The sequence below is a fragment of the Streptomyces monomycini genome (genome assembly GCF_022271435.1).
GTDB classification, from domain to species: Bacteria; Actinomycetota; Actinomycetes; order Streptomycetales; family Streptomycetaceae; genus Streptomyces; species Streptomyces monomycini.
The window spans coordinates 1-86,308 of record NZ_JAFIQY010000038.1; the positions used below are offsets into that span (position 1 = coordinate 1).

Below are 86,308 nucleotides of genomic sequence, written 5' to 3' on the forward strand. Positions count from 1 at the left end.
CGGCCACCGGGGCGCGGCGGGCGCGGGCGGCGGGGCGGGCGCGGCCGACGGTGTGCGCGGACGGCGTGTCGGCCGTGTGGCGGCGCGGGGCGGGCACGGGCCCACGGGACCGACGGCGTGTCGACGCGGACCGGGCCGGACCGCCTGACGGCGTGTCGGACACGGAACGACGCGCCTGACGGCGTGTCGGACGTGCCCGGCGCGCTCGTGGGCGCGGACGGTGGCCGTGCGGCGCCCGCCGCGCCCCCTCGGCCGCTTCCGCGGCTACTTCTTCGGCGCCGCCGACCCGCCGCCCTCGGTCGCCTTCTGGTTCTGGCAGCCGGGCTGCCCCGCCATCGCCTTCTTGACGTCGCCGGACTCCAGCTTGCTGAACGCCTGCTCGCTCTTCTTGTTGAGCTTGTTGATGCCGTCGGACAGCGACCGCAGACCGTCCGCGAACTTGCCCTTGTCCCCGGTGTCCAGGCCGTCGACCTGCTTCTTGAGGTCGGCGTAGCCCTTGGAGAGGTCGTTGAGCTCCTTGACCGCGTTCTTCTGGGACTCCTCGCCGCCCTCGGCGGGCGGCGCGCCGGCCTGGTCGAGCGACTTCGCCAGCGACGCGTAGGCGTCGGAGATCTGCTGGAACGCCTTGGAGTCGGCCTCCTGGACCTTCTTGGAGTCGGTGCCGCCGCTGTCGGCCGTCTGCATGGACGTGTTGGCGTCCTGGATCTTCTTGAACTGGGCCTGGGCGGGGTCGCAGAACTTCTTGGCCCAGGCGTCGAGCTTATTGTCACCGTCGTCGCTGCAGCCGGTCAGCGCGAGCATCAGTGCCGCGCCGCCGGACAGCGCGGCCACAAGCTTCTTCTTCACCGGATCGGTCCCTTCCATGGCTCTCGGCCCCGGAACATACACGTCCGAAGGCCCCCGGCCATGAGCCGGTCGGTCCGTGCGCCCCTCATTGCAGCCATTTGCACCAAGCCCTGTGACGCGGCCGGGCGCACAGCAGCGCGGGCGGAGGGCGTGCTCAAAGCACGCCCTCCGCCCGCCCGTTGAGCGGCGCGAACGCCCCGCCCGCTAGGAGACCACCGCCGGGTCGGCGGTCTGCGCCACCTTCCCCGAGTTGTTGTCTTCGTCACCCACCGCGATGCCGCGGCGCTTGGAGACGTACACCGCGACGACGATGACGGCGATGGCCACACCGGAGGCCACGATCCGTACGCCGATGCTCTTGTCCGCGCCGTAGCTGAACTTCACGACGGCCGGTGCGATCAGCAGCGCGACCAGGTTCATGACCTTCAGCAGCGGGTTGATCGCGGGACCCGCGGTGTCCTTGAACGGGTCGCCGACCGTGTCGCCGATGACGGTCGCGGCGTGCGCCTCGCTGCCCTTGCCGCCGTGGTGGCCGTCCTCGACCAGCTTCTTCGCGTTGTCCCAGGCGCCGCCCGAGTTGGCGAGGAAGACCGCCATCAGGGTGCCGGTACCGATGGCGCCCGCGAGGAACGAGCCGAGCGCGCCGACGCCGAGCGAGAAGCCGACGGCGATCGGGGTGAGCACCGCCAGCAGGCCGGGCGTGGCCAGCTCGCGCAGCGCGTCCTTGGTGCAGATGTCCACGACACGCCCGTACTCGGGCTGCTCGGTGTAGTCCATGATCCCGGGCTTCTCGCGGAACTGCCGCCGCACCTCGAAGACGACCGAGCCGGCCGACCGGGACACCGCGTTGATCGCCAGCCCCGAGAAGAGGAAGACGACGGAGGCGCCCAGCACCAGGCCGACCAGGTTGTTCGGCTGCGAGATGTCCAGGCTCAGGCCCATGCCCCGGGCGGCGTCGCCGACATCCCGTACGGCGGTGGCGATCGCGTCGCGGTACGAGCCGAACAGCGCGGCCGCGGCCAGTACGGCCGTGGCGATGGCGATGCCCTTGGTGATGGCCTTGGTGGTGTTGCCGACGGCGTCCAGGTCGGTGAGGACCTGCGCGCCGTCGCCGGTGACGTCACCGGACATCTCGGCGATGCCCTGGGCGTTGTCGGAGACCGGGCCGAAGGTGTCCATCGCGACGATGACGCCGACGGTGGTCAGCAGGCCGGTGCCGGCCAGCGCCACCGCGAACAGCGCCAGCATGATGGACGTGCCGCCCAGCAGGAACGCGCCGTACACGGACAGGCCGATCAGCACCGCGGAGTAGACCGCGGACTCCAGGCCGATGGAGATCCCGGAGAGCACCACCGTCGCCGGGCCGGTCAGGGAGGTCTTGCCGATGTCCCGTACAGGCCGCCGGCTGGTCTCCGTGAAGTAGCCGGTGAGCTGCTGGATGAGCGCGGCCAGCACGATGCCGATGGCGACCGCCACCAGCGCCAGCATCCGCGGATCGCCGCCGCGGGCCAGGATCGCGGGGTCCGTGACGCCGGACAGGTCGGCGTAGGAGGACGGCAGGTACGTGTAGACCGCGACCGCCACCAGGACCAGCGAGATGGCCGCGGAGATGAAGAAGCCGCGGTTGATGGCGGTCATGCCGCTGCGGTCGGAGCGCCGGGGCGCCACGACGAAGATGCCGATCATGGCCGTGAGCACGCCGATGGCCGGGACCAGCAGCGGGAAGGCCAGGCCCGAGTCGCCGAAGGCGGCCATGCCCAGGATGAGGGCGGCGACCAGCGTCACGGCGTACGACTCGAAGAGGTCGGCGGCCATGCCCGCGCAGTCGCCGACGTTGTCGCCCACGTTGTCCGCGATGGTCGCGGCGTTGCGCGGGTCGTCCTCGGGGATGCCCTGCTCGACCTTGCCGACGAGGTCGGCGCCGACGTCCGCGGCCTTGGTGAAGATGCCGCCGCCGACCCGCATGAACATCGCGATCAGCGCGGCGCCGAGGCCGAAGCCCTCCAGGACCTTGGGGGCGTCGACCGCGTAGACGAGCACCACGCAGGACGCGCCGAGCAGGCCGAGCCCCACGGTGAACATGCCGACGACGCCACCCGTACGGAAAGCGATCTTCATGGCCTTGTGCGAGACGGCGGTGAGATCCTTTTTCGCCTCGCCCTCGCCCGGCGTGGCTTCCCGTGCGGCGGCCGCGACGCGCACATTGCTGCGCACCGCCAGCCACATCCCGATATAGCCGGTGGCGGCCGAGAAACCGGCGCCGATCAAGAAGAAGACGCTGCGCCCGGCGCGCTGCGTCCAGTTGTCCGCGGGAAGCAGCATGAGCAGGAAGAACACCACCACGGCGAATACGCCCAGGGTGCGCAACTGCCGGGCGAGATAGGCATTCGCGCCTTCCTGCACGGCGGCGGCGATCTTCTTCATGCTGTCGGTTCCCTCACCGGCGGCGAGCACTTGCCGCACCAGCACCGCCGCGACGGCCAGTGCCGCGAGCGCCACGACGGCGATCACCAGCACCATGCCGCGGTTGCCCGACGTCAGCGATGGCTCGGCCAGGTAAGAGGGATGTTCCAGCAACTGAGGGGTGTAAGGCCCCGCCATTCGTCCTCCTTGACGTTTGGCACATGGGCGCGCGGAAGCACGCTCAGGCGTCCTGAGCAAAGTTGTGGACGGATTGTAGGTAGCGGCACCAGATCAAAACAGGGCGCCTCAAAGGGAATTCGCCGGTCGCGGCCGAGATCGTTCGAAGAACGGACGGAGACCGGACAGAGATCAGGCGAAGAAGCGGCGAAGATCGAAAATAGCGGAGCCGTGGCCGCGTCATCACAATTCGCCTGGACGAATGAATGTGAATAATTCGCTGACAACTGAATGATGATCTCAGAGTCCTACCTAACGCCGCTGCTCACGGCGCCGGGAACGAGCGCCTCGCGGCCCGGCCGGACCGCCGCCGGGGTGGCGGGCTCCGGGCGGTCCGGAGCTCCGCCCGGGGACTCGCAGGGAGGCGCCGGTACGCCCGGCCGCCCTGCGGGGCGCTGGTGGCACCGCGGAGGGGCCGGGCGGCGGTACCGGGGCGGTGAGTGCCGGGCGGCGTCGGCGGCCCGTACCGCCACGGAAGTACGCACTCCGGTAGGGGCCACGCGGCCCTGGTACGGCGGCGGACCGTACGCCCGGTACGGCCGGGTGGGGAGGCGGAGGAGCCGGGCGCACGGGGCCGGTGGGTACGGGGAGCCGGCTGGGCACGAGCGTGCGGATGTGGCCTGAAGAGGAGGGTGAGGGGGACCGGCCCCCGAGTGGCCGGATGGTGGGCCCCGGCCGCGGCGCGCCGCGCGCCACACACCGCGCGGACGCAGCCTCATTCGGCCGCACGAAAGAGTCGGGGCGCGTACGGCCGAATGGGGCGTGCGGGAGTGAAAGAGGGCGCATGGGGGCGCGGGACAGGTTTCCTGCGGTGCGGGTGGGGTCGCCGAGCCTGCGAGGCGTGAGCCCGCGATTCGTCGCAGCGGCCCGCCAGTCCGCCGCAGCAGCCCGCAGGCGCTACGGCGAGGGTTACCGTGCCACGTGGGCAGCCGTACGGCGGGAGAACGCCGACCCGACGGCAGAGCCAGCCCTTACGGCAGGCCGGCCGCTATGGCGGACCAGCCCTACGGCAGCACCGGCGCCGGAGTCGTCGGCCAGCTCATGCGGATGATGCCGCCGGTCTCGCCGGAGGTCACCTCGACGTCGTCGACCAGCCCGCTGATGACCGCGAGCCCCATCTCGTCGTCGCTCTCGGCCGCGTCGCCGTTGTCCGAGACGGGACCGCCGGGCAGCGGCTCCCCGTCCAGACCGCGGACGCCGGGCACCGCCCCGGCACCGGCCGGGCTCCCCGGGACCTCGTCGCCCACCTCGATGGAGAACTTCTTCTCGTCCTCGACCAGGGCGACCCGTACCGGGGCCGTGATGTTGTTGGTGCGGTGCAGCCCCACCGCACGGGTGCACGCCTCACCGACGGCGAGCCGAACCTCGTCCAGCACGGCCTCGTCCACCCCGGCCCGCCGCGCCACGGCAGCCGCGACCAGTCGCGCGGTACGGACGTGCTCGGGAAGGGCGCTGAAGCGGAGTTCGACGGTGGCCATGCCATCCCCCTCGGTATGCGGGCGTGCAACGCAGGGGGCCGGACCGCCAAGCCCGGTTCCCCCCACTGCTTCCAACCCCCGCGCCGCGGCGCGGGGACCGGCGAGCCGTCAGTCGGTCGCTGCGACGGCTTCGTCGACCGAGGTGTGAATCGGGAACACCTTGGTCAGTCCGGTGATACGGAAGATCTTCAAAATGCGCTCCTGGTTGCAGACCAGGCGCAGCGAGCCCTCGTGGGCACGCACCCGCTTGAGCCCGCCGACCAGCACGCCGAGCCCCGTGGAGTCCAGGAAGTCGACACGCTCCATGTCCACCACGAGGTGGTAGCTTCCGTCGTTCACGAGCTCGACCAGCTGCTCCCGCAGCTTGGGCGCGGTGTATACATCAATCTCGCCACCGACCTCGACGACCGTACGGTCGCCAACGGTCCGGGTCGACAGGGACAGGTCCACGGATCCTCCAGCACCTTGCTATCGAGCGGTCGCCCCCCATGGATCGGCAGCCGCGATGGCATTCAATCACTTACCAGCAGGCGTGCACGACGCCTTGTGCGCATTGTCCGTCACACCGGTGACACACTCGATGCCGATGGCCTCCAATCAGCTGCCCCCGGACGGGGGCACCAGCCCCTCCCCGCGCACGGTCCTGGACCGTCTCACCCAGGGGGCGTCCCGCGCTACGCGCATCACTCATACGGAGCACTTGCCCCCGCGCATCGGCAGCCATGCGGAATGGCCCGCACGGATCCGTCCGGAGGTGGTGGAAGCCGCCCGAGCCGCCGGGATCGCCCGGCCGTGGACCCATCAGGCCCGTACCGCCGAGCACGCCCTGCGGGGCGAATCGGTGGTCATCGCCACCGGTACGGCGTCCGGTAAGTCGCTCGCCTACCTGGTCCCGGTGCTGTCCGGGCTCCTGGACGGTTCCGAGGCCCCCAACGGGCGCGGCGCCACGGCGCTGTACCTCGCGCCCACCAAGGCGCTCGCCGCCGATCAGCGGCGCGCCGTCGGCGAACTCGCCGCGCCGCTCGGTACCGCGGTGCGGCCGGCCGTGTACGACGGCGACACGCCGGTCGAGGAACGCGAATGGGTGCGCCAGTACGGCAACTACGTCCTGACCAACCCCGACATGCTCCACCTGGGCATCCTCCCGGCCCACCCCCGCTGGTCCTCCTTCCTGCGCGCCCTGCGCTATGTCGTCATCGACGAGTGCCACAGCTACCGCGGCGTCTTCGGCTCCCACGTGGCCCAGGTCATACGCCGCCTCCGGCGTGTCTGCGCCCGGTACGGCTCCGAACCGGTCTTCCTGCTGGCCTCGGCCACCGCCGCCGAACCGGCCCGGTCAGCCGAGCGGCTGACGGGTCTTCCTGTGGCCGAAGTCACGGAGGACACCTCGCCGCGCGGCGAGGTGGTCTTCGCGCTGTGGGAGCCGCCACTGACGGAGCTGCACGGCGAGCAGGGCGCCCCCGTACGCCGTACCGCCACCGCCGAGACCGCCGACCTGCTGACCGACCTCGCCCTCCAGGACGTCCGTACCGTGGCCTTCGTACGGTCGCGGCGCGGCGCCGAGCTGATCGCCCTCATCGCACAGGAGCGGCTGGGGACGGTCGCGCGGGCCCTGGCCCAGCGGGTGGCCGCGTACCGGGGCGGCTATCTGCCCGAGGAGCGCCGGGCGCTGGAACGCGCCCTGCACACCGGCGACCTGCTCGGTCTGGCCGCCACCACGGCCCTGGAGCTGGGCGTGGACGTCTCCGGGCTGGACGCCGTACTGATCGCCGGCTACCCGGGCACCCGCGCCTCCCTGTGGCAGCAGGCCGGTCGCGCGGGGCGTGCCGGGCAGGGCGCGCTCGCCGTCCTCGTCGCCCGCGACGACCCGCTGGACACCTACCTCGTGCACCATCCGGAAGCGCTCTTCGACCAGCCCGTCGAGTCCACCGTGCTGGACCCGGACAACCCGTACGTGCTCGCCCCGCACCTGTGTGCGGCCGCCGCGGAACTCCCGCTCACCGAGGACGATTTCCCCCTGTTCGGCCCCGCCGCCCCGGGTCTCCTCCCCTCGCTGGAGGCCCGCAAGCTGCTGCGCCGCCGCGCCAAGGCGTGGCACTGGACCCGTCGCGAACGGGCCGCCGACCTCGCCGACATCCGCGGGCAGGGCGGCTCGCCCGTACAGGTCGTGGAGGCGGGCACCGGCCGGCTGCTGGGCACGGTGGACGCCGCCGCCGCGCACACCACCGTCCACGACGGCGCCGTCCACCTCCACCAGGGCCGTACCTACCTGGTCGAGCACCTGGACCTGGAGGACGACGTCGCCCTCGTCCAGGAGGCGAACCCGCCGTATTCGACGACCGCGCGCGACACCACCGCCATCGCCGTCCTGGAGACCGAGACGGAGGTCCCGTGGGGCGACGCGCGCCTGTGCTTCGGCTCGGTGGAGGTCACCAACCAGGTCGTCTCCTACCTGCGCCGCCGGCTGATCACGGGCGAGGTGCTGGGCGAGACGAAACTGGACCTGCCGCCCCGAACGCTGCGGACCCGGGCCGTGTGGTGGACCGTCACCGAGGACCAGCTCGACGCGGCCCGCGTCAATCCCGAGCAGCTCGGCGGCGCCCTGCACGCCGCCGAGCACGCCTCGATCGGCCTGCTGCCGCTGTTCGCCACCTGTGACCGCTGGGACATCGGCGGCGTGTCCCTCCCGCTGCACCCCGACACCCTCCTTCCCACCGTCTTCGTCTACGACGGCCACCCGGGCGGCGCGGGCTTCGCCGAACGCGCCTTCCACACCGCCCCGGAGTGGCTGGCGGCCACCCGCAAGGCCATCGCGTCGTGCGAGTGCGAGGCCGGCTGCCCGTCCTGCATCCAGTCGCCCAAGTGCGGCAACGGCAACGACCCGCTCCACAAGCGAGGCTCCGTACGCCTCCTGACCGAACTCCTGAAGAACGCGCCCGAATCGGCCTCCTGAACGCCCGCGAAATCGACTGATGACCGATTTCTTCTGTGCCAAGCGCGGCCACACGCTCACCCCGGGCCTGCGCCGGCTTCCTGCCGTCCCCGACGTGTCCACGCACGACAAGGACCGCGGCAGGAAGACGGGACTCGCCGCCTCCGTCGTGCCGCAGGGCCGCTACGCGGCCGATCCCGAGCCGTGGGGCGCCCCGTTCGAGCCGCCCGGGCCCGGCGCGCACGCGTCATGGACGACCGTGCCCTGCTCATGCCGCCCGGCATGGACGGCATGGTCTCCGCCGGCCCCCGGAACTCGGTGATCGTCCACCCGGACGACACGCCCGACCTCCGCCAGACCGCCGTCCCCGCCAGCCACCACGGAGGCTGCGGCCCGTTGGGCACGAGCGGCCGCAACATGGCGTGTACGTGCGGGACACTCATCGCCACTCTCGCGGCCGACTGCGTCGGCCCGCACGAACTGCATCTCGATCCGCTGCGTGTGTACGGCTATGACTAGGTGGCCATCGGGGGGGGGTAGAGGGGGCGGAGGTCGTTGCCCGGGTCTGGCTTCCCCTCCCCCCTCCCCACCCCCACCCCACCCCGCCTCCTCCTCCGCCTACGCTTCCAACTCCACCCCCGCCTCCAACTCCGTCTCCACCTCCAACTCCGCCTCGGCCTCGGCCTCCGCCTCCGCCTCCGCCTCCGCCTCCGCTTCGACGATCATCAATGTGCCGTGGCTTCCCGCGCGGACCGCGTGGGGCGCGCCCGCCGGGACCAGGTACAGCTCCCCCGGCCCCACCGGGACGTCCGCGCCGCCCACCGACAGCTCCAGCCGCCCGTCGAGCACGAACAGCGCCTCGGCCGTCCCGTGCGCTTCCTCCTCCCCCGGCAACTCGTCCATGCGCAGCACCTTCACGCGAGCCGCGCCCACCTTCCCCAAGGCACGGGACCTCCACGCTTCCGGCAGCGCGGCCGCCGTTGCCCGTACGTCGATCGCCTTCATGGCATCCCTTCCGGCGGACCGCCCCGGTCACGCCCGAAGAGCCCGCTCGTCATCAAGATCAATGGATGATCCGGACGCTATCCGGGCCGGGGCGGCAGGTGGTCGACCGTTCGGTAAAACCTCCCGGGTCGCCACCGGCCGCTGCTGCCGGGCGCTACTGCCGTACGGGGCCGCTCCGTTCGGGTATCGGCTCGGCGGCCCGGCCCGCTGCCGCCGGCGGGCCCGCGCGGGCGCGGATGTCCGAGGCGAACGGTCCGGTACGGGCCCGGGCCGTGACGTCCGCGATGTCGCCCCGCACCGTGCAGCGCACGAGGTGAGCGTCCTGCGCGGCGGCCACCTCCCGGGCGGCTCGGCAGGCGGCCGACGCGCCCCGGAGTGCGGTGTCCGCCGCCGCCAGGGCCGACAGATCCGCTGCCGCGCCCGCACGATGACGTGTCACGACCACCTGAGCCATGGCGATCACCACCGCGAACACCGTGCACAGCGCGATCGCCGCGAACACCGCCCACACCGTGGCCGATCCCTCATCGCCCCACCGTCTCCTCCGCAAGTGCCGTCGCCTCCCCTCGGAGCGTCAGCGTCAACGGGCCGACGCCGGGCGACGCCGCCTCGACCCGTACGCGCACCTGGTCGCCTCGTCTCTCCAGCACCACCCGCGCGCCCTGCGGAGCCGCGCCGCGAGCCACCGCGCCGACGGTCGCCGCCGGTTCCGACCGGGCTGCCGCCCGGGCCCCGGCGCGGGCCGCGTCCACGCACTGGATCTGCGCGCAGGCAGCCGACAGCCCCCACAGGAGCAGCCCCGTGAACAGCACCAACGCCGGGATGACCAGGGCTGTTTCCGCCGTCACGTACCCCCGGTCACCACAAAGGCCGCAGCTGCGGTCACGGCCGTGACCGTCGTCAGACCTGGACACCGAGGGCCTTCCCGATCACCGCGCGCAGCGCCGCCTCCACCGCGCTGCCCGACAGCACCTTGTAGAGCACGGCCGCGGCCGCACACGCCGCCAGGGTCCCCAGGGCGTACTCGGCCGTGGTCATGCCCCGGTCGGCGCGGGCCCGTTCCCGTAGGGCCGCGACGCGTCGCTCCAGCCACCTTCGTACGAACATCTCGTCCCCCTTGAGGTCTGCAAATCGCTTCCGTCGTCCGTGAGCCGGTGCGGCTCGGGTCGGTCGTGCGCTGTCATGAGTTCTGGGTGAGCGTCGCGGCCAGGCCGTACAGGACCGGTACGACGCCGAGCGTCAGGAAGGCGGGCAGGAAGCAGGCCGCCAGCGGCATCGTGACCAGCACTCCGGCCCGGCGGGCCCGTTCGGCTGCCGAGCGGGACTCCTGCGCTCGCAGCTCCGCCGCGATCCGGGACACGCCCTCCACCGGCGGGACCCCTGACATGCCCGCCCGCTCCATGCACCGGGCCAGGCCCCGGGCGCCGGGGAGCGCGCCGAATCGCCGCCATGCCGTCGCGGGGTCGCTGCCGAGCCGGAGTTCCGCGGCCACGCGCCACAGTTGCTCGCCGACGGGCCCGCCGAGCGACCGCCCCACCGCCTCGGCGGACTCCCGAGGCCCGGCGCCCGCCGCCAGGCAGGCCGCGAGGAGGTCGGCGGCCGGTGCCAGCGACGCCCGCAGGCCGTCCTCGGCCGCCCGCCGTACGGCCTGGGCCCGCGTTCGGCGCCGCCACCGCCCGACTCCGTACGCCACGGCGAGTCCCAGTACGCCACCGGTCACCCCGCCGACGAGAATGGCCACGGCACCCGCGATCACAGCGGGTCCGGCCCGTTCCCGGACGGCCCCGGGCCACCGACGCCCTCGGTCGCGCCTCGGCTTCGGTACCGGGCATCGCCCTGCGCCGTTGCCGTGCCGTACGGCGTCACCCAGGACGGCCTCCACCCGTCGCCGGGCCCTCCGTATGCCGCGCGCTTCCCCGGCCGTGATCAACGCGCCGACCACGGTTGCCAGGACCAGAAAAACAATCCCCAGGGTGTGGACAACTTCTCGGGCGTCTCCTTGCGCGACATCAGCGGACATGGCCGCCTCCTTCGGCGGCCGCGATGATCCGCGCCGTCCAGGCGATGCCGCACCACTCCAGAAGGCCGCCGACCAGCAGGCACACCCATCCGGCGGGGGTGTGCAGCAACACCCGGAGCGGGTCGGCGCCGAGGGCGCTGCCCATCGCCAGCCCTCCGGCCGGAAGGAGCGCGAGCATCAGGGCGGTCGCCCGCGGGCCCGCCAACTGGGCGCGCAGGTCGTCGCGCCGGTCGCGTTCCGCCCGGAGGGCCGTAGCGATCCGTTCCAGCCCGGCGGCCGGCCCGGCCCCACCGTCGACGGCGACCTGCCAGCACGCCGCCACACCGGCCAGTCCCTCCGCGCCCGGCAGCCGCGCCGCCGCCCGGAGGGCCGCCGGTACGTCCCCGCCGAACCGGGCCGCCGCCTCGACGGCCGCGCCCGCCTCGCCGAAGCCCGCGGCACCGACCGCCGTCAGGGCCTGCCCCGGCTGCCGCCCGGCCCGCAGCTCGCCCGCCACCGCTTCGCACAGCTCGATCACCGCCGCGCCCCGGCGCTCCCGCTCCCGCGTCCGCTCGCGGGCCCGGAGCCATCGCCGCACCGGGACCGCCGCCACCACGGCGGCCAACACGGGCACCATCGAACCGGCCGTCACACCGAGGGCGACGCCGGCCGGCAGACACCACAGCTCCCGCGGGAAGCGCATGGCCCCGCCCTGGCTGCCCCCGTCGCTCCGCCGGGGACCCCGGCAGGCGTTCCGCCTTCCACCACCCAACCTGGAGGCCCGGTACGCGGCCCACGTGACCCAATGCGTCACCCGTTGCAGCATCCGGCGAGGCGTGAACTCATCCTTGTCATGGCCCAGTTCGCGGCCCCGCTCCTCCGGGCTCGCCGCCTCCCCGTCCACCAACAACAGGCGCGCCCGTCGTACGTCTCCGCTCCGCCCGCCGGACATCCAGACCGCCAGTCCCGCGCACAGCACGGCCGCACAGACCGGCACCGTCGCCATACCGACGTCACTCATCCCGCACCCCTCCCCCGTTCGCACAGTTCCGTCAACCGCGGCCATCCCGACGCCTCTTGGAAGCCGTCCGGTCTCCACACCGCCGCCGGTACGGTCACCACGAAGCCGTCCCGGTCCCGCTCCAGGACGTCCACCCTGGCGAGCCGCCGTCGGCCGTCCCGGTCCCGTACGAGATGCAGCAGCACCGACAGCGCGGCCGCCACCTGGCTGTGCAGAGCCGCCCGGTCGAGCCCGGCCGTCGAGCCGAGGGCTTCCAGGCGCGCCGGGACGTCGCCGGGGGCATTCGCGTGAACCGTGCCGCAGCCGCCCTCGTGACCGGTGTTCAGTGCCGCCAGCAGGTCCGTGACCTCGGCGCCGCGCACCTCGCCGACCACCAGCCGGTCCGGCCGCATCCGCAGCGCCTGCCGCACCAGGTCCCGCAGGGTGACCCGGCCGACGCCTTCCTGGTTCGCGGGCCGGGTCTCCAGCCGTACGACGTGGGGGTGGTCCGGTCTCAGTTCCGCGGAGTCCTCGGCCAGTACGAGGCGTTCGGCCGGGCCGGCCAGGCCCAGCAACGAGCTGAGCAAAGTGGTCTTCCCGGAGCCGGTCCCACCGCTGATGAGGAAGGAGAGCCGGGCGTCCAGCACGGCCCGCAGCAGGCGGTCGCCGTCCGGTGGCACCGTGCCCGCCGCGACCAGTTCCGCGAGGGTGAAGGCGCGGGGGCGCAGGACGCGCAGTGACAGGCAGGTGCCCGCGACCGCCACCGGAGGCAGTACGGCGTGCAGGCGGGTGCCGTCGGGCAGCCGGGCGTCCACCCAGGGGTGGGCGTCGTCCAGCCGCCGTCCGGCCACCGAGGCCAGCCGCTGGGCGAGGCGGCGCACCGCGGCCTCGTCGGCGAAGCGCACCGAGGTGCGCTCCAGACCGCCGCCGCGGTCCACCCACACCTCGTCCGGCGCGCTGACCAGGACGTCGGTCACCTCCGGTGCGGCGACGAGCGGTTCGAGGGGGCCGGTGCCGACCAGCTCCGACCGCAGCGCCGAGACGACGCCCAGCACCTCCGCGTCGCCGAGCAGGCGGCCCTCGGCGCGCAGCGCCAGCGCGACCCGCGCGGGCGTCGGCTCGGCACCCGCCTGGGCCAGCCGTCCGCGCACCGCCTCCAGCAGCCCGGCACCGATGCCCGTACGGACTCCGGCAGAAGCCTCGATGCCAGGCTGCCCATCGGACGCCCGCAGCCCGAACGCCTGCGGCCCGGTCCCCCGTAGCCCGGACGACTGCGATCCGGACGACTGCGCCCCGGCCACCTGCGGCTCTTCCCCCTGGGGGATCTCAACCCTCACTCGAACCACCCCTTCCGCCCTCACCAGACCGCACACGCCGCCCACCGGCCTCAGGCCCGCCGCCCCTCGACCCCGCAGCCCCCGGTCCCGCGCCACCCGACCCCGCGTCCTCCGCCCCCACGCTCCCCGGCAACACCCGCCCCCAGAACGCCGTGCCAAAGTGCCGCAGCGGTCCGCGGGCGTTTGCTCCGGGCGGCGCGCCCCGGGCCAGTTCCCCCGGAAGGCCGGTCTCCCAGCCCAGCTCTCCGGCCAGGGGAAGTCCGAGCAGCCGGGCGGCCTCCTCGGGCGCCAGCTCCGCGGCGCGGCCGGTGTCCGGGCCTGGGCCGGCGCGCGTGACCACCCGCACGTCCGGCAGGACCGTACGGACCAGGGCCGCCACGCGCCGGGCCGCCGCCAGGGCCCGAAGCCCGGTGGGGACGACCAGCAGGCCGACGTCGACCTGGGCGAGCGCTTCCACGGCCGCTTCGTCCAGCCGGCGCGGCAGGTCCACCACCACGGCGCCGCCCCGCCGGCGGGCCGCCGCCATGACCGCGCGCATCGCCTGCGGCGGGATCGCCACCGTGTCGCCGCGGTCCCAGCTCAGCACCCGTAAGGAGTGCAGCCTCGGCAGCGCTTCCTCCAGGGCGCCGCCGCCCACCCGTCCGCGCGACTCGGCGAAGGCGGGCCAGCGCAGCCCTTCTTCCTTTTCGCCGCCCAGCAGCACATCGAGTCCGCCGCCCAGCGGGTCCGCGTCGACCAGGACGGTCCGGCGGCCCGCGCGGGCCGCTGCCAGGGCCAGGGCGCAGGCGAGGGTGCTCGCGCCGGCGCCGCCGCTGCCGCCGATCACCCCGACCGTCACGGCCGCCGGCCCGACGCCCTCCACCGCGTCGGCGACCCGGTCCACGAGCCAGCTCTCGCCACCAGGGAGCACCAGCACCCGTTCGGCCCCGAGGGCGACGGCCAGCCGCCACAGCTGCCGGTCGTCCGCGCCCCGGGCGACGAGCACCACCCCGTCCCGGCGGCCCGCCCCGCACAGCCGGGGCGCGCAGTCGGCGCCGACGATCACCAGGGGCGCCGAGGCCCAGCCCGGGCTCCGGCCGCGGGCGACGCCATGGGCCACTTCCGGTGTCGCGCCGGCTGCCGCGCAGAGTCTCAGGACGTCGTCGAGAAGTTCCTCGTCCTCGGTGACGACCAGCGGTCCGCCGCGCCCTTCGGCGGGCCCGGGCGGTTGATCGGGAGTCATACGTCCGGCCACGTTCCGTTCCCCTATCGCTACACAACTCACACATCCGCGAACTCGCGGAGTTTTCATCGTGCGGCGATCCGGAAAATCCCGTGGATCTTGGTCCAAAACTGTGGACAACTCAATGGCTGTGAATATCCCAGTCACCTATACCGGCGACCTTGAAGGCTCCCTTAGAGCAGCGTCACGACTACTCAGAGTGGCGGAGGGTGGGCAGCGGCGGGCCCGGGGCCGAGCGGTGAAGAGGAAGCGGCCGATCCGCCTCGGACGGGCAAAAACGCGTCCGGACATGCGACGACCCCCGCCGGGGGGGAGAGCGGGGGTCGTCCCCACGGCCGACTCGGGGGGGGAGGAGTCGGACCGGGTTAGCACGGTCGCGAACGATCCGTGACTTCCATGGTGTACCCGAGAGCCTTCTCAGGCAAACCCACGCGCCACACCTTACGCCGAATGGTGGGCGCCTATGCTCGCCCCGTGGAAAACCACTCCGTGCCTCACTCGACACCCCGCACAGCCGCGTTCTTCGACCTGGACAAGACAGTCATTGCTAAGTCGAGCACGCTGACCTTCAGCAAGTCGTTCTACCAAGGCGGCCTGATCAATCGCCGGGCCGTACTGCGTACCGCCTACGCCCAGTTCGTCTTCCTCGCGGGCGGCGCCGACCACGACCAGATGGAGCGGATGCGCGCCTACCTGTCGGCTCTCTGCCGGGGCTGGGACGTGGCCCAGGTCCGGGAGATCATCGCGGAGACCCTCCACGAACTGATCGACCCGCTCATCTACGACGAGGCCGCCTCGCTCATCGAGGAGCACCACACCGCGGGCCGCGACGTCGTGATCGTCTCCACCTCGGGCGCCGAGGTGGTCGAGCCCATCGGCAAGCTGCTCGGCGCCGACCGCGTGGTGGCCACCCGGATGGTCGTCGGCGCGGACGGCCGCTTCACGGGCGAGGTGGAGTACTACGCCTACGGCCCGACCAAGGCGCAGGCGGTCCGGGACCTCGCCGCGTCCGAGGGCTACGACCTGGCGCGCTGCTACGCGTACAGCGATTCGGCGACCGACGTGCCGATGCTGGAGGCGGTCGGCCATCCGTACGCCGTCAATCCGGACCGCGCGCTGCGCCGCGAGGCCGCGAGCCGGGGCTGGCCGGTCCTGTCGTTCACCCGGCCGGTCCAGCTGAAGCAGCGGCTGCCCTCCCTGGGAATGCCGTCGCGTCCGGTGCTCGCCACGGTGGCCGCCGTGGGCGCGGCCGCCGCGACCGCGGGCCTCGTCTGGTACGCGAGCCGGCGGCGCCCGGTTTTTGCCCGTATCACCCGAGTTTGAAGGGAAAAGTAAAGAACTGTGGCGAGGGGTTCCGCTTCCCCCGCGGCAGGAGTACAAAGGACGTAACGGCCCGCGAGACCGAGGACATCCGAGAGGAAGACCTTCTACGCAGCAAGGCCCCACGGACCGAAGCACGGAAACCGGGCACCCACGCGACGCCGACCCGTCGATTACGGGCCAGCCGTACCAGGTGACGGACCAAGTCTCCGACCTGATCGGCAACATCCGGAGCGCGCTTGGTAACCCGGTGGACGTGCCAGCGGCGGTACCGGAACGACTGGGTACCGCCGCAACCCTTTGCCCGGGCCGCGACGGCCTCCCCGGCGGCCCGTCACGCCGCCGCCCCGACCCCGGTCACGCAGGAATCACGCCGCCCCGCGCTGCATCGCCTCGCACACCGCCGTGCTCTCCCGCGCCCCCAGCTCCACCGCCCGGCCGCAGTGCGCGATCCACGCCGCCACGCCCTCCGGGGTGCCGGACGCATAGCCTTCCAGCGCCGCCACGTAGGCGGCCCGGTCCTGTTCCGCGTGACCGACCTCCGCCGGGCAGACCGACTTCGGGTCCAGCCCGCTGCCGACCAGCACAATGCGCTCGGCGGCCCGGGCGACCAGCCCGTTGTACGAGCCGAAGGGCCGCAGCGCCAGCAGTTCGCCGTGCACCACGGCCGCCACCACCAGGGCCGGCGCCTCGCTGCCCGCCAGCAGCAGCCGCGCCAACCCGTCCAGGCGCCCGGCGACCTCGTCGGCGTCCGGCAGCGCCAGTTCCACCAGCGGCTCGTCGACCGGCTCACCCGCCAGCCGGGGCCGCCCCACCGCGTCCTGGTCGGCGTCGCCGCTCGCCGCCACCAGGTGCAGCCGCGCCAGCACCCGCAGGGGCGACTGCCGCCACACGCTGAGCAGTTGCCTGGCCTCGGCGGTGAGCCGCAGTGCCGCGCCGACCGTCCGCGGTTCCCCCTCGACACCGAAGTCGGAACGCCGCCGCACCTCCTCCAGCGCCCAGTCGGCCCCGGCCAGCGCGGCGGAGGCCCGCGCTCCGCGCAGCGCCGCCTCGGAGGTGATCTCGTTGCTGCGCCGCCGCATGATCCGGTGCCCGTAGACCCGGTCCACGCTCGTGCGCACGGAGTCCACGGAGTCGGTGACCCCCGGGAGCGAGGCCAGGGTCGCGAGCGGATCGGCTGTCGTACTCATGGGTACGACCCTACGCACCCCGGAAGCCGCAAGACCGAACCGCTCGAAGGAGTGGTCTTCTTCACCCGAACCTCTCACCCGGGGCAACTCGGCGCTTACGCTTCGTGACCATGAAGATCGCGTTCGTGGGCAAGGGCGGCAGTGGGAAGACCACGCTGTCCTCCCTGTTCATCCGCCACCTCGCCGCCGCCCGCGTCCCCGTGATCGCGGTGGACGCCGACATCAATCAGCATCTGGCCACCGCCCTCGGCATGGACGAGGCGGAGGCCGCCGCACTGCCGGCGCTCGGCGCCCGGCTGCCGCTGGTCAAGGACTACCTGCGCGGCACCAACCCGCGTATCGCCTCCGCCGAGACCATGATCAAGACGACGCCGCCCGGTGAGGGCTCCCGGCTGCTGCGGGTCGTCGAGGACAACCCGGTCTACGCGGCGTGCGCCCGGCCCGTCCTCCTGGAGGGCGAACCGGTGCGCCTGCTGACGACCGGTCCCTTCGCCGAGTCCGACCTGGGGGTGGCCTGCTACCACTCCAAGACCGGCGCGGTCGAACTGTGCCTGAACCACCTCGTGGACGGCCGCGAGGAGTACGTCGTCGTCGACATGACGGCCGGCTCCGACTCCTTCGCCTCCGGGATGTTCACCCGCTTCGACCTGACCTTCCTGGTCGCCGAGCCCACCCGCAAGGGCGTCGCGGTCTACCGCCAGTACAAGGACTACGCGCGCGACTACGGCGTCGCCCTCAAGGTCGTCGGCAACAAGGTCCAGGGCCCGGACGACGCCGCCTTTCTGGCCGACGAGGTGGGCGAGGACCTGCTGCTGACGGTGGGGGACTCGGCGTGGGTGCGGGCCATGGAGAAGGGCCGGCCGCGCCGCTTCGACCTGCTGGAGGCCGACCACCGGCAGGCCCTGAAGGAGCTGCACGCCGCCGCTGACGAAATGTACGAGCAGCGCGACTGGGAGCGCTACACCCGCCAGATGGTGCACTTCCACCTGAAGAACGCGGAGAGCTGGGCGAACGCGAAGACGGGCGCCGACCTGGCGGCCCAAGTCGACCCCGCCTTCGTCCTCGCCGAGTCCGCGGGGGCCCCGCAGCCCGCCTGACACCGGCCCGGAAGCGGCACGGTGCCAGGCGGCCTCGGAGCCCTTGGCCCTGCCTCCCCGCTACTCCGCGTCCCGCCGCGCCGGTTCGGCCGGGCCGGCCGAACCGGCGGGCCTGCCCGGCGCGCCGGGCTTCGCGGACGGGGACACCAGGTAGCTCCCCCACCCGCCCTTCGGCGCACCGCCCACCGGCAGCGCGCGCAGCTTCTCCAGCACCTTCGGGTCCTGCGCGTCCAGCCAGTCGGCCAGTTGCTTGAAGGTCACGCAGCGCACGCCCTGACGGGGGCAGATGTTCTTGATCGCATCCTCGACGGCGCGCATGTACGTGCCGCCGTTCCAGGACTCGAAGTGGTTGCCGACGACGAGCGGTGCCCGGTTGCCCTTCTCGGCCCGCTCGAACGCGGCGAGCAGGCCGTCCCGCATCTGCTTGCCCCAGGTGGCGTGCATCGCCGGGTCGCCCCTGGTCGTACCGGACTGGTTGGCGAGGAAGTTGTAGTCCATCGAGAGCGTCTCGAAGGCCCGGCCGGGGACGGGGATCTGCTGGAGCGGGAAGTCCCAGATGCCGTCGATCTGCTGCGGCCACAGCTGCCGGCCGCCGACGGAGCTGGAGTCGTAGCGGAAGCCCATCGCCTTGGCGGCGGGGATGAGGTTGCGCTGCCCTTCGAGGCAGGGGGCGCGGCCGCCGACGAGTTCCTTGCTGTAGTCGAACGGCAGCGGCTTCTCGGTCTTGAGTCCGGTGTGCGTCTTCCAGGACTTGACGAACGCCTCGGCCTGCCGGATCTCGCTCTGCCACTCCTCCGGCGACCAGGTGCCGACACCGCCGTTGGCGCCGCAGAAGTGGCCGTTGAAGTGCGTACCGATCTCGTTGCCGTCCATCCAGGCGCCGCGGATCTGTTCCACGGTGGCCCGGACGCCCTTGACGTCGTTGAAGCCGATGTCGGAGGCGCCGGGGGTGTGCTTGGGCGGGTGGTAGGCGTCCTTCCTGTTGCCCGGGAGCAGGTAGACACCGCTGAGGAAGTACGTCATCCGCGCGTCGTACTTCTTGCCGACCGCGCGGAAGTGCGAGAACAGCTTCTGGCTGTCCTCGCCGGCGCCGTCCCAGGAGAAGACCACGAACTGCGGCGGCCGCTCACCGGGTCTCAGACGCTCGGCCTTCGGCTGCATGGGCTGCGCCCCGGTGTACGCGGTCGAGCCGTCGCCGATGAGCTTGACCTGCTGTGCGGTGCGCTGCGGCGCGGCCTGGCCGCCCTGGGCGCCGCTCGGCCCGCCCCCGTTCCCCCCGGCACAGCCGGCGACTGCCGCCAGCGCCATCGTCGTGACCAGTCCGGCCGTGACCCTTGATGCGGCTGCCATCAGCCACCTCACTCCCTGAGCTGTGAACTGCGAAACGGAATCATCAAAAAAACTGATTAACCGTTTCTCAGCCCGCATAAGCCATGGAATGGGCCGTAAGGGACAAGCGACTCGACGCTGCATTCACTCGAAAGACGGAACGACAGGCCCGAATGCCTGAAAAGACTTCTCTGTGCCTTTACGTGTCATTACGCTTCATTTACCGATGCTTGAGAGTCACCGGGCCGTCACGAACCGTGACACCAGCCGGCCGGCTCGCGTCCCGCCGCAGTACACCGCCGCCCACGATCGCGCCCCCGCGCGACCGCGCCGCCCCGGAGGAGACGGGAATGTCGCAGCTTCAGAAGCCGCCGGGACCGCCGGAGCCGACCGGTGCACCGAGCACACGCCGTACGCGGCCCCCGCGGACCTCGCGGTCCCCCCGGCCTTCACAGGCCCCACAGGCCCCACAGCCCTCGCAGGCCCCACAGTCCCCGCCGCCCCCGCGCCCCCAGCACCCCGCCGACCGGGCCGCGTCCTGGCGCGGCGACCTGTCCGCCTCGGTCGTCGTCTTCCTGATCGCCGTACCGCTCTCGCTGGGCCTCGCCCTTGCCACCGGGGCGCCCCTCCAGGCAGGCCTGGTCGCCGCGGCCGTCGGCGGCATCGTGGCCGGGCTGCTCGGCGGCGCTCCCCTCCAGGTCAGCGGCGCGGCGACGAGCCTGCTCGTGGTCACGGCCGAACTGGTGCAGCGGTACGGCTGGCGGGCCACCTGCGCCGTCACGGCCCTCGCCGGGCTGGCTCAACTCGTACTCGGCGCCGTACGGGTGGCCCGGGGCGCGCTCGCGATCAGCCCCGCGATCGTGCACGCCATGCTCGCGGGCATCGGCGTCACCATCGCCGTCGGGCAGCTGCACGTGGTGCTCGGCGGCAGCCCCGACAGCTCGGCGGTCGACAACGTCGCGGCGCTGCCCGGCCAGTTGGCGCACCCGCACGCCCCCGCCCTGCTCGTCGGCGCCGTCACGGTCGCGGTGCTCGCCGGGTGGCAGCGGCTGCCCGGGCGGGCCGGACGGGCGCTGCGGACGGTCCCCGCCCCGCTGGCCGCCGTGGCCGCCGCCACGACCGTGAGCGCGGCCGTGCCGGTGCCGCGCGTCGCCCTGCCCGAGTGGTCGCTCCAGGCCCTGCCCGCCCTCCCGGACGGGCCGGTCCTGGGGATCGCCGCCGCCGTCCTGACCGTCACCCTCGTCGCCAGCATGGAGTCCCTGCTGTCGGCGGTAGCGGTGGACCGCCTCGCCGCCGACCGCGGCGTCCCCACGTCCGGTACGGACCTGAACCGCGAACTGACGGGCCAGGGCGTCGCCAACGTGGTGTCCGGGCTGCTGGGCGGGCTCCCGGTGGCCGGGGGCGCGATGCGCGGCTCGGCGAGCGTGCGGGCGGGCGCCGTCAGCCGGCGCGCGACCGTGCTGCACGGCGCCTGGGTCGTGCTGTGCGCCGGTCTGCTCGCCTCGGCGCTGGAGCTGATCCCGCTGGCCGCCCTCGCCGCGCTGGTGATGGTCATGGGCGTACGGATGGTGAGCTTCGCGCACATCAGACATGTGCAGCGGCACCGGGAGTTCCCGGTCTACGCGGTCACCCTGGGCGGTGTGGTGCTGTTCGGCGTCCTCCAGGGGGTGGCCCTGGGCATCGGGGTCACGGTCTTCCTGTCGCTGCGGCGGCTGACCCACACCCGGGTCACGGTCAGCGCCGAGGACGGGCGCCACCGGGTGCGCGTCAACGGGCAGTTGACCTTTCTCGCGGTACCGAGGCTGACCCGGGCGCTCGCCCAGGTGCCCGCCGGCGCGGACACCGTCGTCGAGCTGGGAGGCTCGTTCATGGACCACGCCGCGTACGAGGCCCTGCGGACCTGGTCCGGCCGGCATCGCGCGGGCGGCGGCTGGGTGACCCTGGGCGGCCGCGCCGGGGGCCCGATCGCGGAGCCCGCGAGCGCCCACCAGTGCCGCCCGTGGACCCCGTGGCGCAATCACCACTGCACCCGCCCGCCCGAGGAGGCCGCGGCCGCTCCGCGGTCCAGCGGCGATCAACTGCTCGGCGGGGTCAGCGCGTTCCAGCGCCACACGGCCCCGCTGGTCCGGGACGAGCTGGCCCGGCTGGCGCACGAAGGGCAGCGGCCCACTCAGCTCTTCCTGACGTGTGCCGACTCCCGGCTGGTCACCAGCATGATCACGTCCAGCGGTCCGGGCGACCTGTTCACCGTCCGCAATGTCGGCAATCTGATGCCGCCGCCCGGTACGGACGCCGCCTGCGACTCCGTGGGCGCGGCCATCGAGTACGCGGTCGAGGTGCTGAAGGTCGGTTCGCTGACCGTCTGCGGGCATTCGGGGTGCGGCGCGATGCAGGCGCTGCTCGGCGCGGACCACGAGCCGGGCGCGCGGACCCCGCTCGCGCGCTGGCTGCGGCACGGCCGCCCGAGCCTGGCGCGGATGCAGCGGATCGGCCGGCTGGGCCGGGGCGAAGTCGCGCTCGCCGACCGCCCGGTGGCCGACGACGTGGAACGGCTCGCGCTGGTCAACGTCGTCCAGCAGCTCGACCACCTGATGTCGTACCCGTGCGTCGCGCACCGCGTCGCCGAGGGCGTGCTCACCCTGCACGGCATGTATTTCCACCTGGCCGAGGCCCAGGCGTACGTCCTCGACCGCACGACGGGCCGGTTCCGCGCGGTACGGCCGGAGGCGGCGGTCACGCCGTAGCCGGCGGCGGTGGTCGTCCCGTCAGCCGGGAGCCTCTTCCTCACCCTCGTCAAGTCCCCGTAAACCCACCCGTAAACAGCACTTGACCTGCGCATCAATAAAGGTCTACACCAATTTTTGACGGCAACCCTTGTCAGGGCGGGTGGTGGGCTGATGAGCTAGGGCCGGGAGAGACATCGCACGCCCTGAATGGGAGATGACGTGAGCAACGAAAGCCTGGCCAACCTTCTCAAGGAGGAGCGGCGGTTCGCGCCGCCCGCCGAACTGGCCGCGAACGCCAACGTCACCGCCGAGGCGTACGAACGGGCCGCGGCGGACCGGCTGGGCTTCTGGGCCACCCAGGCCAAGCGCCTGACCTGGGCGACCGAGCCCACCGAGACCCTCGACTGGTCCAACCCCCCGTTCGCCAAGTGGTTCGCCGACGGCAAGCTCAACGTCGCGTACAACTGCGTGGACCGGCATGTCGAGAACGGCCTCGGCGACCGCGTCGCCCTCCACTTCGAGGGCGAGCCCGGCGACACCCGCTCGATCACCTACGCGCAGCTGCAGCGCGAGGTCTCCCAGGCCGCCAACGCGCTGACCGAGCTGGGTGTCACGGCCGGCGACCGGGTCGCGATCTATCTGCCGATGATCCCCGAGGCCGTCATCGCCATGCTGGCCTGCGCCCGCCTGGGCGCGCCGCACTCGGTCGTCTTCGGCGGCTTCTCCGCCGACGCGCTGGCGACCCGTATCAACGACGCCGACGCCCGCGTGGTGATCACCGCCGACGGCGGCTACCGCCGCGGCAAGCCGTCCGCCCTCAAGCCCGCCGTCGACGAGGCGCTGACCAGGCCCGGCACGGAGAACGTGCGCAGCGTGCTGGTGGTTCGCCGCACCGGCCAGCCGGACGTGGCCTGGACCGAGGGCCGCGACGTGTGGTGGCACGACATCGTCGGGCGGCAGAGCGGGACCCACACCCCGGAGGCGTTCGACGCCGAGCACCCGCTGTTCATCCTCTACACCTCCGGCACCACCGGTAAGCCCAAGGGCATCCTGCACACCACCGGCGGCTACCTCACCCAGGTGGCGTACACCCACCACGCCGTCTTCGACCTCAAGCCGGAGACCGACGTCTACTGGTGCACCGCCGACGTCGGCTGGGTGACCGGCCACTCCTACATCACCTACGGACCGCTGGCCAACGGCGCGACCGAGGTGCTCTACGAGGGCACGCCCGACTCCCCGCACCAGGGCCGCTGGTGGGAGATCGTGCAGAAGTACGGCGTCACGATCCTCTACACGGCCCCCACCGCGATCCGCGCCTGCATGAAGTGGGGCGACGACATCCCCGCGAAGTACGACCTGTCCTCGCTGCGGGTCCTCGGTTCGGTGGGCGAGCCCATCAACCCGGAGGCGTGGATGTGGTACCGCAAGCACATCGGCGCCGACCAGGCCCCCATCGTCGACACCTGGTGGCAGACGGAGACCGGCGGCATGATGCTCAGCCCGCTGCCCGGTGTCACGGAGACCAAGCCCGGTTCGGCGCAGCGCCCGCTGCCCGGCATCGCGGCCACCGTCGTGGACGACGAGGCCCGCGAGGTGCCGGACGGGGGCGGCGGCTACCTGGTGCTGACCGAGCCGTGGCCGTCCATGCTCCGGACGATCTGGGGTGACGACCAGCGTTACCTGGACACCTACTGGTCGCGGTTCGAGGGCAAGTACTTCGCCGGTGACGGCGCGAAGAAGGACGAGGACGGCGACATCTGGCTGCTCGGCCGGGTGGACGACGTGATGCTGGTGTCCGGCCACAACATCTCCACCACCGAGGTCGAGTCCGCGCTGGTCTCGCACCCGAAGGTCGCCGAGGCCGCCGTCGTCGGCGCGACCGACCCGCAGACCACCCAGTCGATCTGCGCCTTCGTCATCCTGCGCGGCACCGCGGCGGAGGACGAGGGGCTGGTGGAGGAGCTGCGGGCACACGTCGGCAAGCAGCTGGGCCCGATCGCCAAGCCCAAGCGCGTCCTGCCGGTGGCGGAGCTGCCGAAGACCCGCTCCGGCAAGATCATGCGCCGGCTGCTGCGCGATGTCGCCGAGAACCGCGACCTGGGCGACGTCTCGACGCTCACGGACTCCGGCGTGATGGACCTGATCCAGGCGAAGCTGCCCGGCGCGGCGAGCGAGGACTGACCGGGCGGCCGCACCCGGCAGCACGCGTTCGAACGCGTGTGCCGATGCGTGACCGCCACTCCGAGGGGCACCCGTCTGCAGGCCGGCCGGGTGCCTTTCGCCTGTTCCGGGCGCCCCGTACCCCTCGCCGGGCGGCCGATCGCACGATTTGCCCGTAAGGTGAAGATCGCCGGAATGTTCCCCTCGCAGCCCGGGTACAGTAGGGATCGCGTCAAGAACGCGACAAATACCAAAGGTGCGCCGGGAAGTCTGGTCGGCAACTGCAACAGCCGTATCCAGCTGCCGAAACACCGGAGGTCTTCGCGTGAGCGCGCCCCACAACCGCCGATCCATATTCCTCGGGCGGATGTCCCTGCCCGAGCGGAACTTCATCGCGGAAGCCCTGCGCGCCGAGACCGTGGGCGGCGTCCTGCTGCTCGTCGCCGCCGTCGTGGCCCTCCTCTGGGCCAACATTTTCGGAGACAGCTACGAGTCGGTACGGGGTTTCCACCTCGGCATCGGCTCCATCGGGCTGGACCTCTCCGTCCAGCACTGGGCCGCCGACGGCCTGCTCGCCGTCTTCTTCTTCGTCGCCGGTATCGAGCTCAAGCGCGAGTTGGTCGCGGGTGACCTGCGCGAACCCAAGAAGGCCGCGCTCCCGGTGGTCGCCGCGCTGTGCGGCATGGCGATGCCCGCCCTCGTCTACTTCGTGGTCAACACCGCCGGCGGCGGCTCGATGGACGGCTGGGCGGTGCCGACCGCCACCGACATCGCCTTCGCGCTGGCCGTGCTCGCCGTCATCGGCACGTCCCTGCCGTCCGCGCTGCGCGCCTTCCTGCTCACCCTCGCCGTCGTCGACGACCTCTTCGCGATCCTGATCATCGCGGTCTTCTTCACCTCGCAGCTCAACTTCCTGGCCCTCGGCTTCGCCGTCGCCGGCCTCGCCGTCTTCTATCTGCTGCTGCGCAAGGGCGTACGCGGCTGGTACATCTACGTGCCGCTCGCCCTGGTCATCTGGGGCCTGATGTACAACAGCGGCATCCACGCCACCATCGCGGGCGTCGCCATGGGCCTGATGCTGCGCTGCCACCGCCGCGACGGTGAGGAGCAGTCCCCCGGCGAGCACATCGAGCACCTGGTGCGGCCCGCCTCGGCCGGGCTCGCGGTGCCGCTCTTCGCCCTCTTCTCGGCGGGCGTGTCGATCTCCGGCAGCGCGCTGCACGACGTGTTCACCAAGCCGGAGACGCTCGGCGTCGTGCTCGGCCTGGTCGTCGGCAAGGCCCTCGGCATCTTCGGCGGCACGTGGTGCGCGGCCCGCTTCACCAAGGCGGAGCTGAACCCCGACCTGAAATGGCCGGACCTCTTCGCCGTCGCCTCGCTGGCCGGCATCGGCTTCACGGTCTCGCTGCTCATCGGCGAGCTGGCCTTCACCGACGACCCGCTGCTGACCGACGAGATCAAGGCCGCCGTGCTGACGGGCTCGCTGATCGCCGCGGTGCTGTCCGGAATCCTGCTGAAGATACGTAACGGCAAGTACAAGAAGCTGTGCGAGGACGAGGACCGCGACGAGGACCAGGACGGCGTCCCGGACGTGTACGAACAGGGCAACCCGGAGTACCACCTGCGGATGGCGAAACTCCTCGAAGCCAAGGCCGCGGAACACCGCCGCCTTGCCGAAGTGGCCTCCGGCGCGAACGCCGGGGACGATGGTCCGGCATGATCTGAGAGGCTTTGCATCCGGGAGAAGACAAGAGGGAGACGTCGATGAGCACAGCCGACGACGGCGCGGACCGCAGCCTCGGGCAGCTGGTGGCCACGGCCACCGCCGAGATGTCCGCACTGGTGCACGACGAAATCGCACTGGCCAAGGCCGAGCTGCGACAGGACGCCAAGCGGGCCGGCATCGGCAGCGCCGCGTTCCTGGTGGCCGGCGCGCTGGCGCTGTTCGCGCTGCCGGTCCTGAGCTTCGCCGCGGCGTACGGCATCCACAACCTCGGCCTCGGCCTCGCCTGGTCCTTCCTGATCGTGGGCGGCGCCTTCCTGATCGTCGCCCTGCTGCTGGTCCTGATGGCGATCAGCAAGCTCAAGAAGATCAAGAAGCCGGAGAAGACCATCAGTTCGGCCAAGGAGACGGCGGCCGTACTGGGGAACGTCAAGCCGCATCCGCGCGCGGTGCCCGAGGACCACCCGGTCCTGGAGTCTGTGACACGCTCCTCCGTATGACGGCTACCGACAGTTCCGACTCGGTCGTCCGTCCCGAGGGGCCCTGGACCCACCGGGACGTGGCGGCCAACGGTGCGCGTTTCCACATCACCGAGATGGGTGACGGCCCGCTGGTGCTGTTGCTGCACGGCTTCCCGCAGTTCTGGTGGACCTGGCGCCACCAGCTCCCGGCGCTCGCCGGAGCGGGTTTCCGTGCGGTGGCGATGGACCTGCGGGGCGTGGGCGGCAGCGACCGCACGCCCCGCGGCTACGATCCGGCCAACCTGGCCCTGGACATCACCGGGGTCGTACGGTCCCTCGGCGAGCCGGACGCCGCGATCGTCGGACACGACCTCGGCGGCTACCTGGCGTGGACCGCGGCCGTGATGCGGCCGAAGCTGGTACGGCGGCTGGCGGTGTCCTCGATGCCGCACCCGCGGCGCTGGCGCGCGGCCATGCTGGCCGACTTCAAGCAGAGCCGGCAGAGCTCCTACGTATGGAACTTCCAGCGGCCGTGGCTGCCCGAACGCAAGCTGATGGCCGACGACGCCGCCCTGGTGGGCCGCCTGATCCGGGACTGGTCCGGGCCGCGGCTGCCCGAGGACGAGGACGTCGAGGTCTACCGGCGGGCGATGAGCATCCCCTCGACGGCGCACTGCGCGATCGAGCCGTACCGCTGGATGGTCCGGTCGATGGCCCGGCCGGACGGCATCCAGTTCAACCGCCGCATGAAGTGGCCCGTACGGGTGCCGACGCTGCATCTGCACGGCTCGCTCGACCCCGTGATGCGCACCCGCAGCGCGGCCGGGTCCGGCGAGTACGTCGAGGCCCCGTACCGCTGGCGGCTCTTCGACGGGCTCGGGCACTTCCCGCACGAGGAGGACCCGGTGGCGTTCTCCACCGAGCTGATCAACTGGCTGAAGGACCCGGAGCCGGACCGGTAGGACCGGCCGCCACGGGCAGCCGGGAGCCGGTTACGGGTGCGGCGCGCGGGTCCCGTGGGGCGACACGCCGCATCGATCCGAACGCGCGTATGACGAACAGCCAATTGCCGCCCGCATAGGCCAATTGACGGGGCGCCGGGCGGTTACGGAGCCCGGGGCCCGGGCAGAGTCGTGGGTATGGGCTGGACGCACGACTACCGTGACGTGGCACGCAACCGCCGCAGCAACGCCGCTGCCGTGGGCACTCAGGAGAGGGGAACCTCGGACCTTGTGTCCGGTGAGTCCCCCGGCTTCGACCACCCGCTGGGCATTCCGCGCATCCTGCGCCGCCGGGCGCGCTGGATGACCGCGCGGCTCAAGCATCCACGGACCTGACCCCCGCCGGAGCCCCGGGCCGGGGGCGGTGTCCGCCTCCCCGCCCGGGCCGGACCGGCTCGGCGTCCCGTCACATCGCGCATCCCTGGCTGTCGACCGCCCGCTCGGCGGTACGCCCCTTGGTGATGTCCTCGCGGATCTCGTCGGCGGTCAGCGCGTAGCCGGTGTGGGCGTCGTCCAGGGACTTGGCGAACACCACTCCGTACACCTCGCCGTTCGGTGTGAGCAGCGGGCCGCCGGAGTTGCCCTGCCGGACCGTGGCGTACAGCGAGTACACGTCACGGCCGACCGTGCCGCGGTGGTAGATGTCCGGGCCGTTGGCCTGGATGCGGCTGCGGATACGGGCCGCGCGGACGTCGTAGCCGCCGTTCTCCGGGAAGCCGGCGACGATGGCGCCCTTGCCGGTGCTCGCGTCGTCCGCGGCGAAGCGCAGCGCGGGCGCGGGCAGCGACGGCACGTCGAGCACCGCGATGTCGCGCTCCCAGTCGTACAGGACGACCTTCGCGTCGTACGTACGGCCCTCGCCGCCTATCTGGACGGTCGGCTCCTTGACGCCGCCCACCACGTGCGCGTTGGTCATGACCCGGTGCGGCGCGAAGACGAAGCCGCTGCCTTCGAGGACCTTGCCGCAGCTGGGGGCCGTACCGACGACCTTGACGATGCTCCTGCGCGCCTGGGCCGCCACCGGGCTGCTGGCCAGCTTGGGGTCCGGGGCCGGCACCGCGCGGATCGGCTCGTTCGAAAACGGTGTGAAGACCTGCGGGAAGCCGTTCTGTTTGAGGACCGACTGGAAGTCCTCGAACCAGTTGTTCGCCCCTTCGGGCATCACCTGGGTGACGCCGAGCAGCACCTTGGAGCTGCGGACCTCCTTGCCGACCGTCGGTATCGAGGTCCGGGCCAGCATGGAACCGAGGAGCCAGGCGACCAGCAGCATCGCCAGGACGTTGACCAGCGCGCCACCGGTGGCGTCCAGGGCGCGCGCCGGTGACCAGGTGATGTACCTGCGGAGTTTGTTGCCCAGGTGGGTGGTGACGGCCTGCCCGATCGAGGCGCACACCACCACGACGGCCACCGCCGCGATCACCGCGAAGGTGCCCGGTGAGGCGTCGTCGGTGACCCGGTTCCAGATCACGGGCAGCACGTAGACCGCGACCAGGCCGCCCCCGAGGAAGCCGGTCACGGACAGGATGCCGACGACGAAGCCTTGGCGGTAGCCGACGACGGCGAACCACACGGCCGCGAGCAGCAACACGATGTCCAGCACGTTCACGCCCGCCACCGTCTCACGCGCGCCGGTCGAGCGGGACCTGCTTCGTACGGTCCCACGGCCGCTCCCACCCCGCGTAGTGCAGAATCCGGTCGATCACCCCGGCCGTGAAACCCCAGACCAGCGCGTCCTCGACGAGGAAGGCAGGGCCCACGTGGCCGCTGGGGTGGCGGGCCGTCACCCGGTGCGCGGGGTCCGTGAGATCCGCCACGGGAACCGTGAAGACCCGGGCGGTCTCCGCCTCGTCCACCGGCCCCACCGGGCTCGGCTCGCGCCACCAGCCCAGGACGGGCGTGACGACGAAGCCGCTCACGGGGATGTACAGCCGCGGCAGCACGCCGAAGACCTGGACACCGGACGGGTCCAGTCCGGTCTCCTCCCACGCCTCGCGCAGCGCGGCGCGCACCGGACCCTCCCCCTCCGGATCGCCGTCCTCCGGGTCGAGGGCGCCGCCGGGGAACGAGGGCTGGCCGGCGTGCGAGCGCAGGGTGCCCGCGCGCTCCATGAGCAGCAGCTCGGGGCCGCGGTCGCCGTGCCCGAAGAGGACCAGGACGGCGGACTGCCGGCCGCCGCTCTTGGGCGGCAGGAATCTGCTGAGCTGGTGGGGTTCGATCGTGGCGGCGGCACGCGAGACCGGCGCCAGCCACTCCGGCAGGCCGTCGGAGCTGACGTCCGCCCCGTACGTCCCGTACGCCGCTGTCTTCCCGTACTGCTCCCGTGCGCTCGTCATACGCGCCCCCTCAGGCCCTTGGATCGGTGGGATCGATGGTCATGCGGCCGTGGCCGGTTCTCTTGGGGGTGAGTGCGGCAGCGGCCGGTCCGGTTCCCCTTCGGGATGTGACGCTTCCGTCCCGCGCGGGGCGGCACGGACCGCACGGGCCGAGCGGGGGCCGGAAGGCCGGCGCCGGGCGCGAGGGGGCCGGGACCGGGCGCGGGCGGCGCTCAACGGCCCGCCAGCGGCGGCGCGGGCTGTCCCGGGTAGTCGGCCGGGGGCCGCAGCCGCTGGCCCGGCTGACCGCCCATCTCGTACTTGAGCAGCTTCTTCGCCTTCTCCGGGTCCAGCTCGCCCTCGCCGTACGACGGGCAGTCGTGCGCGATGGGGCAGGCGCCGCAGGCGGGCTTGCGGGAGTGGCAGACACGGCGGCCGTGGAAGACGACGCGGTGCGAGAGCATCGTCCACTCGCTCTTGGGGAAGATCTCGGCGATCTCCGCCTCGACCTTCTCCGGATCCTGCTGCTCGGTCCAGCGGAAGCGCCGGACCAGCCGGCCGAAGTGGGTGTCGACCGTGATGCCCGGCACGCCGAAGGCGTTGCCCAGCACGACGTTGGCGGTCTTGCGGCCGACGCCCGGCAGCGTCACCAGGTCCTCCAGACGGCCGGGCACCTCACCGTCGAAACGGTCCCGTAGCGCCGTCGAGAGGCCCAGCAGGGACTTCGCCTTGGCACGGAAGAAGCCGGTGGGCCGGATCAGCTCCTCCAGCCGCTCCGGGTCGGCGGCCGCCATGTCCTCCGGGGTGGGGTAGGCGGCGAACAGGGCCGGGGTGGTCTGGTTGACCCGCAGGTCGGTGGTCTGCGCGGACAGCACCGTGGCGCAGAGCAGCTCGAAGGAGTTACGGAAATCCAGCTCGGGGTGGGCGTACGGATACACCTCGGCCAGCTCGCGGTTCATCCGGCGGGCACGGCGCACCATGGCGGTGCGGGACTCGTCCTTGAAGGCGGGGGCGGGGGCGGCTTTGACGGGAGCGGCCTTGGCGGGAGCCTTGGAGGGCGCCTTCTTGGCGGCGGTCGTCTTCTTCGCGGCGGCCGTCTTGGCGGGGGCCTTCGCGGCGGCGGTCTTCTTGGCCGCGGTCTTCTCGGCCGCGGTCTTCTTCGCCGCGACGGACCTCTTCGCGGCGGTCTTCGCAGTGGTCTTCGCGGTGGTCTTCGCCGCAGTGGTCTTCTTCGCGGCAGAGGTCCCGGTTGCGGCCGTGGCGGCGGACTTCTTCCGTGTCGCCGCCTTGCGTACCTTTTCCCCGGATTTCACCGCTTTCGCGGCTTCGGCAGGCGCCTGTTCGCCCACAGCGGAATCACGGCCCGCGCTCACTCGCTCAGCCCCCTTGTCCTGTGCTCTCACCGGCGTATTGGACACTCGGCCAGACTAAGGCCACCCACTGACATCCGGTCCGATCACCAGTACCCGTGGGTCCAATCGGCCCCCTGCCGTATGGCTTGCGCCACGGGTCCGGCATCCTTGTGATTGATCGCACTGTTTTGCATTCCGGCATGATGGGGACCAAGGTCCCTTTGAGCATGTCGACAAGGAGAGATCTCGTGGACGACGTTCTGCGGCGCGCACCGCTCTTCGCGGCGCTCGACGATGAGCAGGCGGCCGAGCTGCGCGCCTCGATGGGAGAGGTCACGCTCGCCCGCGGCGACGCCCTGTTCCACGAAGGGGACCCGGGCGACCGCCTGTACGTGGTCACCGAGGGCAAGGTGAAGCTGCACCGCACCTCCCCGGACGGGCGGGAGAACATGCTCGCCGTCCTCGGCCCCGGTGAGCTGATCGGTGAGCTCTCCCTGTTCGACCCGGGCCCGCGTACCGCCACCGCCACCGCACTGACCGAGGTCAAGCTGCTGGGCCTGGGCCACGGCGACCTGCAGCCCTGGCTCAACGCCCGCCCCGAGGTCGCCACGGCGCTGCTGCGCGCCGTCGCGCGCCGCCTGCGCAAGACCAACGACCAGATGTCCGACCTGGTCTTCTCCGACGTTCCGGGCCGTGTCGCCCGGGCGCTCCTGGACCTGTCGCGCCGCTTCGGCGTGCAGTCCGAGGAGGGCATCCACGTCGTGCACGACCTCACGCAGGAGGAGCTGGCCCAGCTGGTCGGCGCCTCGCGCGAGACGGTCAACAAGGCCCTCGCGGACTTCGCGGGCCGCGGCTGGCTGCGCCTGGAGGCGCGCGCCGTGATCCTGCTGGACGTGGAGCGCCTGGCGAAGCGTTCGCGCTGACGCCCGCCGCCCTGACGGCATCGAAAAGGTCCCGCTCCCCGGGGGAGCGGGACCTTTTCGCGTGAAACCGGCCGGACAGGCCCTACGGCACCCGCGGCAGCTGCTGCGTGGCGCAGTGGATGCCGCCCCCGCCCTCGCCGACCGCGTCGATCGTGACCTGCCGGATGTCGCGGCCCGGGTGCAGGTCGCGCAGCACCCCGGCGGCCCGGTCGTCGGCCCGGCGGTCGCCGAACCGCGGCAGGACCACCACGCCGTTCGCCACGCAGTGGTTCAGGTACGAGGTGAGGAACTCCGGCCCGCGCTCCCCGATCGCGTACGGGTCGGGCTCCGCGATCTCGACGGTCTCCAGGCGCCTGCCCCGGGCGTCGCGGGCCTCCGCCAGGACACCGCGGGCCTGCTCGTACGCCTGGGTCCAGACGTCCGGGCCGTCCCCGTGCCAAGGTCGGTTCAGCAGGACGACACCGGGTGCCGCGAAGCGCGCGAGGCCGTCGATGTGACAGTCGGTGATGTCTTCGCCCCGTACGCCGTCCACCCAGATCACCCGGGAGACGCCCAGCACGCGTTTCAGCTCGCGCTCGATCTCCGCCCGTGAGCTGCCGGGGTTGCGATTGGGGTTGACCAGGGAGCTCTCGGCGGCGAGCAGCGTGCCATCGCCGTCCACCTCGAAGGAGCCGCCCTCGGCCGTGAGGGCGGCGTCGACTCGGGCGATGCCCTCGTGGCGCAGCAGGTTTTGGGCGACGAGCCCGTCGTTCGGGTGGCGCTGCTTGCCGCCCCATCCGTTGAAGTGGAAGTCGACGCCCCTACGGGCCGCGGTGCCCTCCGGGGCGTCCGGCCGGATCACGAAGACCGGCCCGGTGTCCCGTATCCACAGGTCGTCGACCGGCACCGGCACGATCTCGACCGACGTACCGCACGCCCTCCGGGCCCGTGCCTCCTCCTCCGGGCCGGCCAGCAGGGCGACCGGCTCGTACTCGGCGAGGGTGCGGGCCAGTCGCGCGATGTCGCGCTGCACGGCGGGCGCCTGGTCGCCCCAGAGGGAGTCCGAGGGCGGCCACGCGAGGTACATGCCGTCGTGCGGCTCCCCTTCGGCAGGCATGCGCATGCTCGACCACTCCTCCCGACCACTCCTCCCGTATCTGACTGAAAATTCAGTCAGGTAGGTCCCGAAGGTAGCACCGGGAGGGCCCGGCCGCGACCGGGTACCGAGTACGGTGGGCGACTGTGTCCGAGCGCCGACTGCAGATCCTGGAAGCCGCGACCCGCACCATCGCGCGGAGCGGCGTACGCGGCCTGCGGGTGGAGGAGATCGCGGCCGCGGCCGGTGTCTCCACCGGGCTGATCTACTACCACTTCGGCGGCCGGGCCGAGCTGCTCCGCCGCACCCTGGACTTCATCGGCGAACGCGCCGAACGCTGCACGGCGCCGGACCCGGAGACCGTCCGTACGGCAGGCCCGCGCGCGCAGTTGGAGGAGATGCTGCTGCGCGAGCTCCAGGACACCCCGGAGCTGGTGGAGAACAGCACCGCCTGGGGCGAGTTCCAGTCCAGCGCCGTCTTCGACGCCGGGCTGCGGGAGCAGCTGCGCGAGGCGACCCGGCAGTGGACTGACGATGTGGCCGACCTCGTACGGGAGGCACAGGCCGCCGGTACGGCCGACCGGAACGCCCCGGTGGCCGACGTCGCCGAGCGGCTGACCGCGCTCGTGGAAGGGCTCAGCACCCGCTGGCTCAGCGGCTCGGTCCCCCTGGAGCGCGCCCGCGAGCTGCTGCGTGGCGGCATCGCACGCGAACTGGGCCCGGCGGCGGACGAGGACTGAGGGCGGGCAGCGCCCTCGGGCCTATGTTCGGCCCTTGGGCCGGCCCCGGGTCCACCCCTTGGCCACCCCTGGGCCAGCCCTTGGACCGGCCCCACGATCAGCCCTCGGACCGGCCCCACGATCAGCCCTCGATCAGCCCGTGCTCCCCGAGATAGTCCAGCTGCGCCCGTACGGACAGCTCGGCCGCGGGCCACAGCATGCGGTCCACGTCCGCGTACACGCTCGCGACGACCTCCGAGGGCGTGCGGTACCCCGCCTCGACCGCCGTCTCGACCTGGGCCAGCCGGTTGGCCCGGTGTGCCAGGTAGAACTCGACCGCGCCCTGGGCATCGCTCAGTACGGGCCCGTGGCCGGGGAGGACGGTCGTGACGCCGTCGTCGACGGTCAGGGACCGCAGCCGCCGCAGCGAGTCCAGGTAGTCGCCCAGGCGGCCGTCCGGATGCGCGACGACGGTGGTCCCGCGCCCCAGGATCGTGTCGCCGGTCAGCACGGCGGCGTCGGCCGGGAGGTGGAAGGAGAGTGAGTCGGCGGTGTGCCCGGGGGTCGGTACGGCCCGCAGCTCCAGGCCGCCGGTGGTGATCACGTCCCCGGCGGCCAGCCCCTCGTCCCCCAGGCGCAGCGCCGGGTCCAGGGCCCGTACCGGGGAGCCGGTCAGCTCGGCGAAGCGCTCCGCGCCCTCGGCGTGGTCCGGGTGACCGTGCGTCAGCAGCGTCAGGGCGACCCGCTTCCCGGCCTGCTCGGCGGCTTCCACGACCGCCTTGAGGTGGGCCTCGTCCAGCGGACCCGGGTCGATGACGACCGCCACGTCGGCGTCCGGCTCGGCGACGATCCAGGTGTTGGTGCCGTCCAGGGTCATCGGGGACGGGTTCGGGGCGAGCACGCACCGGGTGCGGTCGGTGGCGGGTCCGGCGATGTCCCCTCCGCGGGGCCGGCCGGGCAGGGCGGCTGCGTACGTCATGCGGTGGACTCTCCCGTGGTGGTGGGCGGTGCGGTGGCCGGGCTCCCGGTCGCGGGCGGCGCGACCGGGGTGAGGTGCTTGGTGAACTCCTCGTGCCCCGGCCAGCTCAGGACGATCTCACCGTCCTTCAGCTCCGCCCGTGCGAGGACCGGCGTCAGGTCCCGGCCGCCGGCCGCCGCGAGGGCCTCGGCGGCCGTCCCGTACGCCGTCAGGCCGCGCAGCGTCGAGATCGTCGGCGGCATCATCAGCAGCTCGCCGCGGTCGTAGCCGGCGGCGGCCTCGGCGGGGCGGATCCACACCGTACGGTCGGCCTCCGTGGAGACGTTCCGGGTGCGCTGGCCCTCGGGCAGCGCCGCCACGAAGAACCAGGTGTCGTAGCGGCGGGGCTCGAACTCCGGGGTGATCCAGCGGGCCCACGCCCCCAGGAGGTCGCTGCGCAGGACCAGGCCGCGGCGGTCCAGGAAGTCCGCGAAGGACAGTTCGTGGGCGACCAGCGCCGCGCGATCCGCGTCCCAGTCGTCCCCGGTGGTGTCGGCGACCACGGTCCCGGCGGAGGTGCCGGCGAGCAGCACACCCGCCTCCTCGAAGGTCTCCCGGACGGCCGCGCAGACCACGGCCTGCGCCGCGGCCTCCTCGCCCGCCCCGAAGCCGAGCCGCCCGGCCCACTCGGCGAGCGGGGGCCCGGCCCAGGCCACCGGCCGCTCGTCGCGCGGGTCGACGGCCCCGCCCGGGTAGGCGTACGCGCCTCCGGCGAAGGCCATGGAGGTACGTCTGCGCAGCATGTGGACGGCGGGACCGCCCGCGCCGGTGTCCCGCAGCAGCAGAACGGTCGCGGCCCGGCGGGGCGCCGCCGGGGTCAGCTCGCCGTGCGCGAGGGCCCGGATGCGGGCCGGCCATTCCGGCGGATACCACTGGCCATTGGGGGTCGACGACATGGCCGGATGCTATGCGCTGGCGCGCGGATGTTCGAGGGGGCGCTTCTTCGGGGGCTGCGCGCGGGGGTGGGTCGTGGGGTACGGGCGCGGGGCGCCGAGCGTCGGTGCAGGGTGCCGGGTACGGGGTCGCGGGTACGGAAACGGGGCGGGTCCGGTTCCCCGGCCCCGCCCCGTCGTATCCGGTCACATCCGGTCGTACGCGGTCGCCCGACGTCAGTCCGCGACCTCGACCTGCATCTCGACCTCGACCGGCGCGTCGATCGGCAGTACGGCCACGCCGACCGCGGAACGGGCGTGCACGCCCTTGTCGCCCAGCACCTCGCCCAGCAGCTCGCTGGCGCCGTTGATGACTCCGGGCTGGCCGGTGAAGCCGGGATCCGAGGCGACGAAGCCGACGACCTTCACGACCCGCACGATCTTGTCGAGGTCGCCGATCACGGACTTCACCGCGGCCAGCGCGTTCAGCGCGCAGGTCGCGGCCAGCTCCTTGGCCTGCTCCGGGCTGACCTCGGCGCCCACCTTGCCGGTGGCCGGCAGCGCGCCGTCCACCATCGGCAGCTGGCCCGAGGTGTGGACGTACGCGCCCGAGCGCACCGCGGGCTGGTACGCCGCCAGCGGCGGCACGACCTGCGGCAGCTTCAGGCCCAGCTCGGCGAGCCTGTCCTCCACCGCGCTCATGCCTGCTTCTCCCGCTTCAGGTAGGCCACCAGCTGCTCGGGGTTGTTCGGCCCCGGCACGACCTGGACCAGCTCCCAGCCGTCCTCGCCCCAGGTGTCCAGAATCTGCTTGGTCGCGTGCACGAGCAGCGGCACGGTCACGTATTCCCACTTGGTCATGGGGCCGAGCGTAATGCCTGTACCGACGGCGCGCGGACGCGGCGGCGCCGCCCGGGCGCGCGGCCGGTCCGCGCCCCTCGCACGCCCCCGGCGCACAACCCGACGCCGGTCCCGTGCGTAGCCCGCCACCGGACTGGTTAGGCTCCTTGGCGTGAGCAGGCTCCATGTCGTCAGCGGCAAGGGCGGTACCGGCAAGACCACGGTCGCCGCTGCCCTCGCCCTCGCCCTGGCCACCGAGGGTCGCCGTACCCTCCTGGTCGAGGTCGAGGGCCGGCAGGGCATTGCCCAGGTGTTCGAGACCGAGGCGCTCCCGTACGAGGAGCGCAAGATCGCGGTGGCCCCCGGGCCCGACGGAGGAGGTGTGTACGCCCTCGCCATCGACGCCGAGCGGGCGCTCCTGGACTACCTCCAGATGTTCTACAAACTCGGCGGCGCGGGCCGCGCGCTGAAGAAACTCGGCGCGATCGACTTCGCCACGACCATCGCCCCCGGCCTGCGGGACGTCCTGCTGACCGGCAAGGCGTGCGAGGCGGTGCGCCGCAAGGACAAGCGCGGACGGTTCGTCTACGACGCCGTCGTGATGGACGCCCCGCCCACCGGCCGCATCACCCGCTTCCTGAACGTCAACGACGAGGTCGCGGGCCTGGCCAAGATAGGGCCGATCCACAACCAGGCGCAGGCCGTGATGCGGGTCCTGAAGTCGCCCGAGACGGCGGTCCATCTGGTGACCCTGCTGGAGGAGATGCCCGTCCAGGAGACCGTGGACGGCATCGCCGAGCTGCGCGCCGCCGGACTGCCCGTGGGCGGCGTCGTGATCAACATGACCCGGCCCGAGGTGCTGGACACCGGCGAGGTCGACATCGCCGCCAACGGGGCACGCAGGGGCATCGCCGAGGCGCTGGCCGAGGCGGGCCTGCGCGGCGGCCGCCGCGGCGCGGCCGGTGTGAAGTGGGCCGACGGGCTCATCGACCCCCTCCTGGAAGAGGCCCGCGAGCACGCGCAGCGCGTCGACCTGGAGCGGGCCGAGCACGCCGAGCTGGCCGGTCTCGACCTGCCGACCTACGAGTTGGAGCTGCTCCCCGAGGGAGTGGACCTCGCCGGGCTGTACCGGCTCGCGCGAGACCTGCGGAAACAGGGGCCGATATGACCGCGGACGCAAGCCTCCCGGACGACCGCGCCACGGACGACGGCACTCCGGACGCCGCCACCCCGGACGCCGCGACGACGGATGCCGGCGCTGCGGATGCCGCCGTTACGGACGTCAGCCCCCCGGGCGCCGGTGCCGCGTCGTCCCGGCACACCGCACCGTCCCCCTCCGGGCGCGGCGCGCTGCACTCCCCCGCCGCCCACCTGGAAGTCGACCCGCTGCTCGACGACCCGCGCACCCGCATCGTCGTGTGCTGCGGTTCCGGCGGCGTCGGCAAGACCACGACCGCCGCGGCCCTCGGCGTACGCGCCGCCGAGCGCGGCCGCAAGGCCGTCGTGCTGACCATCGACCCGGCCCGCCGGCTGGCGCAGTCGATGGGCATCTCGGAACTGGACAACGTGCCGCGCCGGGTCAAGGGCATCGACGAGAGCACGGGCGGCGAGCTGCACGCCATGATGCTGGACATGAAGCGCACCTTCGACGAGATCGTCGAGGCGCACGCGGACGCCGAACGGGCCCGCGCCATCCTGGACAACCCCTTCTACCAGTCCCTGTCGGCCGGTTTCGCGGGCACGCAGGAGTACATGGCCATGGAGAAGCTGGGCCAGCTGCGCTCCCGTGACGCCTGGGACCTGATCATCGTCGACACCCCGCCCAGCCGGTCCGCGCTCGACTTCCTGGACGCGCCCAAGCGGCTCGGGTCGTTCCTGGACGGCAAGTTCATCCGGGTGCTGATGGCGCCCGCGAAGGCCGGCGGGCGGGCCGGCATGAAGTTCCTCAATGTCGGTATGTCGATGATGACCGGCACCCTCAGCAAGATCATGGGCGGTCAACTGCTGCGGGACGTGCAGACGTTCGCCGCCGCGATGGACACCATGTTCGGCGGCTTCCGTACGCGCGCGGACGCGACCTACCGGCTGCTCCAGGCACCCGGCACCGCGTTCCTCGTCGTGGCGGCTCCGGAGCGGGACGCGCTGCGCGAGGCCGCGTACTTCGTCGAACGGCTGGCCGCCGAGCAGATGCCGCTGGCCGGGCTGGTCCTGAACCGGGTGCACGGCAGCGGCGCCGCCCAGCTCGGCGCGGAACGGGCGCTGGCCGCCGCCGAGGCCCTGGTGGACCGGGACCGGGCCGCCGCCGAGGAGCCGGCCGGCGACCGGTCCGAAAATCTTGGTGGCGACGGCATTGTGGATCTAGCGGGCGGGAAGGCTGATTCTCGTACCGCCGACGGCCACTCCCCCGCCGCGGCGGACCCACGGACGACGGACGACACCCCATCGGCAGCACGGCTCGCTGCCGGCCTGCTGCGGTTGCACGCCGAGCGGATGCACGTACTCGCACGCGAACGGCGAACGCGCGACCGCTTCACCGCGCTGCATCCCGAAGTCCCGGTCGCGGAGATCGCCGCGCTGCCCGGCGACGTCCACGACCTGGCGGGGCTGCGCGCGATCGGCGACCGCCTCGCCTCCCGGGAACGGACGGCCGACGACACCCGGCAGACCGAGGGCTGACCGGAGAACCGGTCCAGGAACCGGCCGGAGAACCGGTCAACGAAAGGGCCGGAGTACTGGCCTGAAAACTCATCAGATGACTGGTCAGAGGGTTGGCCAGAGGGCTGGTCGGAGAACCGATCAGTGGGCTGGCCAAGAGCCGACCGGGCAAGACCCGGCCGCAGCCCGGCCCTGCCACCGCCCTGTCACAGCCCTGATGCCGCCCTGTACGGACCCCAAGAGGCCCCGGGGAGCAGGGCCAAAGGACTTCACCCAGCAGCAGCGGAAACAGCGGACTGCACCAGACTCAGCGAACTGCACCGGTCTCAGCGGACACGACGGACTCAGCGGCGAACGCAGACAGCCCGAGCAACGATCCCAGCGTCTGTAGCGCCACCCGGTGCCGGCCGCTTGCACGCGCGCTCGCGCCTTCCCGGTACCGAGGCGCCGAGTCGTCCCGCGCCGGCGAATCCGTACGGCTACGTCCACGCGCCGGGCAAGCCCGTGCACCAGGACGACCTCCGCCGTCAGGACCGCGCACCGATCAGGACTGTGCACCGATCAGGACCACGCGCTGGTCACGACCGCACAGCGATCTCGGCCGCACCAACCACGCCCGTACAGCTGTCACGCCCGTACGCCGACCGTTCCGGCCCACGCCGAATACGCCCATGGACCAACCGGCCCACAGCAGACGGCTACCGACGTCTAGCCGACCGCGGCGTAGTCGTCGTACGTACCGTCGTAGCGGTTGCCGTACGCGTTGTCGTAGGTGTTCTCGTACGTCTCGTCGTCCTCACAGTCCACGGGCAGGATGCCGGTGCTGCGCTCGTATTCCGTACGCGCTGTCTCCAGCAACCGACGCCACGAGGTGACGGTCGGGCGGCGGCGCAGCAGCGCCCTCCGCTCGCGTTCGGTCATGCCGCCCCAGACTCCGAACTCCACGCGGTTGTCCAGGGCGTCGGCCAGGCACTCCGTCCGCACCGGGCATCCGGTGCAGACCGCCTTGGCCCGGTTCTGGGCCGCGCCCTGAACGAACAGCTCGTCCGGATCGGTGGTGCGGCAGGCTGCCTGTGTACTCCAGTCGGTTACCCAGCTCATGCTGGCGCCGTCCTCTCCCGAATCGAGGCTCCCCCACGGCGGCAAGCGGCATATTCACCGTTGCCAGTTGAGGACGTTACGGAAGGCGAGCAGGGCGCAACACCCCCTTCGGGCCCAATCTTGAATGGCCCGAACGGACTATGTGTATGCGGCAGATCACCCAACGGAGTGAGCCGGTGGCATACGCCACGTTCCCGGCAGCATGGGGCAGTTCGCCACTGCCACACCGGGTGCACGGCGACATATGCGGACGTACGGGGCGCCACGCGCACGCGGAGGCGGGGTTGACGGGCCGACGTGATCCCTCTGCGGCCGCCGGACAGGATCAGGTTAAACGAACAGATGCACCCCTGTCCGGCGTTTGAGAACGGAGCCACCTCGTGAAGTCGCACCGGCCGGTCGTCACCTGCGTCACTGCGGACACCCACCGCCTCCACCACGGCCACCGCGCCCGGCTCGGGCGCCGGGCCGTTAGGGACCCGCGTGCCCCGGCACACGGACATCCCGGTACCCGGACATCCCGGTACCCGGACGTTCCGGTAGCCGGATGTCCCGGTGCCCGGGCGTCCCGACCCAGCCCCGCTCCCTCGGGCCGCCGTACACGAGGGCTTAGGCTGCCCTCATGGGTAAGAAGCGCGACGGCGGGGGTCTGACCAAGACCCAGCAGGCCGCTAAATTCCTGGGTGTCAGCGTCCTGGCCGGAGCGGTGCTGGCGGGCCTGGCCCTCCCCGCAGCCGGCGCGCTGGGCCTCGCGGCGAAGGGATCGGTCGAAGGATTCGACGAGATCCCCGCCAATCTGAAGACTCCACCGCTGAGCCAGCGGACCACCATCCTCGACGCGGACGGCGGCGAGATCGCGAAGGTCTACTCGCGCGACCGCACCGTGGTCGACCTGAAGGACATGTCGCCGTACGTCCAGAAGGCGATCGTCGCCATCGAGGACGCGCGTTTCTACCAGCACGGCGCGATCGACCTGAAGGGCATCCTGCGCGCGGTCAACAAGAACGCGCGGTCCGGCGGCGTCTCCGAGGGCGCCTCGACGCTGACGCAGCAGTACGTGAAGAACGTCTTCATCGAGGAGGCCGGCGACGACCCCGACAAGGTCGCCCAGGCCACCCAGCAGACCATCGGCCGCAAGGTCAAGGAGCTGAAGTACGCGATCCAGGTCGAGGAGGAACTGGGCAAGCAGAAGATCCTGCAGAACTACCTGAACATCACCTTCTTCGGGCAGCAGGCGTACGGCGTCGAGGCCGCCTCCCAGCGGTATTTCAGCAAGCACGCCAAGGACCTGACCCTGGACGAGTCCGCGCTGCTGGCGGGCATCGTGCAGTCGCCGAGCCGGTACGACCCGGTGAACGACCCGAAGGAGGCGCAGCGCCGCCGTAACACCGTGCTGCAGCGGATGGCCGACACGAAGGCCGTCACGCAGGCCGAGGCCGAGGCCGCCGCCAAGAAGCCGATCAAGCTGAAGGTCAGCCGCCCCAAGAACGGCTGCATCACGGCCGGTTCGGGCGCCGGGTTCTTCTGCGACTACGTACGCGAGGTGCTGCTGAACGACCAGGCCTTCGGCAAGACCCGCAAGGAACGCAGCAAGCGCTGGAACCAGGGCGGCCTGACGATCCGTACGACGCTCGACCCGCAGACCCAGAAGTCGATCCAGTCGGCCGTCACCAGTCAGGTCTACGCCGACGACCCGGTCGCCACCGCGGCGACGATCGTCCAGCCCGGCACCGGGAAGATCCTGGGCATGGGCCAGTCACGTCCGTACGGATTCGGTCAGAATCAGACCCAGATGAATCTGTCCGTCGACCAGAAGATGGGCGGCGGCGCGGGCTACCAGCCCGGCTCGACGTTCAAGCCGGTGATCGCGGCGGCGGCCCTGGAGGCCGGCAAGGGCCCGGACCAGTCGTACTCCTCGCCGTACAAGATGCAGTACCCGAGCCCGGTCTCGACCTGCACCGGGCAGTGGACGGGCAACAACCCGGTCCAGAACGAGAACACCTCCGAGGTCGGCCCGTACAGCATGAAGGAGGCGACCGCGAAGTCGGTCAACACCTACTTCGTGCAGCTGATCAGCGACATCGGGATCTGCCCGGTGACCAAGATGGCCGACAAGATGGGCATCAAGCGCTCCAACGGCAATCCGGTGGAGCAGAGCCCCGCCATCGCGCTGGGCTCCCCCGAGGTGTCCCCGCTGACCATGGCCAACGCCTACGCGACCTTCGCCAACGAGGGCGTCCACTGCTCCCCGGTGGCCATCGAGTCGATCACCGACGCGACCGGCAAGGCGCTGACCGTACCGAAGACCAGCTGCCACCGCGCGATGTCCCAGCAGACCGCCAAGACCATCAACGCGCTGCTCAAGGGCGTCGTCGAGGACGGCACCGGCCGGCAGGCCGGCCTCCAGGGCCGGGACAGCGCGGGCAAGACCGGCACCACCGACAGCCGGTATGCGGCCTGGTTCACCGGTTACACCCCGAACATGGCCGGCGCGGTGTGGGTGGGTGACCCGGCTCACAAGCGGCGGATGTTCGACATCACCATCGGCGGCACCTTCCACGACAAGGTGTACGGCGCGGACACCCCGGGCCCGATCTGGCGCGAGGCGATGTCGGGCGCGCTGTCCGGCAAGCCCGCGCCGTCCCTGCCCACCGTCCCGCTCGGCGACTCCGACAAGAGCGACGGCAAGGGCGGCGGTGGCGGCGGCCGCCACGACCGGCCCGGCGGCGGAGGCGGCCACGGCGGGGGCCGGGGCGACGGCAAGCCGGGCGGCGGCTGGCACATTCCCGGGTTCCCGGGGCTGTTCGGGGGCTGAGGCGGGTCAGACCGCTGAGGCAGCGATCAGGAAAGACGTAAGCGCAGGACGTACGGAAGGGGCGCTCCCACCAGATGGTGGGAGCGCCCCTTCCGTACACCGGCTGGCAGGGAGCAGCGATCTCACGGCCTACACCGCCTGGACCACCCGCACCCCCGCATCGCCTCCCCGCCCCACTCCCCCGCTCCCCCGCTCCCCCCGCTTCCTCTCCTCAGCCCGCGAGCAGCTTCTTGACCACCGCGGCCACCCGGCCGCCCTCGGCCCGGCCCGCGATCTTCGGGTTCACGATCTTCATGACGGCGCCCATGGCCCGCGGCCCCTCGGCGCCGCTCCCCTTGGCCTCCGCGACGGCCTCGGCGACGATGTTCTCCAGCTCCTCGTCCGAGAGCGGCTTCGGCAGGTACTCGGCGAGCACCTCGCCCTCCGCGCGCTCCCGCTCCGCCGACTCGGCGCGGCCGCCCTTGTCGAACGCCTCGGCGGCTTCCCGGCGCTTCTTCGCCTCCCGTGCGACGATCTTCTCGACCTCGGCGTCCGACAGCTCGCGCGCCTCGGTGCCCGCGACCTCCTCCTTCTGGACGGCGGTCAGGGTGAGACGGAGGGTGGAAGAGCGCAGCTCGTCACGGGCCTTGATGGCCGTGGTGAGGTCGTCCTGCAGCTTCGACTTGAGCGTGGTCATGACGTCGAGTATGCCCGTACGCGGCGCCCCGCGCCCCACCATTACGTTCCGGTGCACGGAGGTGACGTACCGGAGAGCGGATGCCGGGTACCGGACGGCGGGCGTGAAACACCGGAGGACGGGGCAGAACCTACCGATGGGCGATTCCCCCGCTCGCTCTGCCACGATGGGAATCATGCGCGCCCGTTACGGAGTCCCCCTGTCCCTCGCCGCGGCCGGTGCCGCGGGCCTGGTCTACGCCGCCGGAATCGAAGTCCGCTCCTTCAGACTGCGCCGGGTCACCGTGCCCGTACTGCCGCCCGGGATGCGGCCGTTGCGCGTCCTCCAGGTCTCCGACATCCACATGGTCAGCGGCCAGCGCAAGAAACAGCGCTGGCTCCAGTCGCTGGCCGGACTGCGCCCCGACTTCGTCATCAACACCGGCGACAACCTCTCCGACCCCGAGGGCGTCCCGGAGGTGCTGGACGCGCTCGGCCCGCTCATGGAGTTCCCGGGCGCGTACGTCTTCGGCTCCAACGACTACTACGGTCCCAAGCCGCGCAACCCTGCCCGCTACCTGGTCGAAAAGGTTCAGAAGCGGCACGGTCTGAACGGCAACCCGCCCGTCGTCGGCGCCATCCACAATCCCTGGGAAGACCTGCGCGACGCCTTCGACACGGCCGGCTGGGTCAACCTCACCAACACCCGCGGCCGCCTGAAGCTCGACGGCCCGGCCGGCGGCTTCGAGATCGCCCTGACCGGCCTGGACGACCCGCACATCAAGCGGGACCGCTACGCCCAGGTCGCCGGCGGCCCGGAACCGGGCGCCGACCTCTCCCTGGCCGTCGTCCACGCGCCCTACCTGCGCACCCTCGACGCCTTCGCCGCCGACGGCTACCCGCTGATCCTGGCCGGCCACACCCACGGCGGCCAGCTCTGCATCCCCTTCTACGGGGCCCTGGTCACCAACTGCGACATCGACACCGAGCGGGTCAAGGGCCTGTCCACCCACACCGCGGCCGGCCACACCTCCTTCCTCCACGTCTCCGCAGGCTGCGGCACCAACCGCTACACCCCGGTCCGCTTCGCCTGCCCCCCGGAGGCGACGCTGCTGACGCTGACGGCACGGGACTAGAACGGCGGGTGGGGTCGGCCTGGCCCAGGCAAGGCCGAGGCCACGAGCCCCACCCACTCCCCTTCCTCCACCCCTCCTCCCCCGAATTCGCACACACCCTCCGCATCACCCCCCACTCCCGTCTAGCGTGGGGGGATGATCGACCCCACCAGCGCACGCGTCCCGAGCTCCCGTCCGCCGCAGGCCACCTCGCATGCCTCCACCCGGTACGCCCGGGGAGCGGCAGCCGCCTCGGCCCACACCCCGGCCTCCGCCGTCGTCCCCCCGATCCGGCGCCCGCTGGCCGCCGTGTTCCGCCTGCTGATCGCCCTGGCCGCACTGACCGGCCTCGTCCTGGACATCGCGATCACCCCGGACCTGGGCCGCCTCTTCAGCTACTTCACGGTCCAGACGAACATCGCGGTGGCCGTCTTCTTCGCCTGGTCCGCCTACCGCGCCTGGTCCGCCCGCCCCCCGATCTCCGCGCGCATCAGCGGCGGCGTCCTCCTCTTCATAGCCATCACCGGTCTCGTGTACCACTTCGTGCTCACCAACGACTCCAGCAGCTTCTCCATGACCGGCACCCCGGAACACGACACCGTCCGCACCGTCTCCACCCACCTCCTGCACACCGTCACCCCCATCGGCGCCGCCCTCGACTGGCTCCTGCTCACCGCCCCCCGCAGCTTCCGCTGGCGCTACGCCGCCCAGTGGCTGGCCTACCCCTTCCTCTACCTCCCCTTCGCCCTCGTCCGCGGCGCCCTACTCGCCCCGGGCACCGAGGGCCGCTACCCGTACCCCTTCCTCGACGTCGACCTCCACGGCTACGCGGGCATCGCCCTGAACACCCTCATCTTCGGTTCCGCCTTCTACGCCCTCGCCCTGATCCTCATCGCGATCGACCAGGTCAGGCCCCAGCCCCGGCGCCCGGAGAACCGGATTTCACCTTCGGGGATCGGTCCGCTAAAGTAGAGCTCGTTGCTTCGGGGTGTGGCGCAGCTTGGCAGCGCGCTTCGTTCGGGACGAAGAGGTCGTGGGTTCAAATCCCGCCACCCCGACTGGGAAGTAGCAGGTCAAGGGCCACCGACTCGCAAGAGTCGGTGGCCCTGACTCGTTTCCGGGGCCCCTTGGGAGAAGTCCGGGGGAAGGTCTTCGGATAGGCCTTCCTGCACTCCCCTACCGACATCCGGCCAGACGCATCTGCAGAAGCCCATCGAGCACAGCGACGGGTGATGTATGACACATCGCCAGCCGGGCATGCCGACGGGCCCGTCCACAGGCCCGTCGGCATCAGTGACACCGCTCGCCCCGCCCCGACAGCACCGGCCGGGACGCCTCAGCGCTTTCCGGCGGCCGGGGACGTCTCCTGCGCCGGAGCGTCCAGGGCCGGCTCGTTCAGGATGCGGAGCAGGGGGACCAGGGTGAGTGCGGTGAGCACGGCGGCCAGGGCGAATACCGGGCGTGGGCCGGTCAGTTCGGCGAGCCCGGCGGCCAGCGCGGCACCCAGCGGCATACCGCCCCAGCCGAGGCACCGGATGGCGCCGCTGATCCGGCCCAGCCGGTCCTGGGGGATCAGGCGTTGGCGCAGCGAGATGACCACCACGTTCCACAGTCCGCTGCCCACCCCGCCGAGGAACGTGGCGAAGGCGATCACCGCGACGTCGGCGCTCACGGCAGGGGCGCCCAGCATGACGACGCCGGCCACCACGTCCGTGACCAGGATCCAGCGGACGCCCACGGTGCGGGCGAGGCGCGGGGCCAGCGCGGCGCCGATCACGGCGCCGGCGCCCAGGGTCGTCAGCAGCAGTCCGTAGCCGACCGGGGACAGGCCGACCGGGCCCTGGACGGTGTACACGACCAGTACGGCGAGCCATGCGCTCCAGCAGCCCGCCATGACCGTGCTCATGAGCGTCAGCGTGCGCAACGGCCGGTTGCGCCAGAGGATTCTCAAGCCCGCGGTGAGCAGGTGCCGCCTGCGCCCGTCGAGCCCGTCGTCGCCGTGCTGTCCCGCGCCTTCGCCGCTTCGTACGCCGTGCTCGACCACGTCCCTGTCAGGTGGCCCGTCCTGGGCCGCCGGCCGGTACTTCCCGTGCAGCATCAGCAGGGCACAGGCCGCGACGGCATAGAGTCCGCCGGCGCCGCCGACCGCCCATGCCGGGCCGAGGGCGACCAGCAGCCCGCCCAGCGGCAGCCCCACGAACTCGTTCAGTACCGACTCCGTACCCCGGATCCAGGAGTTCGCCCACTCCAGCCGGTGGCCCGGCACCACCGAGGGGACGAGTGCGGTCGTGGCGATGTCGGCGACGGCCTCGCCGACCGCCAGACAGCATGCGACCAGGTAGAGGACGTAGAGAACGAACAGGGCGGTGGCGTCGAGCAGGAGGGCGGCCAGGAGGGCGGCCAGTGCCGCCGCGCGGAACAGGTCGAAGAAGATGATCAGGTGGCGCCGGTCCATGCTGTCGACGAGCAGACCGACCACCAGCGGAGCCACCGCCCAGGGCAGCGTGTGCGCCAGCTTCGCCCCCGCGACCAGGCCCGAGGACGCCGTCAGCTGTACGGCGAGCAACGGGATCAGGGCCAGCACCAGACCGTCGCCGAGGTTCGCCGATGCCGTCGCGGCCCACAGTCGCGCGAAGACCCGGCCGTCCCCGCGCTGGTCGGGACGGCCGGATCGGTGCTGTTCCGCCGGTGTCAGCACAGAAGGGCGAACGTGGCCCGCATGAAGGTGCCTTCACCGTGGGCGCGGACGGTGTGGGCGAATGCCGCCCGGGCGTTGGCCGGCGCCGGCACCGTGGTGGGCGAGACCATGGGGAACTTGGCCAGCAGGCCGCGTACCTGCTCGCCGACGCAGTTGATTCCCTTGTTCTTCAGGATGACGTCGCCGATCGCTGCGCCGGCGCCGTCGAGAGACTCGCCGGTCCAGGCGGAAACCGCGTACTTCTTGCCTTCCACCTGCTCGAAGAAACGGAGCTGGGCGTGGCCTTCGCTTTCGGTGAGGAGGACGAAGATGCGACGCTCGGCGAGCTCCATGTCGAGCGCGTCCACCTTGCGCAGGATGGATTCCGGATCGCCGTACAAGTCGTGGACTTCTGGAGTCCATGAGTACTGCCTGCAAGGTACCGCCAAATCTGCGGCTCCCCGCTCAGTTGATTTTCGGGGTGTGACACTCACGGAATATCCCCTTCCTCTGCTTCCGGCTGGCTGCCCAGCAGGGCAGCCGCCTTCAGATTTCCGGATCCGGCGAAAAAGCACAATTGCAGGTTTCGCATGGCAGCCATACCATCCCGGCATGCGTGACCTTCATCGTTCACGTGTACTCGTCGAGGTCGCCGAATCCGGCGCAAGAGCATAATTGCGGGTTCCGGATGGCTGCTATACCTTCCGGGCATGCGTGACCTTCATCGTCTGCGGGTGCTCGTCGAGGTGGCCGACCGGGGGTCGATGTCGGCCGCGGCCAGGGCACTGTCCTTCAGCCAGCCGGCCGTCTCACGGCAGATCGAGGCGCTGGAGCACGAGGTGGGCGCGCAACTCGTACAGCGGCTGGGCCGTGGTGTCCGGCTGACCGACGCGGGCCTGCTGCTGGCCGACCGGGCCCGCGACATCCTGTCCCAGGTCGTCACCGTCCAGCAGGAGTTGCGGGCGATGAGCGGGCTGCGTGGCGGGCGGCTGCGGGTGGGCGGCTTCGCCGGCGTCAACGCGTATCTGCTGCCGCAGTCGCTGGCCCGCTTCGCCGAACGCTATCCGCAGGTGGGGCTCTCGCTGTCCGGCTGGACCACGCGCCACCACGCCGCGGACCTGCGGTCCGGGCTGATCGACATCGCGCTGGTCACCGGCTGGGACCTCATCGGTGAAGAGGCCTGCGGGCTGGACGTCCTGCCACTGCTGGAGGACGAGTTGTACATCGCCGTCGCCCGTGACCGCCGGGCCGGCCGTGGCGGGTTCTCCAGGGGTGAGCTGCAGGACCTGGCGGCGGAATCGTGGATCGAGGGCGCCCATCCGGACTGCCTCGGGCCGCAGCCGGAATTCGAGAGTGCGCTGGGGTTCGCACCGCATATCCATTTCCAGGTCGGGGACTGGAGCACCGTCATCCGGTTGGTGGAAATATCGGCCGGTGTCACACTTGTTCCGGGATTGCTCGCGGTCCGCAGCAGTGGAAAAATCGCCCTTCACTCTCTGGCGGGAGAATTTCCGCCACGCCGTGTGTACATTGCGCTTCCGGAAGGACGGCACGCGCCCGCAGCGGAACCCATGATCGAAATTCTGCTGGAAGTGGCCCGAAAGGAGGGTGCGCTGCTCGCCGGTACGGCCATTCATTGAACGTCCGTGATCGTCCGCGAACGTTCGCGCTCCCCGATGGGCGTCGGCGATTGTCCCGGATTGTCCGGCCGGATCGATCGCACGGCCGCAGGAGTCGGAGGCGGAGCCCTACGGGGCCCGTAAGGAACATTCGCGAGGAACATCTGCAAGGAACATCCGTGAGGAACATCCGTGAGGAACATCCGCGGGGAATATCCAGGAGAGACATCCGGAAGGAATACCCGAAAGGAATATGCGGCCATGGATGCTCGGTTGCGTGCGGTGTGTGATCTGATGGTCGAGCTGGTGCGTGAACAAGCCGGCCTGCACGAATACGACGGCCACGTACAGGACCTCTCCCCGGACGGCATCCGCTCCGGACTCGCCGGGCTCGGCGGCCCCGCCCCCGGCCTCCGCGAACCGCCCTCCCCCCTCACCCCGCCCGACTCCCCCGGACCACTCGACTCTCCCGGATCGCCGGACTCTCCCGGATCGCCCGACTCCCACGACGCCGCGCACCTCCACATCTTCGAGGCGGCCCTGCGCACGGTCTACGGCGACCTGGAGATGCACCGCCGCAACCCGCTGCCCCACCTGCTCAATCTCGACGTCTGCTGTTACGACCGGGAGTACGCACCGGCTACCGACCGGGACCGTGCCAAGCGCGCCCACCTCGCCAACTGGCCCGCCGCGATCGACGCGTCCGTCCGCGCACTCGACCAGGTCGACGCCCCCACGGCCCGCGCCGTGCTCGACACGGCCGACAGCCTCGCCGCCGTCATCCCGCCCGAACTGGCCGGCACCGATGTCGCCGTACGCGCCCGCAGCGCACACGGACGGCTGATGGCCTGCCTGAAACACGCGGCCGACCACGGCGACCCGCGCTCCGCCCTCGGCGAGCGGGACCTCGCCCTGCTCATGGGCGCCCCCGAAGGGCTCGAAGTCAGCGTGTCCCGGCTGGCCGACCGGGCCGACCAGGAGGCCGAACGGCTGCGCGCACTGCTGCGCGAGGCCTGCCACCGGCTGGTTCCCGGCCGCCGCCCGCACGACCTCGTGCGCGATCTCGTACGGGAACACCCGCCGGCCGACGCCGTACTGGACCGGGCGCGAGCCGTCACCGACGAACTGATGGCCTTCACCCGCGGCCGGGCGCTCCTCCCGCACCTCGACGGTGAGGTGCTCGTCGGCCCCACACCACCGTCACGTCAGGACACCTGGGCCATGATGAGCTTCGCCGCCCCCGGGGAGCCCGACGCCCCGTCCTGGTACCACATCACCTTGCCGGGGCCCGGCTGGAAGGACGAGGACGCCGCCGAGTGGCTGACCGTCTTCAGCCCGGCCATGCTTCCCGCCGTCACGGCACACGAGGTGGTGCCCGGGCACTTCGCGCACGCCCGATGCCTGCGCAGGGCCGGCAGTCCTGTCCGGCGGATCCTGCAGTCCCTCACCTTCATGGAGGGCTGGGCCCACTACGGGGAAGAGCTGATGGTGGAGGAGGGTTTCCGGGCGGCCGACCCCCGCTTCACCATCGGCGTCTGCATGGAAGCACTGATCAGGGTGACCCGGCTCGCCTGCGCGATCGGTGTACACACCGGAGCCATGGACGTACCGGAGGCCGCCCGGCGCTTCGAGGCGGACACCTACCTGTCGGGCCGGGCCGCCCGCGCGGAGGCCGAGCGGGCCACCTTCGACCCCACCTACGGCCGCTACACCTGGGGCAAGCTGGCCCTGCGCGACCTGCGGGACGAAGCCCGGCGACGCTGGGGCGACGCCTACTCTCCCTTGCGCTTCCACAGCGCTGTCCTCGCCCTGGGCTCCCCACCGCTGGGCCTGCTGCCGACTGCCCTCGCAGAGGGCCTGCCGGCACGCCCCACCCGCCTGCCTGGATGATTCAGCCGATCCGCCACAGCACGGGCGCCGATCGTTTCCGTACCGGTGACCGGCTCAACCGCCCCTACGCGTACTCACTTCGCACGCCGAGCCGGCAGCGCCCCCAGCTCCGTCCGTCGATGCAGCACAGCCCGCCCGGCCCGCGCCGTGGTCAGCAGCCCCGCCCCACGCAAGGCGGCGGTATGGGCGGAGGCGGTGACGTTGCTGAGCCCCAGGCGGCGGGCCAGGACTGTGGTGCTGTGGGGTTCGGCCAGGAGCCCGGCGCAGGAGGCCCCAGGCATCGCTGTCGACGCGGTGCAGGTCGCGGAGCCGTGCGGGCGGCGGGGTGTCGCTTCCCTCGTGCATCTGTCGTAGCTCGGAGCGGACCAGGTGCTCTGGGGTGGCTCGTACGGAGGGGCTGGGGCATGCGCTGGATCCGCGGCGGTTGGGTGTGTACGGGCACTCGGCGGGCGGCACCGCGGCTGCCCAGGCCCAGTATGCGGATTCCCGTGTCGGCGCCGCGGCTGACTGGGAGGGCTTCCTCGACCAGGCGCCGGACGTCTCCGGACGCCCCGGGGAATTGCTTCCGGTGGCCCGGGAGGGCGTGGACCGGCCGCTGCTCCTGGTGGGGACGGGCGGTTTCGCCGGACGGACGGAGATGGAACGTTCCTGGGCGGCTGTGGTCGCCCACCCGGGAGGGCATACGCGCCGGGACCGGCTCGATGGCTCGGCCCACCGGGCCTTCACGGACCATGCGTTCATCGCGCCGCGGTTGCAGGCGGCGGGGCTGATGACGGCCGAAGGCCGGGCCAGGCTGGTGGGTGTGGCCGATCCGGCGTGGTCGGTGCCTGCCGTGCGCGGCCAGGTGCGGAGGTTCTTCGCGCGCCACTTGCCGGAGCACTGACTGACATGCGTAAGTACGTCAGAGGTGCGTGGCACACGGCCCCGAGGGGCGGGGCCGTGTGCCACGGGACGCTATGGTCGGAACGCAGGTCAGTGCGACGAGGGGGGCGGCCGCCGATGATGCCGGACGAGGCGGTGATCGGTTGTGCCGGAGAGCTGGTTCTCGGGACCCGTGGGGCCGCCGGGCCCGGTGAGGTCCTGGTGCGGGTCAGGGGCGGGACGGAGACGTTTCTCGCCTGGTCCGACGATCCCCTGCCGCGCGGGACGTCCGTGCTCGTGATCGCGTCCCGGGGCGGCCGCCAGGTCGACGTGATCAGCTGGGCCGATCCATTGGACGCGTCGGCCGGTGACGCCGGCGACGCCGGTTGAGGAGACGACGAGAGATGTTCGGTTACCGCGTGCCCGCCCCCGACGAGGCGATGCTGATCTCGGGTGGCAGGCGTGGCCTCGGGGGTGCGCCGTTCCGCGTGGTGACCGGCCACGGCAAGTTCGTGCTGCCCGTCTTCCGCAAGACCCGCTTCCTGACCCTGGCCATGTGCGAGTCGGAGGTCGTCGAGACCTGCGTGACCCGGCAGGGCATCGCGCTGACGGTGCGGGCCGTGATCGCCTTCAAGGTCGGCAACGACACCGAGAGCATCGTCAACGCGGGCCAGCGTTTCCTCTCCGACCAGGACCAGATGTCGGTGCTGACCGGCCGGATCTTCGCCGGTCACCTGCGGTCCATCATCGGTTCGATGACGGTCGAGGAGATCGTCACCGAGCGGCAGAAGCTGGCCACCGAGGTGCTGGACACCTCGAAGTCGGAGATGGCGAAGATCGGGCTGCACGTGGACTCGTTGCAGATCCAGTCGATCGACGACGGCGACACCGGCTACATCGACGCCATGTCCGCCCCGCACAAGGCGGCGATCCAGCGGCAGGCGCAGATCGCACAGGCGCAGGCGACGCAGGCCGCCGCGGAGGCGGAGCAGGAGGCGGCGCGCAAGCAGGCGGAGTACGCGCGGCAGACCGCCGTCGTCCAGGCCGAGTACTCCGCCGAGGTGGACCGTGCGCAGGCCCAGGCCGCGCAGGCCGGTCCGCTGGCCGAGGCCCATGCGCAGCAGGAGGTACTGGACGCGCAGACCGAACTGGCGGAGCGGGCCGCCCAGCTGCGCCAGCAGCAGCTGGTGGCCGAGGTCGTCAAGCCCGCCGAGGCGGACGCCGAGCGCATCCGGGTACTCGCCCTGGCCGAGGCCGAGCGCATGAAGATCCAGGCGGAGGCTGCCGCGTCGTACGACCGGGTCGCGCTGGACCGGATGCTGATCGACCAGCTCCCGCAGATCGTCAAGGAGGCCGCCGGCGGCCTCTCCGGCGCGAACGTCAATGTGCTCAACGGTGCTGACGGGCTCGGCGAGATCGCGGCCGGGCTGGTCGGCCAGGGACTGACGATCCTGGATTCCGTACGGCGCAACCTGGGCGCGCCGGAGGAGAGCACGGCTGACGGGCGGGTGCCGGAGCAGGGTGGCGGACGGGTGGAGATCGAATAGGCGAGGCCCGGGGGCGGCACTACCGGGGGACCGCACGGGGGGGGCAGCGGCCGCGGGCGGTGCGGTACGGGGGCAACGGTGGCGGACGTAGTGCGGGGGGGGCAGTGGCCGCGGTCCGTACGGGCCTCAGTGGCGGCGGGTCGCCTGGGCACGGGTGCCGGCGATGGCCAGGGAGGCGGCGGAGATGCCGATGGCGGTCATGGTCGCGGTGACGGCGCTCTGCCGGGTCAGGCTGTCCGCCGTCAGCAGGACGGTGGTCGCGATCACCGAGGCGACGATGTTGCCGGGTAAAAGGTAGAGCAGAAAGGTGAGTTGGGCGCGGGCCGGGTTGCTGGGCGGCGTGGAATCCGGGGCGTGGGCTCCCGTACCGCCTTGTCGCAGGGTGGACCAGCGCTGTGACTCCTCGTGCTGTTCACGGGACCGCTGGAGGCGGGACACGACCAGCAGGGCCGCGGCCGTGAGCAGTCCGGCGGCCGTGACGGCGCCGAGCGCGGCCCACGGGGCCGGGGTCAGCAGGAGGACGGCGACCAGGGCGGGCGTGCACCAGAAGGTGACGCAGGACGCGGCGGCGATGCGGTGCGAGTACGGCCGGTCGGCGCCCGCGCGCAGGGCCGCGGCCGCGGGGAGGTACCAGACGCAGCCGGCGGCGAAGAGCGCGGTGGCGCCGAGGGCGAGGGTGGCGTGGGACATGGTGGGTTCCTCCCTCGGGGAGGGGCGGGTGGGGGTCGTGGGTGAGGGTTGTGGGTGAGGGTGGGTGAGGGGCGGGGTGAGCGGATGCCGGCAGCCGGCGTCTCGGGGCGAGGCATGGCCAGGCCCCGGCGGGCGGGCCCACGGCTGAGGAAGCGTCGGCGGGCTTCCGCAGCCGTGGGCCGGGGACGTCAGGTGCGGGACGATTCCAGAGCGACGATCTCCGGGTGGTGCAGATCGAAGGCCGGGGATTCGCTGCGGATGCGCGGCAGCGAGGTGAAGTTGTGGCGGGGCGGCGGGCAGGAGGTGGCCCATTCCAGGGAGCGGCTGTAGCCCCAGGGGTCGTCGACGGTGACTTTCTTTCCGTACTTGGCGGTCTTCCAGACGTTGTAGAAGAAGGGCAGGAAGGACAGGCCGAGCAGGAAGGAGCCGATGGTGGAGAGGGTGTTGAGGGTGGTGAAACCGTCGGCCGCGAGATAGTCCGCGTACCGCCTGGGCATTCCTGCCGCGCCGAGCCAGTGCTGGACGAGGAAGGTGAGGTTGAAGCCGACGGTGAGGGTCCAGAAGGTGATTTTTCCGAGCCGTTCGTCGAGCATCTTGCCGGTGAACTTGGGCCACCAGAAGTGGAATCCGGCGAACATCGCGTACACGACCGTACCGAAGAGCGTGTAGTGGAAGTGCGCGACGACGAAGTAGGTGTCCGAGACGTGGAAGTCCATGGGCGGCGAGGCCAGGATGACGCCGGTCAGGCCGCCGAAGACGAAGGTGACGAGGAAGCCGGTGGCCCAGAGCATCGGCGCTTCGAAGGACAGTGAGCCCTTCCACATGGTGCCGATCCAGTTGAAGAACTTCACTCCGGTCGGCACGGCGATCAGGAAGGTCATGAAGGCGAAGAACGGTAGGAGTACGCCGCCGGTGACGTACATGTGGTGGGCCCATACGGTGATGGACAGGCCCGCGATGGAGATCGTGGCGGCGATCAGGCCGATGTAACCGAACATCGGCTTCCGGGAGAAGACCGGGATGACCTCGGAGATGATGCCGAAGAACGGCAGCGCGAGGACATAGACCTCGGGGTGGCCGAAGAACCAGAACAGGTGCTGCCACAGCAGCGCGCCGCCGTTGGCCGCGTCGAAGATGTGCGAACCGAATTTTCGGTCCATTTCGAGGGCGAACAGCGCGGCGGCCAGTACCGGGAAGACCATCAGGATCAGCAGCGCGGTCAGCAGTACGTTCCACGTGAAGATCGGCATCCGGAACATCGTCATGCCGGGGGCGCGCATACAGATGATGGTGGTGATGAAGTTGACCGCGCCCAGGATGGACCCGAACCCGGAGAACGCCACGCCCATGATCCACATGTCGGCGCCCACACCGGGCGAGTGCACCGCGTCCGAGAGCGGCGCGTACGCGAACCAGCCGAAGTCCGCGGCGCCCTGCGGGGTCAGGAAGCCGGCCGCCGCGATCAGCGAACCGAACAGGAAGAACCAGTAGGCGAGCATGTTCAGTCGCGGGAAGGCGACGTCGGGCGCGCCGATCTGGAGCGGCATCAGCCAGTTCGCGAAGCCGGTGAACAGCGGCATCGCGAACAGCAGCAGCATCACCGAGCCGTGCATCGTGAACGCCTGGTTGAACTGCTCGTTCGACATGATCTGGGTGCCCGGGCGGGCGAGTTCGGCCCGCATCAGGAGGGCCATCAGGCCGCCCACCAGGAAGAACACGAAGGCGGTGACGAGGTAGAGCGTCCCGATCTTCTTGTGGTCGGTGGTGGTCAGCCACTCCACCGGGATGCGGCGGCGCACGGGGCGGGGGCCGAGTGCGACGCGTGGTGGGCCGGAAGCCGCGGACGCCGGGTCGTCCCGGTGGGTGTCCGGCCCGGTGGCGGGCCCCGCCGGAGCGCCAGGGGGTGCCTGCGCTCCGGGGTCTGACTGCGTACGCGTATCCGATCCGTCCACCGGGCTGTGTCCTTCACCTCTGGCGCACCGCTGGCGCCTGACTCCGACTCTGGCCGGGAAGAGCCTCAGCACGGGGGAGAGACCGGCTCTTCCCGGCCCCATCAGGGTCCGTCGCGGCGCATCCGCCGCCATAGGGCCGGGCGGGCCGGGACGGCTGCCGAGGGTCCCTCACCTGAGCGGCCGTCAGGCCCGGTCGAGGGGGCGGCGGATCCGGGCGGGGGTCGGCGGGTCCGGGCGGGGGACAGCGGGCCCGGCGAGGGTCAGCGGGCCCGGGCGACGGCGGGGCCAGGTGACGACGGTTCCGGGGGACTACGAGCCCGGGGGACTACGGGCCCGGATGACGACGGGTTCAGGTGACGACGCCGGAAGACGCCCCCTACCACCCCCCGCGCTGCTCCCCCTGCCGCTCCTGCTGCCCCCGTATCCGCCCGGCGATCACCGCGGCCTGCACCCGCCGCCCCACCCCCAGCTTGGACAGAATCGTGGAGATGCGGTTCTTCACCGTCTTCTCCGCGAGGAACAGCTGGTCCGCGATCTCCCGGTTGGTCAGGCCCTCGCCGATCAGTTCCAGGATCTCGCGCTCACGGGGTGCGAGCCGGTCCAGTTCGGACTGCGGGGACGTCTCGGCCTGCTGCGGCGCGCGCAGCCGCGCCATGACGCGGGAGGCGGTGCGCGGGTCCAGCATCGATTTGCCGGCCGCCACCGTCCGTACGGCGTTCACCAGGTCGGACCCGTTGATCTGTTTGAGGACGTACCCGGCCGCGCCCGCCATGATGGCGTCGAAGAGGGCCTCGTCGTCGTCGAAGGACGTCAGCATCAGGCACGCCAGGTCCGGCATACGGGCGCGCAGTTCGCGGCACACCTCGATGCCCTCGTGGTCGCCGCCCGACGGCTCGCCCCGCTCGCCCAGCCGTACGTCGAGCACGGCCACCTGCGGGCGCACGGCGGGCACCCGGGCCAGCGCCTCGGGACCGCTGGACGCCTCCCCCACGACCTCGATGCCGTCCTCCGCGTCGAGGAGGTCGCGGACGCCCCGGCGGACCACCTCGTGGTCGTCCAGGATGAAGACGCGCAGGGGCGGGGTGCCCGGCGCGGCGGGGCCGATGGGTCCGGTGGTTCCGGTGCGTCCGGTAGGGCCGGTGGGTCCGGTGTGCTGGTTCATGCGGCTCTCGATCTGTCGGCCGGGCGTGCGGGGTACCGGTCCATGGTGCGGCGGGGCGGCGGTCCGGCGGGGCGGGCCGATCGGCGGCCGCCCGGACCGGTGGCCCGCCGCCGCCGTAACACCCGTTCCGTACGCGCGCGTCGGGAGCGGCTGCCAGCGGTAGCCGGGGGAGGTGCTCCGCCCGCGCGCAAAGGGGTGCGAGGGCATCACACACCCGTGCACCAGCACGCGGCGAGGGCCGAAAGTCCCGCGGGAATAGGGCCGTTCGGGCACCTTTGCCTGGTGCCATACTGACGCGCCCCATCCCCTTCAGGAGGTCCGCTCATGCCACGCCTCGCGTCGTACGCCCTCGCGCCGTACGCCCTCACGGTCAGAGCGCTCCGAGCCGTTCCGGCCCTCCCGGTCTCCCCCCTCGCACCACCCTGCCCGGTCGCCGCGGCCGCCCCGGTCGCCGTGTCCGGCCCGGTCTCCGTGTCCGACCCGGCCCGTACGTCCCCGCGGGCCGCCATCGCCGCCGTCACCGCTGTCGCCGTCACCGCTGTCGCCGTCACCGCCTCGAACCAGGTCGTACGGCCATGAGTACGGTCAACGACGATTACCACGCCCTGCTCGCCCGGCACGAGGCCATGCGGCTGCGCCGCCGTATCCTTTCGCCGCGTCCGGAGCGCGAGGACGCGGCCCAGGAGCGCCCGACGTACGGCGGCCAGCCGGCCGGCCCGAACGGCCCGTCCGGCAGCCCCCGCGCGCTCGGCCGGCCCGCGATCCACTCCGGGAACGTCTCCGGGGCCGCCGGACGTTACCCCTCCGACGCGTACGCCGATGCCTGCGCCGACTCCTACGACGGCGCCGCCGACCAGCGGGTGATCACCGAGTACCTGGAACTGGTGACGCCCTTCGGCGAGCTGATCACCCACCTCTACGAAGCGATGTTCCGGCGGTGGCCCTACCTGCGGTCGCTGTTCCCGGAGTCGATGGAGTTCCAGCGCGCCCATCTGGCGCGCGCGTTCTGGTACCTGATCGAGAATCTGCACCGGCCCGACGACATCGCGGAGGTCTTCGGCCGGCTCGGCCGCGACCACCGCAAACTCGGGGTGCGTCCGGTGCACTTCGAGGCGTTCGAGGCGGCGCTGTGCGAGGCGCTGCGCCGTACGGCGGGCCCGCGCTGGGCCGAGGCGGTGGAGCAGGCGTGGGTGCGGATGCTGCGGTTCGCCGTCGCCGCCATGGTCAGCGGCGCCGAGGCCGCGCTCGCCGAACCGCCGTACTGGCAGGCCACGGTGACCGCGCACGAGCGGCGCCGTCCGGACCTCGCCGTCCTGCGGGTGCGGCCGCACGAGCCGTACCCGTACCGGGCCGGGCAGTTCGCGGCGCTGGAGTCGCCGCGGCTGCCGCAGGCGTGGCGGCAGTACTCGATCGCCTGCGCGCCCCGGTCCGACGCCGAGCTGGAGTTCCACGTACGGCAGACCTGCACGGGCGGTGTGAGCGAGGCGCTGGTGGCGCGGACCCAGGTCGGTGACACGCTGCGGGTCGGCCCGCCGCGCGGGTCGATGACGCTGGACGACGAGCTGGCGAGCGACCTGGTCCTGGTCGCGGCGGACACCGGCTGGGCGCCCGTGAAGGCGCTCCTGGAGGAGCTGTCCGCGCGCCGCGGCCACCGCAGCGTACGGCTGTTCCTCGGGGCGCACAGCTTCGCCGACCTGTACGACGCGGGAGCCCCCTCGGAGCTGGAGCGGGGACGGCCCTGGCTGCGGGTGACGCCCGTCATCGGGCGGCGGCCGGAGACCGGCGGCGCCTTCGGCCCGGACGGGTACGGCTACGACGCGCTGGCCGAGACGGTGGCCGACGCGGTGACGCGGCACGGCGACTGGTCGGGGCATCTCGCGTACGTCAGCGGGCCGGCCGCGGTGGTCGACACGACCGTGGCCCGGCTGACCGCCGCCGGGGTGCCGCCGCAGCACATCCGCCACGACCCGCTCTCCGACATCCTGCGCCCGTCGTCCCGCCCCGAGGAGGCCGCCGGCGATCCGGCGCCGGGCGGGCCCGCCGTGGTGTCCCGGTCCCGGGGCGCCGCGGCCGGCCGGCGGGCGCCCGCGAGCACCACGTTCGAAGGAGCCGACTCATGAGCGTGCCGACGACCGTGTCCGCCGTACGACCCGCCGGTCCCCCCGGACAGGAAAGCACGGCAGGACCGGCGGCCCGGCCGGGGCAGGCCGCCACGTCCGGGCGGCCCGACGCGGCCGGCCCGGCACTCGCGCGGCACATCGTCGTCATCGGCGGCGGCATCGCCGGGCTCGCCGCCGCCCACCGGCTGACCGGCGCGGGCCTGCGGGTGACGCTGCTGGAGTCCACCGGCCGGATCGGCGGCAAGCTGCGCTCGGGCGAGCTCGCCGGAACGCCGGTCGACCTGGGTGCCGAGGCCCTGCGGGTGCCCCGGCCGGAAGCGGTCGACCTGGCGCGGGCGGTCGGCCTCGGCGACCGGCTGCGCGTCCCGGCCGCGACGGACGCCGCGCTGTGGACGCGGGGCGCGCTGCGGCCGATCCCCAGCTGCCGCGGGCGGGACGTCCTGGGCAGGGCCCGTACCGTCGACACGTACGAGGTGTCCTTGCGGGCCGCCGTACCGCAGCTCTTCGAGGCGGCGCGGCACGACGGCGCGTTGCTCACCGGCGTACGGGCGGTACGCCGGCGGACGGCCGAGCAGCAGCGGCGCCTCGCCGAGGAGCGGCAGACGGCCGAGCGGCGGCGGATCGCGGAGGAACGGCGGATCGCCGAGCAGCGACGCCTCGCCGACCGGCCGGGAACCGCCGGACAGCCGGGCCTTCCGGGCCGGCCGCGCTCCGGGCCGCTCATTCCCCGGCCCCGTCCCGGGTTCATCCGGCCGGGGACGGGACCGGGGGCGGGTACGGGTACGGGTACAGGACCGGAGGCGGGCACGGGCGCGGGCTGCACCGGGCCCGCGTCCCCGGACGGCCTCGCCGGAGAACTCGGCACCGGCTTCTCCAGTACCCCTGGGACCGGCCTCCCCGGCGGATCCGCGGCCGGCCTCCCCGGCGAGCCCGGAGGAGGCTTCCCCGGCGAGCCCCGGGGCGCCCACACCATCCCGGACCTCTCCCGCGGCGGCCCCGACTACCTCGGGCTGGACGGGGGCGCGGGCACTCTGGCGAGCGCCGTGGCCGATGCCGTACGCGCTGCCGGCGGCGAGATCCTGCGCAACACCCCGGCCCTGGCGCTGACCCGTGGCCCGTACGGCTGGGAGGTACGCACCGCCGCCCGCACCCTGCTGTGCGACGGCCTGGTCCTCGCCACTCCGGCCTGGACGGCGGCCACCCTGCTCGCCGCCGAGGCACCGCTCGCGGCGGCCGAGCTGTCCGAGGTCGCCTACGCGTCGATGGCCCTGGTCACGATGGCGTTCCGGCGCTCGCACCTGGAGGGGCTGACGGCGTTCGACGGCCGGTGCGGCTTCCTCGTGCCGCCGGGCGACGGGCACACCATCAAGGCGTCCACGTTCCTGACCCGTAAGTGGGACTGGCTGTCGGAGCGGGCCAAGGACCTGTTCCTGCTGCGGACGTCCATCGGCCGGTACGGCCAGGAGGAGATCCTCTACCTGGACGACGCCGACCTGGTGAGCGCCGCGCTGCGCGACCTGGGTGAGGCCACCGGCCTGACCGCGCGCCCGGTGGCGACCGACGTGACCCGGTGGATCGGCGGGCTGCCGCACTACGCGGTCGGGCATCCCGCGCGCGTGACCCGCGTACGCAACGGGCTGTCCGCGCTGCCGGGGCTGCGGCTGTGCGGCGCGGCGTACGACGGCGTGGGCGTCGCCGACTGCGTGGCGAGCGGGCAGCGCGCGGCCGACGAGATCATCGCGGCGGAGGCGGCCTGACGGCCCGGGGGTGCCTGGGGCGCGTACGCGCACACTGAGGCGCGTGGGTACGCGCCCCCGGCGCCCGCATTACGGAACACGCTCGCGTACGGCCGGGGCGCGCCGCGAGCCGACGCCCCTGCCGCCCCAAACGCACCGCCTGATACGCCGTCACGAAGCTGCACCCCGTGCCAAGATGAACGCATGGGGTCGCCACGACGCGCCCCTGGTGTGCCGGGAAGTCTGGTCGGCGGTCGGTTCGACGTGCGACGGGGCCGGGTGCCCGGGGCAGGTGGCCATGGCAGGCATCGATGAGACGCTGCGGGACCTGGTGGGGCTGGAAGGCGTCCTCGGTGCCTCGATCGTCGACTACTTCAGCCGCCTGACGCTCGGCGCGGTCGGCGACCCGGCCGGGCCCGACCTCGAAGCGGCGGCCCGCGGCGACACCGACGTGGTGCGCGCCAAACTCTCCACCCTGGAGCTGATCGGCTACCGCCCCGAACGCATCGAGGACATCGTCGTCACCCTCGACGACGCGTTCCATCTCATCCGCCCCCTCACGCGGCGCGCTTGCCAGGGCATCTTCGTCTACCTCGTGCTGGACCGGGCCAGCGGCGATCTGGAGGCCGCGCGGGAGAGCCTGCGCAAGGCCGGGGCGGAGCTGGACGTCTGAGCGCCTGTGTCACCCGTGTCACCTGCGTCACCCGACGTGCTGCCGGAACGGTCCGCCGGGCGCGTTGTGCCGCCGGGAGGCGACGGACGGGGAAGAGTGGGTACGCGCAGGCGCACGCCCCGGGCCTGCCGCGGCGGCCGACAGGAGGAGGCGGACGATGCACGTGGGACTGCTGCGCACGGTGGGTGCCACGACGACGGTGTACGGCCTGGCGGTCACCGCCTGGCCCGGCCTGCTGGCCAAGCCCTCCGGCCTCGCGGAAGCGGACGGCCGGACGGCCCCCGCCACCCGTACCTCCTTGCGCCCCCTGGCCTGGCGCGACGCGGCCTGCGGCCTGGCACTGGTTCTGGCACCGGCGGGCCCGGCCCTGCGCGCCGCCGCCTGCCTGCGGATCGCGGCGGACTTCGGCGATGCGGCGCTGCTCGGCGTGACCCTGCCTGGACGGGCCCGGCGGCGGGCCGCGGTGGCCGTCTCCCTGGGGTGGGGGGCGCTGTCGGTCGCAGGGGTGCTGTGGCCGGCGTCCGGCCGGTGTGACCAGCGCGCGCGGGCGTAACCCGTACGCGCCCTCCCCCTCTCCCCGGCTCCATCGCCTCCTCTCCCTCTCCCCCTGGCTCCTCCGTCACCCCTCCCCCACAACGCCCGGAGCGACCCGCATGAGTGCTGCCTCGATCGCCCTGTTCACCTCCGATCTGCGGGTCCACGACCATCCCGTCCTGCACGCCGCGACGAAGGGCACGGGCAGTGTCGTACCGCTGTTCGTCCTTGATGACGGCGTACGGGCCGTGGGCTTCGACGTGCCCAACCGGCGCGCCTTCCTGGCCGATTGCCTGGCGGACCTGGACGAGGCACTGCGCGCCCGCGGGGGCCGGCTCGTCGTCCGTACGGGAGACGTGGTCGAGGAGACCGCGCGGGCCGCTGCCGAAGCGGACGCGCGCGACGTGCATGTGGCGGGCGGCGTCAGCGGATACGCGCACCGCCGGGAGGAGCGGCTGCGGCGCACCCTGGAGGCCGACGGGCGGCGGCTGCACGTGCACGACGCGGTGGTCACCGCCCTCGCGCCGGGCGAGGTCACCCCGGCCGGCAAGGACCATTTCGCGGTCTTCACGCCGTACTTCCGGCGCTGGCAGGCCGAACGCCACCGTGACGTGCTGCGGGCGCCCCGGCGGGTGCGGGTGCCCGAGGCGGTCGGCTCCGGGCCCGTACCGCGGCGGCGTGACGTGTCCGGGGTGTCCCCCGGGCTGGCGGCGGGCGGCGAAGTGGAGGGCCGCCGCCGGGCGACGGCCTGGATGGGCAGTCCGCTGCGTCGCTACGCACAGGGGCAGGACGACCTTGCCGGGGACGCGACGTCCCGCCTCTCCCCGCATCTGCACTTCGGCACGCTGTCCGCCGTCGAACTGGTCCAGCGCGCCCGTAAGGCGGGCGGGGACGGGGACGGCGCCGAGGCGTTCGTACGGCAGCTGGCCTGGCGGGACTTCCACCACCAGGTCCTCGCGGCCCGCCCGGCCGCCGCGCACGCCGACTACCGGGCGCGGCACGACCGCTGGCGCCGCGACGAGCAGGAGGCCGAGGCGTGGCGCACCGGCCGCACCGGCTATCCGATCGTGGACGCGGCGATGCGGCAGCTCGCCCACGAGGGGTGGATGCACAACCGGGCGCGGCTGCTGACGGCCAGTTTCCTGACCAAGACGCTGTATCTGGACTGGCGGCTGGGCGCGGCCCACTTCCTGTCGCTGCTGGTCGACGGTGACCTGGCCAACAATCAGCTGAACTGGCAGTGGGCGGCGGGCACCGGCACCGACACCCGCCCCAACCGCGTCCTGAACCCCCTGGCGCAGGCGAAGCGCTTCGACGCGGACGGCGCGTACGTACGGCGCTGGGTGCCGGAACTGGCCGACGTACCGGGGCTGGAGAAGGGCGCCGTCCACCGGCCGTGGAAGCTGAGGCCCGCCGCGGCGCGGGCGGCGCTGGACTATCCGGAACCGGTGATCGACCTGGCGGACGGCCTGGCACGGTTCAAGCAGGCCCGCGGGCTGGACTGAGGCGTGGCCTGACCTGTGGCCCGGCGATGCCCGGCCGATGGTTCGCCGGTGATCCGCCGATGTCGCTCATGGCCGGGTATGACGGGCGGTTCCGGTCAATCGGACGGGCCGTGTTCTCGGGCGCCGTTCCCGTGGCTAGCCTGTGCGCCGACCTGCTCCACTCGTACGCACGAAGGAGAGCGATCATGGTCGACATCCCCACCACACCCGGTATGGCCTGGGACGAGGCCGCGTCCCTGCACGGGCAGATCGTCGGCAACCCCTCCGTGGCCCCGAACGCCGACGGCCGGCTCCAGGTGTTCGCCCGCGGGAAGAACGAGCAGGCACTGTGGACCATCTGGCAGAAGCGCGACGGCGGCTGGAGCGACTGGGAGAACCTGGGCGGTTCGCTGGGCAGTGAACCCAACGCCATCCGTAGTCTGGACGGCCGCATCTCGGTCTTCTACAAGGGCTCGGACGGGCACCTGCACCACGTACGGCAGGGCGCGATCAACGTCGGCTTCAGCCCCGACGACATCATCGTGCGCAACATCGGCGGCGACCCGGTCCCGGCCGTCAACGCCGACGGGCGTCTCGACGTCTTCTTCCGCGGCACGGACACCCAGCTGTGGCACGTGTACCAGCAGAACGTCGACTACGAGAACTGGGTGGCGCCGTCCAGCCTGGCCGGCGGCGTGCAGGGCAACCCGGCGGTGGCGCGGGCCGGTGACGGCAAGCTGGAGGTCTTCCACCACAGCACCAACGGCAACCTCTACGACAACCAGCAGAAGGTCCCCGACTCCAGCGACTCCTGGAGCGGCCACTTCGAGCTCGTACGCAACATCGGCGGCGGCGTCGAGGCCGGGCTCGACTCGGACCAGCGCATCCAGGTGTTCTTCCGCGGCACGGACACCCAGCTGTGGCACATCCAGCAGAAGGCCGGGTACGACTCCTGGTCCTCCGCCTCCAGCCTGGGGGGCGGCGTCCAGGGCACGCCGGCGCTGGCGCGCGCGGCCGACGGGCGGCTGGTGGTCTTCCACCACAGCACCAACGGCCACATGTACGCGGCCGAGGAATCGAAGATCAACGGTGTGGACTGGAGCGGCCACTTCGAGCTGGTACGCAACGTCGGCGGCGACCCGGTGGTCGGCACCAACCGGGACGGCCGCCTGGAGCTGTTCTTCCGCGGCACCGACGAGGCGCTGTGGCACCGGCCGCAGAAGTTCGTGTGAGTCCGCGTTCGTGCGAGTCCGTTCGTGCGAGTCCTTTCGTGCGGGCCTCGCGTTCGCGTGAGCCTCGCGTCCGTATGAGCCCCGTGTTCGTCTGAGCCTTACGGGCGCGTGGCCTTGAGCGAGTACATGAGCGGCACGCGGGGGCGGTCGGCAGGCAGCCGGAAGTAGCCGTCGTCCCCGCGTCGCAGCGAGCCGAAGCGCTGGAACATCGTCATGTCGTGCTCGTGCAGGAACTCCAGGCGCAGGCCGGCCGCGGCCAGCGCCGAGACGACGTCGCCGAGGGTGTGCTGCCACTCGACGCGGCGGTTGTGGACCGTGGGGGCCGCGAAGTCCGTGTACGTCCCCGGGCTCTCGTCCACCCAGGCGTCACGGCTGAAGTAGTCGTGCGCGACGCGTGCGGCGCTCTCGTCGTCGAGGGCGTCGGTGAGCGGGTGGAACTCCGCGAGGTACAGGAAGCCGCCGGGGGCGACGAGGGAAGCGGCCGTCTCGGCCCAGCGGCGGATGTCCGGCAGCCAGCACAGCGCCCCGAGGCCGGTGTAGACGATGTCGTACGCCGCCGGGGCCCCGGTGGCGGCGACGGCCTCGGCCGCGTCGTACACGTCGGCGGCGAGGAAGGTGGCACGGTCGGGGCCGATGCCGACCTCGGCGGCCAGCTCGCGGGCGGCCTCGATCGCGGGCTCGGAGAAGTCCAGGCCGACGACGTGGGCGGCGCCGCGGTGGGCCCAGGACAGGGTGTCCTGGCCGATGTGGCACTGGAGGTGCAGCAGCGTCGTGCCGGTGACGTCGCCGACCTCCGCCGCCTCGAAGTCACGGATGACGTCCCGGTCCCGGCGGAATCCGTCCTGGTCGTAGTAGTCGCTCGCGAGGTGGATGGGGACCCGCTCGTCCCACATGGCACGGTTGGCCGCACGCCAGTCCTCGGGTCCCGTGTGTGTCTGCATCCGGCGAAGTTATCCACAGGCTGGGGGCCGTGTCAGCGGAATTTTTCCGGGCCTGCGCAGAATGGGGCCATGACTGACGAGACCACCAACGCCAACACCGAAGCTTCCGGGGCGGGCGCCCCGGGGGCGGCCGGTTCCCCCGCGACCGCGCCGGACTGGGAGAAGCGCTTCCGGGCGCCGCGGGTCGGCCTGCCCGAGTGGGCCGAGGACGCCCCGGACCGCTCGCTGTTCGTCTCCAACGCCACCGGCACCTTCGAGCTGTACGCCTGGGACCGGGCGAGCGGCGAGCAGCGGCAGGCCACCGACCGGCCGAACGGCACGACGGACGGCACGCTGACGCCCGACGGCGAGTGGATCTGGTGGTTCTCGGACACCGACGGGGACGAGTTCGGCATCTGGAAGCGGCAGCCGTTCGGCGGCGGCGCGGACGAGCCGGCCGCGCCCGGCCTGGAGCCCTCGTACCCGGCGGGCCTGGCGCTCGGCCGGGACGGCACGGCGGTGATCGGCCGCTCCACGGACGAGGACGGCACCACCCTGCACGTCGTACGGCCCGGGCAGCCGCCCGTGGAGATCTACCGGCACCGCGAGTCGGCGGGCGTGGGCGCCCTGTCGCACGACGGTTCGCTGATCGCCGTCGAGCACACCGAGCACGGTGACGCGATGCACTCCGCGATCCGGGTGGTGCGGCCGGACGGCTCGACCGTCGCCGAACTGGACGACACCAAGGGCGGCACCGAGGAACTGGGCCTGGCGGTGATGGGCTTCGCGCCGGTGGACGGCGACTCCCGGCTGCTCGTCGGGCACCAGCGGCGCGGCCGCTGGGAGCCGATGATCTGGGACCCGCTGTCGGGCGAGGAGAGCGCCCTGGACATCGACCTGCCGGGCGACGTGGCCGCCGACTGGTACCCGGACGGCGCGGCCCTGCTGGTGGAGCACGAGTTCCGGGCCCGCGCCGAGCTGTGGCGTTACGAGCCGCTGACCCGGCAGCTGACCCGCGTCGAGACGCCCGCCGGGACGGTCGCCGGGGCGACGGCGCGGCCGGACGGCTCGGTGGAGTACCTGTGGTCGTCGGCCGCGCAGCCGCCGGAGGTGCGCTCGACGAGCGGGCGGGTCGTCCTCGACCCGCCCGGGGCGAAGGCGCCGGGCTCGGTGCCGGTGACCGACGCGTGGGTGGAGGGCCCGGGCGGCACGGTCCACGCGCTGGTGCAGCAGCCGGCCGGCGATGGCCCGTTCCCGACGGTCTTCGAGATCCACGGCGGCCCGACGTGGCACGACAGCGATGCTTTCGCGTCCGCGCCCGCGGCGTGGGTGGACCACGGCTTCGCCGTGGTGCGGGTGAACTACCGCGGCTCGACGGGTTACGGCCGGGAGTGGACGGACGCCCTCAAGCACCGCGTCGGGCTGATCGAGCTGGAGGACATCGCGGCGGTACGGGAGTGGGCCGTCTCCTCCGGGCTGGCCGACCCGGAGCGGCTGGTGCTGTCCGGCGGCTCGTGGGGCGGCTATCTGACGCTGCTCGGGCTGGGCACCCAGCCCGAGGCGTGGGCGCTGGGCCTGGCGGCGGTCCCGGTGGCGGACTACGTCACGGCGTACCACGACGAGATGGAGGCCCTGAAGGCGATGGACCGCACACTACTGGGCGGCACGCCGGAGGAGGTGCCGGAGCGCTTCGAGGCGTCGTCGCCGCTGACGTACGTGGACGCGGTGCGCGCACCGGTCTACATCTCCGCCGGGGTCAACGACCCGCGCTGCCCCATCCGCCAGGTGGAGAACTACGTCGACCGCCTGAAGGACCGCGGCCACCCGCACGAGGTGTACCGCTACGACGCCGGCCACGGCTCGCTGGTCGTCGAGGAGCGCATCAAGCAGGTCCGGCTGGAGCTGGACTTCACGCGTCGGTACCTGGGGATGGGGGCGGAGAGCCGCGGCAGCGGCAGCGGCAGCGGTGAACTGAAGCAGTAGGTGCCGAGGGGCGGGGTGGGGGCGGGCGGGGCGGGGGGGAAGCCACCAGAGCGACACGTGGGCCCGCCCCGGCCCCCGAGCCCCCGGGGCTCCCAGCCCCCTCCACCCCGCCCCGCGCCCCCATCGCCCCGCCCGTCTCCCCACCGCCCGCCCCGTGTCCCCCGTCACTCTCCCCGTCCGGGACAATGGAGGTTCGTATGCGGAACGGAGCGGGGGCGCACTCCCGCTCGTCTTGTGGCAGGAGATCACTCGCGGTGTCCCAGAAGCATGAAGCCCCCTCGGCCGGCGGCGACCGTCTCGACCTCCAGGCCGACTGCGGCAGCTGCTTCGGCCTGTGCTGCGTCGCACTGCCCTTCGCCGCCTCCGCCGACTTCGCGGTCGACAAACCCGCCGGCAAGCCGTGCACGAACCTCCAGGCGGACTTCAGCTGCGGCATCCACGCCCGCCTCCGCGACAAGGGCTTCTCCGGCTGTACGGTCTTCGACTGCTTCGGCGCGGGCCAGAAGGTCTCCCAGGTGACCTTCGGCGGTACGGACTGGCGCGGCGCGCCGGGCACCGCGCGGCAGATGTTCGACGTGTTCCCCGTCATGCGCCAGCTCCACGAACTGCTCTGGTACCTGACCGAGGCGCTGGAACTGCCGGCCGCCCGCCCCGTCCACAAGGACCTCCGCCGCGCTCTGCGGGAGACCGACCGGCTCACCCGCGGCAGCGCCGACGCGCTCGCGGAGGTGGACGTCGCGGCCGTACGGCAGGACGTCAACGCCCTGCTGCTGCGCACGAGCGAACTGGTGCGGGCCACCGTTCCCGGCCGTAAGAAGAACCACCGGGGAGCCGACCTGATCGGCGCCCGCCTCAGGGGAGCCGACCTGCGGGGCGCGAACCTGCGCGGTGCCTACCTCATCGCCGCCGACCTTCAGGGCGCCGATCTGCGGACCGCCGACCTGATCGGCGTGGACTTCCGTGACGCGAACCTGAGCGGCGCCGACCTGACCGGCAGCATCTTCCTCACTCAGGCCCAGCTCAACGCGGCCAAGGGCGACGCGTCGACCAAGCTGCCCGAGGCGCTCAGCCGCCCGGCGCACTGGAAGTAGGTTCGCCGCCCCCTCAGGCCGTGCCCCTCAGGCCGTGCCCCTCAGGGCCGCGCTTCTCAGGGCCGCGGTGCGGAAGGCGCGTCGGTCGCGGCGTTCGCATCCTTCGGACCGTCCGCGGCGTTCCCGTCATCCACGGCGTCGGCGTCCTGCCCGGAGGCCCCGGCCGCCGCTCCCTCCTCCGCCGGGACCAGCCCCAGCGCCACGTCCCTGGCCGCCTCCGCCTCCCGGCGGAAGAGCCGGAACCACATGAAGATCACGAATCCGGCGAACACGAACCATTCCCCGGTGTATCCCAGGTTCTGGAACGCCTTCAGGTCCAGCCCGCTGCCCTCCGCCGCCGTGGGCGGCACGGCGACCAGCGGCGCGTCGGCCTCGGTCACGGTGATCCAGGCGTCGTAGACGTCGTACGGGACGATGTTGACCAGCGACGCCGCGCTGATCATGCCGAGCTGCCCGGCCGGCAGCCCGCCGCCCGCGTGCACCCCGTCGGTGCCCTGGTTCTCCGACGCCTGAAGGGCCCCGGTGACCGTCACCGCGCCGCTCGGCGGGGCGGGCACCTTCGCCCTGGCCTCGGGCGCGTTCGCGTCGCCGGGCAGCCAGCCCCGTACGACCGGGAGTGCCTTGCCGCCGTCCGTACGCAGCAGCGTCAGTACGTAGAAGCCGGTCCGCTCGTCGAGACGGCGGTTCGGGACGAGCAGCTGGTGTCCGGTGTCGTAGCGGCCGGTGGCGGTGGCCTGCCGGCCCGAGGTGACCTTGTCCACCGGCAGCAGCTCGTCCAGCGGGCGGGCGGCCGCGGTCTTCGCCTCGGCGGACCGGTCCTCCTGCTGGTGGTGCGTGTCGACGCGGTCCTCGAAGCGGCTCAGCTGCCAGCTGCCCATGAAGATGCAGAAAGGAATCGCCAGTACGGCGAAGACGTTGATTCCCCACCACCGCGGGGTCAGCAGGAACCGGTACACAAGGCCAACGGTACGGGGAGCGCCGCCCGGACCGGACGGCGGGGCCGTCTCCACGCCGCCCCGTATGGCCCGGTTAAGGGCCCGAGCCCGGACCTGGGCTTTCGCCCGGACCGGCGGGGCCGGGGGCCGTTACCGCGCCGGCAGGGGCTCGGTGCGGTAGACCGTCCCGGCGCAGGCGTCCGGGAGCTTGGCGTCCGCCGCGGCCGGCTCCCCGGCCTCCGGCGTGTGGTTGAGCACGATGCCGCCCGGCGGGTTGGAGCCGCCGCCCGGGGTGCCCTCGTTGCCGCCGGCCTGGTTGCTGCCGGTGGTGCTCCCGCCGCCCTCGCCGGACGCCGACGAGGAGGAGTCCGGCGACTTCTCACCGGGTGCCTTGGACGGTACCGGGGTCGGCGACGGGGGCGGCGCGGCGCAGCCGGTCGTGCCGCCGCCCTCGGCCGGGACCCACGCGAACTTGACCTCGTACGCCTCACCCGGCTTGAGCACCAGCTGGTCCGGGGTGGTGATCGGGTCGGGCAGGGCGGGCGCCGCGTCGCCCGCCGTGTGGTCGACGACGCTGACGCGCGAGGTGTCCGTACCGCCCTGCGGGAGCACACCGATCTCGCCGCCGCCCTCGACCGAGCACGCGGCGTCGGAGGTGTTCACCACCCGGAACGAGCCGTAGACGCGGCCGCTCGCGTCGGCGGGGCCGACCGAGCTGACACCGTTGCCGAGCTGCGCGCGCGAACAGGCGGGCGAGGTGACGCCCATCGTCCCGGACGGGTACGGCGTACCGGTGCCGGCGCTGGGCTGCTTGTCCGCCGAGTCCGGGCTCTTGCCCGGTCCGGCGGACTTGCCGGGGTCGGTCTTCTTCCCGCCGTGCCCGGCCGGCGGCTTGCCGCTGTGCTCGGTGCCCTCGCCGTGCGTGCCTTCGGTGCTGCCCGGGGTGCGCTGCGTACTGGCGGCGTTGGCGGGGCGGTCCTCGGGACCGTCGGCGAAGTCGGCGACGTGCACCATCGCGGGGATGGACGTGCCGCCGAGCAGGATGGCCGCGGCGGCGCCGACCACGGCGTGGCGGCGGCGCCGGCGCCGGGCCGGGACCGCGCGGCGCAGCTGTTCGAGCGAGTCGGGGGCGGGCTCCAGGTCGCCGACGGCGGAGTGCAGCAGCCGCCGCAGCTCGTCCTCGCCGACGCCGCGGCCGGTGTCCTGGTCGCTGTCCTGGCTGGTGCCGTGGCCGGTGTCCTGGCTGGTGCCGTGGCCGGTGCCCTGGCCGCGCTGTCCGGTCTCCTGGCGTTCCTGCGGCTCGTCCTTCGGGTCCGGCACGTCCTTCGGAGCCTGCGGGGTCTGTGCATCCTGCGAGGCCGGTGTGGCCTGCGGGGACTGTGCGTCGTGCTGGTCCTGCGCGTCCTGCTGGTGCTGCGGGTGCCCCTGGTTACGGGAGTTCCGCGGGCCTTGCCTGTCCTGCGGGTCGTACGGGCCGAACTGCTTGCCACTCATGCGGGAGCCTCCATGGCGACGCGCAGCGCCGCGATACCCCGTGAGCCGTACGCCTTCACCGAACCGAGCGATATCCCCAACGTCTCGGCGACCTGGGCCTCGGTCATGTCCGCGAAGTACCGCAGGACCAGGACCTCGCGCTGGCGGCGCTGCAACCCCCGCATCGCCTTGATCAATTGGTCGCGCTCCAGGAGGTCGTACGCGCCTTCCTCGGCGCTCGCCATGTCGGGCATCGGCTTGGAGAGCAGCTTCAGCCCGAGGATGCGGCGGCGCAGCGCCGAACGGGAGAGATTGACGACTGTCTGGCGCAGATAGGCGAGGGTCTTCTCGGGATCGCGCACCCGGCCCCGGGCGGAGTGCACCCGGATGAAGGCTTCCTGGACGACGTCCTCGCACGAGGCGGTGTCGTCCAGCAGCAGCGCGGCCAGGCCCAGCAGTGATCGGTAGTGCGCGCGGTAGGTCTCGGTGAGATGGTCGACAGTCGTGCCCGCAGCCATCGCGTCGTCAGTGTCCCCACGCTGAGGGGAGATCTGGGCGGGCTGCGCGGCGGGCCACGGGGCGATCACCGGCATACCCCCGGGCATGCGGGGCCGCAACGGCCGCACTGCTGTGCCGCCGGAGCCCCCTGGGGCGATCGCGATGCCGAATACCTCTGCCACGCCTGTTGGACACGTTTCCCCCCATCAGGGTTGTACGCGCACGACACCGTCTTTGACGGCGGGTCAAATGCCCTCATGCGTACCAGCTCTTCCCCAATACCCCATTTGTCCCACGGGTCCATGGACACCCTTGAGGGGCGGCCACAAAGACGCTCCCCGCCCAACTACCGGTTGCAGTAAGGGGGGAGCGAATAGTCGAACACGGCGTCGGGCCAGTTCAAGTGGTTTGGACCAACGAGTCGCTCACAGGACCTTCACACAACTCTCAAGGTATCTCCTGAGCGGATCAGTGACAGCACCAATCGAGTCAGTAGCTCTCCAAAAAGGTGCTCCTCGGCCACGGTCGACGCTTCCCGGCCACCGAGCGTCGCACACCGGTCCCGGACGCCGTGCGCCGGGTCCGGACGCCACGCGCCGGGTCCGCAGGCCGGTCCCGTACCTTCGCGCCCCGCGCTCCGCGCCCCGCGCTCCGTACCCCGCCCTCCGGCCCTACGCCGTCATCTCCGCCGCGACCACCTCGGCGATCTGCGCGGTGTTCAGCGCCGCGCCCTTGCGCAGGTTGTCCCCGCACACGAAGAGCTCCAGCGCCCGGGGGTCGTCCAGTGACCGCCGTACCCGCCCGACCCAGGTCGGGTCGGTGCCGACCACGTCGGCGGGCGTGGGGAACTCGCCGGCCTCCGGGTCGTCGCAGACCACCACGCCCGGCGCGGACGCCAGGATCTCGTGCGCCCCGGCGACCGTGACCTCGTTCTCGAAGCGCGCGTGCACGGTCAGCGAGTGCGTGGTGATCACCGGGACCCGTACGCAGGTCGCGGCGACCCGCAGGCCGGGCAGCCCGAGGATCTTCCGCGACTCGTCACGGATCTTGAGCTCCTCCGAGGACCAGCCGTCCTCCCGCGGCGACCCGGCCCACGGCACGACGTTCAGCGCGACCGGCGCCGGGAACGGGCCGAGCGTGTCGCCCATGGCCCGCCGTACGTCGCCGGGCGTGGTGCCCAGGTCCGTACCGGAGACGGCGGCGAGCTGGGAGCGGAGCGTGGCGACGCCGTCCTCGCCCGCGCCGGAGACGGCCTGGTACGAGGAGACGATCAGCTCGCTCAGCCCGTACTCGGCGTGCAGGGCGCCCAGCGCGACGATCATCGACAGGGTGGTGCAGTTCGGGTTGGCGACGATGCCGCGCGGGCGCACCCGCGCCGCGTGCGCGTTGACCTCGGGGACCACCAGCGGCACTTCCGGGTCCATCCGGAACGCCGCGGAGTTGTCCACGACCACCGCGCCCTTGGCGGCGGCGATCGGCGCCCACTGCGCGGCGACCTCGTCCGGTACGTCGAACATCGCGACGTCGATGCCGTCGAAGACTTCCTCGCTCAGCGCGAGGACCTCGACCTGCTCACCCCGTACGGTCAGCTTGCGGCCGGCCGAACGGTGAGGGTCCCCCCTGCCCGGACGCAGCTGAGAGCTCGGGGGAGAGGCGACGAGACGGATCTCGCCCCAGATGTCGGCCCGCTCGGAGAGGATGCCGAGCAGCACCGAGCCGACCGCGCCGGTGGCGCCGACGACCGCCAGATGCGGCTTACGGGCCGCGCGGTCAACCGCGCGGCCCGTAGCCGTACCCGGGAAGGGTGTGGTCATCGACCGGTGCCGCCGTAGACGACGGCCTCGTCGCTCTCACTGTCGAGGCCGAAGGCGCTGTGCACGGCCTGCACGGCCTCCTTGACGTCGTCCGCACGGGTGACGACCGAGATACGGATCTCGGAGGTCGAGATCAGCTCGATGTTCACGCCCGCGTTGGACAGCGCCTCGAAGAAGGTCGCGGTCACGCCGGGGTTGGTCTTCATCCCCGCGCCGACCAGCGAGATCTTGGCGATCTGGTCGTCGTAGCGCAGCGAGTCGAAGCCGACCGACGCCTTGGTCCGCTCCAGCGCCGTGACGGCCTTGCGGCCCTCGTCCTTCGGCAGCGTGAAGGAGATGTCGGTCAGACCCGTCGAGGCGGCCGACACATTCTGCACGACCATGTCGATGTTGACCTCGGAGTCCGCGATGGCCCGGAAGATCGTCGCGGCCTCGCCCGGCTTGTCCGGGACGCCGACGACCGTGACCTTCGCCTCGGAGGTGTCGTGCGCGACGCCCGAGATGATCGCCTGCTCCATGGGCTGGTCCCCTTGCGGTTCGTTGCTGACCCAGGTGCCGCGCAGTCCGGAGAAGGACGAGCGGACGTGGATCGGGATGTTGTAACGGCGGGCGTACTCGACGCAGCGGTGCAGCAGCACCTTGGAACCGGAGCTGGCCAGCTCCAGCATGTCCTCGAACGAGATCCAGTCGATCTTCCGGGCCTTCTTCACGACCCGGGGGTCGGCGGTGAAGACGCCGTCCACATCGGTGTAGATCTCGCAGACGTCCGCGTCCAGCGCCGCGGCCAGCGCGACGGCGGTGGTGTCCGAGCCGCCCCGCCCCAGCGTGGTGATGTCCTTCTTGTCCTGGGACACACCCTGGAAGCCGGCGACGATGGCGATGTTGCCCTCGTCCACGGACGTCTTGATGCGGCCCGGCGTGACATCGATGATCCGTGCCTTGTTGTGCACGGAGTCGGTGATGACACCGGCCTGGCTCCCGGTGAAGGACTGCGCCTCGTGACCGAGGTTTTTGATCGCCATCGCCAGCAAGGCCATGGAGATCCGCTCTCCGGCGGTCAGCAGCATGTCGAACTCGCGCCCCGACGGGATCGGGGACACTTCCTGCGCGAGATCGATCAGCTCGTCCGTCGTGTCGCCCATCGCGGAGACCACCACAACCACCTGGTTGCCGTTCTTCTTGGCCTCGACGATTCGCTTGGCGACGCGCTTGATGCCCTCGGCATCCGCAACGGATGAGCCGCCGTACTTCTGCACGACAAGGCCCACGTGCGCTCCTCGCAACTGTCTCTTCGGGAGTTTCCTCCCGGACCCCCGGAAAAGGGGGTACTGCGGTCGGCTCAGTCTAACGAGCAGGCGGAATCCGCCTCGCCAATACCACATGGTGAGACACAGCGCTCACGTCACGAACGTCCGTGGACCGGCGTGGGCGCGCCGTTGCGCCCGCTCGGCCAGCACATGCCCGCTTCTCACAAGGGCACACGGAAAGGTAACCCAGGTCACACCAAAGGCCCGGGTCCGTACCGCGTACCGGCAGCCCTGGTACGCGTACCCGTCCGACGCGTACCCGTCCGACGGCCCGGTTCACATCCGGACGGGCGGACGGCCCCGACCCGCCCTCACACCCCGCGCAGCCCCAGCGGCCCGGCGATCTCCGCCGCCATGACCTTGCCGGCCTCCTCGGCGAGCCGCTCCTCGTCGCCGTCCGCCGCGTCGCTGTCCGTGTCCAGGCCGTCCAGCTCGTCCAGCGGCTGGTCCAGCCGTACGTGGGCGACCAGCGACTGCAACGCGCGGAGCGCCGCGCTCGCCGTCGGCCCCCAGTTCGACAGGTACGAGAACTGCCACCACCACAGCGCTTCGCTGACCCGGCCCGCCCGGTAGTGCGCCAGGCCGTGCCGCAGATCCGTGATGAGGTCCGCGAGGTCGTCGGAGATCCGGCAGGCGACGGGCGCGCTGCGCGGTACGTACGGGTCGAAGACCTCGGAGTACACGTCCACCGGGTCCAGCAGCCGCGCGAACCGCTCCCGCAGCTCGTCGACGTCCGGTTCCGGGCCCACGTCGGGCTCGTACCGCTCGTCCGGCACGATGTCCTCGTGCGCCCCCAGACGGCCGCCGGTCAGCAGCAGCTGGGAGACCTCCAGCAGCAGGAACGGCACGGCGCTGTCCGGCTCGTCGCCCTTGGCCACCTCGGTGACCGCGACGATGAAGCTCTCGATCGAGTCGGAGATCTGTACGGCGAAATCGTCCGGATTCCGCGTGGCGTCGTGCAGCGTGGCGTCAGACATCGAGAAGTCTCCTCCCTTCGAAGGCCCGCCCGAGCGTGACCTCGTCGGCATACTCCAGATCGCCCCCGACGGGCAGTCCGCTGGCCAGCCGCGTCACCCGCAGGCCCATCGGCTTGACCATGCGCGCGAGGTACGTGGCCGTGGCCTCGCCCTCCAGGTTCGGGTCGGTGGCCAGGATCAGCTCGGTGATCGTGCCGTCCGCGAGCCTGGCCAGGAGTTCCCGTATCCGCAGATCGTCGGGGCCCACGCCCTCGATCGGGCTGATCGCCCCGCCAAGCACGTGGTAGCGGCCGCGGAACTCCCGCGTCCGCTCGATCGCCACGACGTCCTTGGGCTCCTCCACGACGCAGATGACCGCCGGGTCGCGGCGCGGGTCCAGGCAGACCCGGCACTGCTCGTCCTGTGCGACGTTGCCGCACACGCTGCAGAACCGGACCTTCGCCTTGACCTCCATCAGCGCGTTCGCGAGCCGGCGGACGTCGGTCGGCTCGGCCTGAAGAATGTGGAAGGCGATCCGCTGCGCGCTCTTGGGACCGACGCCGGGCAGCCTGCCCAGCTCGTCGATCAGATCCTGGACCACGCCTTCATACACGGAACGTCTTCTCTCTCTTCTGCCGTGCTGCGTACGCTAGTTGTCTCCTCCCCGGAAAGGGAGACCCATCTTCCGACGACTTCGGCCCCGGAGATCCGGAACGGTGGTTCCGGAGCCGGAGCCGGAGCCCGTGTCGTCGTCCGTCGTCCGTCGGCCGACGGCTCAGAAGGGAAGGCCGGGAATGCCGCCGCCGCCCAGCCCCTGGGCGAGCGGGCCGAGCTTCTCCTGCTGGAGCTGCTGAGCGCTGGCGTTGGCGTCCCGTACGGCGGCCAGGACGAGGTCCGCGAGCGTTTCGGCGTTCTCCTCGGCGGTGCCCGCCTCCGGGTCCACCGCCTTGGGGTCGATGACCAGGCCCTGGAGCTCGCCGGAGCCGTTCACGGTCGCCTTGACCAGGCCGCCTCCCGCCGAACCCTCCACGGGCGTCTCGGCCAGCTCCTGCTGGGCCGCCGCGAGATCCTGCTGCATCTTCTGGGCCTGCTGGAGCAGCTGCTGCATGTTGGGCTGACCACCGGGGATCACTACGTGACTCCTGCCGTACGACAACGATTGGTGCGGTAGCCCGAGCCTACGTGCTCGAACGGCGCGACGCCCTACGCCGTACGGAGGAGCACAGCCGTACGCCCGGCCGACAGCCGTCCGGCGCGCGCCCGCACCTGATCAGCACGCCCGGAGCGAACGCCCGGTACGGCCGCGGCGGACGGTCGCCCGACCGCTCAGTACTCGTTGTTGAACTCCTCGACCACCGTCGCGCCCAGCTCGCGGACGATCAGGTCGTGTCCGCTCAGCGCGGAGTCGACGAGGTCGGGGTCGTCCTCGGCGGGCATGTCGTCCTCGATCGACACCGGCGCGGGCTCCGGCTCGCGGTACGCGGCGGCGCCACCGGCAGGCCCGCTTCCGGCCCCGCCCTGCGCGCCACCGGACGGACCACCCGGCCCGCCGTTCTCCCCGTTGCCGCCGCTGTCACCGTTGCCGCCACCGGCATGACCGCCGCCGGTCCCGTAGCCGCCGCCACCGGACGGGGCGCCCGTCGGGGCCACCGCCTGCCGTGCCATCTGCGCGCCCTGGCCGCCGCCCGCGTCATACCCGGACCCGGAGCCGCCCTGCGCACCACCGGAGGGGCCACCAGGCCCGCCGCCCTGCGCCGGAGCGCCGGAGGGGCCACCGAAGCCGCCGCCACCGCCGCCGAAATTGCCGCCGCCGAAGCCACCGCCCTGCGGCGCGCCTCCACCGGGCCCGCCAGGCGGATTGGTGCCTCCGGACGGGTCGACGATCGCCTCGACCCTCCACTGCACGTTGAACTTGTCGGCCAGCGCCTGCCGCAGCACGTCCTCGCTGCCGCCGTTGGCGAAGCTGTCCCGGGCACCGGCGTTCGGGAAGCCGATCTGCAGCGTCGTGCCGTCGAAACCGGCCACCTGCGCGTTCTGGCTGAGCAGGATCCAGGTGAAGCGCCGGCGGCCCTTCACCGCCTCCAGGATCTCCGGCCACAGCTGCCGCACCTGCGCGGCTCCCTGCGCCATGCTCCCGCCGCCCTGAGCGGCCTGCTGCGGCTGCTGCGGCTGCTGCGGCTGCTGCGGCTGCTGCGGCTGCTGTACGGGTACGGACTGCCCAGGCTGCCCGGCCTGCCCTGCACCGGCCTGCACACCGCCACCAGGACCACCGGCAGAACCGCCGGCCCCACCGGCACCTCCCGGGCCACCGCCCTGCCCCGGCGCCGTCGCCGTGGGCCACCCACCGGGCTGCCGCCCGGCCGCACCTCCGGCCACACCCCCGGCCGCCTGCTGCCCGGGCCACGCACCGGGCTGCCGCTGTCCGGCACCACCCTGGCCCCCGCCCTGACCAGGCCAGGTCCCAGGCTGCGCCGCCTGCTCACCCCCCGTACCGGCACCCGCGCCAGCACCTGCTCCAGCTCCTGCTCCTGCTCCTGCTCCTGCTCCAACCCCAGCCGCGTTCGGATTCCCGGCCCCCGGCCAAGCGCCCGGCGTGGCAGCAGCCGCGGCCTCCGCCCCCGCGGATTCCGCCTGCACCCCACCAGCAGGCGCACCGCCAGCGGACACCCCCGACACATCCGCCCCAGAACCGACACCCGCACCAGCACCAGCCCCGACACCAGCTCCGGCCCCAGCACCCCCGGCGCCTCCCCCATTCATCCCCCGCACCGCGGCGCGAGCGGCGGCCGGACCAGCAGGCCCAGCAGGCCCAGCCGGCCCAGCAGGCGGCCCAACAGGCGACCCGGTCGGCACTCCGGCCGGCGGCATACCCGCATGCCCCCCCGGCCCCGGCACATACTCGACCTCGGGCCCGCCGATCCCCGTCGTCACCGGCCCACCGACGCTCAGCCCGGCCGTGCTCGCCCCACGCTCCAGGCGATCCAGGCGCGCCTGCACCGAGCGCTCGTCGTCGTACGCCGCGGGCAGCAGCACCCGCGCACAGATCAGCTCCAGCTGGAGCCGCGGGGAGGTCGCCCCCCGCATCTCCGTCAACCCGGCATTGACCAGATCCGCGGCCCGCGCCAGCTCCGCTCCCCCGAACACCGACGCCTGGGCCTGCATCCGCTCGACCACATCGGCCGGCGAATCGATCAGCCCCTTCTCCGCCGCGTCCGGCACCGCCGCCAGGATCACCAGGTCACGCAGCCGCTCCAGCAGGTCGGCCACGAACCGCCGCGGGTCGTTCCCGCCCTCGATGACCCGGTCCACGACCTCGAAGGCCGCCGCCCCGTCCCCCGCGGCGAACGCCTCCACGATCGAGTCCAGCAGCGACCCGTCGGTGTACCCGAGCAGCGACGTGGCCATGGCATACGTCACACCCGCGTCGCCCGCGCCGGCGAGCAGCTGGTCCATCACCGACATCGAGTCACGCACGGACCCGGCCCCGGCCCGCACCACGAGCGGCAGCACACCCTCCTCGACGGGGATGTCCTCCTGCCCGCACACCTCACCCAGGTAGTCGCGCAAGGTCCCCGGCGGCACCAGCCGGAACGGATAGTGATGCGTACGCGACCGGATCGTCCCGATGACCTTCTCGGGCTCGGTGGTCGCGAAGATGAACTTCAGATGCTCCGGCGGCTCCTCGACCACCTTGAGCAGCGCGTTGAAGCCCGCCGACGTGACCATGTGGGCCTCGTCGATGATGTAGATCTTGTACCGGCTGCCGGCCGGCCCGAAGAACGCCTTCTCCCGCAGTTCACGCGCATCGTCGACACCACCGTGCGAAGCGGCGTCGATCTCGATGACGTCGATGCTCCCCCGCCCGTTCCTGGCGAGGTCCACACACGACTGGCACTCCCCGCACGGATCAGGCGTGGGACCTTTCTCACAGTTCAGACAGCGCGCCAGGATGCGCGCACTGGTCGTCTTGCCGCAGCCGCGCGGGCCACTGAACAGATACGCGTGGTTGACCCTGTTGTTCCGCAGGGCCTGCTGGAGCGGATCGGTCACGTGCTCTTGCCCGATGACCTGAGCAAAGGTCTCGGGGCGGTAGCGGCGGTACAGCGCGAGGGACGACACGCATACGACGATATCGGCCCGCACCGACAACCGGGCCGCCCCCGATCCCCGGAACGCAAACGCCCCCCACGCACCCGCCAGAGCTCACTTACCCTTGCTGCCTTCCGGCCCTGGGGGAGTTCGGTGAGATAGCGCCACGTGAGGGGCTGCGCCCAACCCTAGCGGATCCCCCGCCCCACGCACGACCCCACCCCACCCCGAGATCACTTCCACCCCCCTCGACGATCACTCCCACCCCCCTCCGGCGGATCATGTTCGCGAGCACCCCTCAACGTCTTGTATTGTTTGCGGCGGAGGATTCGCCTAGTGGCCTAGGGCGCACGCTTGGAAAGCGTGTTGGGGGCAACCCCTCACGAGTTCGAATCTCGTATCCTCCGCCAGTGCCTCACCGGGCACTACGTCGAAGGCCCCTACCGTTCGCGGTGGGGGCCTTCGTCGCGTTCTCACCCCTCGTTGTCCTGGTTTTTGTCCACAGGGGGTGCCTCATGGGGGCCTAGGATGGTTTTCTCGATCTTCCGGGTTGCTTCCTTCAGCGTGGGGTCAGTCACATGCAGGTACCTGACCTGCATCCGAGCGGCACCGCCCGGTTCCCGTCCCATGATCTGGTTGATGACGCGACCCGGGTCAGCGGGCAACATCAGCACGGTCCTGGCCGTCATGCAGGCGGGGCGTCACGGACGCCGGCGTCTACCAGCAGTCGCTTCCAGTCGTGGTGGTCCGCGTTTGAGCTCAGGGGCCCACCCAACGGCTGGTGAACACGTACTCCGACTCGATCCACAGATCACCGGCCGTCTTGCGCTTCTGCCCTGAGTCTTGGCATGAGCCCGGAGCATGGCCACCAGCGGACCAGGCAGGGGCACGGCGCGTCGGCCAGCTCGGGACTCTGTGCCCCTGATCTTGTGCCCACCCCGCACCTTGTCCGGGTAGCACTCCGCTTTCGCCTGGCCGCACGGTGAAGCATCCGGGCACCCATGCTTACATCTTGGGCCCAGGCGGTTCCGACGCAGGTTCAGGTACTCGTTGCCAAGGTCGACATCAGACCAACGCAGTCTTAGAGTCTCGCCCTGCCGGAGTCCGAGCGCCAACGTCGCCATTCTCGGCGCCGTCCGTGGTTGCGGTTGTCACGGCAGCCTCGCTGATCGTCTTGCAGCACGCCAGGTGTGACCGCTGTCGAGCTGGTTCGCGGCCGAATCTTGACCAGCGGCCCTGGCGTCGGGACGGAGAATGCGGAGCCGGATGAGAACGCCCGACCGCTCAGCCGCGCGGGCGGATGTGAATGCCCAGCCTACTCCTGACTGGTATCAGCACCAGCTGTGAAGAACCTGTTGTGCCCTGCCCGTACTCCCGCTTCGCCGCCGCGAATCTCTCCTTCCGCACGTAGACCGAGTCGTACACCGCGAACGCGGATCGAGCAGCGTCACGCCGCTTCACCCAGAACAGGCCGTGCTGGAGCGGGTGAAGCACATCTGCCAGCCACTCGTGAAAGCCGCGGTCGGCGCAGGCTGGGTACACCTCGCTGCAGGACGGAGGAAATGCGCAGCCGCTCGGCCGCCGCGCCATCTAGATAGGCGTTGAGTATCAGCCCGGGGCTGGTCATGACGATGTGAGGCAAGTGCTGACGCCCAGGCCATGCACGTCTGGATATGCCACCTCGGACGCCCGGCCACTGGCTTGAGTGAAGAGTTCAGCATCCGTCAGGCATACGGCGATTTGCGCGACCCTAGTCGTCGTCAGGAGCTGCTGACGCAGGTCGTCAGCAGTGAACACGGAAACGCACTCTCAGGCGGAGCGAACGACGCAGAGGAGTCAGCTTCATTTTCACATGCGAGCTGGGAGACAACACACCCCTCCTAGGGCTCGAGCCATCGAGAAAAAATAGTCAAAAAATGTCAACATCGATCCTAATTAACGATTAATTGGCCAATCGCGCCTGCAATATGACAATGAGATGCAACTCGAGGAACCACCCCCTAGCATCTCTAGCAAGCGACCGGGGCGCGCCCCACTCGCGACCCAAGACATCGACACGAGGCGAGGAAAGGGCAGGACGTGACCGGGGAAGACGATGAGAATCCGCGCACATACACCGAGATCACCGAGGTGACGCCCGACAAATGTTCGATCTGGATGGAACAAAGGTCATGCAACCGCGTCCCCTTGAAACGGTCAAATGTAGACAAGTTCAAAAGCATTCTGCGAAATAAAAAGTTTCGCACTACCCACCAAGGCTTCGCTCTGGACTGGCACGGCTGTCTCATCGACGGACAGCATCGAGCCGCAGCCATTATCGAGACCGGCGTTCCAGTGACCGCACAGGTCACGTACAACCTCAGCCCGGACACCTTTGCTGCGATTGACGGTGGTCGCGTCCGTGCAGCCGGCGACTTCGTCGCACAGATCACAGAGATGAGGCAGAGCAACTCAAACGTCTATGCAGCTGCGCTCAAGATCCTCGCAAACCGCGCTGCGGGTCTGCACTGGATGAGGTGGACCAGCGGGCGGCTGACCGCCGAACAAGTACAGATCTTGGTCCCACGGTGGCCATTCGACGAGGAACACATCGTCCGCCTGGTCAGCAAGGGAAAGCAATGTCATTCCAGCGCAACGGGATTGATTGTGGCACGCACGATCATTGCAGAAGTGTGGCCAGAGAAAATCGCCGACCTATTCTTTGATGGCATCGGCGAGACCAGCCGAGAATTTGTCGGGCGAGACCCCAGAGCCTTGTACACGAACACCATGATCAATGTGAACCGCGGAGTCGTAAGTAGGGACAGCATTCAGCAGTCGGCTCAGGCCATCAAAGCATTCAACGCCCTCGTGTCGGGTGACTCTATTGGCACTCTAAAAAAAATGAAGGCTGCTGGCGTAAAGATCATTAAGGACCGGCGAACCGGAAAGGAAATCCAGCAGGAATACCCTCCGGATCGTTATCCGGAAGTCATTCAGCCGGCCATCAATATCAGCGACAAGTGGCTTGGGAATGACGGCACACGGTCGATCGACTGAAGGGATAGTTCACGACTCCGTCGAGACATGAATCGCTCAGGCATGTGGTCGCGGATGGCGCTCGCGCCGCCGGGGCCCTGGATTCCCAGCGTCAGCATTCCCATTCCTCGGCGGTGCGGTCGGGCCAGTGTTCGCTTCAACGTGCGAGGGCCTCGTCAGCGCGTTCGCGTTAGGAGGGAACGCGCCGCTCTCCGAGGCAGGCGACGAGCGCCACCAGCTCGGCAGACCAGATCGCACGAAACCGGCTGAGATCGAACGGGATCGCGGCGGTGATCCTGCCAACGCAGGCAGCCTGGTCCGACGGCCGCGAGGCGCTGATCCGCAGGATCACGATTGCCAGCAACACGCTCCTCGCTGTCATCACATTGCCAAGCGAACCTCTTCACTCCTCACACCGTCATCCCAGCGCATATCTGGCAACTGGTGCGCCAAAAGCCCCAGCACCTTCGGCTAGTCGATTCGAAAGCCGCTCTCTTCATCGATGTCAGCGGGCTCGATACACAAATGCCGCGGCGGTCGCACACCTTAGCCTCAGAGAACGTTCATCGAATCAGCAGTCTGTTCCACACGGGGCGAAGCTTGCCTCCCGCAACGCTCGATAAACCAGAATTTCCTCGTTCGATCCCGCACACGGAGGTGCAGGAAAAATTTGGCGCTCTCGGCCGCGTCGTTACATCGCATTTTGGAGTCATTTCATTAGGCGTGATCTTGCGTCATGCTGAGGTGGTGACGACTTCGCTTGTGGAGCGGATGACACCTAATGGCTTGTGGGAGCTGTCCCAGCGGGTTGGGCCGCCAGCTCCCCTCCGTCCGCAGGGCCGTGGCCGCAGGCGGCATGGGGATCGGAAGGTCGTGGCTGCGATTATCTTCGTGGCTACGTCGGGCTGCACGTGGGGCCAGTTGCCGCAGAGGTTCGGACCGTCGAGTGTGACGGCCTTCCGCCAGTTCCACCGCATGGTCGCAGGCGAAGCTGTACCGGCTGGTCCTGGACGAGTTCGGCGCTCTGGGCGAGCTGGATTGGTCGCGGTGTGCGATCGACTCGGTCAGCGGTCGCGCCCTTAGGGGTCCTTTCAGAATGCGGGGATCTTGCGAGCGAGGGCCATGACGTGGGCGAGTTGGAGGAAGCCGATGTGGATGTCGTCGCGGGTCTCCCAGCGGATGCGTAGGCGTCGGGGGCCGTGCAGCCAGAAGAGGGCGGCTTCGGCGACCCAGCGGGTGCGGCCCAGGCCGGAGCCGTGCTCCGTGCCGCGGCGGGCGATCACGGGAGCGATGCCCCGCTCGCGGAGTCGTTGGCGGTAGAGGTCGTGGTCGCAGGCGCGGTCGGCATGCACCCGCCGGGGCTTGCGCCGTGGACGGCCCCGCTTGCCCCGCACCGCCGGGGCCGCGTCGAGCAGGGGCGGCAGCTGGGTGACGTCGTTGCGGTTGCCACCGGTCAGCGAGACCCGCAGCGGTGTGCCGTGCGCGTCGGTGAGGACATGGCGCTTCGAGCCCGGCCGTCCCCGGTCAACCGGACTCGGTCCGACTTTTGGGCGGCTTCGCCCCCGCTTGGCCTGCACATGCGAGGCATCGACGGTGGCTCGGGAGAAATCCAGCCGGTCCGCCGCCCGCAACCGGTCCAGCAGCACCTGCTGAAGGTCGCCCCAGACGCCGGCCGCCTGCCACTCGGCCAGGCGCCGCCAGCAGGTAGGGCCCGAGCCGAACCCCAGCTCCTGCGGCAGGAACTCCCACTGGATACCCGTATAGAGGACGAACAGGACCCCCTGCAGTGTCCTGCGGTCATCGATGCGCTTGCGTCCCGGATACCCGGGACCGGCGCGGATGCTGCGGCAACAGCGGCTCGATCACCGCCCACAGCTCATCGCTGACCCCCCAACGAACGCGATCACCTACCCCTCCACCGTGCCACACAAGATCATTCTGAAAGGACCCCTTAGAGCAACTCCTTACGAGTCCACATCTCGTATCCTCCGCCAGTGCCTCACCGGGCACTACGTCGAAGGCCCCTATCGTTCGCGGTGGGGGCCTTCGTCGCGTTCCGGATCGGGTTTCGTCTCGGTCGGCCGCTGAGGGGTCCTGAGGGACCGCAGGTGGGGCGGAGGACTGTCTTTCCCCTGGTCAGACCCGTATCAGCCGGAAGTTAGCGGGGCGCCAGCCGGGCGGTAGTGGGGCCGAGCAGAGTGAGTGTCGTACGGAGGAGAGACCGACACCGACTTCCCGGGGGGACCCCAAATGAGCGCCAGCACCTCTGACCGCATCACTCGTCGCCGCACCCTGCGCGTTGCCGCCGCGGCGCTGACCGCAGCCGCCGCGCTGTCCCTGACCGCCTGCTCCGGCTCGGACGCCGCCGCCCCCAAGGCCGGGGGGCAGTCGGGGTCGGGTGCTGCTGCCGGGGCCGGTGGCGCGGGTTCGGATGGCGGGGCGCAGGGGGGCGGTGCCCAGCCGGACAGTGCCAAGCCGGGTGCCGGTGACGGTACCGCGCCTCGTGCCGGCTCCGGTGGTGGCGCCTCGTCGCGGGCCGGGTCCGGGGGCGGAGTGGCCAAGGGCGGGGGCAAGGGCAAGTTCTGCCGTACGAGCGAGCTGAACATGGAGGCCGTGGACAGCTCGCCCGACCAGCAGACGGGCGATGTCACCGTTCAGATGACGAACAAGAGTGGGCGGAACTGCTCGGTGACGGGCTTCGCGGGTGTCGACCTGAAGGACGCCGACGGCACCTCCGCCCCGGTCCACCGCGGTGGTGAGCAGCCCCGCATCACCGACCTGCGGCCCGGCGACACCGCCACCTTCAGCGTCTCGTACTCGGTCGACAACAGTGGTGGCAACCTCGCCACCCCGACCCACCTCATCGTGACGCCGCCGAACGAGACCCACAGCGTGTCCCTGAAGTGGCCCGCTGACGCGCCGAAGCTGGCCGGCCCGTACGACGAGAAGATCAAGGTTCACCCGGTCGGCATCGCCAACTGAGCGCGAGGGGTTTCTCTTCCCCCCGTTATGTTCTTCGCGGTCCTGCAAGAGGGCTGCTGGCCTCCGGGCCCGGCATGACTGGTCCCCGCTGTCGAACGGATGACCTGGGGGGTGGTGTCACCGGGCCTGGGAGGCTCCGTTGGAGA

General features: G+C 71.7%; 75 protein-coding genes, 2 tRNA genes, 1 other RNA gene and 3 pseudogenes. 37 read left to right on the plus strand and 44 right to left on the minus strand.

Annotated features, from left to right (window positions below):
• Positions 1 to 264: 264 nt before the first annotated feature.
• From JXZ78_RS31250 to bldG, 4 genes are all read right to left on the minus strand, one after another.
• Positions 265 to 846 carry a small secreted protein gene (locus JXZ78_RS31250; RefSeq protein ID WP_238783246.1) on the minus strand — a complete coding sequence of 194 codons (582 nt, stop codon included), beginning with the start codon at positions 844 to 846 and terminating at the stop codon, positions 265 to 267.
• Between the two features lie 204 nt (positions 847 to 1,050).
• Positions 1,051 to 3,447, minus strand: a complete 2,397-nt coding sequence (locus tag JXZ78_RS31255) for a sodium-translocating pyrophosphatase (protein WP_030019291.1) — start codon at positions 3,445 to 3,447, stop codon at positions 1,051 to 1,053.
• Positions 3,448 to 4,490: 1,043 nt separating this feature from the next.
• Positions 4,491 to 4,964: an ATP-binding protein gene (locus tag JXZ78_RS31260; RefSeq protein ID WP_030019292.1), complete on the minus strand. Its 474-nt coding sequence runs from the start codon at positions 4,962 to 4,964 to the stop codon at positions 4,491 to 4,493.
• A gap of 108 nt (positions 4,965 to 5,072) precedes the next feature.
• Positions 5,073 to 5,414: an anti-sigma factor antagonist BldG gene (gene bldG / locus JXZ78_RS31265; RefSeq protein WP_004571875.1), complete on the minus strand. Its 342-nt coding sequence runs from the start codon at positions 5,412 to 5,414 to the stop codon at positions 5,073 to 5,075.
• Between the two features lie 55 nt (positions 5,415 to 5,469).
• Between bldG and sftH the strand changes: the two genes are divergently transcribed.
• Positions 5,470 to 7,917 (plus strand): DEAD/DEAH box helicase, encoded by a 2,448-nt coding sequence (sftH, locus tag JXZ78_RS31270; RefSeq protein WP_078624123.1) that lies wholly within the window; start codon positions 5,470 to 5,472, stop codon positions 7,915 to 7,917.
• A 228-nt stretch (positions 7,918 to 8,145) separates the two neighbouring features.
• Positions 8,146 to 8,415: a hypothetical protein gene (locus JXZ78_RS31275; protein ID WP_050502305.1), complete on the plus strand. Its 270-nt coding sequence runs from the start codon at positions 8,146 to 8,148 to the stop codon at positions 8,413 to 8,415.
• 99 nt (positions 8,416 to 8,514) lie between these two features.
• On the opposite strand, the gene JXZ78_RS40455 is transcribed toward JXZ78_RS31275, so the two are convergent.
• The 8 genes from JXZ78_RS40455 to ssd form a co-directional block, all read right to left on the minus strand.
• Positions 8,515 to 8,901 carry a cupin domain-containing protein gene (locus JXZ78_RS40455; RefSeq protein ID WP_078624499.1) on the minus strand — a complete coding sequence of 129 codons (387 nt, stop codon included), beginning with the start codon at positions 8,899 to 8,901 and terminating at the stop codon, positions 8,515 to 8,517.
• A gap of 154 nt (positions 8,902 to 9,055) precedes the next feature.
• Positions 9,056 to 9,403, minus strand: coding sequence for an Rv3654c family TadE-like protein (locus JXZ78_RS31285; protein ID WP_238783487.1), 348 nt, complete (start codon positions 9,401 to 9,403; stop codon positions 9,056 to 9,058).
• Between the two features lie 22 nt (positions 9,404 to 9,425).
• Positions 9,426 to 9,749 carry a TadE family type IV pilus minor pilin gene (locus tag JXZ78_RS31290; protein WP_030022538.1) on the minus strand — a complete coding sequence of 108 codons (324 nt, stop codon included), beginning with the start codon at positions 9,747 to 9,749 and terminating at the stop codon, positions 9,426 to 9,428.
• A 52-nt stretch (positions 9,750 to 9,801) separates the two neighbouring features.
• Complete coding sequence (locus tag JXZ78_RS31295) at positions 9,802 to 10,008, minus strand: DUF4244 domain-containing protein (protein ID WP_033038917.1); 207 nt, start codon at positions 10,006 to 10,008, stop codon at positions 9,802 to 9,804.
• A 73-nt stretch (positions 10,009 to 10,081) separates the two neighbouring features.
• Positions 10,082 to 10,642: a type II secretion system F family protein gene (locus JXZ78_RS31300; protein ID WP_308281069.1), complete on the minus strand. Its 561-nt coding sequence runs from the start codon at positions 10,640 to 10,642 to the stop codon at positions 10,082 to 10,084.
• A gap of 268 nt (positions 10,643 to 10,910) precedes the next feature.
• On the minus strand, positions 10,911 to 11,921 hold the full coding sequence (locus JXZ78_RS31305; RefSeq protein WP_238783488.1) for a type II secretion system F family protein: 1,011 nt from the start codon (positions 11,919 to 11,921) through the stop codon (positions 10,911 to 10,913).
• The gene (locus JXZ78_RS31310; RefSeq protein WP_078624505.1) at positions 11,918 to 13,105 is read right to left on the minus strand and encodes a TadA family conjugal transfer-associated ATPase; all 1,188 of its coding nucleotides are present in this window, start codon (positions 13,103 to 13,105) and stop codon (positions 11,918 to 11,920) included. Before JXZ78_RS31310 ends, JXZ78_RS31305 begins: the two co-directional genes overlap by 4 nt.
• A gap of 121 nt (positions 13,106 to 13,226) precedes the next feature.
• Positions 13,227 to 14,471 carry a septum site-determining protein Ssd gene (ssd, locus tag JXZ78_RS31315; protein WP_078624502.1) on the minus strand — a complete coding sequence of 415 codons (1,245 nt, stop codon included), beginning with the start codon at positions 14,469 to 14,471 and terminating at the stop codon, positions 13,227 to 13,229.
• A gap of 438 nt (positions 14,472 to 14,909) precedes the next feature.
• Here ssd and JXZ78_RS31320 point away from each other — a divergent pair, with 438 nt between their 5' ends.
• Entirely contained in the window at positions 14,910 to 15,782 is an 873-nt protein-coding gene (locus JXZ78_RS31320; protein WP_030022543.1) for an HAD family hydrolase, read from the plus strand.
• A 365-nt stretch (positions 15,783 to 16,147) separates the two neighbouring features.
• Here JXZ78_RS31320 and JXZ78_RS31325 read toward each other — a convergent pair whose 3' ends face one another.
• Positions 16,148 to 16,969: a Fic family protein gene (locus JXZ78_RS31325; RefSeq protein WP_238783489.1), complete on the minus strand. Its 822-nt coding sequence runs from the start codon at positions 16,967 to 16,969 to the stop codon at positions 16,148 to 16,150.
• 110 nt (positions 16,970 to 17,079) lie between these two features.
• Here JXZ78_RS31325 and JXZ78_RS31330 point away from each other — a divergent pair, with 110 nt between their 5' ends.
• Entirely contained in the window at positions 17,080 to 18,066 is a 987-nt protein-coding gene (locus tag JXZ78_RS31330; protein ID WP_030022545.1) for an ATP-binding protein, read from the plus strand.
• Positions 18,067 to 18,126: 60 nt separating this feature from the next.
• Here the strand turns inward: JXZ78_RS31330 and JXZ78_RS31335 are convergent, their stop codons facing one another.
• Positions 18,127 to 19,416, minus strand: coding sequence for a polysaccharide deacetylase family protein (locus JXZ78_RS31335; protein ID WP_106968865.1), 1,290 nt, complete (start codon positions 19,414 to 19,416; stop codon positions 18,127 to 18,129).
• A 329-nt stretch (positions 19,417 to 19,745) separates the two neighbouring features.
• On the opposite strand from JXZ78_RS31335, the gene JXZ78_RS31340 reads away from it, so the two are divergent.
• From JXZ78_RS31340 to JXZ78_RS31365, 6 genes are all read left to right on the plus strand, one after another.
• A complete protein-coding gene (locus JXZ78_RS31340) occupies positions 19,746 to 22,139 on the plus strand; it encodes a SulP family inorganic anion transporter (RefSeq protein WP_078624503.1) in 2,394 nt (797 codons plus the stop codon).
• 201 nt (positions 22,140 to 22,340) lie between these two features.
• Positions 22,341 to 24,305, plus strand: a complete 1,965-nt coding sequence (gene acs, locus JXZ78_RS31345; protein ID WP_030022550.1) for an acetate--CoA ligase — start codon at positions 22,341 to 22,343, stop codon at positions 24,303 to 24,305.
• 304 nt (positions 24,306 to 24,609) lie between these two features.
• Positions 24,610 to 26,004, plus strand: a complete 1,395-nt coding sequence (gene nhaA / locus JXZ78_RS31350; protein ID WP_030022552.1) for a Na+/H+ antiporter NhaA — start codon at positions 24,610 to 24,612, stop codon at positions 26,002 to 26,004.
• Positions 26,005 to 26,048: 44 nt separating this feature from the next.
• Positions 26,049 to 26,507 carry a phage holin family protein gene (locus JXZ78_RS31355; protein WP_030022554.1) on the plus strand — a complete coding sequence of 153 codons (459 nt, stop codon included), beginning with the start codon at positions 26,049 to 26,051 and terminating at the stop codon, positions 26,505 to 26,507.
• Positions 26,504 to 27,430 carry an alpha/beta fold hydrolase gene (locus JXZ78_RS31360; RefSeq protein WP_030022555.1) on the plus strand — a complete coding sequence of 309 codons (927 nt, stop codon included), beginning with the start codon at positions 26,504 to 26,506 and terminating at the stop codon, positions 27,428 to 27,430. The genes JXZ78_RS31355 and JXZ78_RS31360 overlap by 4 nt, the downstream gene beginning before the upstream one ends.
• Positions 27,431 to 27,607: 177 nt before the next feature.
• On the plus strand, positions 27,608 to 27,805 hold the full coding sequence (locus JXZ78_RS31365; protein WP_030022557.1) for a hypothetical protein: 198 nt from the start codon (positions 27,608 to 27,610) through the stop codon (positions 27,803 to 27,805).
• A 70-nt stretch (positions 27,806 to 27,875) separates the two neighbouring features.
• Here JXZ78_RS31365 and JXZ78_RS31370 read toward each other — a convergent pair whose 3' ends face one another.
• The 3 genes from JXZ78_RS31370 to nth form a co-directional block, all read right to left on the minus strand.
• Complete coding sequence (locus JXZ78_RS31370; protein ID WP_030022559.1) at positions 27,876 to 29,075, minus strand: MarP family serine protease; 1,200 nt, start codon at positions 29,073 to 29,075, stop codon at positions 27,876 to 27,878.
• 13 nt (positions 29,076 to 29,088) lie between these two features.
• Entirely contained in the window at positions 29,089 to 29,802 is a 714-nt protein-coding gene (locus tag JXZ78_RS31375) for an NUDIX hydrolase (protein ID WP_030022560.1), read from the minus strand.
• A gap of 212 nt (positions 29,803 to 30,014) precedes the next feature.
• A complete protein-coding gene (nth, locus tag JXZ78_RS31380) occupies positions 30,015 to 31,154 on the minus strand; it encodes an endonuclease III (RefSeq protein WP_372498456.1) in 1,140 nt (379 codons plus the stop codon).
• Positions 31,155 to 31,381: 227 nt separating this feature from the next.
• On the opposite strand from nth, the gene JXZ78_RS31385 reads away from it, so the two are divergent.
• Entirely contained in the window at positions 31,382 to 32,056 is a 675-nt protein-coding gene (locus JXZ78_RS31385; protein ID WP_003981529.1) for a Crp/Fnr family transcriptional regulator, read from the plus strand.
• A gap of 82 nt (positions 32,057 to 32,138) precedes the next feature.
• Here the strand turns inward: JXZ78_RS31385 and JXZ78_RS31390 are convergent, their stop codons facing one another.
• Positions 32,139 to 33,158, minus strand: coding sequence for an agmatine deiminase family protein (locus tag JXZ78_RS31390; protein WP_078624504.1), 1,020 nt, complete (start codon positions 33,156 to 33,158; stop codon positions 32,139 to 32,141).
• Between the two features lie 119 nt (positions 33,159 to 33,277).
• Between JXZ78_RS31390 and JXZ78_RS31395 the strand changes: the two genes are divergently transcribed.
• On the plus strand, positions 33,278 to 33,871 hold the full coding sequence (locus JXZ78_RS31395; protein ID WP_030022565.1) for a TetR/AcrR family transcriptional regulator: 594 nt from the start codon (positions 33,278 to 33,280) through the stop codon (positions 33,869 to 33,871).
• Positions 33,872 to 33,992: 121 nt separating this feature from the next.
• On the opposite strand, the gene JXZ78_RS31400 is transcribed toward JXZ78_RS31395, so the two are convergent.
• From JXZ78_RS31400 to sp36, 4 genes are all read right to left on the minus strand, one after another.
• The gene (locus tag JXZ78_RS31400) at positions 33,993 to 34,829 is read right to left on the minus strand and encodes an MBL fold metallo-hydrolase (RefSeq protein ID WP_030022566.1); all 837 of its coding nucleotides are present in this window, start codon (positions 34,827 to 34,829) and stop codon (positions 33,993 to 33,995) included.
• Positions 34,826 to 35,764 carry an NUDIX hydrolase gene (locus JXZ78_RS31405; protein ID WP_050502789.1) on the minus strand — a complete coding sequence of 313 codons (939 nt, stop codon included), beginning with the start codon at positions 35,762 to 35,764 and terminating at the stop codon, positions 34,826 to 34,828. The genes JXZ78_RS31400 and JXZ78_RS31405 overlap by 4 nt, the downstream gene beginning before the upstream one ends.
• 213 nt (positions 35,765 to 35,977) lie before the next feature.
• On the minus strand, positions 35,978 to 36,442 hold the full coding sequence (locus tag JXZ78_RS31410; protein ID WP_030022568.1) for a RidA family protein: 465 nt from the start codon (positions 36,440 to 36,442) through the stop codon (positions 35,978 to 35,980).
• Positions 36,439 to 36,600, minus strand: a complete 162-nt coding sequence (sp36, locus tag JXZ78_RS31415) for a Sp36 family protein (protein WP_003981536.1) — start codon at positions 36,598 to 36,600, stop codon at positions 36,439 to 36,441. The genes JXZ78_RS31410 and sp36 overlap by 4 nt, the downstream gene beginning before the upstream one ends.
• Positions 36,601 to 36,751: 151 nt before the next feature.
• Here sp36 and bagA point away from each other — a divergent pair, with 151 nt between their 5' ends.
• Together bagA and bagB are read left to right on the plus strand one after the other, a co-directional pair.
• Positions 36,752 to 37,747, plus strand: a complete 996-nt coding sequence (gene bagA, locus JXZ78_RS31420) for an ATPase BagA (protein ID WP_030022569.1) — start codon at positions 36,752 to 36,754, stop codon at positions 37,745 to 37,747.
• Entirely contained in the window at positions 37,744 to 39,255 is a 1,512-nt protein-coding gene (gene bagB, locus JXZ78_RS31425; protein WP_238783490.1) for an ATPase BagB, read from the plus strand. Before bagA ends, bagB begins: the two co-directional genes overlap by 4 nt.
• Before the next feature lie 687 nt (positions 39,256 to 39,942).
• Here bagB and JXZ78_RS31430 read toward each other — a convergent pair.
• Positions 39,943 to 40,335 (minus strand): WhiB family transcriptional regulator, encoded by a 393-nt coding sequence (locus tag JXZ78_RS31430; RefSeq protein ID WP_030022571.1) that lies wholly within the window; start codon positions 40,333 to 40,335, stop codon positions 39,943 to 39,945.
• 622 nt (positions 40,336 to 40,957) lie between these two features.
• Here JXZ78_RS31430 and JXZ78_RS31435 point away from each other — a divergent pair.
• Positions 40,958 to 43,150 carry a transglycosylase domain-containing protein gene (locus tag JXZ78_RS31435; RefSeq protein WP_238783491.1) on the plus strand — a complete coding sequence of 731 codons (2,193 nt, stop codon included), beginning with the start codon at positions 40,958 to 40,960 and terminating at the stop codon, positions 43,148 to 43,150.
• Positions 43,151 to 43,361: 211 nt separating this feature from the next.
• On the opposite strand, the gene JXZ78_RS31440 is transcribed toward JXZ78_RS31435, so the two are convergent.
• A complete protein-coding gene (locus JXZ78_RS31440; RefSeq protein WP_030025141.1) occupies positions 43,362 to 43,826 on the minus strand; it encodes a GatB/YqeY domain-containing protein in 465 nt (154 codons plus the stop codon).
• A 175-nt stretch (positions 43,827 to 44,001) separates the two neighbouring features.
• On the opposite strand from JXZ78_RS31440, the gene JXZ78_RS31445 reads away from it, so the two are divergent.
• The 3 genes from JXZ78_RS31445 (at position 44,002) to JXZ78_RS31455 (ending at position 45,977) form a co-directional block, all read left to right on the plus strand.
• Positions 44,002 to 44,940 (plus strand): metallophosphoesterase, encoded by a 939-nt coding sequence (locus JXZ78_RS31445; RefSeq protein WP_030025143.1) that lies wholly within the window; start codon positions 44,002 to 44,004, stop codon positions 44,938 to 44,940.
• Between the two features lie 135 nt (positions 44,941 to 45,075).
• The gene (locus tag JXZ78_RS31450) at positions 45,076 to 45,891 is read left to right on the plus strand and encodes a Pr6Pr family membrane protein (RefSeq protein ID WP_030025144.1); all 816 of its coding nucleotides are present in this window, start codon (positions 45,076 to 45,078) and stop codon (positions 45,889 to 45,891) included.
• A 12-nt stretch (positions 45,892 to 45,903) separates the two neighbouring features.
• A tRNA-Pro gene (locus JXZ78_RS31455) sits at positions 45,904 to 45,977 on the plus strand.
• Positions 45,978 to 46,255: 278 nt separating this feature from the next.
• On the opposite strand, the gene JXZ78_RS31460 is transcribed toward JXZ78_RS31455, so the two are convergent.
• From JXZ78_RS31460 to JXZ78_RS31470, 3 genes are all read right to left on the minus strand, one after another.
• Positions 46,256 to 47,617, minus strand: a complete 1,362-nt coding sequence (locus tag JXZ78_RS31460; RefSeq protein WP_050503109.1) for an MFS transporter — start codon at positions 47,615 to 47,617, stop codon at positions 46,256 to 46,258.
• Positions 47,611 to 47,997, minus strand: coding sequence for a hypothetical protein (locus tag JXZ78_RS31465; RefSeq protein ID WP_030025146.1), 387 nt, complete (start codon positions 47,995 to 47,997; stop codon positions 47,611 to 47,613). The genes JXZ78_RS31460 and JXZ78_RS31465 overlap by 7 nt, the downstream gene beginning before the upstream one ends.
• An 89-nt stretch (positions 47,998 to 48,086) precedes the next feature.
• On the minus strand, positions 48,087 to 48,230 hold the full coding sequence (locus JXZ78_RS31470; protein WP_157851787.1) for a hypothetical protein: 144 nt from the start codon (positions 48,228 to 48,230) through the stop codon (positions 48,087 to 48,089).
• A 76-nt stretch (positions 48,231 to 48,306) separates the two neighbouring features.
• Here JXZ78_RS31470 and JXZ78_RS31475 point away from each other — a divergent pair, with 76 nt between their 5' ends.
• The 5 genes from JXZ78_RS31475 (at position 48,307) to JXZ78_RS31495 (ending at position 53,513) form a co-directional block, all read left to right on the plus strand.
• On the plus strand, positions 48,307 to 49,236 hold the full coding sequence (locus tag JXZ78_RS31475) for a LysR family transcriptional regulator (RefSeq protein WP_050503110.1): 930 nt from the start codon (positions 48,307 to 48,309) through the stop codon (positions 49,234 to 49,236).
• A 240-nt stretch (positions 49,237 to 49,476) separates the two neighbouring features.
• Positions 49,477 to 51,105 carry a DUF885 family protein gene (locus tag JXZ78_RS31480; protein WP_030025150.1) on the plus strand — a complete coding sequence of 543 codons (1,629 nt, stop codon included), beginning with the start codon at positions 49,477 to 49,479 and terminating at the stop codon, positions 51,103 to 51,105.
• Positions 51,106 to 51,484: 379 nt separating this feature from the next.
• Positions 51,485 to 51,988 carry a hypothetical protein gene (locus JXZ78_RS31485; RefSeq protein WP_050503111.1) on the plus strand — a complete coding sequence of 168 codons (504 nt, stop codon included), beginning with the start codon at positions 51,485 to 51,487 and terminating at the stop codon, positions 51,986 to 51,988.
• Positions 51,989 to 52,104: 116 nt separating this feature from the next.
• A complete protein-coding gene (locus JXZ78_RS31490) occupies positions 52,105 to 52,356 on the plus strand; it encodes an NfeD C-terminal domain-containing protein (RefSeq protein ID WP_030025154.1) in 252 nt (83 codons plus the stop codon).
• A gap of 14 nt (positions 52,357 to 52,370) precedes the next feature.
• Positions 52,371 to 53,513, plus strand: a complete 1,143-nt coding sequence (locus JXZ78_RS31495; protein WP_030025156.1) for an SPFH domain-containing protein — start codon at positions 52,371 to 52,373, stop codon at positions 53,511 to 53,513.
• Between the two features lie 126 nt (positions 53,514 to 53,639).
• Here the strand turns inward: JXZ78_RS31495 and JXZ78_RS31500 are convergent, their stop codons facing one another.
• From JXZ78_RS31500 to JXZ78_RS31510, 3 genes are all read right to left on the minus strand, one after another.
• Positions 53,640 to 54,203, minus strand: coding sequence for a hypothetical protein (locus JXZ78_RS31500; protein WP_063726202.1), 564 nt, complete (start codon positions 54,201 to 54,203; stop codon positions 53,640 to 53,642).
• A 188-nt stretch (positions 54,204 to 54,391) separates the two neighbouring features.
• Positions 54,392 to 56,155: an aa3-type cytochrome oxidase subunit I gene (gene ctaD / locus JXZ78_RS31505; RefSeq protein WP_372498457.1), complete on the minus strand. Its 1,764-nt coding sequence runs from the start codon at positions 56,153 to 56,155 to the stop codon at positions 54,392 to 54,394.
• A 376-nt stretch (positions 56,156 to 56,531) separates the two neighbouring features.
• A complete protein-coding gene (locus tag JXZ78_RS31510; protein ID WP_030025349.1) occupies positions 56,532 to 57,317 on the minus strand; it encodes a response regulator in 786 nt (261 codons plus the stop codon).
• Between the two features lie 324 nt (positions 57,318 to 57,641).
• Here JXZ78_RS31510 and JXZ78_RS31515 point away from each other — a divergent pair, with 324 nt between their 5' ends.
• From JXZ78_RS31515 to JXZ78_RS31545, 7 genes are all read left to right on the plus strand, one after another.
• Entirely contained in the window at positions 57,642 to 57,896 is a 255-nt protein-coding gene (locus tag JXZ78_RS31515) for a hypothetical protein (RefSeq protein ID WP_030025350.1), read from the plus strand.
• Positions 57,893 to 59,437 carry a globin domain-containing protein gene (locus JXZ78_RS31520; RefSeq protein ID WP_238783493.1) on the plus strand — a complete coding sequence of 515 codons (1,545 nt, stop codon included), beginning with the start codon at positions 57,893 to 57,895 and terminating at the stop codon, positions 59,435 to 59,437. Before JXZ78_RS31515 ends, JXZ78_RS31520 begins: the two co-directional genes overlap by 4 nt.
• Positions 59,434 to 61,194: a protoporphyrinogen/coproporphyrinogen oxidase gene (locus JXZ78_RS31525; RefSeq protein ID WP_238783494.1), complete on the plus strand. Its 1,761-nt coding sequence runs from the start codon at positions 59,434 to 59,436 to the stop codon at positions 61,192 to 61,194. The genes JXZ78_RS31520 and JXZ78_RS31525 overlap by 4 nt, the downstream gene beginning before the upstream one ends.
• 277 nt (positions 61,195 to 61,471) lie before the next feature.
• Complete coding sequence (locus tag JXZ78_RS31530; protein ID WP_030025354.1) at positions 61,472 to 61,846, plus strand: hypothetical protein; 375 nt, start codon at positions 61,472 to 61,474, stop codon at positions 61,844 to 61,846.
• A gap of 157 nt (positions 61,847 to 62,003) precedes the next feature.
• Complete coding sequence (locus JXZ78_RS31535) at positions 62,004 to 62,399, plus strand: hypothetical protein (RefSeq protein WP_030025355.1); 396 nt, start codon at positions 62,004 to 62,006, stop codon at positions 62,397 to 62,399.
• A 100-nt stretch (positions 62,400 to 62,499) separates the two neighbouring features.
• The gene (locus tag JXZ78_RS31540) at positions 62,500 to 63,885 is read left to right on the plus strand and encodes a cryptochrome/photolyase family protein (protein WP_238783495.1); all 1,386 of its coding nucleotides are present in this window, start codon (positions 62,500 to 62,502) and stop codon (positions 63,883 to 63,885) included.
• Positions 63,886 to 64,070: 185 nt separating this feature from the next.
• Positions 64,071 to 65,096 carry a PLL family lectin gene (locus JXZ78_RS31545; RefSeq protein ID WP_238783496.1) on the plus strand — a complete coding sequence of 342 codons (1,026 nt, stop codon included), beginning with the start codon at positions 64,071 to 64,073 and terminating at the stop codon, positions 65,094 to 65,096.
• 98 nt (positions 65,097 to 65,194) lie between these two features.
• Here JXZ78_RS31545 and JXZ78_RS31550 read toward each other — a convergent pair whose 3' ends face one another.
• On the minus strand, positions 65,195 to 66,037 hold the full coding sequence (locus JXZ78_RS31550; protein ID WP_030025361.1) for a class I SAM-dependent methyltransferase: 843 nt from the start codon (positions 66,035 to 66,037) through the stop codon (positions 65,195 to 65,197).
• 69 nt (positions 66,038 to 66,106) lie between these two features.
• Between JXZ78_RS31550 and JXZ78_RS31555 the strand changes: the two genes are divergently transcribed.
• Together JXZ78_RS31555 and JXZ78_RS31560 are read left to right on the plus strand one after the other, a co-directional pair.
• On the plus strand, positions 66,107 to 67,999 hold the full coding sequence (locus JXZ78_RS31555) for a S9 family peptidase (RefSeq protein ID WP_030025362.1): 1,893 nt from the start codon (positions 66,107 to 66,109) through the stop codon (positions 67,997 to 67,999).
• Positions 68,000 to 68,253: 254 nt separating this feature from the next.
• The gene (locus tag JXZ78_RS31560) at positions 68,254 to 69,090 is read left to right on the plus strand and encodes a pentapeptide repeat-containing protein (RefSeq protein WP_030019631.1); all 837 of its coding nucleotides are present in this window, start codon (positions 68,254 to 68,256) and stop codon (positions 69,088 to 69,090) included.
• Positions 69,091 to 69,146: 56 nt separating this feature from the next.
• On the opposite strand, the gene JXZ78_RS31565 is transcribed toward JXZ78_RS31560, so the two are convergent.
• The 10 genes from JXZ78_RS31565 to ffs form a co-directional block, all read right to left on the minus strand.
• Entirely contained in the window at positions 69,147 to 70,046 is a 900-nt protein-coding gene (locus JXZ78_RS31565; RefSeq protein WP_030019632.1) for an SURF1 family protein, read from the minus strand.
• Between the two features lie 129 nt (positions 70,047 to 70,175).
• On the minus strand, positions 70,176 to 71,519 hold the full coding sequence (locus JXZ78_RS31570; RefSeq protein ID WP_030019633.1) for a DUF4232 domain-containing protein: 1,344 nt from the start codon (positions 71,517 to 71,519) through the stop codon (positions 70,176 to 70,178).
• Positions 71,516 to 72,091, minus strand: coding sequence for a SigE family RNA polymerase sigma factor (locus JXZ78_RS31575; RefSeq protein ID WP_030019634.1), 576 nt, complete (start codon positions 72,089 to 72,091; stop codon positions 71,516 to 71,518). Before JXZ78_RS31575 ends, JXZ78_RS31570 begins: the two co-directional genes overlap by 4 nt.
• A gap of 576 nt (positions 72,092 to 72,667) precedes the next feature.
• Positions 72,668 to 73,810, minus strand: a complete 1,143-nt coding sequence (locus JXZ78_RS31580; RefSeq protein WP_238783497.1) for an aspartate-semialdehyde dehydrogenase — start codon at positions 73,808 to 73,810, stop codon at positions 72,668 to 72,670.
• Positions 73,807 to 75,078 carry an aspartate kinase gene (locus JXZ78_RS31585; protein ID WP_073764899.1) on the minus strand — a complete coding sequence of 424 codons (1,272 nt, stop codon included), beginning with the start codon at positions 75,076 to 75,078 and terminating at the stop codon, positions 73,807 to 73,809. The genes JXZ78_RS31580 and JXZ78_RS31585 overlap by 4 nt, the downstream gene beginning before the upstream one ends.
• 350 nt (positions 75,079 to 75,428) lie before the next feature.
• Positions 75,429 to 76,094, minus strand: coding sequence for a DUF5063 domain-containing protein (locus tag JXZ78_RS31590; protein WP_030019637.1), 666 nt, complete (start codon positions 76,092 to 76,094; stop codon positions 75,429 to 75,431).
• A complete protein-coding gene (gene recR, locus JXZ78_RS31595; RefSeq protein WP_003984655.1) occupies positions 76,087 to 76,686 on the minus strand; it encodes a recombination mediator RecR in 600 nt (199 codons plus the stop codon). Before recR ends, JXZ78_RS31590 begins: the two co-directional genes overlap by 8 nt.
• Positions 76,687 to 76,848: 162 nt before the next feature.
• Entirely contained in the window at positions 76,849 to 77,205 is a 357-nt protein-coding gene (locus JXZ78_RS31600) for a YbaB/EbfC family nucleoid-associated protein (protein WP_106968753.1), read from the minus strand.
• Between the two features lie 194 nt (positions 77,206 to 77,399).
• Positions 77,400 to 80,192 carry a DNA polymerase III subunit gamma and tau gene (locus JXZ78_RS31605; RefSeq protein ID WP_238783498.1) on the minus strand — a complete coding sequence of 931 codons (2,793 nt, stop codon included), beginning with the start codon at positions 80,190 to 80,192 and terminating at the stop codon, positions 77,400 to 77,402.
• Between the two features lie 52 nt (positions 80,193 to 80,244).
• Positions 80,245 to 80,343: signal recognition particle sRNA small type (gene ffs / locus JXZ78_RS31610), an RNA gene on the minus strand.
• Positions 80,344 to 80,484: 141 nt separating this feature from the next.
• Between ffs and JXZ78_RS31615 the strand changes: the two genes are divergently transcribed.
• Positions 80,485 to 80,572: transfer RNA gene (locus JXZ78_RS31615), tRNA-Ser, on the plus strand.
• 63 nt (positions 80,573 to 80,635) lie between these two features.
• Here JXZ78_RS31615 and JXZ78_RS31620 read toward each other — a convergent pair.
• Positions 80,636 to 81,286 (minus strand): annotated as a pseudogene (locus tag JXZ78_RS31620) (site-specific integrase); the annotation flags it as partial.
• A 955-nt stretch (positions 81,287 to 82,241) separates the two neighbouring features.
• Here JXZ78_RS31620 and JXZ78_RS31625 point away from each other — a divergent pair.
• Positions 82,242 to 83,201 carry a hypothetical protein gene (locus JXZ78_RS31625; RefSeq protein WP_238783499.1) on the plus strand — a complete coding sequence of 320 codons (960 nt, stop codon included), beginning with the start codon at positions 82,242 to 82,244 and terminating at the stop codon, positions 83,199 to 83,201.
• A 169-nt stretch (positions 83,202 to 83,370) separates the two neighbouring features.
• Here JXZ78_RS31625 and JXZ78_RS31630 read toward each other — a convergent pair whose 3' ends face one another.
• Positions 83,371 to 83,547 (minus strand): hypothetical protein, encoded by a 177-nt coding sequence (locus JXZ78_RS31630; protein ID WP_238783501.1) that lies wholly within the window; start codon positions 83,545 to 83,547, stop codon positions 83,371 to 83,373.
• Between JXZ78_RS31630 and JXZ78_RS41180 the strand changes: the two are divergent.
• Both JXZ78_RS41180 and JXZ78_RS31635 read left to right on the plus strand, forming a co-directional pair.
• Positions 83,535 to 83,834: pseudogene (locus JXZ78_RS41180) on the plus strand (N-6 DNA methylase); the annotation flags it as partial. The gene JXZ78_RS31630 and the pseudogene JXZ78_RS41180 overlap by 13 nt on opposite strands.
• A gap of 93 nt (positions 83,835 to 83,927) precedes the next feature.
• Positions 83,928 to 84,300, plus strand: a pseudogene (locus JXZ78_RS31635) (transposase); the annotation flags it as partial.
• Here the strand turns inward: JXZ78_RS31635 and JXZ78_RS31640 are convergent.
• Positions 84,272 to 85,109 (minus strand): IS5 family transposase gene (locus JXZ78_RS31640; protein WP_106968754.1). Its coding sequence is split into 2 segments (ribosomal slippage): positions 84,272 to 85,003 and positions 85,005 to 85,109, totalling 837 coding nucleotides; the frame shifts between segments, so codons are not numbered across the junction. The pseudogene JXZ78_RS31635 and the gene JXZ78_RS31640 overlap by 29 nt on opposite strands.
• Positions 85,110 to 85,430: 321 nt before the next feature.
• Here JXZ78_RS31640 and JXZ78_RS40460 point away from each other — a divergent pair.
• Positions 85,431 to 86,162, plus strand: a complete 732-nt coding sequence (locus JXZ78_RS40460; RefSeq protein WP_030019643.1) for a DUF4232 domain-containing protein — start codon at positions 85,431 to 85,433, stop codon at positions 86,160 to 86,162.
• Positions 86,163 to 86,308: the final 146 nt, after the last annotated feature.

Excerpts from the sequence above, each read along its gene's own strand:
- JXZ78_RS31255 (WP_030019291.1), bottom strand. The coding sequence starts at position 3,447 with ATGGCGGGGCCTTACACCCCTCAGTTGCTGGAACATCCCTCTTACCTG.
- JXZ78_RS31260 (WP_030019292.1), bottom strand. The coding sequence starts at position 4,964 with ATGGCCACCGTCGAACTCCGCTTCAGCGCCCTTCCCGAGCACGTCCGT.
- sftH (WP_078624123.1), top strand. The coding sequence starts at position 5,470 with ATGGCATTCAATCACTTACCAGCAGGCGTGCACGACGCCTTGTGCGCA.
- JXZ78_RS31275 (WP_050502305.1), top strand. The coding sequence starts at position 8,146 with ATGGACGACCGTGCCCTGCTCATGCCGCCCGGCATGGACGGCATGGTC.
- JXZ78_RS40455 (WP_078624499.1), bottom strand. The coding sequence starts at position 8,901 with ATGAAGGCGATCGACGTACGGGCAACGGCGGCCGCGCTGCCGGAAGCG.
- JXZ78_RS31295 (WP_033038917.1), bottom strand. The coding sequence starts at position 10,008 with ATGTTCGTACGAAGGTGGCTGGAGCGACGCGTCGCGGCCCTACGGGAA.
- JXZ78_RS31305 (WP_238783488.1), bottom strand. The coding sequence starts at position 11,921 with ATGAGTGACGTCGGTATGGCGACGGTGCCGGTCTGTGCGGCCGTGCTG.
- JXZ78_RS31320 (WP_030022543.1), top strand. The coding sequence starts at position 14,910 with ATGGTGGGCGCCTATGCTCGCCCCGTGGAAAACCACTCCGTGCCTCAC.
- JXZ78_RS31325 (WP_238783489.1), bottom strand. The coding sequence starts at position 16,969 with ATGAGTACGACAGCCGATCCGCTCGCGACCCTGGCCTCGCTCCCGGGG.
- JXZ78_RS31330 (WP_030022545.1), top strand. The coding sequence starts at position 17,080 with ATGAAGATCGCGTTCGTGGGCAAGGGCGGCAGTGGGAAGACCACGCTG.
- JXZ78_RS31335 (WP_106968865.1), bottom strand. The coding sequence starts at position 19,416 with ATGGCAGCCGCATCAAGGGTCACGGCCGGACTGGTCACGACGATGGCG.
- JXZ78_RS31340 (WP_078624503.1), top strand. The coding sequence starts at position 19,746 with ATGTCGCAGCTTCAGAAGCCGCCGGGACCGCCGGAGCCGACCGGTGCA.
- JXZ78_RS31355 (WP_030022554.1), top strand. The coding sequence starts at position 26,049 with ATGAGCACAGCCGACGACGGCGCGGACCGCAGCCTCGGGCAGCTGGTG.
- JXZ78_RS31360 (WP_030022555.1), top strand. The coding sequence starts at position 26,504 with ATGACGGCTACCGACAGTTCCGACTCGGTCGTCCGTCCCGAGGGGCCC.
- JXZ78_RS31365 (WP_030022557.1), top strand. The coding sequence starts at position 27,608 with ATGGGCTGGACGCACGACTACCGTGACGTGGCACGCAACCGCCGCAGC.
- JXZ78_RS31375 (WP_030022560.1), bottom strand. The coding sequence starts at position 29,802 with ATGACGAGCGCACGGGAGCAGTACGGGAAGACAGCGGCGTACGGGACG.
- JXZ78_RS31390 (WP_078624504.1), bottom strand. The coding sequence starts at position 33,158 with ATGCGCATGCCTGCCGAAGGGGAGCCGCACGACGGCATGTACCTCGCG.
- JXZ78_RS31400 (WP_030022566.1), bottom strand. The coding sequence starts at position 34,829 with ATGACGTACGCAGCCGCCCTGCCCGGCCGGCCCCGCGGAGGGGACATC.
- JXZ78_RS31405 (WP_050502789.1), bottom strand. The coding sequence starts at position 35,764 with ATGTCGTCGACCCCCAATGGCCAGTGGTATCCGCCGGAATGGCCGGCC.
- JXZ78_RS31410 (WP_030022568.1), bottom strand. The coding sequence starts at position 36,442 with ATGAGCGCGGTGGAGGACAGGCTCGCCGAGCTGGGCCTGAAGCTGCCG.
- sp36 (WP_003981536.1), bottom strand. The coding sequence starts at position 36,600 with ATGACCAAGTGGGAATACGTGACCGTGCCGCTGCTCGTGCACGCGACC.
- bagB (WP_238783490.1), top strand. The coding sequence starts at position 37,744 with ATGACCGCGGACGCAAGCCTCCCGGACGACCGCGCCACGGACGACGGC.
- JXZ78_RS31430 (WP_030022571.1), bottom strand. The coding sequence starts at position 40,335 with ATGAGCTGGGTAACCGACTGGAGTACACAGGCAGCCTGCCGCACCACC.
- JXZ78_RS31435 (WP_238783491.1), top strand. The coding sequence starts at position 40,958 with ATGGGTAAGAAGCGCGACGGCGGGGGTCTGACCAAGACCCAGCAGGCC.
- JXZ78_RS31440 (WP_030025141.1), bottom strand. The coding sequence starts at position 43,826 with ATGACCACGCTCAAGTCGAAGCTGCAGGACGACCTCACCACGGCCATC.
- JXZ78_RS31445 (WP_030025143.1), top strand. The coding sequence starts at position 44,002 with ATGCGCGCCCGTTACGGAGTCCCCCTGTCCCTCGCCGCGGCCGGTGCC.
- JXZ78_RS31450 (WP_030025144.1), top strand. The coding sequence starts at position 45,076 with ATGATCGACCCCACCAGCGCACGCGTCCCGAGCTCCCGTCCGCCGCAG.
- JXZ78_RS31475 (WP_050503110.1), top strand. The coding sequence starts at position 48,307 with ATGCGTGACCTTCATCGTCTGCGGGTGCTCGTCGAGGTGGCCGACCGG.
- JXZ78_RS31480 (WP_030025150.1), top strand. The coding sequence starts at position 49,477 with ATGGATGCTCGGTTGCGTGCGGTGTGTGATCTGATGGTCGAGCTGGTG.
- JXZ78_RS31490 (WP_030025154.1), top strand. The coding sequence starts at position 52,105 with ATGATGCCGGACGAGGCGGTGATCGGTTGTGCCGGAGAGCTGGTTCTC.
- JXZ78_RS31495 (WP_030025156.1), top strand. The coding sequence starts at position 52,371 with ATGTTCGGTTACCGCGTGCCCGCCCCCGACGAGGCGATGCTGATCTCG.
- JXZ78_RS31500 (WP_063726202.1), bottom strand. The coding sequence starts at position 54,203 with ATGTCCCACGCCACCCTCGCCCTCGGCGCCACCGCGCTCTTCGCCGCC.
- JXZ78_RS31510 (WP_030025349.1), bottom strand. The coding sequence starts at position 57,317 with ATGAACCAGCACACCGGACCCACCGGCCCTACCGGACGCACCGGAACC.
- JXZ78_RS31515 (WP_030025350.1), top strand. The coding sequence starts at position 57,642 with ATGCCACGCCTCGCGTCGTACGCCCTCGCGCCGTACGCCCTCACGGTC.
- JXZ78_RS31520 (WP_238783493.1), top strand. The coding sequence starts at position 57,893 with ATGAGTACGGTCAACGACGATTACCACGCCCTGCTCGCCCGGCACGAG.
- JXZ78_RS31525 (WP_238783494.1), top strand. The coding sequence starts at position 59,434 with ATGAGCGTGCCGACGACCGTGTCCGCCGTACGACCCGCCGGTCCCCCC.
- JXZ78_RS31530 (WP_030025354.1), top strand. The coding sequence starts at position 61,472 with ATGGCAGGCATCGATGAGACGCTGCGGGACCTGGTGGGGCTGGAAGGC.
- JXZ78_RS31535 (WP_030025355.1), top strand. The coding sequence starts at position 62,004 with ATGCACGTGGGACTGCTGCGCACGGTGGGTGCCACGACGACGGTGTAC.
- JXZ78_RS31540 (WP_238783495.1), top strand. The coding sequence starts at position 62,500 with ATGAGTGCTGCCTCGATCGCCCTGTTCACCTCCGATCTGCGGGTCCAC.
- JXZ78_RS31545 (WP_238783496.1), top strand. The coding sequence starts at position 64,071 with ATGGTCGACATCCCCACCACACCCGGTATGGCCTGGGACGAGGCCGCG.
- JXZ78_RS31550 (WP_030025361.1), bottom strand. The coding sequence starts at position 66,037 with ATGCAGACACACACGGGACCCGAGGACTGGCGTGCGGCCAACCGTGCC.
- JXZ78_RS31555 (WP_030025362.1), top strand. The coding sequence starts at position 66,107 with ATGACTGACGAGACCACCAACGCCAACACCGAAGCTTCCGGGGCGGGC.
- JXZ78_RS31570 (WP_030019633.1), bottom strand. The coding sequence starts at position 71,519 with ATGAGTGGCAAGCAGTTCGGCCCGTACGACCCGCAGGACAGGCAAGGC.
- JXZ78_RS31575 (WP_030019634.1), bottom strand. The coding sequence starts at position 72,091 with ATGCCGGTGATCGCCCCGTGGCCCGCCGCGCAGCCCGCCCAGATCTCC.
- JXZ78_RS31580 (WP_238783497.1), bottom strand. The coding sequence starts at position 73,810 with ATGACCACACCCTTCCCGGGTACGGCTACGGGCCGCGCGGTTGACCGC.
- JXZ78_RS31590 (WP_030019637.1), bottom strand. The coding sequence starts at position 76,094 with ATGTCTGACGCCACGCTGCACGACGCCACGCGGAATCCGGACGATTTC.
- JXZ78_RS40460 (WP_030019643.1), top strand. The coding sequence starts at position 85,431 with ATGAGCGCCAGCACCTCTGACCGCATCACTCGTCGCCGCACCCTGCGC.